This window comes from Nakamurella sp. GG22, assembly GCF_052976845.2.
The window spans coordinates 1-112,657 of the sequence record NZ_JBRIIO020000001.1 but is presented as its reverse complement, the minus strand read 5'-3'; the positions used below and the strand labels follow the sequence as shown (position 1 = coordinate 112,657).

At 69.1% G+C, this 112,657-nt stretch carries 106 protein-coding genes, 2 tRNA genes, 1 other RNA gene and 1 pseudogene (1 of these 110 cut by a window edge); 59 read left to right on the top strand and 51 right to left on the bottom strand.

Annotated features, from left to right (window positions below; genetic code table 11):
• The 3 genes from ACVBEQ_RS00550 to ACVBEQ_RS00540 all read right to left on the bottom strand — a co-directional run.
• On the bottom strand, positions 1–1,423 hold the 5' portion of the coding sequence (locus ACVBEQ_RS00550; protein ID WP_447151463.1) for an LLM class flavin-dependent oxidoreductase. It extends 71 nt beyond the left edge of the window; only the first 1,423 of its 1,494 coding nucleotides appear in the window; it begins with the start codon at positions 1,421–1,423; its stop codon lies beyond the left edge, outside the window.
• 2 nt (positions 1,424–1,425) lie between these two features.
• Complete coding sequence (locus ACVBEQ_RS00545; RefSeq protein WP_447151462.1) at positions 1,426–2,712, bottom strand: hypothetical protein; 1,287 nt, start codon at positions 2,710–2,712, stop codon at positions 1,426–1,428.
• Positions 2,713–2,938: 226 nt separating this feature from the next.
• A complete protein-coding gene (locus ACVBEQ_RS00540; RefSeq protein WP_447151461.1) occupies positions 2,939–3,403 on the bottom strand; it encodes a MarR family winged helix-turn-helix transcriptional regulator in 465 nt (154 codons plus the stop codon).
• Between the two features lie 57 nt (positions 3,404–3,460).
• On the opposite strand from ACVBEQ_RS00540, the gene ACVBEQ_RS00535 reads away from it, so the two are divergent.
• Positions 3,461–4,303, top strand: coding sequence for an alpha/beta fold hydrolase (locus tag ACVBEQ_RS00535; protein ID WP_447151460.1), 843 nt, complete (start codon positions 3,461–3,463; stop codon positions 4,301–4,303).
• Here the strand turns inward: ACVBEQ_RS00535 and ACVBEQ_RS00530 are convergent.
• Positions 4,298–4,768 carry an Lrp/AsnC family transcriptional regulator gene (locus tag ACVBEQ_RS00530; RefSeq protein WP_447151459.1) on the bottom strand — a complete coding sequence of 157 codons (471 nt, stop codon included), beginning with the start codon at positions 4,766–4,768 and terminating at the stop codon, positions 4,298–4,300. The genes ACVBEQ_RS00535 and ACVBEQ_RS00530 overlap by 6 nt on opposite strands.
• A gap of 120 nt (positions 4,769–4,888) precedes the next feature.
• Between ACVBEQ_RS00530 and hppD the strand changes: the two genes are divergently transcribed.
• Positions 4,889–6,097: a 4-hydroxyphenylpyruvate dioxygenase gene (hppD, locus tag ACVBEQ_RS00525; protein ID WP_447151458.1), complete on the top strand. Its 1,209-nt coding sequence runs from the start codon at positions 4,889–4,891 to the stop codon at positions 6,095–6,097.
• A gap of 35 nt (positions 6,098–6,132) precedes the next feature.
• Here the strand turns inward: hppD and fahA are convergent, their stop codons facing one another.
• A complete protein-coding gene (gene fahA, locus ACVBEQ_RS00520; RefSeq protein WP_447151457.1) occupies positions 6,133–7,350 on the bottom strand; it encodes a fumarylacetoacetase in 1,218 nt (405 codons plus the stop codon).
• Between the two features lie 88 nt (positions 7,351–7,438).
• Here fahA and ACVBEQ_RS00515 point away from each other — a divergent pair, with 88 nt between their 5' ends.
• The gene (locus tag ACVBEQ_RS00515) at positions 7,439–8,632 is read left to right on the top strand and encodes a homogentisate 1,2-dioxygenase (protein WP_447151456.1); all 1,194 of its coding nucleotides are present in this window, start codon (positions 7,439–7,441) and stop codon (positions 8,630–8,632) included.
• A 97-nt stretch (positions 8,633–8,729) separates the two neighbouring features.
• Here the strand turns inward: ACVBEQ_RS00515 and ACVBEQ_RS00510 are convergent, their stop codons facing one another.
• The gene (locus tag ACVBEQ_RS00510; RefSeq protein ID WP_447151455.1) at positions 8,730–9,749 is read right to left on the bottom strand and encodes a prephenate dehydrogenase; all 1,020 of its coding nucleotides are present in this window, start codon (positions 9,747–9,749) and stop codon (positions 8,730–8,732) included.
• A gap of 156 nt (positions 9,750–9,905) precedes the next feature.
• Here ACVBEQ_RS00510 and ACVBEQ_RS00505 point away from each other — a divergent pair, with 156 nt between their 5' ends.
• Genes ACVBEQ_RS00505 through ACVBEQ_RS00495 form a run of 3 tightly spaced genes read left to right on the top strand, consistent with a single transcriptional unit; the run spans position 9,906 to position 12,101 of the window.
• On the top strand, positions 9,906–10,400 hold the full coding sequence (locus ACVBEQ_RS00505; RefSeq protein ID WP_447151454.1) for a tRNA adenosine deaminase-associated protein: 495 nt from the start codon (positions 9,906–9,908) through the stop codon (positions 10,398–10,400).
• Between the two features lie 2 nt (positions 10,401–10,402).
• Positions 10,403–10,912 (top strand): tRNA adenosine(34) deaminase TadA, encoded by a 510-nt coding sequence (tadA, locus tag ACVBEQ_RS00500; RefSeq protein WP_447151802.1) that lies wholly within the window; start codon positions 10,403–10,405, stop codon positions 10,910–10,912.
• Positions 10,913–10,928: 16 nt separating this feature from the next.
• Positions 10,929–12,101 carry an LLM class flavin-dependent oxidoreductase gene (locus ACVBEQ_RS00495; protein WP_447151453.1) on the top strand — a complete coding sequence of 391 codons (1,173 nt, stop codon included), beginning with the start codon at positions 10,929–10,931 and terminating at the stop codon, positions 12,099–12,101.
• A gap of 4 nt (positions 12,102–12,105) precedes the next feature.
• Here the strand turns inward: ACVBEQ_RS00495 and ACVBEQ_RS00490 are convergent, their stop codons facing one another.
• Entirely contained in the window at positions 12,106–13,671 is a 1,566-nt protein-coding gene (locus ACVBEQ_RS00490) for an MFS transporter (protein WP_447151452.1), read from the bottom strand.
• A gap of 196 nt (positions 13,672–13,867) precedes the next feature.
• Between ACVBEQ_RS00490 and ACVBEQ_RS00485 the strand changes: the two genes are divergently transcribed.
• The 5 genes from ACVBEQ_RS00485 to ACVBEQ_RS00465 all read left to right on the top strand — a co-directional run bounded on the left by ACVBEQ_RS00485 (position 13,868) and on the right by ACVBEQ_RS00465 (position 17,158).
• Positions 13,868–14,269 (top strand): VOC family protein, encoded by a 402-nt coding sequence (locus ACVBEQ_RS00485; RefSeq protein ID WP_447151451.1) that lies wholly within the window; start codon positions 13,868–13,870, stop codon positions 14,267–14,269.
• Positions 14,270–14,347: 78 nt separating this feature from the next.
• Positions 14,348–14,917 (top strand): TetR/AcrR family transcriptional regulator, encoded by a 570-nt coding sequence (locus ACVBEQ_RS00480; RefSeq protein WP_447151450.1) that lies wholly within the window; start codon positions 14,348–14,350, stop codon positions 14,915–14,917.
• A gap of 17 nt (positions 14,918–14,934) precedes the next feature.
• On the top strand, positions 14,935–15,330 hold the full coding sequence (locus ACVBEQ_RS00475; RefSeq protein ID WP_447151449.1) for a DUF3253 domain-containing protein: 396 nt from the start codon (positions 14,935–14,937) through the stop codon (positions 15,328–15,330).
• A gap of 108 nt (positions 15,331–15,438) precedes the next feature.
• A tRNA-Ser gene (locus tag ACVBEQ_RS00470) sits at positions 15,439–15,528 on the top strand.
• Positions 15,529–15,841: 313 nt separating this feature from the next.
• On the top strand, positions 15,842–17,158 hold the full coding sequence (locus tag ACVBEQ_RS00465; protein ID WP_447151448.1) for a hypothetical protein: 1,317 nt from the start codon (positions 15,842–15,844) through the stop codon (positions 17,156–17,158).
• Between the two features lie 104 nt (positions 17,159–17,262).
• Here ACVBEQ_RS00465 and ACVBEQ_RS00460 read toward each other — a convergent pair whose 3' ends face one another.
• Together ACVBEQ_RS00460 and ACVBEQ_RS00455 are read right to left on the bottom strand one after the other, a co-directional pair.
• A complete protein-coding gene (locus ACVBEQ_RS00460; protein ID WP_447151447.1) occupies positions 17,263–18,060 on the bottom strand; it encodes an HAD-IIA family hydrolase in 798 nt (265 codons plus the stop codon).
• Between the two features lie 44 nt (positions 18,061–18,104).
• Positions 18,105–18,242 carry a hypothetical protein gene (locus ACVBEQ_RS00455; RefSeq protein WP_447151446.1) on the bottom strand — a complete coding sequence of 46 codons (138 nt, stop codon included), beginning with the start codon at positions 18,240–18,242 and terminating at the stop codon, positions 18,105–18,107.
• A 99-nt stretch (positions 18,243–18,341) separates the two neighbouring features.
• Here ACVBEQ_RS00455 and ACVBEQ_RS00450 point away from each other — a divergent pair, with 99 nt between their 5' ends.
• Positions 18,342–18,818: a DUF5655 domain-containing protein gene (locus tag ACVBEQ_RS00450; RefSeq protein WP_447151445.1), complete on the top strand. Its 477-nt coding sequence runs from the start codon at positions 18,342–18,344 to the stop codon at positions 18,816–18,818.
• 191 nt (positions 18,819–19,009) lie between these two features.
• On the opposite strand, the gene ACVBEQ_RS00445 is transcribed toward ACVBEQ_RS00450, so the two are convergent.
• Positions 19,010–19,969: a DNA polymerase domain-containing protein gene (locus ACVBEQ_RS00445; protein WP_447151444.1), complete on the bottom strand. Its 960-nt coding sequence runs from the start codon at positions 19,967–19,969 to the stop codon at positions 19,010–19,012.
• A 265-nt stretch (positions 19,970–20,234) separates the two neighbouring features.
• On the opposite strand from ACVBEQ_RS00445, the gene ACVBEQ_RS00440 reads away from it, so the two are divergent.
• The 5 genes and pseudogenes from ACVBEQ_RS00440 (at position 20,235) to ACVBEQ_RS00420 (ending at position 25,734) form a co-directional block, all read left to right on the top strand.
• Complete coding sequence (locus ACVBEQ_RS00440) at positions 20,235–21,221, top strand: family 43 glycosylhydrolase (protein WP_447151443.1); 987 nt, start codon at positions 20,235–20,237, stop codon at positions 21,219–21,221.
• Between the two features lie 88 nt (positions 21,222–21,309).
• Positions 21,310–22,523: pseudogene (locus ACVBEQ_RS00435) on the top strand (low temperature requirement protein A).
• A gap of 54 nt (positions 22,524–22,577) precedes the next feature.
• Positions 22,578–23,543 carry a pseudouridine synthase gene (locus ACVBEQ_RS00430; RefSeq protein ID WP_447151442.1) on the top strand — a complete coding sequence of 322 codons (966 nt, stop codon included), beginning with the start codon at positions 22,578–22,580 and terminating at the stop codon, positions 23,541–23,543.
• The gene (locus tag ACVBEQ_RS00425; RefSeq protein WP_447151441.1) at positions 23,540–24,634 is read left to right on the top strand and encodes a CaiB/BaiF CoA transferase family protein; all 1,095 of its coding nucleotides are present in this window, start codon (positions 23,540–23,542) and stop codon (positions 24,632–24,634) included. The genes ACVBEQ_RS00430 and ACVBEQ_RS00425 overlap by 4 nt, the downstream gene beginning before the upstream one ends.
• A gap of 449 nt (positions 24,635–25,083) precedes the next feature.
• A complete protein-coding gene (locus ACVBEQ_RS00420; RefSeq protein ID WP_447151440.1) occupies positions 25,084–25,734 on the top strand; it encodes an NAD(P)H-binding protein in 651 nt (216 codons plus the stop codon).
• Positions 25,735–25,776: 42 nt separating this feature from the next.
• Here the strand turns inward: ACVBEQ_RS00420 and ACVBEQ_RS00415 are convergent, their stop codons facing one another.
• From ACVBEQ_RS00415 to ACVBEQ_RS00395, 5 genes are all read right to left on the bottom strand, one after another.
• Positions 25,777–28,530, bottom strand: a complete 2,754-nt coding sequence (locus ACVBEQ_RS00415; protein WP_447151801.1) for an ATP-binding protein — start codon at positions 28,528–28,530, stop codon at positions 25,777–25,779.
• A gap of 189 nt (positions 28,531–28,719) precedes the next feature.
• Positions 28,720–29,676: a DUF5996 family protein gene (locus ACVBEQ_RS00410; RefSeq protein ID WP_447151439.1), complete on the bottom strand. Its 957-nt coding sequence runs from the start codon at positions 29,674–29,676 to the stop codon at positions 28,720–28,722.
• A gap of 24 nt (positions 29,677–29,700) precedes the next feature.
• A complete protein-coding gene (locus ACVBEQ_RS00405) occupies positions 29,701–30,432 on the bottom strand; it encodes a flavodoxin family protein (RefSeq protein WP_447151800.1) in 732 nt (243 codons plus the stop codon).
• A 138-nt stretch (positions 30,433–30,570) separates the two neighbouring features.
• Positions 30,571–31,425, bottom strand: coding sequence for an alpha/beta fold hydrolase (locus tag ACVBEQ_RS00400; RefSeq protein WP_447151438.1), 855 nt, complete (start codon positions 31,423–31,425; stop codon positions 30,571–30,573).
• Positions 31,426–31,707: 282 nt separating this feature from the next.
• Positions 31,708–32,298, bottom strand: a complete 591-nt coding sequence (locus ACVBEQ_RS00395) for a TetR-like C-terminal domain-containing protein (RefSeq protein ID WP_447151437.1) — start codon at positions 32,296–32,298, stop codon at positions 31,708–31,710.
• A 74-nt stretch (positions 32,299–32,372) separates the two neighbouring features.
• Between ACVBEQ_RS00395 and ACVBEQ_RS00390 the strand changes: the two genes are divergently transcribed.
• A complete protein-coding gene (locus ACVBEQ_RS00390) occupies positions 32,373–33,563 on the top strand; it encodes a GDSL-type esterase/lipase family protein (RefSeq protein ID WP_447151436.1) in 1,191 nt (396 codons plus the stop codon).
• Between the two features lie 179 nt (positions 33,564–33,742).
• On the opposite strand, the gene ACVBEQ_RS00385 is transcribed toward ACVBEQ_RS00390, so the two are convergent.
• On the bottom strand, positions 33,743–33,790 hold the full coding sequence (locus ACVBEQ_RS00385) for a hypothetical protein (RefSeq protein ID WP_447151799.1): 48 nt from the start codon (positions 33,788–33,790) through the stop codon (positions 33,743–33,745).
• Between the two features lie 133 nt (positions 33,791–33,923).
• Here ACVBEQ_RS00385 and ACVBEQ_RS00380 point away from each other — a divergent pair, with 133 nt between their 5' ends.
• The gene (locus ACVBEQ_RS00380; protein WP_447151435.1) at positions 33,924–34,247 is read left to right on the top strand and encodes a hypothetical protein; all 324 of its coding nucleotides are present in this window, start codon (positions 33,924–33,926) and stop codon (positions 34,245–34,247) included.
• Positions 34,248–35,078: 831 nt separating this feature from the next.
• On the opposite strand, the gene ACVBEQ_RS00375 is transcribed toward ACVBEQ_RS00380, so the two are convergent.
• Positions 35,079–35,309, bottom strand: a complete 231-nt coding sequence (locus ACVBEQ_RS00375) for a hypothetical protein (RefSeq protein ID WP_447151434.1) — start codon at positions 35,307–35,309, stop codon at positions 35,079–35,081.
• 95 nt (positions 35,310–35,404) lie between these two features.
• Positions 35,405–35,629 (bottom strand): hypothetical protein, encoded by a 225-nt coding sequence (locus tag ACVBEQ_RS00370; RefSeq protein ID WP_447151433.1) that lies wholly within the window; start codon positions 35,627–35,629, stop codon positions 35,405–35,407.
• A gap of 185 nt (positions 35,630–35,814) precedes the next feature.
• Between ACVBEQ_RS00370 and ACVBEQ_RS00365 the strand changes: the two genes are divergently transcribed.
• The 3 genes from ACVBEQ_RS00365 (at position 35,815) to ACVBEQ_RS00355 (ending at position 38,240) form a co-directional block, all read left to right on the top strand.
• Positions 35,815–36,768 (top strand): ABC transporter ATP-binding protein, encoded by a 954-nt coding sequence (locus tag ACVBEQ_RS00365; RefSeq protein WP_447151432.1) that lies wholly within the window; start codon positions 35,815–35,817, stop codon positions 36,766–36,768.
• Positions 36,765–37,619 carry an ABC transporter permease gene (locus ACVBEQ_RS00360; RefSeq protein WP_447151431.1) on the top strand — a complete coding sequence of 285 codons (855 nt, stop codon included), beginning with the start codon at positions 36,765–36,767 and terminating at the stop codon, positions 37,617–37,619. Before ACVBEQ_RS00365 ends, ACVBEQ_RS00360 begins: the two co-directional genes overlap by 4 nt.
• Before the next feature lie 135 nt (positions 37,620–37,754).
• Positions 37,755–38,240, top strand: coding sequence for an SRPBCC family protein (locus ACVBEQ_RS00355; RefSeq protein ID WP_447151430.1), 486 nt, complete (start codon positions 37,755–37,757; stop codon positions 38,238–38,240).
• A 16-nt stretch (positions 38,241–38,256) separates the two neighbouring features.
• Here the strand turns inward: ACVBEQ_RS00355 and ACVBEQ_RS00350 are convergent, their stop codons facing one another.
• Positions 38,257–38,874, bottom strand: coding sequence for a TetR/AcrR family transcriptional regulator (locus ACVBEQ_RS00350; protein ID WP_447151429.1), 618 nt, complete (start codon positions 38,872–38,874; stop codon positions 38,257–38,259).
• Between the two features lie 118 nt (positions 38,875–38,992).
• On the opposite strand from ACVBEQ_RS00350, the gene ACVBEQ_RS00345 reads away from it, so the two are divergent.
• From ACVBEQ_RS00345 to ACVBEQ_RS00335, 3 genes are all read left to right on the top strand, one after another.
• A complete protein-coding gene (locus ACVBEQ_RS00345; protein ID WP_447151428.1) occupies positions 38,993–39,952 on the top strand; it encodes an alpha/beta hydrolase family protein in 960 nt (319 codons plus the stop codon).
• A gap of 25 nt (positions 39,953–39,977) precedes the next feature.
• Positions 39,978–40,118 carry a hypothetical protein gene (locus ACVBEQ_RS00340; protein WP_447151427.1) on the top strand — a complete coding sequence of 47 codons (141 nt, stop codon included), beginning with the start codon at positions 39,978–39,980 and terminating at the stop codon, positions 40,116–40,118.
• Positions 40,119–40,256: 138 nt separating this feature from the next.
• Positions 40,257–40,538 (top strand): DUF3040 domain-containing protein, encoded by a 282-nt coding sequence (locus ACVBEQ_RS00335; protein WP_447151426.1) that lies wholly within the window; start codon positions 40,257–40,259, stop codon positions 40,536–40,538.
• A 106-nt stretch (positions 40,539–40,644) separates the two neighbouring features.
• Here the strand turns inward: ACVBEQ_RS00335 and ACVBEQ_RS00330 are convergent, their stop codons facing one another.
• Genes ACVBEQ_RS00330 through ACVBEQ_RS00320 form a run of 3 tightly spaced genes read right to left on the bottom strand, consistent with a single transcriptional unit; the run spans position 40,645 to position 42,964 of the window.
• Positions 40,645–41,814 carry a zinc-dependent alcohol dehydrogenase gene (locus ACVBEQ_RS00330; RefSeq protein WP_447151425.1) on the bottom strand — a complete coding sequence of 390 codons (1,170 nt, stop codon included), beginning with the start codon at positions 41,812–41,814 and terminating at the stop codon, positions 40,645–40,647.
• Positions 41,811–42,377: a hypothetical protein gene (locus ACVBEQ_RS00325; RefSeq protein WP_447151424.1), complete on the bottom strand. Its 567-nt coding sequence runs from the start codon at positions 42,375–42,377 to the stop codon at positions 41,811–41,813. Before ACVBEQ_RS00325 ends, ACVBEQ_RS00330 begins: the two co-directional genes overlap by 4 nt.
• Positions 42,374–42,964: a type 1 glutamine amidotransferase domain-containing protein gene (locus ACVBEQ_RS00320; protein ID WP_447151423.1), complete on the bottom strand. Its 591-nt coding sequence runs from the start codon at positions 42,962–42,964 to the stop codon at positions 42,374–42,376. The genes ACVBEQ_RS00325 and ACVBEQ_RS00320 overlap by 4 nt, the downstream gene beginning before the upstream one ends.
• A gap of 570 nt (positions 42,965–43,534) precedes the next feature.
• Between ACVBEQ_RS00320 and ACVBEQ_RS00315 the strand changes: the two genes are divergently transcribed.
• From ACVBEQ_RS00315 to ACVBEQ_RS00305, 3 genes are all read left to right on the top strand, one after another.
• Positions 43,535–44,158: an SAP domain-containing protein gene (locus tag ACVBEQ_RS00315; protein ID WP_447151422.1), complete on the top strand. Its 624-nt coding sequence runs from the start codon at positions 43,535–43,537 to the stop codon at positions 44,156–44,158.
• 276 nt (positions 44,159–44,434) lie between these two features.
• Entirely contained in the window at positions 44,435–44,854 is a 420-nt protein-coding gene (locus tag ACVBEQ_RS00310) for a CBS domain-containing protein (protein ID WP_447151421.1), read from the top strand.
• 49 nt (positions 44,855–44,903) lie between these two features.
• Complete coding sequence (locus tag ACVBEQ_RS00305; RefSeq protein WP_447151420.1) at positions 44,904–46,382, top strand: FAD-dependent oxidoreductase; 1,479 nt, start codon at positions 44,904–44,906, stop codon at positions 46,380–46,382.
• Between the two features lie 72 nt (positions 46,383–46,454).
• Here the strand turns inward: ACVBEQ_RS00305 and ACVBEQ_RS00300 are convergent, their stop codons facing one another.
• The 3 genes from ACVBEQ_RS00300 to ACVBEQ_RS00290 form a co-directional block, all read right to left on the bottom strand.
• Positions 46,455–47,456, bottom strand: a complete 1,002-nt coding sequence (locus ACVBEQ_RS00300; protein ID WP_447151419.1) for a glycosyltransferase family 2 protein — start codon at positions 47,454–47,456, stop codon at positions 46,455–46,457.
• Positions 47,457–47,593: 137 nt separating this feature from the next.
• A complete protein-coding gene (locus ACVBEQ_RS00295; RefSeq protein ID WP_447151418.1) occupies positions 47,594–48,904 on the bottom strand; it encodes an MFS transporter in 1,311 nt (436 codons plus the stop codon).
• On the bottom strand, positions 48,901–49,392 hold the full coding sequence (locus ACVBEQ_RS00290; RefSeq protein WP_447151417.1) for a heme-degrading domain-containing protein: 492 nt from the start codon (positions 49,390–49,392) through the stop codon (positions 48,901–48,903). The genes ACVBEQ_RS00295 and ACVBEQ_RS00290 overlap by 4 nt, the downstream gene beginning before the upstream one ends.
• A gap of 232 nt (positions 49,393–49,624) precedes the next feature.
• Between ACVBEQ_RS00290 and ACVBEQ_RS00285 the strand changes: the two genes are divergently transcribed.
• The 3 genes from ACVBEQ_RS00285 (at position 49,625) to tgt (ending at position 53,086) form a co-directional block, all read left to right on the top strand.
• Positions 49,625–50,014, top strand: coding sequence for a tautomerase family protein (locus ACVBEQ_RS00285; RefSeq protein ID WP_447151416.1), 390 nt, complete (start codon positions 49,625–49,627; stop codon positions 50,012–50,014).
• A gap of 205 nt (positions 50,015–50,219) precedes the next feature.
• The gene (locus ACVBEQ_RS00280) at positions 50,220–51,728 is read left to right on the top strand and encodes a hypothetical protein (RefSeq protein WP_447151415.1); all 1,509 of its coding nucleotides are present in this window, start codon (positions 50,220–50,222) and stop codon (positions 51,726–51,728) included.
• A gap of 80 nt (positions 51,729–51,808) precedes the next feature.
• Positions 51,809–53,086, top strand: coding sequence for a tRNA guanosine(34) transglycosylase Tgt (tgt, locus tag ACVBEQ_RS00275; RefSeq protein ID WP_447151798.1), 1,278 nt, complete (start codon positions 51,809–51,811; stop codon positions 53,084–53,086).
• On the opposite strand, the gene ACVBEQ_RS00270 is transcribed toward tgt, so the two are convergent.
• From ACVBEQ_RS00270 to ACVBEQ_RS00260, 3 genes are read right to left on the bottom strand one after another with little or no spacing between them, the layout of a single operon-like run.
• Positions 53,041–53,739, bottom strand: a complete 699-nt coding sequence (locus ACVBEQ_RS00270) for a queuosine precursor transporter (RefSeq protein ID WP_447151414.1) — start codon at positions 53,737–53,739, stop codon at positions 53,041–53,043. The two genes, tgt and ACVBEQ_RS00270, sit on opposite strands and share 46 nt — an antisense overlap.
• Positions 53,740–53,768: 29 nt before the next feature.
• Positions 53,769–54,761 carry a tRNA glutamyl-Q(34) synthetase GluQRS gene (gene gluQRS / locus ACVBEQ_RS00265; protein WP_447151413.1) on the bottom strand — a complete coding sequence of 331 codons (993 nt, stop codon included), beginning with the start codon at positions 54,759–54,761 and terminating at the stop codon, positions 53,769–53,771.
• A gap of 44 nt (positions 54,762–54,805) precedes the next feature.
• Positions 54,806–55,969 carry an alpha/beta hydrolase family protein gene (locus ACVBEQ_RS00260; RefSeq protein ID WP_447151412.1) on the bottom strand — a complete coding sequence of 388 codons (1,164 nt, stop codon included), beginning with the start codon at positions 55,967–55,969 and terminating at the stop codon, positions 54,806–54,808.
• A gap of 176 nt (positions 55,970–56,145) precedes the next feature.
• On the opposite strand from ACVBEQ_RS00260, the gene ACVBEQ_RS00255 reads away from it, so the two are divergent.
• A complete protein-coding gene (locus tag ACVBEQ_RS00255) occupies positions 56,146–57,024 on the top strand; it encodes a nucleotidyltransferase domain-containing protein (RefSeq protein WP_447151411.1) in 879 nt (292 codons plus the stop codon).
• Positions 57,025–57,032: 8 nt separating this feature from the next.
• Here the strand turns inward: ACVBEQ_RS00255 and ACVBEQ_RS00250 are convergent, their stop codons facing one another.
• On the bottom strand, positions 57,033–57,878 hold the full coding sequence (locus tag ACVBEQ_RS00250; protein WP_447151410.1) for a hypothetical protein: 846 nt from the start codon (positions 57,876–57,878) through the stop codon (positions 57,033–57,035).
• Between the two features lie 159 nt (positions 57,879–58,037).
• On the opposite strand from ACVBEQ_RS00250, the gene ACVBEQ_RS00245 reads away from it, so the two are divergent.
• Positions 58,038–59,756 (top strand): SulP family inorganic anion transporter, encoded by a 1,719-nt coding sequence (locus ACVBEQ_RS00245; RefSeq protein WP_447151409.1) that lies wholly within the window; start codon positions 58,038–58,040, stop codon positions 59,754–59,756.
• Between the two features lie 130 nt (positions 59,757–59,886).
• Entirely contained in the window at positions 59,887–60,399 is a 513-nt protein-coding gene (locus ACVBEQ_RS00240) for a DUF427 domain-containing protein (protein WP_447151408.1), read from the top strand.
• A gap of 12 nt (positions 60,400–60,411) precedes the next feature.
• On the opposite strand, the gene ACVBEQ_RS00235 is transcribed toward ACVBEQ_RS00240, so the two are convergent.
• Positions 60,412–61,749, bottom strand: a complete 1,338-nt coding sequence (locus ACVBEQ_RS00235) for an MFS transporter (protein ID WP_447151407.1) — start codon at positions 61,747–61,749, stop codon at positions 60,412–60,414.
• 72 nt (positions 61,750–61,821) lie between these two features.
• Between ACVBEQ_RS00235 and ACVBEQ_RS00230 the strand changes: the two genes are divergently transcribed.
• The 6 genes from ACVBEQ_RS00230 (at position 61,822) to ACVBEQ_RS00205 (ending at position 71,524) form a co-directional block, all read left to right on the top strand.
• Positions 61,822–64,671: an FAD-binding and (Fe-S)-binding domain-containing protein gene (locus tag ACVBEQ_RS00230; protein ID WP_447151797.1), complete on the top strand. Its 2,850-nt coding sequence runs from the start codon at positions 61,822–61,824 to the stop codon at positions 64,669–64,671.
• A 74-nt stretch (positions 64,672–64,745) separates the two neighbouring features.
• Complete coding sequence (pta, locus tag ACVBEQ_RS00225; protein ID WP_447151406.1) at positions 64,746–66,860, top strand: phosphate acetyltransferase; 2,115 nt, start codon at positions 64,746–64,748, stop codon at positions 66,858–66,860.
• On the top strand, positions 66,857–68,056 hold the full coding sequence (locus ACVBEQ_RS00220) for an acetate/propionate family kinase (protein ID WP_447151405.1): 1,200 nt from the start codon (positions 66,857–66,859) through the stop codon (positions 68,054–68,056). Before pta ends, ACVBEQ_RS00220 begins: the two co-directional genes overlap by 4 nt.
• 23 nt (positions 68,057–68,079) lie before the next feature.
• On the top strand, positions 68,080–69,324 hold the full coding sequence (locus tag ACVBEQ_RS00215) for an acyl-CoA dehydrogenase (RefSeq protein ID WP_447151404.1): 1,245 nt from the start codon (positions 68,080–68,082) through the stop codon (positions 69,322–69,324).
• Between the two features lie 17 nt (positions 69,325–69,341).
• The gene (locus ACVBEQ_RS00210) at positions 69,342–70,787 is read left to right on the top strand and encodes a PIG-L family deacetylase (protein ID WP_447151403.1); all 1,446 of its coding nucleotides are present in this window, start codon (positions 69,342–69,344) and stop codon (positions 70,785–70,787) included.
• A complete protein-coding gene (locus ACVBEQ_RS00205; protein ID WP_447151402.1) occupies positions 70,787–71,524 on the top strand; it encodes a glycosyltransferase family 2 protein in 738 nt (245 codons plus the stop codon). The genes ACVBEQ_RS00210 and ACVBEQ_RS00205 overlap by 1 nt, the downstream gene beginning before the upstream one ends.
• A 185-nt stretch (positions 71,525–71,709) precedes the next feature.
• On the opposite strand, the gene ligD is transcribed toward ACVBEQ_RS00205, so the two are convergent.
• The 3 genes from ligD to ACVBEQ_RS00190 are packed head-to-tail and all read right to left on the bottom strand — an operon-like array spanning position 71,710 to position 74,911.
• On the bottom strand, positions 71,710–72,735 hold the full coding sequence (gene ligD, locus ACVBEQ_RS00200) for a non-homologous end-joining DNA ligase (protein ID WP_447151401.1): 1,026 nt from the start codon (positions 72,733–72,735) through the stop codon (positions 71,710–71,712).
• A gap of 30 nt (positions 72,736–72,765) precedes the next feature.
• Entirely contained in the window at positions 72,766–73,437 is a 672-nt protein-coding gene (locus ACVBEQ_RS00195) for an SDR family oxidoreductase (protein WP_447151400.1), read from the bottom strand.
• Positions 73,438–73,441: 4 nt separating this feature from the next.
• Positions 73,442–74,911 carry an alpha/beta hydrolase gene (locus tag ACVBEQ_RS00190; RefSeq protein WP_447151399.1) on the bottom strand — a complete coding sequence of 490 codons (1,470 nt, stop codon included), beginning with the start codon at positions 74,909–74,911 and terminating at the stop codon, positions 73,442–73,444.
• A 56-nt stretch (positions 74,912–74,967) separates the two neighbouring features.
• Between ACVBEQ_RS00190 and ACVBEQ_RS00185 the strand changes: the two genes are divergently transcribed.
• Both ACVBEQ_RS00185 and ACVBEQ_RS00180 read left to right on the top strand, forming a co-directional pair.
• On the top strand, positions 74,968–75,510 hold the full coding sequence (locus ACVBEQ_RS00185) for a helix-turn-helix domain-containing protein (protein WP_447151398.1): 543 nt from the start codon (positions 74,968–74,970) through the stop codon (positions 75,508–75,510).
• A 99-nt stretch (positions 75,511–75,609) separates the two neighbouring features.
• Positions 75,610–76,080: a DUF3592 domain-containing protein gene (locus tag ACVBEQ_RS00180; RefSeq protein WP_447151397.1), complete on the top strand. Its 471-nt coding sequence runs from the start codon at positions 75,610–75,612 to the stop codon at positions 76,078–76,080.
• 30 nt (positions 76,081–76,110) lie between these two features.
• Here ACVBEQ_RS00180 and ACVBEQ_RS00175 read toward each other — a convergent pair whose 3' ends face one another.
• The 5 genes from ACVBEQ_RS00175 to ACVBEQ_RS00155 all read right to left on the bottom strand — a co-directional run bounded on the left by ACVBEQ_RS00175 (position 76,111) and on the right by ACVBEQ_RS00155 (position 81,043).
• On the bottom strand, positions 76,111–77,016 hold the full coding sequence (locus ACVBEQ_RS00175; protein WP_447151396.1) for a PaaX family transcriptional regulator: 906 nt from the start codon (positions 77,014–77,016) through the stop codon (positions 76,111–76,113).
• A complete protein-coding gene (locus ACVBEQ_RS00170) occupies positions 77,016–78,257 on the bottom strand; it encodes a kynureninase (RefSeq protein ID WP_447151395.1) in 1,242 nt (413 codons plus the stop codon). The genes ACVBEQ_RS00175 and ACVBEQ_RS00170 overlap by 1 nt, the downstream gene beginning before the upstream one ends.
• 50 nt (positions 78,258–78,307) lie before the next feature.
• Positions 78,308–79,153: a tryptophan 2,3-dioxygenase gene (gene kynA / locus ACVBEQ_RS00165; RefSeq protein WP_447151394.1), complete on the bottom strand. Its 846-nt coding sequence runs from the start codon at positions 79,151–79,153 to the stop codon at positions 78,308–78,310.
• 80 nt (positions 79,154–79,233) lie between these two features.
• Positions 79,234–79,662: a cupin domain-containing protein gene (locus ACVBEQ_RS00160; RefSeq protein WP_447151393.1), complete on the bottom strand. Its 429-nt coding sequence runs from the start codon at positions 79,660–79,662 to the stop codon at positions 79,234–79,236.
• A gap of 19 nt (positions 79,663–79,681) precedes the next feature.
• The gene (locus ACVBEQ_RS00155; RefSeq protein ID WP_447151392.1) at positions 79,682–81,043 is read right to left on the bottom strand and encodes a TrpB-like pyridoxal phosphate-dependent enzyme; all 1,362 of its coding nucleotides are present in this window, start codon (positions 81,041–81,043) and stop codon (positions 79,682–79,684) included.
• A 457-nt stretch (positions 81,044–81,500) separates the two neighbouring features.
• On the opposite strand from ACVBEQ_RS00155, the gene ACVBEQ_RS00150 reads away from it, so the two are divergent.
• Positions 81,501–83,525, top strand: coding sequence for a transglycosylase family protein (locus tag ACVBEQ_RS00150; protein WP_447151391.1), 2,025 nt, complete (start codon positions 81,501–81,503; stop codon positions 83,523–83,525).
• A 98-nt stretch (positions 83,526–83,623) separates the two neighbouring features.
• The gene (locus ACVBEQ_RS00145) at positions 83,624–84,211 is read left to right on the top strand and encodes a VldE C-terminal domain-containing protein (protein WP_447151390.1); all 588 of its coding nucleotides are present in this window, start codon (positions 83,624–83,626) and stop codon (positions 84,209–84,211) included.
• On the opposite strand, the gene ACVBEQ_RS00140 is transcribed toward ACVBEQ_RS00145, so the two are convergent.
• Both ACVBEQ_RS00140 and lon read right to left on the bottom strand, forming a co-directional pair.
• Positions 84,198–85,130, bottom strand: coding sequence for a DNA-3-methyladenine glycosylase family protein (locus ACVBEQ_RS00140; protein WP_447151389.1), 933 nt, complete (start codon positions 85,128–85,130; stop codon positions 84,198–84,200). The two genes, ACVBEQ_RS00145 and ACVBEQ_RS00140, sit on opposite strands and share 14 nt — an antisense overlap.
• Positions 85,131–85,297: 167 nt before the next feature.
• Positions 85,298–87,691, bottom strand: coding sequence for an endopeptidase La (gene lon / locus ACVBEQ_RS00135; protein ID WP_447151388.1), 2,394 nt, complete (start codon positions 87,689–87,691; stop codon positions 85,298–85,300).
• Positions 87,692–87,954: 263 nt separating this feature from the next.
• Between lon and ACVBEQ_RS00130 the strand changes: the two genes are divergently transcribed.
• The 3 genes from ACVBEQ_RS00130 (at position 87,955) to ACVBEQ_RS00120 (ending at position 91,154) form a co-directional block, all read left to right on the top strand.
• Positions 87,955–89,484: an MFS transporter gene (locus ACVBEQ_RS00130; protein WP_447151387.1), complete on the top strand. Its 1,530-nt coding sequence runs from the start codon at positions 87,955–87,957 to the stop codon at positions 89,482–89,484.
• A gap of 244 nt (positions 89,485–89,728) precedes the next feature.
• A complete protein-coding gene (locus tag ACVBEQ_RS00125) occupies positions 89,729–90,340 on the top strand; it encodes a sulfite oxidase-like oxidoreductase (protein ID WP_447151386.1) in 612 nt (203 codons plus the stop codon).
• Entirely contained in the window at positions 90,333–91,154 is an 822-nt protein-coding gene (locus ACVBEQ_RS00120) for an FAD-binding oxidoreductase (protein WP_447151385.1), read from the top strand. The genes ACVBEQ_RS00125 and ACVBEQ_RS00120 overlap by 8 nt, the downstream gene beginning before the upstream one ends.
• A 16-nt stretch (positions 91,155–91,170) precedes the next feature.
• Here ACVBEQ_RS00120 and ACVBEQ_RS00115 read toward each other — a convergent pair whose 3' ends face one another.
• Together ACVBEQ_RS00115 and ACVBEQ_RS00110 are read right to left on the bottom strand one after the other, a co-directional pair.
• Positions 91,171–92,037 carry a DMT family protein gene (locus ACVBEQ_RS00115; protein WP_447151384.1) on the bottom strand — a complete coding sequence of 289 codons (867 nt, stop codon included), beginning with the start codon at positions 92,035–92,037 and terminating at the stop codon, positions 91,171–91,173.
• A gap of 48 nt (positions 92,038–92,085) precedes the next feature.
• Positions 92,086–92,673: a TetR/AcrR family transcriptional regulator gene (locus ACVBEQ_RS00110; protein ID WP_447151383.1), complete on the bottom strand. Its 588-nt coding sequence runs from the start codon at positions 92,671–92,673 to the stop codon at positions 92,086–92,088.
• 99 nt (positions 92,674–92,772) lie between these two features.
• Between ACVBEQ_RS00110 and ACVBEQ_RS00105 the strand changes: the two genes are divergently transcribed.
• The gene (locus ACVBEQ_RS00105) at positions 92,773–93,186 is read left to right on the top strand and encodes a hypothetical protein (protein ID WP_447151382.1); all 414 of its coding nucleotides are present in this window, start codon (positions 92,773–92,775) and stop codon (positions 93,184–93,186) included.
• Here the strand turns inward: ACVBEQ_RS00105 and ACVBEQ_RS00100 are convergent.
• Both ACVBEQ_RS00100 and ACVBEQ_RS00095 read right to left on the bottom strand, forming a co-directional pair.
• On the bottom strand, positions 93,079–93,717 hold the full coding sequence (locus ACVBEQ_RS00100) for a GNAT family N-acetyltransferase (protein WP_447151381.1): 639 nt from the start codon (positions 93,715–93,717) through the stop codon (positions 93,079–93,081). The two genes, ACVBEQ_RS00105 and ACVBEQ_RS00100, sit on opposite strands and share 108 nt — an antisense overlap.
• Before the next feature lie 19 nt (positions 93,718–93,736).
• Entirely contained in the window at positions 93,737–94,078 is a 342-nt protein-coding gene (locus ACVBEQ_RS00095; RefSeq protein WP_447151380.1) for a DUF2200 domain-containing protein, read from the bottom strand.
• 119 nt (positions 94,079–94,197) lie between these two features.
• On the opposite strand from ACVBEQ_RS00095, the gene ACVBEQ_RS00090 reads away from it, so the two are divergent.
• A complete protein-coding gene (locus ACVBEQ_RS00090; RefSeq protein ID WP_447151379.1) occupies positions 94,198–94,692 on the top strand; it encodes a pyridoxamine 5'-phosphate oxidase family protein in 495 nt (164 codons plus the stop codon).
• 65 nt (positions 94,693–94,757) lie between these two features.
• Here the strand turns inward: ACVBEQ_RS00090 and ACVBEQ_RS00085 are convergent.
• The 3 genes from ACVBEQ_RS00085 to ACVBEQ_RS00075 all read right to left on the bottom strand — a co-directional run bounded on the left by ACVBEQ_RS00085 (position 94,758) and on the right by ACVBEQ_RS00075 (position 95,785).
• Positions 94,758–94,845, bottom strand: a tRNA-Ser gene (locus ACVBEQ_RS00085).
• 113 nt (positions 94,846–94,958) lie between these two features.
• Positions 94,959–95,462: a DedA family protein gene (locus tag ACVBEQ_RS00080; RefSeq protein ID WP_447151378.1), complete on the bottom strand. Its 504-nt coding sequence runs from the start codon at positions 95,460–95,462 to the stop codon at positions 94,959–94,961.
• A gap of 134 nt (positions 95,463–95,596) precedes the next feature.
• Positions 95,597–95,785 carry a hypothetical protein gene (locus ACVBEQ_RS00075; RefSeq protein WP_447151377.1) on the bottom strand — a complete coding sequence of 63 codons (189 nt, stop codon included), beginning with the start codon at positions 95,783–95,785 and terminating at the stop codon, positions 95,597–95,599.
• Between the two features lie 277 nt (positions 95,786–96,062).
• Between ACVBEQ_RS00075 and ffs the strand changes: the two genes are divergently transcribed.
• Together ffs and ACVBEQ_RS00065 are read left to right on the top strand one after the other, a co-directional pair.
• Positions 96,063–96,155, top strand: an RNA gene (gene ffs, locus ACVBEQ_RS00070) — signal recognition particle sRNA small type.
• A 67-nt stretch (positions 96,156–96,222) separates the two neighbouring features.
• Positions 96,223–98,409, top strand: a complete 2,187-nt coding sequence (locus ACVBEQ_RS00065; protein ID WP_447151376.1) for a DNA polymerase III subunit gamma and tau — start codon at positions 96,223–96,225, stop codon at positions 98,407–98,409.
• 29 nt (positions 98,410–98,438) lie between these two features.
• Here the strand turns inward: ACVBEQ_RS00065 and ACVBEQ_RS00060 are convergent, their stop codons facing one another.
• On the bottom strand, positions 98,439–99,035 hold the full coding sequence (locus ACVBEQ_RS00060; RefSeq protein WP_447151375.1) for a TIGR03086 family metal-binding protein: 597 nt from the start codon (positions 99,033–99,035) through the stop codon (positions 98,439–98,441).
• 260 nt (positions 99,036–99,295) lie between these two features.
• Between ACVBEQ_RS00060 and ACVBEQ_RS00055 the strand changes: the two genes are divergently transcribed.
• On the top strand, positions 99,296–101,395 hold the full coding sequence (locus ACVBEQ_RS00055) for a multicopper oxidase family protein (RefSeq protein WP_447151374.1): 2,100 nt from the start codon (positions 99,296–99,298) through the stop codon (positions 101,393–101,395).
• Positions 101,396–101,419: 24 nt separating this feature from the next.
• Here ACVBEQ_RS00055 and ACVBEQ_RS00050 read toward each other — a convergent pair whose 3' ends face one another.
• Complete coding sequence (locus ACVBEQ_RS00050) at positions 101,420–102,049, bottom strand: MBL fold metallo-hydrolase (RefSeq protein ID WP_447151373.1); 630 nt, start codon at positions 102,047–102,049, stop codon at positions 101,420–101,422.
• Positions 102,046–103,398, bottom strand: a complete 1,353-nt coding sequence (glyA, locus tag ACVBEQ_RS00045; RefSeq protein ID WP_447151372.1) for a serine hydroxymethyltransferase — start codon at positions 103,396–103,398, stop codon at positions 102,046–102,048. Before glyA ends, ACVBEQ_RS00050 begins: the two co-directional genes overlap by 4 nt.
• A 483-nt stretch (positions 103,399–103,881) precedes the next feature.
• Here glyA and ACVBEQ_RS00040 point away from each other — a divergent pair, with 483 nt between their 5' ends.
• From ACVBEQ_RS00040 to ACVBEQ_RS00010, 7 genes are all read left to right on the top strand, one after another.
• Positions 103,882–104,370, top strand: a complete 489-nt coding sequence (locus ACVBEQ_RS00040; protein ID WP_447151796.1) for a redoxin family protein — start codon at positions 103,882–103,884, stop codon at positions 104,368–104,370.
• 9 nt (positions 104,371–104,379) lie between these two features.
• Entirely contained in the window at positions 104,380–105,315 is a 936-nt protein-coding gene (locus ACVBEQ_RS00035; RefSeq protein WP_447151371.1) for a cytochrome c biogenesis CcdA family protein, read from the top strand.
• A gap of 428 nt (positions 105,316–105,743) precedes the next feature.
• Positions 105,744–107,447: an ABC transporter substrate-binding protein gene (locus ACVBEQ_RS00030; protein ID WP_447151795.1), complete on the top strand. Its 1,704-nt coding sequence runs from the start codon at positions 105,744–105,746 to the stop codon at positions 107,445–107,447.
• A 170-nt stretch (positions 107,448–107,617) separates the two neighbouring features.
• Positions 107,618–108,628 carry an ABC transporter permease gene (locus ACVBEQ_RS00025; protein ID WP_447151370.1) on the top strand — a complete coding sequence of 337 codons (1,011 nt, stop codon included), beginning with the start codon at positions 107,618–107,620 and terminating at the stop codon, positions 108,626–108,628.
• Positions 108,628–109,563, top strand: coding sequence for an ABC transporter permease (locus ACVBEQ_RS00020; RefSeq protein ID WP_447151369.1), 936 nt, complete (start codon positions 108,628–108,630; stop codon positions 109,561–109,563). The genes ACVBEQ_RS00025 and ACVBEQ_RS00020 overlap by 1 nt, the downstream gene beginning before the upstream one ends.
• A gap of 7 nt (positions 109,564–109,570) precedes the next feature.
• Positions 109,571–110,611 carry an ABC transporter ATP-binding protein gene (locus ACVBEQ_RS00015; protein ID WP_447151368.1) on the top strand — a complete coding sequence of 347 codons (1,041 nt, stop codon included), beginning with the start codon at positions 109,571–109,573 and terminating at the stop codon, positions 110,609–110,611.
• A 176-nt stretch (positions 110,612–110,787) separates the two neighbouring features.
• Positions 110,788–111,813 carry an ABC transporter ATP-binding protein gene (locus ACVBEQ_RS00010; RefSeq protein WP_447151794.1) on the top strand — a complete coding sequence of 342 codons (1,026 nt, stop codon included), beginning with the start codon at positions 110,788–110,790 and terminating at the stop codon, positions 111,811–111,813.
• A gap of 23 nt (positions 111,814–111,836) precedes the next feature.
• Here ACVBEQ_RS00010 and ACVBEQ_RS00005 read toward each other — a convergent pair.
• A partial coding sequence (locus tag ACVBEQ_RS00005; RefSeq protein ID WP_447151367.1) for an N-acetylmuramoyl-L-alanine amidase occupies positions 111,837–112,657 on the bottom strand: 821 nt, incomplete at its 5' end.

Sequence of the window (112,657 nt, the reverse complement as noted above, 5' to 3'; positions counted from 1 at the left end):
CGGCCGGCCCCGCGAGGTTCGGGAAGCTGACGAACACCGTGTGCACACCGAGATCGGCGAGCCCCCGGTAACGCTCGATGTGCCGCTCCACCGTGCCCGCGTGATGCGCGGCGGCATACGCCGTCGCCGACGTCCGGCCGCGGTGCGCCTCGACCAGTCGGCCCACCTCGTCGGGATCGTCGCCGACGATCGGCAGGTCGAGCACGGTGATCCGCAGGTCGTCGCGTGGATCGATGCCGATGGATCGCCCGGACCGCTCGGCGTGGTCCCGGAACGCGGCCAGCTTGCGGTCGAGGACACCGGGGGCCGAGCTGACGTTGCAGCCGTCGCCCAGGCGGGCAGCTATCTCCAGGGTGCGGCGTTCGCCGCCGCCGCCAACGATGATCGGGATCGGGCCCGGTCGCGGGTAACAGGTGGTCTCCGGCAACCCTTCGTAGGGCTTGGTACCGGGGCCCCAGAAGGCGCGCAGCACACCGATCGTCGCCTCCAGCGCGTCCAGCCGGGCGCCTGCGGTGGGGAACGGCAGCCCGTAACCGGCGTGCTCCCGGCCGTACCAGCCGGCGCCGATCCCGCAGAATGCCCGGCCGCCGGAGACGACGTCGAGGCTGGCCAGCATCTTCGCCAGCAGTGGTGCGGCGCGGAACGTCACCGGTGTCACCAGTGCGCCCAGCTCGACCCGCTCGGTGACGCCGGCGAGGTAGCCCAGGGTGACGTACGCCTCCGGGATGGGGTCCCACGCCCGGCCGACCTGCGGGATCTGCAGCAGGTGGTCCATCACCGCGACGGCGGTGAACCCGGAATCCTCCGCCGCCCGGGCAACGTCCCGGAGCCAGCGCCGGGGGTCCTGTCCCCATGGGAATGAGGAAACCTGCAGCGCGAAGCGCAGCGCCGGCTGTCCCCCCTGCGCCGGCATCGGTACCGGTATGGGGACATCCGAGGCGGCCGTCCCGGCGTCCGCGTCTGCGGCGTCGACCTGCACGACGAGGTCGAACCCGTCCGCCTCGAGGTCCGCCGACGCAGCCCGCTGGAACTGGGCCTTGAGGACCGGCGCAGGAACCGGCCGCGCCCGCTCGCGGTTCCGCCGGCGGCAGATGTCGAGTCCGGTGGTGAACCGAATCGCGACGACCGGCAACCCGGCGGTCCGGCCGGCCGACACCGCCGCGACCCGCCGGGCCTGGTCCAGCCCGAGCGTGTCGACCACGGTCGTCAGACCCCGCCGCAGTCGCGCGCTCACCACGGTGTCGAGGACGGCGAAGGCGTCCGCCGAGGCGTCGAGGTCGCCCTCACCACTGCCGACGACGGCACGCAGCGCATCGGAGGACACGACCTCATTGGTCGCGTACTGCTTCCGGGCCCAGGTGCTCTTCCCGGAACCGGACGGGCCGACCAACACGACCAGCGCGGGCGTCGGCAGGGCAGGCATGGTCAGCCGGTGCGCGAGACGGCGTCGTCGTCCGCGGCGGGCCAGCCGGCGAGGGCCCTGCGGGCGTCACGCAGTGGCTCCGGGGCGAACGCGGTGGTGCGCTCCGGCGGCCGGGCAGTCTCGAGCCCGATGCTCCGGGCGGCCAACCAGGTGACGGCCGCCCAGCTCGCGAGCAGCCCGAGGCCGGCGACCCAGATCGATGTCCAGGCCACCGGCACCATGTGCAGCGCGTCGCCCCGCTCGAAGGCAACCCGCATCTCGCCGATGGTCCGGTTCGCCAGGTCGGTGGGCGTCCCGAAGCCGACGGTCTGCACCCACATCGCGCCGTAGCCGACGAGGGTGATCGTGACGGCTCCGATGATGGTGCGGGCGGCGGGCGCCAGGCGTAGGAGGAACACCGCGTCGACCGCGAGACCGACGGGCAGCAACCAGAACGGGACAACACTGGGCGGGAAGATGGTGAATGTCAGCAGCGGCCAGATGAGGCAGCGGTAGAGCACGTACCCACCGACGACCACCGTCGCGGTCCACCGCCAGCCGACCATGATGCGGGCGAGGACCAGCAGCGGCACACAGATCACGATCGTCCACACCGGGTACACCCACGGCGCGATCGGCAGGGCGAACGACTCGACGGCGATGTCGTCGATGGGCCGGCCGATCTGGGCGGCGGCGAAGGCGAGCAGCTCAGGCTCCGCATAGGGCTGGCCGCGGAACCAGGACGCCACCTCGAGGATCCCGTACTCCTGCTGACCGGTGGGGAAGAACATGTTCTCGAACATGAAGGCCCACAACGCGATCAGGCCGAACCGCCACTCGCGGGCCGACCCGCCGTCGCCGGGGAACGAGTGGTGCCAGTTCCGGATGACGCCGGCGATCATGATCGCGGTGCCGCCGTAGAGCAGCAGGTGGCTCGGCGACCACGCCGTCAGATCGAGCCCGTTCACCCGGTGGTTGATGATGTCGATCGGGCCCGCCAGCACGAAGATGCCGGTGCCGATCTGCATGATCCGCAGCGAGCGCCGGTCGGCGCCGTAGCCGGTGAAGGTGTGCGAGAGCACCAGCCCGATGGCGATGCCGGTGCCGACGGTGTTCAGGATGTGCGCGCCGGCCAGGTCGTCGCGGAGCCATTTGAAGTGCCAGGAGACGTCCCAGGACGACCCGAGCAGCTTGAACGCGAAGGCAGCCAGCCACATCCGCTGCATGAAGACGGCCAGGGACCGCGGCGTGGCCCGGCCGGGCTCGCCACGGTTCCAGTAGGTGCGCATGAAGCCGGAGAGGCGGTGCATGTGTCGATCCGATCTGCGGTGTGCCGTCGTTCGACGTCAGGTCTGTCCGATCAGGTCACAGATTACGGGGAGGCCGGCCTCGAATCGGCATCATTCCGGCAAGGCGCGGTCGCACCCGTCCGGAAGCCGGTGCGACACCTGTTGTCAGTGCTGGTAGTCCGTGGGCTGTTGCCGGCCCGTGTATGCCGGCAATGGACGTGCCCGATCTCGGCGGCGGGGAGTTCTGCTACTCACCGTCGACGGGTTCGAGCTGTTCCAGCATCTTCCGCAGTACTCGCAGGGTGGTGTCCACGTCGTCGTCGGTCAGGTCGCCGCTCAATTGCGCTAGAACTGCGTGCTCCCGCTGCACGATCGCTTCGATGGTGCGTTGCCCGTCGGTGGTGAGCTGGATCAGTGACGATCGCTGATGTGCAGGGTTCGGCAACGTCCGCACCCAGGACCGGTCGAGCGCGTCGTTCACCATGCGCTGGACGAACTGTCGACTGAGGGTGAGACCACGGCCGATCTGCGGCACGGTCATGGGGCCTCGGGCGAAGAGCACCTCCAGGACGGCCCGCACGCCGACTGACGCGCCTTCGATGTGCTGGGCGGCTTCGACAGTACGGAAGGCGCGGCGGTACAGCGGACCCACGACGCTGTAGATCTCCGCGATTCGCGGGCCGACATCACCGGTCTCCGATGCATCTTTCACCGGTTCAGTATGACACCTGGGTTGTCATCGTTCCGTAAATATGGCACCTTGGTTGTCATGACCGACCTGCACCATGCGCCGATCCGTGATGGTCACCTGGCCTATCTCGACGTCGGTCAAGGGACACCGTTGGTGCTGCTGCACGGCGGCGCGCTGGATCACCGCATGTGGTCCAGGCAGGTCGGAGCCCTTTCGAACGATCACCGGGTGATTGCTCCCGATCTACGGGGTCACGGGAGGTCGTCAACGCCGACCGGCCCGTTCCGGCACTGCGATGACATCGCTGATCTGATGCACGAACTCGGCACCGGTCCGGCGGTCGTCATCGGCGTGTCGATGGGCGGAAGCACGGCCGTGGACATGGCGATCGAGTATCCCGATACGGTCGCCGCTCTCGTGGTGAGCGGAGCAGGTTCCAGTGAGCCGGACTGGCGCGACCCGTGGATGCTCGCCCTGTTCGCGACCTGGGAACGTGCCGCCCAGGAGAAGGATGCCGAGGCCTGGATCGACACGTTCCTGCTGATCGGCAACGGTCCGCATCGCACCCTCGACGACCTCGACCCCCGTGTCCTCGAGGAATTGCGTGAGCAGGCCGTGCACACCATCACGAGCCACGTGTCCGGCGGTTCGCCCGTGCTGCCGGACCCCGTATCGAACGCCAGGCAGCGGGCCCGCGACATCTCAGTACCACTACTGGCCATCTCCGGCACGCTCGATTCCGATGACCATATTCGCATTGCCCGCGAACTCGCCGAAGCCGTTGCGGACGGTTCGACGGTCGTGATCGCCGGTACCGCGCACTATCCCAACATGGAACAACCGGACGAATTCAACAGCGCCATTCTCGAGTTCCTCGCGCAGTCGGTCCGACCGCGAGGCGAGGTCGCCGACAGGTCATGAATCGGCGACCGCCCTGATCAGTGGCCCGGTCCGGCGGGGGACCGGGGTGTCCAGCGCGATGGCCGTCGCGGTGCGCAGGACGGCGGGGTCGCGCACCACGTCATCGATCACCCGCTGCAGATCGGCGTTGGACCGGGCGACCAGCCGCACCAGCAGGTCGGCGGAACCGGTGATGGTGTGCACCTCGATCACCTCGGGGATCGCGGCCAGATGCGCGGTGACGTCACCGCGTCCTTTGCCCTGCGCGATCTCCAGGGAGAGGAACGCCGTCACCGGGTAGCCGAGGGCCGCGGGCTCGATGGTGGGTGCCAGATCGGCGATGACGCCGGTGCGCTGCATCTTGTCGAGCCGGGCCTGCACCGTGCCGCGGGCAGCGCCGACCCGGCGTGCCGCCTCGACGACCCCGATGCGGGGCTCAGCGGCGAAGACTTCGAGGATCTCGGCGTCGAGCCGGTCGATCGTCATGTGGCCGATACTAGACACGCTGACCAGTCAGGGATCGCTGTCTAAGAGCATTGTGTGCAGGCTGACCAGCGTTTCACTCGACTCTTGCCCATCTCCGGACTGCGGCGGCAGGCTCTGCCCATGACGACCTCCGAGATCACCCTGACCGGCCAGGAGCGCTCCGCAGAACTCGATGCCGACTCATTGAGCCGGCTGGTCGGGCTGGTCGAGTACGACGCCAGCAACGATCCGTTCCCGGTCATTGCGATGGATGCGGTGGTGTTCGTCTGCGGCAACGCCACGCAGACCGCGCACTACTTCCAGTCCGCGTGGGGCATGGACCTCGTCGCCTACTCCGGCCCCGAGGTCGGGGCACGCGACCATAAGGCCTTCGTGCTGACGTCGGGTTCGGCCCGGTTCGTCGTGCAGGGCGGTGTTGCTCCGGGGAGCCCGCTGCTCGACGGGCATCGCAAGCATGGTGACGGGGTGGTGGACCTCGCCATGGAGGTCAAGGACGTCGATCAGTGCATCTCCCACGCCAGGGCACAGGGCGCGACTGTGTTGGTCGAACCACATGACGAGAGCGACGAGTTCGGTACGGTCCGGCTCGCCGCCATCGCGACCTACGGACACACCCGGCACACCCTCGTCGACCGCAGCCGGTACTCCGGGCCGTACCTGCCAGGCTTCGTCGAGCGCCGGTCGTCGTTCGTCAGGCGCCCCGGTGCGCCGCGCCGGCTGTTCCAGGCGCTGGACCACGCCGTCGGCAACGTCGAACTGGGCCGGATGAACGACTGGGTCGAGTTCTACAACCGAGTGATGGGTTTCGTGAACATGGCGGAATTCGTCGGCGACGACATCGCCACCGAGTACTCGGCCCTGATGTCCAAGGTGGTCGCGAACGGCAACCACCGGGTCAAGTTCCCGCTCAACGAACCGGCCGCCGGCAAGCGCAAGTCGCAGATCGACGAGTACCTGGAGTTCTACGGCGAACCCGGCTGTCAGCACCTCGCGCTGGCCACCAACGACATCCTCGGCACGGTGGACGCGCTGCGCGCGGAGGGCGTCGAGTTCCTCAGCACACCGGACGCCTACTACGACGACCCGGCGCTGCGGGAGCGGATCGGCCGGGTCCGGGTGTCGGTGGAGGAACTGAAGAAGCGCGGCGTGCTGGTGGACCGCGACGAGGACGGTTACCTGCTGCAGATCTTCACCAAACCGCTCGGCGACCGGCCCACCATCTTCTTCGAGCTGATCGAGCGGCACGGCTCACTCGGGTTCGGTAAGGGCAACTTCAAGGCGCTGTTCGAGTCGATCGAGCGCGAGCAGGCCGCGCGCGGCAACCTCTGAAGCCCGCGGTGATCCGGATCGTCGGCGTGAAGAGGTCAGCCCCGGGCCGGCTGCACGGTGCCGGTCACCTCGCCCAGCGCGAGCCGGCCGCCGCCCGTCGACGGGGCGGTCGCGGTGATCGTCACCGCGTCCCCGTCCTCGAGGAACGTGCGCCGCACGCCACCGGCCAACGTGACGGGTGTGCGGCCGCCGGCGGTCAGCTCGAGGAACGACCCGGCCTGATCGGGCCCCGGTCCGGAGATGGTGCCGGAGGCGAACAGATCGCCGGTCCTGGTGCTGGCGCCGTTCGCCGTCAGATGCGCCAGCAGTTGCGGGCCGGTGTAGTACATGGACGCGAAAGGTGGCCGGCTGACCGGGAACCCGTTCCACGTCACGACCAGGTCGATGTCCAGTCCCCACGGGTCGGCAGGGTCGTCCGCGAGGTAGTCCAGGAGCGGCACGGTGCGGGCCGGCGGCGCGATCCTGGCGGCGTCGAGCGCGGCGAGCGGGGTGATCCAGTGCGACACCGAGGTGGCGAACGACTTGCCCAGGAACGGTCCGAGCGGGACGTACTCCCAGGCCTGGATGTCCCGCGCACTCCAGTCGTCGACCAGGCACACCCCGAAGACATGCGCGGCGAAGTCGCTGGGCCGCAACGGATACGACAACGTGGAGCCGGTTCCGACGACGAATCCCAGCTCCGCCTCGATGTCCAGCCGGCGGGTCGGACCGAAGGCCGGTGGCTGCTCGTCAACGCGGATCTGGCCGCACGGCCGGACGATCGGTGTACCCGACGGCACGACGGTGCCCGAGCGGCCGTGGTAGCCGATCGGCAGGTGCTTCCAGTTGGCCGGCAACGGGTCGGCACCCGGACGGAACAGCCGGCCGACCGCGGTCGCGTGATACTCGTTGGCGTAGAAATCGACGTAGTCGCCGACCAGGAACGGCCGGTGCATCCGGACATCGGACAGCGCGTGCAGGTGCGGCTCGACAGCCGCCCGACGGCCGGTGTCGGTCAGCGCCGTCATCGCGTACTCCCGGACGTCCGCCCAGACCTCCGCGCCGGCGGCCATCAGCGGGTTGAGCACTCCGGCCTCGAGAAGCCTGCCCCATGGCGCGTTCTCGGAGCCGGCCAGCGAGCTGAGATCGAGCACCGACCGGCCGATCCGGACACCGATACGAACCGGTCCCTGCCGCGCGGAGAACACCCCGTACGGCAGATTGTCCGCGTCGAAACCCGACCCGGCGGCACCGCTCACCCAGCTCTGCGTCACCGCAGGGACCCTACCGACGGTGCCGCACGGCCGCCGTCGGACCAACACCCCAGCGCGCGCTCGACCGGCGCGGAAGCGGAGTGATCCCGTGGCCTACTACCGCAGCGTCGGTGCCATTCCCGCCAAGCGGCACACCCAGTTCCGCGGTGACGACGGTGCGCTGCTGTCCGAGGAGCTGATGGGGGAGGAGGGCTTCTCCTCGGATTCCTCGCTGCTGTACCACCGGAACATCCCGTCGGCGATGGTGGACGCGACCAACTGGGAGCTACCCGACCTGTCGACCACGCCCAACCACCCGCTCAAGCCCCGGCACCTGCGGCTGCATGACCTGTTCCCGGGCGAAACCCCCGGTGTAAGCGTCGATGTCGTCACCGGCCGGCGGCTGGTGCTGGCCAATGCCGACGTCCGGATCTCCTACGTGGTGGCCGCCGAAACCAGCCCGCTGTACCGCAACGCGACCGGCGACGAGTGCGTGTTCATGGAGGCCGGCGCCGCAACGGTGGACACCGTCTTCGGCAGTCTGACCGCGCGGACCGGAGACTACGTGCTGATCCCGAGGGCGACGGTGCACCGCTGGATCCCAGACCCGGACGCGGGCCCACTACGGGCATACGCCATCGAGGGCAACTGCCACATCGGGCCGCCCAAGCGTTACCTCTCGCGTTTCGGCCAACTGCTGGAGCATTCCCCGTACTGCGAAAGGGATCTGCACGGTCCCGCCGCGCCGCTGGTCGACGAGGGCACCGATGTGCCGATCTACACCAAGCACCGCGGGAACGGGCCCGGCGGCATCGTCGGGTCCATCGTCGTCAGCCCGCACCACCCGTTCGACGTCGTCGGCTGGGACGGCTGCCTGTACCCGTACACGTTCAACGTCAACGACTTCGAGCCCATCACCGGGCGGGTGCACCAGCCGCCGCCGGTGCATCAGGTCTTCGAGGGGACGAACTTCGTCATCTGCAACTTCGTGCCGCGGAAGGTCGACTACCACCCGCTTGCGGTGCCGGTGCCGTACTACCACTCCAACGTCGACAGCGACGAGATCATGTTCTACGTCGCCGGCGACTACGAGGCGCGCAAGGGTTCCGGCATCGGCAGCGGCTCGATCAGTGTCCACCCGGGTGGGCACTCGCACGGGCCGCAGCGCGGCGCCGTCGAGGCATCGTTGGGAAAGGACTATTTCGACGAACTGGCCGTCATGGTCGACACCTTCAGGCCGCTGGAACTCGGCGAGGGCGGCCTTGCCGTCGACGACGGCCGGTACGCGTGGTCGTGGTCGTGATCGGGGTGGTCGGTGCGCGGTCCCGGCGACTGACCGGCGCGGCCGGCCGGGTGTCCTCGCGGCCGGGTGTCCTCGCAGTCGGGTGTCGGGCAGCCGGTCAGTCCTCGTCCGGGTACCAGCCCTGCACGACCAGTCCGTCGGCGCCGCGCTCGACAGCGGTGACGTGGCCGCCCGCCGAGCCCACCGCCAGCAGTTGGTCGAGGAGATCCTCACCGTCCATGGTGACGGCGGTGAGCCCGTCGCCGCGGTGCTCGAACTGCTTCCTCGCCCGATGGCCCGCGTCGGCGATCTTCAGCAACGAGCCGGTCGAGGCGAGTGAGCCGCGGGCAACGCCCAGGATGCCGAGCGCATCGTCCATCGCGTCGATCAGCGCCGTCCGGTTGGTCTCGCACATCGCCCTGATCAACGCCGGCCGGGTGCCCGCGACCCTGCTGCCGTCGGCGAACGACGACGCCGCCAGCGACAGGGCCAGCGCGCCGCCGTTCTCGCCGACCTGCGCCAACGCCAGAGCCAGCAGGTGCGGCAGGTGCGAGATCCGGGCGACGGCCTCGTCGTGCGCGACGGGTTCGGCGGGCACCACCCTGCTGCCGACCGACAGAGCCAACCCGGCCACCGCGGACCAATCGTCCAGGTCGCTGTCGTCGGTCAACGTGGTCACCCAGGCGGCGCCCTCGAACAGCGACGCCGATCCCGCGGGCCAGCCCGACTCGGTGGTGCCGGCCATCGGGTGCGACCCGATGTAGCGGGCGCGCGGCGCCAGTTCGGCGACATCGTCGTGCACCGGGCCCTTCACGCCGGCCACATCGGTCAGCCGGACCGTGGGGGCGAGTTCGTCGACGCGGCGGAGCAGGTCCGGCACCGCAGTCACCGGCGCCGCGAGCACCACCAGCGCGTCGGTGTCGGTCGCCCTGGCCAGCGCGGTGGCCAACGAATCGTCCACGTCGTACCCGTCGCCGGCCGCGGCGTCCCGGGTGTCATCACTGGGTGACCACCCGAACACCGGTAACAGTGGAGACGCGGCCCTGGCCAGTGATCCGCCGATCAATCCCAGTCCGACGATGCACAGGGCCGGAGGGAGGACGGCAGTGCCGGGGCGGGTCGTCACGTCTGCAGTCATGACGACATCATGACCGGACGCTCCGGTGGGCCGCTTCATACTCCCCGGACGATTGCCACGCTGAGTGCTCGGTTGAACCGGCTCTGTCACTGTTGGCCCGGGACCATTCGGGTACTGCGTAGCAACCACCCTGGTGAGGCCGTAACGTTGCCACCCGTGAACACCGCCGGTTCAGCCACTCCCGAAGGCTTCGGCGTCGCGGTGACCCGCGACGAGTCGACCTGGCGATGCTCCTTGCTCGCTGCCGAACTGCTCGACGATCTGGACGGCGTCATCACCGCGCTGCGCCGGGTTGCCACCAGTGGTCCGGTGTTCGCATTGCTGGCCGTCGACGACGAGTTCTTCGTGATCGTCCGGCCGATCCCGGGCGGTGCGTCACTGTTGCTCTCGGATGCGACCGCGGGCCTGGACTACGACATCGCCGCTGACGTGCTGGATCTGCTGCAGGTCCAGGTGCCGGAGGAAGAGGACATCGAGGACGACCCGTGGCCGGAGGGCGACCTCGCGTTGCTTGCCGACCTCGGGGTGCCGGAGCAGGAGATGCAGCTCATCGTCGACGAGGTCGACCTCTATCCGGACGAGCAGCTGGCGATGATCGCGCAGCGCTGCGGCTTCGGCGATGCGTTCGCCGCGATCCTGGAGAAGGTCTGACCATCGGTGACACCGGGCGGCCCACCGACCCGGAGCTGATCAGACTCGCCCTTGCGCTGGCCGGCCGGGCCGCCGGCACCGCGGACGTCCCCATCGGAGCAGTCGTACTTTCGCCCGATGGTGTGACGGTCGGGGAGGGCTGGAACACCCGTGAAGCCACCGGGGACCCCACGGCGCACGCCGAGATCGTCGCACTGCGCGCCGCGGCCGCCTCGCTGGGGCAGTGGAATCTGCAGGGCTGCACCCTGGCGGTGACCGTCGAGCCGTGCACCATGTGCGCCGGCGCCATCGTCGCCGCCCGGATCGCCCGGGTTGTCTTCGGCTGCTGGGAACCGAAAACCGGTGCCGCCGGCTCGTTGTGGGACGTTCTGCGGGACCGGCGGCTGACCCATCGCGTCGAGGTCCGCGGCGGGGTCCTGGAAGACGAGTGCGCGTCGTTGCTGCTGGAGTTCTTCGCGGGCCGCCGGGTAGGTGCCGCCGAGCACGGTGTCGGGAACAACGAACCGGCGTGACGCGGTTCAGTCAGGCATGGAACTCGGTGTGTACAGCTTCGGAGACATCCATCCCAACCCGGTGACCCGGGAGGTCGTCTCACCCGCGCAGCGGATGCTCGACCTGCTGGAACGGATCAGGCTGGCCGAGCAGGTGGGGCTCGACTTCTTCGGTATCGGCGAGCATCACCGGCCCGACTACGCCGTGTCGGCGCCGGCGATCGTGCTGGCTGCTGCGGCCGCGCAGACCAGCCGGATCGGCCTCGGAAGTGCCGTCACCGTGCTCAGCACCGAGGACCCGGTCCGGGTCTACCAGCAGTTCGCGACCATGGACCTGATCTCGCAGGGCCGCATTGAACTGCTCGCCGGCCGCGGCTCGTTCATCGAGTCCTACCCGCTGTTCGGTGCCGACCTGGCGGATTACGACGCCCTGTACGACGAGAAGATCCAGTTGCTGCTCGCCATCGATGACGGCAACCCGATCACCTGGTCCGGCCGATTCCGCCCCGCACTGGAGAATGCGGTCATCCTGCCGCGGCCGTTCGACAAACCGGGACTCGGCGAGCACCTGCGGATCGCGGTGGCCACCGGCGGCAACCCCGAGTCGTCCGTGCGGGCGGGTCTGCTGGGGCTGCCGATCAACTACGCCATCATCGGTGGGCAACCGGCGAGGTTCGCCCCGCTGGTCGACCTCTACCGCCGCGCCTTCGCGCAGAGCGAGCGGTCGGGCGGGACAGCCGAGGTCAGCGTTTCGGGGATGGGCTTCATCAGTGACGACGGCAAGGCCAAGAACACCTTCTTCCCGTACTGGCTCGACTCCATGCGCCGGATCGCCCGCGAACGCCGCTTCCCGATGCCGGACCGCGCCTCCTACGAGGCGCAGGCGGCGCCGGGCGGCGCGTACTTCATCGGCGGCCCCGAAGAGGTCGCGGAGCGGATCGTCGCCTTGCACGGCGACCTCGGCCATGACCGGCAGGGCTTCCAGATGGACCTCTCGAGCGTGCCGCAGCGTGATTCGCTGAAGGCCATCGAGCTGCTGGGCACCAGGGTCGCGCCGCTGGTGCGAGAGGCGCTGGGTTCCGACCGACCCGCGCTGGGCGCCGACCGACCGGCCGTCGGGGCCGACCGAACGGCCGTCGGGGCTGACCGACCGGCCCCCGGAACCGACCGACCCGCGCAGCGGGTGCCGGCCAGCCCGGCCGCCGGCTGACCGGTCAGCTCTCGGCGCCCTTGCCGCGCAGGGTTGCCCAGACCAGCCCGGCCGCCGCCACCATCAGCACGACGGCGATGACCGACGTCACGCCCACGCCGCCACCGAAGGCGGCCTGGGCTGACGACAGCAGTTGGTCTGCCTGCGGTTGCGGCAAGGTGGAGGCCACCGCTGTTGCCCCGCCGAGGGTTTCGGTCGCGGTGGTCGCATCGGTGGCACTGACCCCAGCCGGGACCACCACCCGCGCGCTGTACGCGGCGGTCAGGATCCCGCCCAGCACGGCGGTGCCGAGGACCGCGCCCAGCTCGTACGCCGTCTCCGAGATCGCCGACGCCGCACCGGCTTTCGGTGCCGGTGCGCTGGAGATGATGACATCGTTGGAGATCGTCTCCGCGGCGCCGATACCCAGGCCGAGCAGTACGAAGGCCAGCATCAGCGCGATGGCCGATTCACCGGCCGCGCCGAGCAGCACGGCGACGTAGCCGCCGGCACTGATCAGCAGACCGCCCGCGACGACAACCCGCGGCGTCGTCCGGCGTACCAGCGGCACCACCGCAAGGCCCGCGACGATGGTCACGACCAGACCCGGCAACAGGATCAGCCCCGCCTGCATTGGGCTCTCGCCGAGCACCAACTGCAGGTGCTGGGAGATGAAGAACAGGAAGCCGACCAGGGCGAACACGCTCAGCAGGTTCGCCAGCACGGCGCCGGTGAAGGAACTGCGCGCGAAGAGCCGGACGTCCAGCATCGGCTGCGGCCGGGTGAGCTGGCGGTGCACGAAGGCGGCACCGGCGAGCACGCCGACGGTCAGCAGCCCGATCGCGGTGGTCGTCAGGCCGTCATGCGCGATGCTCTTGATTGCGTAGACCACCGGCGCCATGGCGAGCAGTGAGAGCGCGATGCTCGCCGGGTCGACAGGGCCCGGGTTCGGGTCTCTCGACTCCGGCACGAAGATCGGCGTCAGGACCAGCAACACGAGCAGGACGGGCACGGCCATCAGGAACGCCGATCCCCACCAGAAGTGCTCGAGCAGGAAACCGCCGACGATCGGGCCGAGCGCGGCGCCACCGGAGAACCCGGCGGCCCAGATGGCGACCGCCAGCCGCCGCTGTTGCCGGTCGACGAAGATGTTGCGCAGCAACGACAATGTGCTCGGCATCAGCATCGCGCCGAAGAAGCCGAGAGCGGCGCGGGCGGCGATGAGGGCCTCCGCGGACGGCGAGTACGCCGCCGCCACCGACATGACGGCGAAGCCGACCGAGCCGATCAGCAGCATCCGCCGCCGCCCGAAACGGTCGGCGAGGCTGCCCATCGAGACCAGCAGTCCGGCGAGCACCAGCGAGTAGATGTCGATCATCCAGAGCAACTGGGTGCCGGTCGGGCTCAGCGCCTCCGAGATGGCGGGCAGCGCGAAACTCAACACGGTGGCGTCCACGGCCACCAGAAGCACGGGCAGCAGCAGGACGGCGAGCGCGGTCCATTCGCGGACGCCCGCTCGGTGCGGAACGCGACCGGTGTGGTCGCGCCGGCCGATCGCCCGGGTGGCGCGCGGCTCGATGGTGGTGGACATGGTGCTCGCTCCTGGTAGTGGTCGTTTCCTATTACTATACCGACCAGTTGGTGCAGTAACAACGCTGCGGTGGTGAGATGGGTAACCGTCAGGTGGCCGCCGTCTCCGAGAATTGCCTTCCGGAAAAATGCCGCGCGGCCAGGCGGACCAGACCTGATACTGGCGGGCCGGGACCGGGTCGAAGAGGGAGAAGGCGTTGGCGCTTCGGTGGTACAGCACGGTGATCGACTGTCATGACGTCACGGCGCAGGCCAACTGGTGGGCGGCGGCGTTGGGCTGGAAGAAGGCATACGAAGCCGATGACGAGGTCGTCCTGCTGCCGCAGCACGCGACCATCGAGCTGATCAGGGCGACGCCCTGGGAACAGGTGCCGCCCGGTCTGGTCTTCGTGCCGGTAGCGGAGGGCAAGACCGTCAAGAATCGGCTGCACCTGGACCTGGCGCCGCACTCATCCGACGACCGGGACGCCGAGATCGAGCGGCTCGTCGCCTCCGGTGCCACCCGGGTGGACGTCGGTCAGGACCCGTCGGTGTCCTGGACGGTGCTCGCCGATCCCGAGGGCAACGAGTTCTGCGTCCTCTCCTCGCGGGACACCTGACCCGCCCGGTCCTCGGTGCGGAGGGCCCGCTCCGGCCGTCACAGGCCACCGACGCTGACCGCTCGCTACGGTGATCGGGTGCCCCCGCCACCCGCCGCCCGCGAGAAGGTGCTCGATGCCTTCCAGCGACTGCTGATCGAGCACGGCGAGCGGGAGACCACACTCGACGCCGTCGCCCGGGCTGCAGGGGTGTCCAAGGGCGGGCTGATCTATCACTTCAATTCCCGCGAGGCGCTCATCGAGGGTCTGCTGGGCCGCCTCGAGTCCCTGGCCGACGAGGATCTGGCCCTGATGGGCACCGCACCCGACGGGCCGGTCGCGTACTACGTCCGGACCTCGGCGCATGTCGATTCCCCGCTCGACCTGACGATGATCGCGGCGACGAGGCTGCTGCAGCGGTCGCACTCGCGCACCCGCGAGGTGCTGGCCGCGGTGCACGACCGCTGGTACCGGGCCCTGTTGGACGCGGTGGGCGACGCGGCGGTCGCCCGGCTGGTCATGCTCGTTGGGTACGGCATGTACTACAACGCCAGCATCGCGGGCGAGGAGGGCGCGGAGATCCCGCTGCAGCCGGGGGGCGGTGTCGACGACGTGATCGGGTTGGTCGACGAGTTGATCCGGCTCCGCAAGCCGGCCGTCTCCGGCTGACACGTGGCGACCGATCGGTGACCGGACGATCCGACCTGCCGACCAGGACGTGCGTCGTCTGTGGCCGGACGATCACCTGGCGGAAGAAGTGGGCCAGGGACTGGGACGAGGTCAAGTACTGCAGCGATGCCTGCCGGCGACGGGCAAAGGGCGCGACCAGCACTGTCGACGCGAACCTCGATCAGGCATTGACCCGGTTGCTCGCCGAGCGCGGGGCCAGCAAGACCCTGTGCCCGAGCGAGGTCGCCAGGGCGGTCGGCGGAGACCAGTGGCGGGACCTGATGGAACCCGCCCGCGCCGCCGCTCGACGGGCGGTGGCCCGGGGAGACGCCGAGATCACCCAAGGGGGCCGGGTCGTGGACCCGTCCACGGCGAAAGGGCCGATCCGGGTCCGCCCCACCTCGCATGGGTGAGGCAGCCTGACCGGTGTCCGCGGGCCTGATCAACGAGCGGGTCAGGCGGCTGGGACCGGGCAAGTCAGTTGGTCCGGCGGCGTCCGGACCGCCGGTATAGTCGTCGCCGGTAGCGTGTCCGAGCGGCCTAAGGAGCACGCCTCGAAAGCGTGTGAGGGGGCAACTCCTCCGTGGGTTCAAATCCCACCGCTACCGCCATCACCACTGGGACACCGGTTGACCGAGATCAGGTCGACCGGTGTTTCGATCTGCCCCAGCGTCTTTCGCTGCGCGTTGGAGCCAGAGCAAGTGCGTTCACTGAACCGCTTCCTCGCATTTCCGTCCCGCGAACGTCCACTCCGAGCGGGAACGGTGCAGTGAACGGCGGTTTCGGTCGGCGTCACGCGGCGAGAGCTCACCAAGAGGGCGGCCGGGGCTACTAGGTGAAGATCGCCGATCGGCCGCGCCCTACGCTTTTCCCGACCCGACGGTGCTCCATCGCCGTCGTTGCGGAGCGGATCGGAGGACCGTCATGGCCCGGTCGTCCCCGCTGGACGCTCGTCGGGAGTGGTCCGCCGGCGTTGCTGTCGGACGGATCTGGCCGGCCGCCCTGGCCGTATGGGTGCTCGCCTCCGCAGTGACGTGGCTCCGGCTCCCGGTCGCGGCCAGGGACACCTTCTGGGCCGAGGACGGTCGTCAGTTCGTCGGCGACTGGCTGCGCGACGCGGGCCCGGCCACCCTGTTCCAGGGGTACGGCGGGTACCTGCACGTGCTGCCCCGCGGCATCACCTGGTTGGTCGTCGAATTCGTGCCGGTCCACGCGTGGGCCTTCGTGACGACCGCAGCCGCCTGCGCGGTGACCGGTGGGATGGCCGCGTTGGTGTTCGTCTTCAGCCGCGACGTGATCGCCGCTGGGGTTGCCCGCGTCGGGTTGGCGCTCGTTGTCGTGCTCACCCCGCTCGCCGGGATGGAGATCCTCGGCAACGTCGCGAACGTGCACTGGTACCTGCTGTACCTCACGCCGTGGCTACTGCTGGCCACCCCGCGTACTCGGGCCGGGTCGGTCGCCATGGTGGTGCTGGCCCTCGTCGTCACGCTCACCGAACCGCAAACGATCCTCTTCGCGCCGCTCGCCGTCTGGCGGTTTCTGAAGGTTCCCGCAACCCGGCCGGTGATGTACGCCTTCGGCGTTGGGCTGGCCGCGCAGGTGGTCAGTACCCTCCTCACCGGTCGGTCCAGGACCGGTGGCCGGCCGCCGTTGCTGTCAATCGCGGAGGGCTACTGGGCCAACGCCGCATTGTCGAACTTCACCGGGAACGGCCAATGGACCGGGCGGCTGATCGCCCAGTTCGGCTGGTGGGTTTCCCTCGTCGCGGTGCTGGTGTTCACGCTGTTCGGTGCCTATGCGCTCGCGGTCGGCCGGCCCGCGGTTCGGCTCGCCGTGGTGACGCTGGTCCTCGGATCGCTGGCCATCTGGAGTTTCTCCTACATCTTCAACAACGACGCCAATCTTTACTACAGCGGCTTCGGGCCCGAGCGGTTCCTCGACCTCACCCTGACCCGGTACGGGGCGGTGCCGGCGATGATGCTCGCCTCGATGGTCCCGTTGGCGGTGGGGGCGCTGCTGGATCGCCGTCCGTCGTGGTGCCCGTTGGCCGTTGCCGTTGTGCTGGGGTTTGCGGTGGTGATGTCAGTGAACTTCGTACACCGGGACAATCACCGATCCGGGGATCCCTGGAGTTCGGCGGTCAGCGCCGCGCGCGTGGAATGTTCCGCCGGCTCGACCGTGAAGATCTACACCCAGCCGACCAACTGGGTGGTGCGGATGCCGTGTTCTCTGCTCCGGTGATGACCGCCCGTCACGCCGTCCACTGGTAACGGCACCTCGCGATACCGGCCGTCGCACATCCCCTTCACGTGGAAGCGGTTGAGTGAATCCACGTTCGGCTGGCGTCATCGCGCCGCGTCGCCGAGTCGGTCGAGCAGTGCCGGCAGGTCGGCGATGCTGTCGATCACGTGGTCGGGTCGGCCCTTGTCGCCGTTCAGGTCGGATTCGCGGAACTTGCCTGTCCGCACCAGGACGCCGGTGATCCCGCAATCCTGCGCGCCGACGACGTCCGAGCCGATGTCGTCGCCCACCATCACCGCCCGAGCCGCCTCGATGCCCATATCCGACAATGCCGACGCATAGAACGCCTCAGCGGGTTTGCCGACGACGGTGATCTCGATCCCGGCGGCCGCCTCCAGGCCAATGACGAAAGCACCCATGTCCAGTTGCGGTCCGTACTCGGTCTGGAACCGGGTGTTGCGGTGGAGCGCCAGGATGGGCACGCCCTGTCCCGCCAACCCGAACACAGCGTTCAGCTCGGCATAACCGACCGCCGGCCCGGCGCCGCCGAGGAGCACCACCCCGGCATCGTCCGCGTGGTCGACGTCGACCGTCTCGACCTCGCCGAGGTCCTCGGTGAGGTCGCCCTCGTTGACGAGGAAGCATTTCCGACCCGGGTACTGCTCGGCGAGCAGTCGACCGGCGCTGCTCACCGCGGTGATGACATGGCTGCCGTCGATGCTCATGCCGGCGTCGTGGAGCACCTCGGCGATCTGTCGCCGTGACTTCGAGGACGTGTTCGTGACGAGCCGGAAGTCCACCCCGCGGTCCCGGAGGCTGCCAATGGTGTGCGACGCCCCCGGTAGAGCCCGCCAGGAAACGGTCAGCACCCCGTCGATGTCCAGCAGCACGCCGTCGACCATGCGGAAACGCTACTGCCGCTGTCCCCCACCATCTCGATGAGTGCTCAGCGCGGCCCGGACCACAGCTTTCCACCGGACGGTATCGGTGACCACCCGCCGGACACCCTGCTGTCGGCGCCGACGAGCGGGCCGAGAATGGCGAGCGTGATGAAGAATGCGAGCGCAATGAGCAGGACGGTCATCACGAACCTCCTTTCGGAGTGACGCCCATTTTATTCTTATTGCCGGATCCCGGACAGAGTCGATAGGCATCGATCGCGCCGATGGGAAACGGTGGCGTCATGAATTCGCAGCCGATGTGGTCGTGTCCGTCATGCGGTCGCACCTTTGCGAACCGCAACCAGACGCACACCTGCGAAACACTGGGTGACCTCGACCGGCACTTCGTCGGGACAGCGCCGGCCGTCAGGGCGGCGTTCGACGAGGTGCTTTCGGTACTCGCCGATGTCGGCCAGGTGACCGTCCTATCGGAGAAGACCCGGATCGCCCTGCACGTGCGGATGAGCTTCGCCGCGTTCATGCCGAGGCGGTCGTGGCTCGATGGTCACCTGGTCCTGGCGCGACGGGTCGACAGCCCCCGATTCCACCGTATCAAGGTGTACTCGCCACGAAATGTGGTGCACGCGTTCCGGTTGCGTACTCCTGACGACGTCGACGACGAGTTCGCCGGTTGGCTGATCGAGGCCTACCGGGTCGGCGAGCAACGTCATCGTCGCGGCGGGCTCGATCGTCCGTCCACTGCCACATCCGCAGGGTGATCGGTCCTCTCAGCGCAGGAAATCCCTGCCGGGACGTCACTCGACGCGGTGGCCGGAACCGGGGGCGGCGGTGGTTCGGGTGCTGATGGTCGAGGGTGGCGGCGGTGTCGGGGCGTGTGCAGTGCGGGGGAGGTCCGGGTGGTTCGGGGGAGGCGCGGGGGCCGGACGGGCGCGCGCGGCCCGAGTCGGCGTCAGCCCTGCCGGCGCGCTCGGGCCCGGCGTTTGCCCTCGTGCATCGCCACGACGCGGGCGATCGGAATCGCGCGCCCTTCCTCGACCAGGTCCGCCGGGAGTCGCTGGGGTGGTGGCATCAGGCTGGCCCAGGGGTCGCCGTCACCCAGGAGCTCGCCGGCCGTACGGATGGTGAAGTCGGTCGGGCTGACGCCGTCGAGCCCGTCCCACGGCAGCGGGAACGAGACAGGTGCTCCCGGCCGGACGCGCGGGCTGTACGCGGCCACCACGGTCGCACCGCCCGAGCGGGTCGAGTCGACAAAGACCTTTCCCTCCCGGTCCTCCAGCAGATAGGCCGTGGTGGCGAGGCTCGGATCCAGCCGTGCCGAGCGGGCCGCGATCGCCCGGGTCGCGGCTGCTGCCTCCTCCGCGGTGACGGCGTCGTCCAGCGGCACGAAGATGTGCATGCCCTTGGCGCCGCTGGTCTTGACCGCGCCGGCCAGGCCCGCGTCGACAAGAGCCCGCTCGACCAGACGCGCCGTGTCGACGATGATCTGGAACGGTCCGCCCTCGGGTGGGTCGAGGTCCAGCACCAGGTGGGTCGGCTGCGTGGAGCCGGCCGGGATCAGCGTCGGGTGGTACTCGACGGCGCGTTGATTGGCGAACCAGAGCAGCGTCCGGCGGTCGTCACAGAGCGCGTAATGCACCTCCCGATGCGACGCCTCGGCCCACACAGCTGTGGTGCGAACCCATTCCGGGGTGTATTTCGGCACGTTCTTCTGCATGAACGGCGGTGAACCGGGCCGCACCCGCACCACCGACAGCGGCCGTCCGGTGAGCACCGGGACGATCCGATCGGCGACCACCTCCAGGTAGTCGACGAGGTCGCGCTTGGTCAGCTCCTCGCCGTCGATCAGCGGGTTGTCGAGATTCGTCAGCGGGACCCCGGATCGTTCTTCATCCGGCGCGCGGCTACCCACGGAGGGCGTCCGGTGTCGTCATGGCAGTGCCTCCCGCTGCTTCGCCGGCTGTCGACGCGAGTCGTTCACAGCAGTATCGACCGGGCCAGCCGCAGTTCATCATCGCTGCGGTGCGCGCCCGGTAGGGTTTCACATCCCGCGGGCCAGGAAACACCGAATGGTCGTCGTGCCTGCGGCACCCAGCATCCACCCTCGCTGGCCCGTGCTCCGGACCCGGAGAACCAGTACCCCGTACCCCGCAGCCTCAGTAAGGAAGTTGGAGAACGTGACCGACCGCTCTGTCCCTGTCTCGCGCGCCGCGTGCGCCGAGGAGAACGTCGATCAGGGTGATCCCTTCATCTTCCGGGCTCTCGACGGTCCGGATGGCTGGCGGTACTACGTCATCGTCACGGGTCCGGGATTCCCGGTCTACAGCTCGACCGACCCTGGCCGGCCGGGGAGCTGGGAGCGGATCGGCGAGAGCTTCCCGGGGATCGGTGTGCACCCGTGGGCGTGGGCGCCCTGCGTGCGTTTCGTTCCCGGTCTCGAGCGGCCGTGGGTGATGCTCTACTCGTTGGCGGCCGGCTCCGGCGATCCCGGCGGGCACCAGTTCCACCGGGTCCTCCGCGCGGACAGCCTGCGACCGGAGGGCCCGTACGCAGATTCGGGCGAAGTGCTGACGGCCGACCTGCCCTTTGCGATCGACCCCGACGTCACCCTCCGGGCTGATGGCAGCCTGCACTTCAGCTGCGCCGCCGACTACACCGACGCGCCCCCGTTCGGCACCGGCCTGTTCGAGGCGCCGATCTCGCAGGACCTCCGCACGCTGCTGGAGCCGCTGCGGCCGATGGCCCGGCCTACGGCCGATTGGCAGGTGTACCTGCCGGACCGATCCATGCCGTGGTTGACGATCGACGGTGTCGACTGGGACCGGGGAGACACCGCCCGCTGGTACACGATGGAGGGACCCGCGGGTCTGGTGTCGCCGGGCGGCCAGGACTTCGCCCTGTACAGCGGGGGCAATTTCGCCGACCTCTACGCGATCGGCCTGCTGTCCCGGGACGGCGACGGCCGGTGGCGGGATCTCTCCGCCGACTATGCCGATTGTCTGCTGTCCCAGCGACCGGCGGACGATCTGTGGGGACCCGGCCATTGCAGTGTGGTCGACCGCTATGTCGCCTACCATTTCCGCGCGCAACCGGAATTGCCCCGGCAATTCGCCATCGCGGAATTGGTGTGGAACGAGCGCGATCGCCCCGCCATCCGCGAATAGGTTCGCGGCTGAGCGCGACCGCAGCAGGGCCGATCGTCCGCTCACGGCGAAACCGGTAGGACACCTCTGTGTGGCACCATCCGATGGCATGGCACGCAGAGCCCGGACGGTCGCCGTCGGCGAGGAATCCAAGGTCACGTCGATCGAGCTCTTCTTCGACCTGGTTTTCGTCTTCGCGCTGACCCAGGTCACCGCGTTGATGGCCGAGGACCTCACTGCGCGCGGTGCCATCCGCGGCATCCTGGTGGTCTCGGTGCTCTGGTGGTGCTGGGTCGGCTATGCCTGGCTCGGCAATCTGGTGCGGGCCGACGAAGGGGTCATGCGGGTCGCGCTCTTCGTCGCCATGTCGGCGATGTTCGTTGCGGCCCTGACCATCCCGGAATCGTTCGACGATCTCCCCGGCGGTCTGTCCGGACCTGTTGTCTTCGCCGTCTGCTACTTCGTCGTCCGGGCCACGCATTTCGCGATGTTCTGGTCCGCCGCTCGCGGTGACGCAGCACTGCGCCGGCAACTCCTGCGCTTCATTCCGGCGGTACTGGTCGGCACCAGCCTGCTGCTCGTAGCGTCCCAGCTGTCCGGCACCGCGCAGACGCTGATGTGGTTGGCGGCGCTGGTGGGTGACTACCTGGGCACCGTGCTCGGCGGAGCCAACGGGTGGCGGATCAACTCGGCCGGACACTTCGCCGAACGCCACGGGCTGATCATCATTATCGCGCTCGGCGAGTCCATCGTGTCATCGGTGTCGGCGTGACGGAATTGCCGATCTCCTGGCCGATCATCGTCGCCTCGGTCCTGGGCCTCACCATCGCAGGGGCGCTCTGGTGGTCCTACTTCGACGTCGTCGCACTGGTCGCGGAACGGGTCCTGGCCAAGCTGCAGGGGGCCGAGCGCGCCCGCCTGGCCCGCGACTCCTACAGCTTCCTGCACCTGCCGATGGTCATCGGCATCATTTTCCTGTCGCTCGGACTCAAAAAGGTGCTCAACTACGTCGGCGGCGCCGACGGGCACGCGCTGACCGATCCGCTGTACGGCCTGCCGCTGATCGCGCTCTACGGCGGGACGTCGCTCTACCTGCTGGCGCACGTCGCCTTCCGTTGGCGGAATACCCACACCGTCAACCCGCACCGGACGATCGTCGCCGTGCTGCTGCTCGCGCTCATCCCGGTCGGCGCGCTGATGCCGGCGTTGGCCACCCTCGGGCTGCTCGCCGCCGTCCTGGTGGCGCTGATCTGCTACGAATCGATCCGGTACGCGAGCGCCCGGGACGCCGTCCGGCACGAGGACGACATCGTCACCCCGTGACGGCCGGCATGCGCGCCGGTGCACCTCCGCCGCGTCGCCCCTTATCGTGAGCGGGTGCGCAAGCCCCCGTTACCTGTCCGGGACGGGCTGAACCCCAGTCGCGTCCGGCTCCCGGAGAGCGGACACTGGCCGACGACGCTCGACTACCTGCTGCAGCGCTTCTACTCCGACCGGGACAGGGTGCAGGAGAAGGTCGAGGCAGGCGAGGTGGTCGACGTCACCGGGCGACCGATCGACGCCGAGACCCCTTTTGAACCGGACTCGTTCGTCTTCCTGTACCGCGACCCGATCCCCGAGCAGAGGGTGCCGTTCGAGATCGAGATCCTGCACTGGGACAGCGATCTCTTCGTCATCGACAAGCCGCATTTCCTGGCGACGATGCCCCGCGGCTTCTACATCGTCGAATCCGCGCTGGTCCGGCTCCGGCGGGAATACGACCTGCCGGACCTGAGCCCATTGCACCGGCTCGACCGGGTGACGGCCGGAGTGCTGATGTTCTCCCTCCGACCGGAGCAGCGCGGCGCCTACCAGCAGCTGTTCGCGAAGCGGAAGGTCACCAAGTACTACGAGGCGGTCGCCCCGTACCGGCCGGAGGTGGCGCTGCCGGCCACCGTGCGGAGCCGGATCGTCAAGGAACGGGGCACCCCCACCGCTGACGAGGTGCCGGGGGAACCCAACAGCGAGACCCTCATCGAATTGCTCGACCTGCGCGGGGGCAGGGCGCTCTACGGGCTGCACCCGCACACCGGGAAGGTGCACCAGCTCCGGCTGCACATGAATTCACTGGGACTGCCGATCATCGGGGACAACTTCTACCCGAGGTTGCTGGATCTCTCGCCGTACGACTACTCGTCACCGCTGCAACTGGTGGCCAGGTCGGTGAGCTTCGACGACCCGTTCACCGGGGAGCGCAGGGAGTTCCGCAGTCACCGGCCGTTGCAGTCCTGGCCGTTGCAGTCCTCGACGTTGCAGTCCTCGACCGGCGAGCAGGTGCCGATCGGCACGGCCGAACCGGGATGACGTCACCACTGTCCGGCATCCGGGTCCTCGAACTCGCCGGGATCGGTGCGTTGCCGCTGGCCGGGATGATGCTGGCGGACCTGGGGGCCGACGTTGTCGTCATCGCCCGACGGGAACCCGGCGAGCTCGAGATCGTCTCTCCTGCAGACGATCTGGTGCTTCGGAACCAGCGGGTGCTGCCGGCGGACCTGCGGGACCCGGTCGACGTGGCACGCCTGCTGGACGTCGTCGGCCGCGCCGACGTACTGCTGGAAGGTTTCCGGCCCGGCACTGCGGAACGACTGGGGCTGGGTCCCGAGGAGGTATGCGGACGGAATCCGCGGCTGGTCTACGGCCGGATGACCGGCTGGGGTCAGAGCGGGCCGACGGCGGGAACGGCGGGGCACGATCTGAATTACATCTCCGTCACCGGCGCCCTGCACGCGATGGGGCGACGCGCCGACCCGCCGCCGGTGCCCCTGAATCTGGTCGGCGATTACGGCGGCGGAGCGATGTTTCTGGTGACCGGTGTCCTGGCGGCGCTCGTCGAGCGCGGCCGATCCGGCCGCGGCCAGGTGATCGATGCCGCGATGGTGGACGGGGTCAGCGCACTGCTGCAGCCCCTGTTGTCCTGGCGCGCCGCGGGCATCTGGTCCGACCGGCGGGGGAGCAACATCCTCGACGGTAGCGCGCCGTACTACACCACCTACCGGTGCGCCGATGATCGGTTCGTCGCCGTCGCCGCTCTCGAACAGCGTTTCTATGCAGAACTTCTCGCTGGACTCGGGCTGGCCGAGGCCGACCTGCCCGACCGTGATCAAGTCGCCGGGCACGCCGCATTGCGCGAGATCTTCAGCAGCCGGTTCGGCGAGAAGACCCGCCACGAGTGGGCCGCCATTTTCGCCGGTACAGATGCCTGCGTCACCCCGGTGCTGGCGGCCGGGGAGGCGCCGGGCTACGAGCAGATCGCCGATCGGGGAACGCTACGCCGGCGGGACGGTGTGCTGGAAGCTGCACCGGCGCCACGGTTCTCGCGGTCGGAGCCGCCCGAGGCCAGGCCGGCGAGCGTTGTCGGTTTCGACGCCGTCATCGACGATTGGTCGAACGGATAGGGTCCGTCCAGGTCGACTGCCACGACCTCAGCCGGATGGCGGCGACGCTGGCGAACGGCGGCTCAGACACCGACCACCGCGGTAACGGCGAGGTAGGCGGAGGTGACCAGGAGTTGGTTTTGGGGCGCGATTGCGTCGCGAACAGTGGCTCACTTCATCGGTGGTCGACCGGGGCCACGTGGCTCACCGACGTGGGTCATCAGGTCATCTACGGGACTCCTACCGACGCGAACGAGCCGCCACCCACGAGAGCCTGACGGCATGGCGACGATGTGCGGACCCGCGGTCACCGGCGTACCCGACACGGAGGCGTGCTACGGCAGGCCACTGGACCGCGATCGCCTTCTACTGCGGCTTCCTGTTAACCCGGTCGGGGTGCGCGGCCATCTGGCTCGTGCCATGACCGGTTGCCGCGGGGCGTCGTCGGACTCATGGAGGGAGTGCGCACAGTGAAGGTGTTCATCATCGGGATCAGCGGTGCGATCGGCGGACTGCTGGCTACGGCCTTGGCCGGTCGGGGAGACGCCGTCTCGGGATTGGTACGTCGAGAGGACCAGCGAGCAACCCTCGCGTCGAGGGGCATCGAGGCGCACGTCGGTCAGATCGGTGCCATGACCCCGCAGTCGCTTGCTGCAGTGCTTCGCGGAGCCGATGCAGTCGTGTACACCGCAGGATCGAACGGGGGGAGCAGGGAGGTCACCGACGCTGTCGACGGCGAGGGCGTCGTGACGGCGCTCGACGCGACCCGCCTCGCCGGCGTGACACGCTTCGTCCTGGTCTCGGTGCTTCCGGAGGCTTGGCGCGAGCGCGACCTGGACGACGACGAGGAGCACTACTTCGCGGTGAAGAAGCTGACCGACGTCGCGGTCAGCCAGAGCGACCTCGACTGGCTGGTGCTCCGGCCCTCGATGCTCGTCGATCGCCCCGGCAGCGGACGGGTCGCCCTCGGCGCTGCGCAACCCCATGACGAGATACCGCGCGAGGACGTCGCCGCCACCCTGGCCGAGCTCCTGCACGAACCGCGGATCCGTCGGCAGATACTCGAACTCACCGCGGGGGAGACACCGATCGCCTCGGCGGTCCGGGCGACCCTACGGTGACGTCGTGCGGCTCGGCGCGAGGGTGGGACCGGGCATTCACGCTCAGGGCAGCTGCATCTCGCGGAGTTGCCGCCGTGAGGTGATGCCCAGCTTGCGGAACATGTTGCGCAGGTGGGTCTCGATCGTGCGCGGGCTCAAGAACAGCTGCGCGCCTACCTCGCGCGAGGTGGCCCCGGCGGCCACCAGCCGCGCGATGTGCATCTCCTGTGCGGTGAGCGTGTCGGTCGGCTGGGGGCTGCGGGTGCGCGGATGCTCGCCGGTGGCGCGCAGCTCCCGGGCGGCGCGGGCGGCGAAGGCATCCGCGCCCATGCCCGACAGCATGTCGTGCGCGATGCGCAGCTGGTCACGGGCGTCCTGACGGCGGCCTTCTCGACGGAGCCACTCGCCGTAGACGAGGTGGGTGCGGGCGAGGTGTGTGGCGATGCGGCAGTTCCCGAGCCGCTCGATGGCCTCGCGGTACTGGTCCTCGGCGACTGTGCCCGTACTGGTCAGGGCCCGCGAGCGCGCCGCCAGGCCGAGCCCCCACGGAGTGCCGCTGGCGCGGGCCCGCACGTCCAGCTCCTCGAGAGCGGCGGCCGCGCGCTCTGAGTCGCCGGCGCGGACTGCTGCCTCGACGAGTTCGGGAAGGGCCAGGTTGCCGTTGGTCAGCTCGGAGGACGCCGACGCCCGCTCCGCTGCGGCCTGGGCTGCCGGGTAGCCGCCCAGGGCGTTGTGAAGCACTGCCATCGCGTACTGCGCGATCGTGATCTCGGCGCTGTTCTCGGGCAGATGGGACTGCCGGACGGTGGCCGCGTACAGCTCGGCGGTCTCGGCCTCGCTCCCGGACCACGCGGACAGGACCAGCTGGACATAGCGCGTGGAGACCGCGCCGGTTGCCCGGGTGATCGCGGTGCTCTCGGCAGCCAGTCCGGCGGCGTGGCCGAACTCACCGGTGAGCACCAAGGCGACCGCCCTGGCCCTGAGCGCGAGCGGCAGTGCGGCCAGTGCCCCCGCCTCCCGGGCGAGCCGCACGTGGCGGTCGGTCAGCAAGAGGACGGACTCGTCGTCGTACAAGCGCACCGCGACACGGCTGGCCAGCCAGAGCCAGCTGGTGTCGAGCACCGGGCGCCCATCCGGGCCGGGCGCGGCCGGCTCCTGGGCCCGGAACGCCTCCAGTGCCCGGCGCAGGCCGGGCACACCTGACACATCCCCCTGGGTGTATGTCGCGACCAGCCCGGCGAGCAGGAGGTCAACCGGCAACGGCGGGCCGGTGGGTGCCGGTGCGGCGAGCGCTGCGTCCGCGACCTGGCGGACGCTGTAGCTGCGGCCCTGGTCGGAGCCGCCGATCACGAGCGCCGCGTCGAATGCGTGCAGGTAAGTCTCCCGGGACAGCGCCGGATCCGACGGCGCGAGGGCCCCGGCCGCCTCGAGGAGCATCCCGGCCACGTCGTCGCTGCGCGTCAACTGGAAGTCGACCCGGGCGCGGAGCAACTGCGAACGGGCGCGCTGACCGGCGTCCAAGGGGCCTCCCTCCGCTACGGTCAGCAGCTCGAGAGCGGCTCCCGGCGCACCGGCCTCGTGCTTGAGGTGCGCGGCCTCGAGCGCCCGCCGTGAACGGCGGGCGGGGTCGGGGGTCAGCTCGAAGGCGCGCTGCAGGAACGCTCCCGCGGCGGCCGACCCACCCCGGGCGCGCGCCCGGCCGGCCGAGCGCTCCAGCTCCGCGGCAACCTCCTCCTCGGGGCCCGACACGGCCTGCCCTCGGTGCCACGCCCGCCGGTCCGGCTCCGTGTCAGGGTCGGTGGCGGCGGCCAGCGCGCCGTGCGCCCGGCGGCGCTCCGGCGGTGTGGCGGCCCGGTACACCGCCGAGCGGACCAGCGGGTGGCGGAAGCGCACCAGGGTGCCCATCTCGACGAGGCCGGCAGCTTCTGCCGGCGCAGCCGCGTCGCGAGTGATTCCCAGCGCGGATGCTGCACGCCACAACATCTCCGCCTCGCCGGTCGGCTCCGCCGCGGCGACCAGCAGCAGCGATTGCGTGTCAGGTGGCAGGCTGCCCGAGCGGCGCTCGTAGATTTCCTCGATGCGCCGGGGAACGCCCAGCACGTCGGGTAGCTCGAATCCGCCGGCCAGCCGGGTCGGCCCAGCACTTCGAGGTAGCTCGAGCAGCGCCAGGGGATTGCCCCGCGCCTCAGCGAGGAGCCGCTCGCGCACCATGTCGTCCATCGGTACGTGGACCGAGGCAGCGAGAAGCGCCCGGGCATCGGTGTCGCCCAGACCGTCCAGGCGCAGCTCGGGCAGCCCGGTGAACGGCGAGTCGCCCTTGCTGGGGTCGCGCAGCGCAACCACCAGCGCCACCCGCTCTGCCCCGACCCGCCGAGCCACAAAGGCCAGCACCTGCGCGGACGCCTCGTCCAGCCATTGCGCATCATCGACCAGGCACAGCACCGGGCTCTCCTCGGCGGCTTCGGCCAGCAGGTTGAGGGTGGCCAGTCCGACCAGGAACCGGTCCGGCGGGGGACCGCTGCGCAGCCCGAACGCCACGCCCAGCGCGGCCTGCTGCGGTTCGGGTAACGCCCCGGCGCCATCCTCGAGAACCCCGCACAACTGGTGCAGGCCGGAGAAGGCGAACTGCGTCTCCGCCTCCACGCCGACAACGTGCGCCACCCGGGAGCCTGATGCCGTGGTGGTGTCGCGTGCGTGCTCCAGCAGCGCGCTCTTCCCGATGCCCGCCTCGCCCCGCACCACGAGAACACCGCTGCGTCCGGCGCGCGCCCCGGCAAGCAGCTGGTCGACCACCTCGCGCTCGGCACGCCGGTCTATGAGATCCGCCAGCGTCGCTCCTCGTCCGAGTACGGCTGTTCACCTGGCGCCAGGGTAGCTCGTGCCCTTGACGGGAACTGCCAGAGCGGATCTCCCGGGCACGAGGAGCTGATTCCCGCAGCGGCTGCTGCCGGCAGCCGCGTCGAGTGGGTGCCCGCCGCCCCGCTCCGACCCGTCAGGGCGTCCCGGTCACGAGCTCATCCGGCGCCGATGTTGTGGCCACCTGCCCGGGTCGTCCTCCAGGCTGCTCCGGTCCCACCGGCCCAGGTCGGCGGCGGCACGGTAGGTGCTCTGCAGGAACTCCGCGACCGCCCGGTCGGGGTCCTGGGACTCGGCGACCGCCTCGTACGGCAGCAGGAACTGGCGGTTCTCCGCGCTGTAGTACGCCCCGTCGGGACCGGCTGGCTGGTCGGCATACCCTTCGGGTTCGGGATAGGCGTAGGAGTAGAAGGCGCCCTCCTCGCCGCCCCCGGGCCAGAAGCCGGCACTGCTCAGCTCCCGGGAGTAGCCCTCGACCATCACCCAGTTACCACAGTTGGGAGCGCCGCCGGGGTGCTCCGGCGCCTCGCGCCCCGAGAACCGAGTGCAGGCGAGATCCATGGCACCCCAGAAGAAGTGGACGGGGCTGACCTTGCCGACGAAGTGCGAGCGGAACTCACCGAGCACCCGGTCGGCCTGCAGCAGTTGCCGCCAGAACAGCTCAGCTGCAATCGGGTCGTAGGTGGTGTGCCGGTCGTCCTGCGGGAAGGGGATCGCCGGATCGACCTCGTTGGGGCGCGGGTCGATCGTCGCCCCGATGCCCAGCTGGTCGAGCGCCTTCATGGTCTCGCCGTAGAAGTCGGCGACGGGCCGTGACGAGAGTGCGACGCGGCGCTCCTCGCCGCCGCTGCTCCGGAGCCGCAGCTGGTGCTCGACGAAGTCGAACTCGAGGTCGAACGACCCGGCGCGGTAGGGGATCGCTCCGGTGGTCAGGCCGCGCGGGCTGACGTAGAGGGTCACCTGCCACCAGTGGTTGATGAGGGGGGCGTACGCGAGCCGGATCTTGCCCACGACCTGCGTCCACATGTGCAGCGTGTCTCGGGTGTCGGTCCAGTCCTCCACCCGCAACCGCGGCCATACCCGCGATGAGCCGATGAGTTCTGTCATGGGTGCTCCTTTGCCGGCGCGACGCTACCGGTGCTCGGGGTTGACCTGGTCGGGGGCGCAGCCGGCGTCCCACTCGCTCCTGCGGTTCCCGTAAGCCGGTATCCCGCCGGCGGAACGCAGCATCGCTGCCAGGTGCATCAGGTTATAGGTCATGAAAGTGGTGTTGCGGTTGGTGAAGTCGTTCTCCGGACCACCCGACCCGGGATCGAGGTAGGACGGGCCCGGCCCGGCGGCACCGATCCATCCCGCATCGGCCTGCGGCGGGATGGTGTACCCGAGGTGCTGGAGGCTGTAGAGCACGTTCATGGCGCAGTGCTTGACGCCGTCCTCATTGCCGGTGATGACGCATCCGGCAACCCGGCCGTAGTACGTGTACTGCCCGACGTCGTTGAGTGACGACGAGCAGCCGTAGAGCCGTTCGATCACCCGCTTCATGACCGAGCTGTTGTCGCCGAGCCAAATCGGCCCGGCGAGGACGAGAATGTCGGCGGCGAGCACCTTGTCGAAGATCGCGGGCCAGTCGTCGGCGTCGGCACCGTGCTCGGTCATGTCCGGCCACAGTCCGGTCGCGATGTCGTGGTCGACGGCCCGAAGCTCCTCAACCTGCACGCCGTGCGCGCGCATGATGTCGATGCTCACCCGGGTGAGGCCGTTGGTGTTGCTCACCTCCGGTGAGCGTTTGAGCGTCGCGTTGATGAACAGTGCACTCAGCCCATCGAAGCGCGGCGCCGCGGCATCCGTCGTCGCGGGATTCACGCCGGCCGCGTAGCGCTGCCGGTCCGGTTCCTTGGTCACGCTGCTGTCGGTGGGCACGGCCTTCGGAGCCTTCCTGTTGTCGTTCGATGAGAGACCTGGTGAGACCTCCGACGGAGACGCCGGACGGTTCGGTCGACGTCAGGCGGTTGCGGGCAGGTCGATGAAGGAGCGCAGGGCGGTGTTGACCTCGTCAGCGTGGGTCCAGAGCAGCCCGTGCGGGGCGCCGTCGATCTCGATGTAGCGGGCGTCGGGCAGGGCTTGTCGGAACCGACGGGCCGTGGCGTCGATGGGCAGGATGCGGTCGGCCGTGCCGTGCAGGATCAGAGCCGGCTTCCCGCTGTTCCGCACTGCCTCGACGTCGGTGCGGAAGTCCTCGAGCCAGGCGGAGACGACGGCGTGGGCAGCGACGGGAGCGCTGGAAACGGCGACGTTCCAGCTGCCGGAAACGGCGTCCTGGCTGATCCGGCTGCCCAGGTTCTCGTCGAGGTTGTAGAAGTCGGCGAAGAACTGGGTGAACCAGGCGTATCGGTCGCCTCTCGCGGCGGCTTCGATGCCGTCGAACACCTTCTGCGGCAAGCCTTCGGGGTTGTCGTCGCGTTCGGGCAGGAAGGGCTCGAGGGAGGCGAGGAACGCGAGCTTTCCGACCCGTTCGTGGCCGTACTTGGAGACGTAGCGGGCGAGCTCCCCGGAGCCCATGGAGAAGCCGACGAGGACGACGTCGCGGAGGTCCAGTGTCTCCATGAGGGTGTTCAAGTCGGCGGCGAAGGTGTCGTAGTCGTAGCCGGACCCCGCCTTCGTCGACCGGCCGAAGCCCCGGCGGTCGTAGGTGATGACGCGGTGGCCGGCATCGAGCAACTGCCCGGTCTGGCGCTCCCAGCTGTGGCCGTCCAGCGGGTACCCGTGGATCAGGACGACAGGCTGGCCGGTGCCCTGGTCCTCGTAGTAGAGCTCGATCGGGGTGCTGTTCTCGGTGCCGACGGCGACGTGCCCCACGGTCCATCTCCTTCTCTGACGCCCGCTGACAGCCGACTCTCGGATGACCGGGCGGTCGAGCCACCACGCTCGCACCGGGTGCCGCGGCTTCGCGTCGGCAAGAGATACGTAGCTGGTCCCGACGGGATCAGATCCACCCGCTGGCGCCGCTTCTCCATGGCGCCAGCGTCTCGAGGGTGTCCGGTGGCGAGAGGCGCCGCCGCCTGGACCTTGCCACCGCGGCGAGCTCGGCTCCAATGGCGATCCGGCGTAGGGAAGCCGCCGTGACAGATGTGCTGATCATCATCGGTCGACCCCGTGCTCGGTCGGAGTCGGCCACCGACGGAGAGCTACGTCCAACGCGCCTTGTAGGCGACGCCACGACAATTCCGCCTCCGGACTGCTGTGAAGGAAGGCTCCGATCCGCTCGAGATTCAAGAAGCCGTTGACGACAGCTCCCATGAACCGGGCCGCGTGCACGAGTTCCCCATCAGGGAGGCCGTAACCCCGCAAAACCGCCAGGGTCAGCGAGGACACCCGCGCAGCTCCGCTCGACGCGACTGTCGCGGCCGCGGCCGGTCGCTGCAAAGCCGCCCACCGGCCGGGCCGCATGCGGGCGAAATCGCGCTGCGCGTCGGTCAACGCGATCAACGCATCTCGCTCCGCCCGACCGGCGATCGCATCGGCGATGGCTTCGGCGAGCTCGGCCAGAGCCAACTCGTGGATCCCGTCCAGCAACCCCGCGTGGCCCCGGACGTGCGAGTACAGGCTGGCCGGCTGCACTTCAACCAGACGGGCGACCGCCGAGACGGTCACCGCCTCCAAGCCGTCGCGGTCGGCCAGATCCGCCGCACTCAGCACAACGATCGGCCGACTCAAGTTCCGATACGCCATAGGTTCAACCTACAGTACGTAGGTATTAGCTACAGCCTTCAGGGCAACCATCAACAAATCAACGGATCGAGAACATGCCTTCTCCCTGGATCTCTACACCGATCAGCACCCCTATCAGCACCGAAATCCTGCGCGGCGCAGTGGATCTGGAACACACCGCTCGCGGTGTGTTGCCGCACCGACTGCCCGCTTGGGTGCGCGACCAGTACACCGACGGGCAACTCGCCATGGTGGAGGCTCAGCCCGCCGGCGTGCGAGTGGCCTTCAACACCAGCGCCACCGTGGTCGAGCTGGATGCGCTGGCCACCCGGCAGGTGTACACCGGCCTTCCCGCGCGCCCGCTGGGTGTGTACGACCTGCTCATCGACGGTCGGCTGGCCGACCAGGCCCGCGTGGAAGGTGGCGACACGGTGACCGTCGACATGGGCACGGGTGCGACCGAGTACCGGTCCGGGCCACCCGGCACCATCCGCTTCACCGGCCTGCCCGACCGGATGAAGGATGTTGAGATCTGGTTGCCGCACAACGAGAGAACCGAACTCGTCGCGCTGCGCACGGACGCACCCGTCACACCCATGTCGACCCGGGGCCGCAGAACGTGGTTGCACCACGGCAGTTCCATCAGTCAGGGCTCCAATGCCACCAACCCCACCGCCACCTGGCCCGCCAAGGCGGCCTCGCTCGGCGGCGTCGAGTTGATCAACCTTGGCTTCGGCGGCAGCATGCTGCTCGACCCGTTCACCGCCCGCACCGTGCGCGATACCCCGGCCGATCTGATCAGCGTGAAGATCGGCATCAACCTCGTCACCACCGATGTGATGCGGCTGCGCGCTTTCGGTCCGGCCGTGCATGGCTTCCTCGACACCATCCGTGACGGCCACCCCGATACACCGCTGCTCGTCGTCTCACCCCTCTACTGCCCGATCCACGAGGACACCCCGGGACCCGGCTCCTTCGACCTCGCCGCCCTCAGCGCGGGGGAGGTGCAGTTCATCGCTACCGGTGACCCGGCGGAGCGGGCGAGCGGCAAGCTGACCCTGCGCGTCATCCGGGACGAGCTGGCCCGGATCACCGCTCAACGGGCGGTGACCGACCCGAACCTGCACCACCTCGACGGGCTCGACCTGTACGGCGAGGCGGACTTCGCCGAGCTGCCGCTGCCCGACCGGCTCCACCCGGACACCGCCACGCACCGGCGCATCGGCCAACGCTTCGCCGAACGAGTATTCGCCGTTGACGGCCCCTTCGCGGCGCCCGAAGCATGACCAGCCAAGGAGAGGACAGCAGCGGGGAAGTCGGCGACCTGGAGAGGCCGGCGACCTTCAGTCGGTGGCCGCCAGGTGGGTGTGCATGCGGGCGCCGGCGTCGTTGAAGATGCTGGGCACCTGAGCGGGCTTGCTGCCGGCGGCGGTCATGGCATGCGGGGTACGGGTGTCGAACTCGGCTACCTCCGCTTGCCCGACTCCAACCGCGACAGCGTGCTGGCGGACATCCCTGACCGAGAGGCCAGATCGTCCAGCCTCGTGCTCGCCGCACCACGCGCCACCGCGCACCCAGCTGATTCAGCCCCTCTTGCTTGAGCTCTCCCGCTTCAGACTCGGCTGGGTGTTCTCGCGACCTCGCCGATGGCGCTGCACCAGGCGCAGCCGTACGACAGCGGACCGACCGGGTCGTCCTTTCCACCGCCGGACTCGCCGCGCCCGCACGACAGGTTCCTCGCCGAGCTCAACCTCGCACGCGCCGACTTCCCTTTCGGCCCAGGGCCTTTCACCGACGTCGATCAAGCCGGGAAGACCAGCAACGACCGGATATGGGCCATCGGCAACGTTGTCTACCCGGCCGCGAACGTCCCGATGGCAATCGGCGCGGGGGCCGTCGCCAGTGGTGCGGTCAACGCCGCGCTCGTAGAAGAGGACTTCGACCTGGCGCAGGCGGCCGCCGGGCACTAGGTGATTCCCACCGACGCGAACCACCGATTGCCGTAGCCGTCAGGCGGTGGACGGTCACGACTCCGGGAGTTTCACCGACGCGACGACAACCCGGCCGGGGAGAGGCTCATGGCACAGCCAACCGGGGCCTAACAGCCGTTCCGAGCTCTCCACACGGCCTGCCAGTTCGACGACACGAAAGGACCGCCATGCCCGCTTGCCTCGTCACCGACGTCGCCTGTCGCACCCCCACCCATAACTCCACATGCTTGCTGGGCCGTCCGGCCGCGCACGGGCATCTTGCTGAAACAGAGCGGCTTCTCCACATACCTCACGGCGCGGAACTCGGTCCCGCTCACCGGCATCCTGAGAGCGCGCCGCGACGACGTCGACCGAGTATTCCAACTCGCTGTTTCCACCCGCAGAGCTAGCCCCTGCGTCTCGAAGGCGTCCAGTTGCGAGAGGCGCCGCCTGGACCTCGGCAGCGTCCCGGGAATAGAGGGGAGGTCGCACTGGTTCCCGCTCACACATCCACCGCTCAACATCTCGCACTGAGAACTCAGCATCCACTGAGAACCAGCGGTGAATCAGGTCGACAGCAATCCGACGTCGGATCCTCGCCGAGAAGAAGCGGTCGGCACGACCTGCGCAGAGCAACGCTCAATCGGTCCATCACCTAGAGCTCGCGGCCTGGAACCGGCAATTGGTGTTCGTCTGATTTCCCGCGGGTCTCCAGCGAAGGCGATCCAGGCGCGGGCCGGCCCGCCTCTACGACTTCCTGAATCGCGGAACCGGCTCACCACACCAGCATCCACATCAAGAGGCGGAAAGGTCAGACATGAATTCCATCGATCAACTCATCAGCAGCTTCCAGGAGTTCGTCGCCCAAGTGCCGGAGATCCTCCGGCCGTTCATCATCATGCTCGCGGGCGCGATCCCGTTCGCCGAGGGTGAGGGAGCCTCCATCATCGGCATCGTCGGTGGTCTCAATCCCATCGTCGCGGGCGTCGCGGCAGCCACCGGCAACTTCCTGTCCGTGCTGGTCGTCGTTGCAGTCGCCTCACGCGCCAGGACGGCTGTCATCGATCGACGCCGCAGCCCGGTCGGGGTGGGCGGAGCGCGACCGGGCATTGACGGGGGGGTTTCCCAGGCGGCCACGAGCCGGAGTCGAAGAGGCGTCAGCGCTTCAACAGGTGGCTCGTCCGTTTCGGTGTCCCCGGCGCGAGCATCCTCGGCCCTCTCGCCATCCCCACCCAGATCACGGCGGCAATCCTTGTCGGCGGCGGAACTCCACGCCGGTGGGTCCTGCTCTGGCAGGCCATCGCCATCGTCATATGGACGACCGTCGCCACCGCCTCGGTGTGGGCCGCGCTCACCTTCGTCGTCGGGGTGTCGTGATGCATGACCGAGCAGCAGGACGAACTGACCTCGCCTGGGACGGGCGCCTGATCACCACCACCTGATCACCACCACCCCATCACCACCATCTGATCACCACCACGAGCAGGACTCGGGCCGTCGATGTGGAAGCAGTCGAACGGCCGGTCCTCCGATCACAACGATCGACACAACGACGTAGGAGCACATGATGATCGAGGTCAACAACCTCACGAAGCGTTACGGCGACAAGGTTGCCGTCGACGGCGTGAGCTTCACCGTCCCGTCCGGTCAGGTCACGGGATTCCTCGGGCCGAACGGCGCCGGGAAGTCCACGACCATGCGCGTGATTATGGGACTGGATCGGCCCACCGGGGGCTCAGCCACCATCGACGGCCGGACATACGCAGACCAGCGGGCCCCGCTGCGTCACGTCGGCGCCCTTCTCGAGGCCAAGGCTGTGCACCCCGGTCGGAGCGCGCACGCCCACCTCCTGGCCCTTGCACAGACCCACGGTCTGCCACGAGGGCGGGTCGACGAGGCCATCGACCTTGTCGGGCTGGGGAGCGTGGCCGGCCGGCGTGCCGGCGGCTTCTCTCTCGGCATGGGCCAACGGCTCGGCATCGCCGTCGCCCTGCTCGGTGACCCGTCGACCATCATCCTCGACGAGCCGGTCAACGGCCTCGACCCGGACGGCGTGATCTGGATCCGAACCCTGCTGCGCTCCCTGGCCGCCGAAGGACGCACCGTGCTGGTGTCCAGCCACCTCATGAGCGAGATGGCTCTCACCGCCGAGCATCTCATCATCGTCGGACGCGGCCGGCTGCTCGCCGAGACCACCGTCGACGAGCTCATCGCGACCGCCACCGACCGGCCGGTCTCCGTTACTTCCCCCGACGCCGCCGCCCTGACCGACCTGCTGCCCCGCCACGGCGCCACGGTGACCAGCCTCGCGCCCGACCGGCTCAGCGTCCAGGGGGTCGGCGCCGACGTGATCGGCGAAACCGCCGCCCGGCACGGTCTCCGGTTGCACGAGCTGCACACCGCTGTGGCCTCGCTCGAAGAGGTCTACCTGGCGCTGACCAACGACAGCCGCGAGTACCTCACCGGCGACGAAAACCACCCCCGCTCCACCATCGACAAGACCCTGAAGGGTGCAGCATGACCACCGACACCGACACCTTCCCCGCCAACGGACGTCCCCCGATGTCCGGCACGAGCCGACCCTGGACCGCGGAGCAGGTTCGACCCGTCGCCGACCCCGACCGCGGCCCCGGCCCCGGGCGGCTCGTGCTATCGGAATTGACCAAGCTGCGCTCCGTGCGCTCCAGCTGGTGGACCATCTTTCTCGCAGCCTTGATCGGCCTGGGTCTCGCCGTCGCCATCGCCTACACCTTGGGCGCCGTTGACGGCCCCAGTGACGACCTCGGCGCGGACAACGTAGCGACGGTTCTGGCCTCGACCGGCTTTGCCGCCCTCGTCCTCGGCGTGCTCGGTGCGCTCCAGATGTCCGGCGAGTACGCCACCAGGACCATCTCCGTCAGCCTCGCCGCCGTCCCCCGGCGCTGGCCGTTACTGGCGGCGAAGGCGGCCGTCCTCGTTGCCGTCGTCGCGCCCCTGTCGCTGGCCATCTCGGCCGGGGCCGTCCTGATCGGTGACGCGACCATCTCCGGCGGTCTGGCGTTCTCGTGGGTGGCGGTTCTGGGCAACACCGCCTACCTCACGACTGCCGCACTCCTCGGGCTGAGTCTGGCCACCATCGTCCGCAACACCGCGATGTCGATCACAGCCCTGGTCGCGGTGCTCTTCGTCCTGCCACCGTTGCTGCCCCTGCTGCCATGGAGCTGGATCGACACCGTCGCTGACCACTTCCCTGACACGGCCCGACAGTCACTGATCAGCACCCTCCCCGGCACGTCCGCACTCAGCAACGTGGCAGCCATTTCGACGCTCACCGCCTGGACGCTGGCCCCGCTCGTCGCCGGGGCGATCCTGCTCACCCGACGCGACGCCTGAGAGCCATGCCGCCGGCGGAACGGGACCTGGCCGTCCTGCCACCACGACCAGCAGGCGACGACAAACCGGCCGCCGCACAGCTGTTCTGGCACCAGCTGGTGCAGGCGGCGGCCACCCATGACAGAGGAGCAGGGCGTGAGCGCAACCGTCAGCACAACGATCAACATCGACGACGGCCCCCGGGCCGTCTGGGACGTCTTGACCGACTTCCCCGCGTACCCCGAGTGGAACCCGTTCATGAACCGCATCGACGGCACCGCCGAGGTGGGCCGCCGGCTGGTCGTCCACCTGGCCGGCAAAGGCGGTCGTGGTACGACCTTCCGGCCCACCGTCCTGGTGTCCACCCCGGGGGAGGAGCTGCGCTGGATCGGCAAGCTGGGACCAGGTGGCCTCTTCGATGGGGTGCACTCCTTTGTCCTGACCACCAACCCGGACGGGACCACCCGGTTGACGCACAGTGAACGCTTCACGGGGATCCTCGTCGCCCTCTTCAAGGGCGCGACCGCGAACAGCCACGCCGGTTTCGATGCCTTCAACGAGGCGCTCAAACGCCGTGTCGAAAGCACTGCCTCCGGCGCTGATGACGTCGGTCGAGCGACCCGCACCCGCGATGGCGCCTGATCGGGTGCGTGGCGCCTCAGCGAACTCCTTGGGCGAGTACGCCCGAGACCAGTAGCTGCACGAGAACCTCGGGCTCGTAACGGCTGTCGTCCGCGGCACCGATGCACAGGTTCCCGATGCCCTTGAGCACGGAATAAGCATCGACCGACGAAGTCGCATCGTTGGAGTCGAGCGAGGCCTCGAGGAGCGAGCGGCACACCGGCACGAGCCGGTCGACGAAGTACATGTGCAGTGCGTCGGACCCGGCACTGTCCCCTTGAAGTGCGCCGGCCAACCCGTGCTTGGTGACGAGCAAGTCCACGAACAGCGCCACCCATGCCCTCAGGGCAGCCTCGGGCGTCGCGCTCTGCGCGAGCAACCGCGGGCCGGCATCTGCGCACGCCTCAACCTGGTGTCGGTACACCGCAACCACGAGGTCCGGGCGCGTCGGGAAATGGCGGTAGATCGTCCCTACGCCGACGCCCGCCCTCGCCGCGATCTCCCGAACCGGAGCGTCGACCCCGGACGTCACGAACACCGCAGCCGCCGCGTCGAGAAGGTCTTGCTCGCTGGTACGCGGACGGCCCACTCGCCCGCCCCGCGCAACGGGAGAGGCCCGCGCAACGGGTGACTGCTTCTTCGTGGCATCGGCCACGTGCCTCACCTCGCAACCATCCGATGCGTCCTTGCGTTACGGAGCACTGTTCCGTAATGTTACGGAACGGCGTTCCGGTAATGAGTATCGCAGAGCGCCCACCCTCAGGAAGGACCACATGAAATCGTCGATCGTCAACTCCCTGGACGGCATCATCGGTACCGGCACTCCGGTCGTCTCCGTCGCGCCCATCGAGCTGTCCGCGCCCGGACGTCCGGTTCCGTTGGAGGTGCGAGCGTCTGCCCCGGCGACCGGCACGGACCTGCCTGTTGTGGTGTTTTCGCACGGCAACGGGTGGAACCTCGACGGGTACGCGCCGCTCACGGCGTTCTGGGCCTCCCGCAGGTTTGTGGTGATCCAGCCCACCCACCTGGACTCGCGCCGGAACGGTTTCGGGTTCGATCACCCGGTGTTCCCGACGATCTGGACCGAACGGATCGCCGATCTCACCCGCATCCTCGACCAGCTCGACACCGTCGAGGCTGCCGTCCCCGGACTTGCCGGCCGCATCGACCGCGGTCGCGTTGCCGCCACCGGCCACTCCTGGGGCGGGCAGACCGCTCAGTCGATCCTCGGCGCTCGCGTCCTCGACCAGGCGGGTCGGGCAGGCGAGGACTGGTCCGACAGTCGCGTCTCCGCGGGCATCCTCTTCGCCGCGACCGGACTCGGCGGGGAGGACCTGCATCCGTTCGCCCGCGAGAACTTCCCCTTCATGCGCCCCTCGTTCCAGGAGCTGACCACCCCCACACTCGTCGTCGCGGGCGACCACGACCAGTCCAAGATGTCGAGCCGCGGACCTGACTGGTTCACCGACGCCTACACATACAGCCCCGGCGCAACGGACCTCCTGACTTTGTACGGTGCCGAACACGCGCTCGGCGGAATCGTGGGATACGAGGTCGCAGAAACCACCGACGAGAACCCTGAGCGGGTTGCCGTCATCCAGCGGATGAGTGCTGCCTATCTACGGACCGCTCTGCATGTGGATGACAACAGCTGGCCCGCTGCGCGCGCCGCGCTCGGCGAAATCGCGAACGCGATCGGCCACGTGGACACCAAGCACCTCGTGCCGGCTTGAGCACGTTCCGACTTCTATGCATTCGGTGTGTGGCAAGAAGCAAATCCCCGGGCTGACGTCGCTGCGGCCCGCGCCGGACGTGATGCTGGCCGTTCACCGTCGGCTGCGGACCGATGCGTTCCACTACCTCGACTGGGTGACGGGAGCCCTCATCGCGGGCAACTGAGCCGGGCTCGCTTCGCATCTCGACGGTCCGGTTTGAGCATGTCCGGCGCGGGATACCTGGGCTCCTATATCCGCCTTTGCGTCGGCGGCGATCGCCCTGTGCTGGGCATCGTGGTGTGCTGGGAAGAGGGAGAAGGCATTGCCGCTCTCGAAGGACGAAGAACGCAAGCTGACGGCCATCGGCAGGGCACTCCTGCGGGACGATCCTGAGTTCGCGGCCCGGATCGGGGTCGGCACTCCGACCGATCATCGGACCGTGGCGATCGTGGCGGCCTGCTGCAGCGCGATCGTGCTGCTGCTGACCGGCGCGGTGCTGGTCAATGTCCTGCCGGCGGCGGGTGTGATCATCGGGTTCTACGGCGTCCTGACCCTGGTGGTTGCGGTCGTGGTCTACATGCGCGACGGGAGAGCGGTCGCCTGAGCCGTGGTGCGCCTGTCGCCTGAGCCGTGGTGGGGCCGGGTGGGCCCCCTCCACGGCTCAGACTTATTCGGTGCCGGTGCCGGTGCCGGTGCCGGTTTCGGGGGGTTCACGGCTGGAGGACCACCCGAACACAGCCGTCGGTCTTGTTCTTGAACATCTCGTAGCCGGCCGGTCCCTCGTCGAGCGGCATCACGTGCGTGGCCAGATGCTCGGTGTTGAGCTCCCCGGCCGCGATCCGGTCCAGGATCTCCGGGATGTAGCGCTGCCCGTACATCTGCGCACCTGCAACCCGCAGGCTCTTGTTGACGATGGCACCTACCGGGAACTTGTCGACCACCCCGCCGAACACCCCGAGGATGAACACGCTGCCGCCCTTGCGGCAGGCGTAGATGGCCTCCCGCAGAGCTGTCGGGCGGTCACTCTGCAGCCGCAACTGCTGCTTCACCTGGTCGTACAGGTACTGCGGTCCGGTGCCGTGAGCCTCCATGCCGACCGCCTCGATGCAGACGTCAGGGCCTCGTCCGCCGGTCCGTTCGCGCAGTTCGGCTACCACGGATTCGGTGCTGTAGTCGATGGTTTCGGCGCCGATGAACGTCCGGACCTGGCTGAGGCGCTCGGGTAGCCGATCGATGACGATGACCTGCTCGGCACCCCGGAGCATCGCGCCCCTGGCCGCCATCTGCCCGACGGCTCCCGCACCCCAGACGGCAACGGTGTCACCGGGGACGATGCCGGCGAGGTCGGCCCCGGTCCAGCCGGTGGACGCGGCGTCCGAGGCGAAGAGCGCCGAGGTGTCCGAGATGCCGTCCGGAATCCCGAACGCACCCACGTCGGCGTAGGGCACCCGGATGTACTCCGCGTGACTCCCGGCGAAGCCGCCCAGCGCGTGGCTGTAGGCGAAGCACCCTCCGACGGATGCACCCCACATGCCCTCGGTGATCGCCGGGTTCGGATTGCCGTTGTCGCACAACGAGTACTGCTGTCGGCTGCAGTACCAGCACCGCCCGCAGGCGATGAAGGAGGACACCACGACGCGATCACCGATGCGGTGTTTCGCCACCGCACTCCCGGCGTCCACCACCTCGCCCATGAACTCGTGTCCCAGCACATCCCCGGCACGCATCATCGGGATGTAGCCACCCAGCAGATGCAGGTCCGAGCCGCAGGTGGTGCTCAGCCGCACCTTGAGGATGACGTCGTGGTCGTTGAGGATCTTCGGTTCGTCGACGTCCTCGACGGCGGTCTTGTTCACTCCGGTCCAGCACAGCGCCTTCACAGCAGCCCCTCCCCACCGGCCCGGCGGGTGGTCAGATCGATCAGCTTCCCGCCGATCCAGCCGGATCGCCGGCCGTGCGGCGCGGGGTCGACCCGCAGGATCTCACCGGTCTCCAGCAGCTGTTTGCTCTGCCGCAGGGCCGTCCGGACCGCCTGCCGCGGGTCGTCGCCGCTCAGTTGCTCACCGAGAGCGCCGGGTCCCGACGGTTCTCCGTCCCGCAGCCGGGCTGACAGTTCGGTGCCCCTGTCGCCGGGTGCGAGCTTCACCGAGACGTCCACGAGATCGCCCAGGTCGGCGAGCGGGCCGGGCAGGCACCCATCGGGGAGTACCTCCTCCGGCGACCTGAGAATCGTCACCGACCGCCACCGCCCCGGGCGCGCAGAACTGGCGGCCGTGCCGGCGTCCTCGCCGTGGGCTGTCTCGCCAGGGGCTGTCTCGCCAGGGGCTGTCACGGGATGGGCTGTCTCGGCCGATCCCTGCTGGCGACGCCGGACGAGCAGTCCCGTCGCCGCCGATGCGGCAGCCGCCGCCGCGGTGATGGTCACCGTCTGCCGGGTCGTCATGCGCGTGCGCCGTCGGCGGAGACAGACTGCGCCGAGGCCCCCCGGGTCGAAGCGACCGCATCCAGCAGCGCGTCGATGAAGGCCGGCAGATCCTCCGGTGACCGGCTCGTGATGATGTTGCCGTCGACGGCGACCTCCTCGTCCACGACCGTCGCGCCGGCGTTCCGCAGGTCGGTCCGGATGCTGGGGTAGCTGGTCAGGGTCCGGCCGTCGATCACCCCGGCCTCGGCGAGCGTCCACGGTCCGTGGCAGATGGCGGCCACCGGTTTGCCGCTCTCGACGAACGCACGCACGAAGGCGACGGCGTCGGCGTCCGCACGCAGCTTGTCCGGGTTGATGGTTCCGCCGGGCAGCAGTAGGGCGTCGTAGTCCTCCGCGCTGGCGGCGGTGACGCGGCGGTCGACCTCGAAGGTGCCCGCATCGTCCAGGTCGTGGTCCTTCGCGCGGATCTGTCCTTCGTCCAGTGACAGCACCTCGGTGCGGGCGCCGGCGTCGTCCAGCGCGGCTCTTGGCTTCTCGAGTTCGACCCGCTCGACTCCGTCGGCGGCCAGGATGGCAATACGGCGATTCTGCAGATTCACGCTCATCGGAACTCCTTGCTCTCACCTGCTGAGCGTCCGCCGAATGACGTCAGTGGGATTCCCGAAATGGTGCTGGTCTCGGAGACTGACAAAAGTGGGGCGGACACGGAGCAGTTCTGCGTCAACGTTGCCCGGCACCACTGTTGGACCAGAACTCCATCAGAGCACGAGTCCTCCGGGGTTTCAACGATCACCGTTGACGGAATTCAGATGGCCCGCGCAAAGCGGACAAAATGCGTGTCTGGACGAAAACCTAGACACCGCAGCAGCTTTGCAAAAACCCCTGTGACCGCCCTCTCATAAGGGTTGATGTCGGCACGGAGCAACGGGCATAGTTCTTGTCAGGCGTCACCGGGGTCGCAGTAGAGATGCGCAGTAAGCATTTCGGCCCAGCGTGATTCCCGCATCGGTAGGACCACGGTGCAGTTCCAACCAGGAGCGCAGGGCGACGAAGCCCGCGCACAACGAACCTGATGTCCCCGATCACCTGATGGTGCGAGGACCCCCGATATGTGCCGGGATGTGCACAACACCCGGCGACCATTCTTTGTCGTGTCGTTCACCAGGAGGAGAAACATGACCAGCACCGAGACCTACACCACCGCTGCCGACCAGGCGCGTAGCGCCGTCGAGCGCTCCACCGACATCTGGAAGCAGAGCACGAAGTCGCTCACCGAGCAGACCGACGTGCTGTGGCAGCTGCCGCAGGTCGACCTGGGCGATGCCACCCGCAAGTACTTCGAGTACCTGCAGGACGGCCTCGAGGTCAACAAGGACGTCGCTCTGAAGTGGGTCAACGCGCTGACCTCCGTCACCGAGGCCCTGCGCGACCAGCTGCAGACCGTCAGCGACTTCTCGCGTGGCCACAGCCAGGCGATCAGCACCTGGATCTCCGGCGAGACCGAGACCCTCGAGAACGCCGCCAAGCAGCAGGCGGAGCAGGTCGAGCAGGTTCAGCGTGAGCAGGTCGAGCGTGTGCAGCAGGCCGAGCAGGACCGCCAGGAGCAGGCCCGCCAGGCAGAGCGCGACCGCGCGAAGGCCGAGCGTGACCAGGCCCGCCGCGTGCGCCAGGAGGCGCGTGAGCGTTACGAGGGTCTGACCAAGGCCGAGCTGAGCGACAAGCTGGCCGAGCGCGACCTGCCGAAGAGCGGCACCGTCGACGAGTTGGTCGACCGCCTCGTCTCCGCCGACACCAACTGAGCCCAGCGCATTCTCGCTCGGCCATCCACATCAGTGTGACCGGCTGAGCCGCCGGACATCGGTCCGGGAGATGTGAACGAAAGCCGCCGGCCCTTCGGGGTCGGCGGCTTTCGGCATGTCCGACCGGTTGTTTCCGCGCCGTTGTTCGGCGCCGTTGGTCGTCCCCGTTTTTGGCCCCGCTGTCCGGTGCCGCGGTTGGTCGAGGGTCTGGGCGGGTACTTGCCGGTGGCGAGGGGCGGGCTGCTCACTCATCGTCCGAAGCCGGAGGGAGCGGAGATGACCATCACCGCGCGGGACATCATGACGCAAGGCCCGGAGTGCATCGGCGAGAACGACACTCTGCTGCAGGCGGCGCGCAAGATGCGCGATCTCGACGTCGGCGCGCTGCCGATCTGCGGTACTGACGACCGGCTCAAGGGGATTGTCACTGATCGGGACATCGTCATCCGATGTCTTGCAGAGGATCGCGATCCCGGCTCGGTGACCGCGGGCTCGCTGGCCGAGGGCGCGCCGATCACCATCGGAGCCGATGATCCGCTCGAAGAGGTTCTCGCCACCATGGCCGAGTATCAGGTGCGGCGGCTCCCGGTGATCGACGGGCAGCGGCTGGTGGGAATCATCGCCGAGTCGGACATCGCGCAGAACGCCCCCGCAGAGGGTGTCGCCGAGACCATCGACGCCGTCACCGAGAGCTGATGCGCATCATCAGGTCTGCCCACGCCGATTGCCGCTGCCGGACCCCCGCGTGACATCGCTCTGGCTGGACAGGACCCGGCCGTCCTTCCCGCCGCTGGATGCCGACGCCCGGTACGACGTCGTCGTGATCGGTGCGGGACTGACGGGGCTGACGACGGCGCTGCTGCTCGCACGGGCCGGCCGCTCGGTCGCAGTTCTCGAGGCAGGGTCGGTGGGTGCCGGTACGACCGGGAACACCACCGCGAAGATCAGCCTGCTGCAGGGCACCCGGCTGTCCTCGATCCGCTCGACCCACGACGCGTCGACCGCGCGGCAGTACCTCGAGGCCAACCGTGAGGGTCAGGCCTGGTTGCTGCGGTACTGCACGGAACACGACGTGCCGTACCAAGTTCGGCCGTCGTTCACGTACGCCACGACGGACAAGGGCCGGCGCTCGGTGCAGGCCGAACTGGATGCGTGCCGCGAAGCGGGACTGCCGGTCGCAGACACGACCGATGTCGAGCTGCCATATCCGATCACCGCCGCGGTGCTACTGGACGGGCAAGCCCAGTTCGACCCTCTCGACCTGCTGTCCGCGATGGCAGCGGACCTGGTCGGTCGCGGCGGAGTTCTGCACGAGAACAGCAGGGTGCGCTCGGTCCGGCCCGGTCGGCTGACCGAGGTCACCACCGATCGGGCGACAGTGCGTGCGGAGCGGGTCGTGCTGGCCACCGGGATCCCGATCATGGATCGCGGCGGCTTCTTCGCCCGCCTGGAGCCGCTGAGGTCCTACGCCGCGGCGTTCGAGATTCCCGGTCAGGTGCCGCAGGGCATGTACCTGTCGGCCGACTCGCCGACCCGGTCGGTGCGTTCGGTCCCGCACGGCGACGGTGAGCTGCTGCTCATCGGCGGGAACGGTCACGTCGTCGGTCGGAAGCGCGGGACAGCAAGCCTGGTCGAGGATCTCGCCCGCTGGACCCGCACCCACTTCCCGGGCGCGAACCGGACCCATGCCTGGTCGGCGCAGGACTACCACTCGATCCACGAGCTTCCCTACGCCGGTCCGCTGGTTCCCCATGACGACCGGATCATGGTTGCGTCCGGGTACGACAAATGGGGCATGACGAACGCAGTCGCTGCCGCGTTGGCCCTGTCGAGCTCGCTCCTGGGTGGGCACACCAAATGGGCAACGGCGATGCGGAGTTGGAGCGGCCGGGAAGTGAAGGGTGCCGTCTCGGCGTTGCGGGTGAACGCATCGGTCGGTATCGCTCTGGGCACCGGGTGGATCGCGCCGCTGCTGCACGCGCCGGAGAAGCTGAACCCCGGGGAGGGCCGCGGCAGGGTGGAGCGGGGTGGGCTGACTCCGGTTGCCGTCTGCACCGTGGACGGGCAGACGCTCCGGCGCTCCGCCGTGTGCACCCACCTGCACGGCATCGTCAGTTGGAACGACGCCGAGCGGTCCTGGGACTGCCCGCTGCACGGCTCGCGGTTCCGGCCCGACGGCTCGGTGATCGAGGGACCGGCCACCGAGGACCTCCCGCCCGCTTGAGCCGCCGGCCCGAGCCGCCGCCTGTGCCACCCGCCTGAGCCGCCGGCATTTGCCGGCGGGGGCGTGGACGACTCAGCCGCAGGCCGCTGCCCGGCGGGCGATCTCGTGGATCGGGTCGTGCCGGTTCAGCAGCGGCCGGCGCGTCCGGCCGCGGTCCAGCACGGCGATCATCTCGTCCAGCTCGGCAGGCATCGGGCTGCGGCGTCGGGCCACCCAGCCCGCGCCCCGCACCGCCATCAGCACGCCGCGCAGCCAGTCCCGGTTCTTCGGGTTGTCGGCAAGGGTGAAGGCGGTGCGCCGGACGGCGCTGCGAAAACGCCGGTGCAGCCAGGTGTTCCACAGCGTGTTGCGCATGCCGAATGCCCGGAGCCGCGGTGCGTTGGCCACGCTCGGGCGGTGCTGCATGACCGCGTCGGGCAGGTAGCGCATGTGCCAGCCGGCCTGCAGGAACTTGAAGGCCAGCGTCTCCTCCTCACCACCGAGGAAGAACTCGGGGTCATAGCCGCCGACCTCCCGGTAGGCCGACGCCCGGACGATGCACGCGCCGCCCATGAAGCTGACCAGCACCGGGCCCGGGATACCCGCGGTGTCGGGCAGCGGGCTCGCGGCCATCTCGCTCGAGATCGGGTCGAGGTAGCTCTCCTGCCCGGATCGCGGGCGGACCTGGATCCGGGTGTTGACCAGCGCCAGTCGCTCGTGACGGTCGAGCAGGTCGACGGCAGCGAGCAGGCCGTCCCGCTCGTACCAGCCGTCGTCATCGGCGAAAGCGACGTACGGGGTGCGGGCGCGGTGCAGACCGGCGTTGCGGGCGGCGGCCCCGATGTTCTCCTGCATGGACACGACGAGCAGGCCGGGCCGTGCGCGCAGCACCTCGGCAGTGCCATCGGTGGAGGCATTGTCGATGGCGATCACCGGAACGCCGAGCGCGAGCAGGTGGTCGAGCACCGGCGCGATCCGGTGCGCGCAGTTGTAGGTCAGCAGGACCACCGACAGTCGCTCGGCGAGCCGGTCGGGCGTGCCTTCCGCCTGAGGGTGCAGGCGCTCGGGACGGTGCGGGACGAGATCGGTGGACAACAGCGGACTACTCCTTCGGCAACGCGTGGTGCGGCGGGACGACCGGCGCGGGCGCGACACCTGCCCGGGGCCGAGAGAAAGGTTCCCGGGTCGCTCCCGTGAAAAACCCGGAGCGGCGACGTGTGACGAAAGTTGCGTCAGCCGCGCAGTCCCCGGGCGGACAACGCGCCGAGGATGGTGAGCGTCGCCACCGCGGCGAAGGCGGCCAGCAGCGGAGCACTCCAGGCGCCGGTCGCGTCGTGCAGCGCTCCCAGCACCACCGGCCCGAGGCAGGCGATGGTGTAGCCCCCGGTCTGCACGATCGACGACAGCAGGCGGTTCTCCCGCAGGTTCCTGGCCCGCAACACCACAACGGTGAACACACAGACGAAGCCGCCGCCCTGCGCGGCGCCGCTCAGCGCGCTCCACAGCGCCCACAGGTCCGAGTCGAACAGCAGGCCGAGCGGCAGGAACGACCACAGCACGCCGTTCACCAGGAACGCCACCAGCGGCCCGCCGAACCGGTTGATGATCACCGGGGTGCCGAATGCTCCGATCAGGGCCGCGATCTGGAAGATCGACGACGCAGCGCCCGCCTGGCCCCGGGTCATGCCCTGCTCGTCGCCGAGCAGGCTCGGCAGCCAGGCCGTCATCCCGTAGTACGCGAAGGCCTGACCGGCGAAGGCGAGGGTGAGCATCCAGGTCGCCGGTCGGCGCAGCACGATGCCAACGCCGGTCCGCGCCGGCGCCTGCTGCGGTGCGGGCGGTGTCGACCCGGCGGCGGATGTCGAATCCGGCTCCGGTGCTGCCGTCGTGTCTTTCGGCCCGGCCTTCGGCCCGCTTTTGGGCCCCTTCGCCGGTCCGCTCGTCGGCCCATTCGGGACTGCGGCCGCTGCCGTTCGCCGCCGGGCGAGCGGCCACCAGACCAGCCCGGCGACCAGTGGAACGACGGCCCAGATGGCAAGGGCAGCCTGCCATCCCAGTTGAGCGGCAACGGGCCCGGTCACCGTCAGCATGATCATCGAGCCGATGTTGAGCACGGCTGTGTAGGTGCCGGTCATCATCGCCGCCCTGCCGCGGAAATCGCGGCCGATGATGATCGGTGCGACGACGTTGCCGACCGTGATGGCCAGCCCCATGACGACGGTGCCGGCCAACGCGGCAGGAACGCCGCCGGCCGACCTCACCAGGATTCCGATGAAGATGCCGAGCAGGCTGGTCAGGGCGGCGCGCTCGACGCCCAGCCTGGAGATCACCACCGAGGCGCCCGGGGCGGCCACGCCGAAGCACAGCACCGGCAGGGTTGTGAGCAGGCCGACCGCGGTCGCCGTCATCCCCAGGTCGGCGGTCAGGTCCGTGGTGACGGTGGAGACGGCGACCAGCGGGCCGCGCAGGCACAGCGAGAGCAGGACCAGCCCGGTGAGCAGCAGGGAGGACGAGCGGGTCGCGGTCCCGGTCGCCGTGCTCACGAAGTCGTTGGCTCGCCCATGAAGGCTTCCAGCGCCTCCACCACCAGGGCATGGTCGGCGGCCTGCGGCAGGCCGGACACCGTGACCGTTCCGATCACGCCGATGTTCCTGGCGATGATCGGGAACGACCCGCCGTGCGCTGCGTGCAGGAGCGGCTCCACCCCGGCGGACTCGTCCAGCGTCTTGTGGCCCAGCGCGAGCCGGCGACCGACCAGGTACGAGGAATCGCCGAAACGGTTGACCACCCGCACCTTTCGCTCGATCCATTCGTCGTTGTCGGGTGCGGTCGCCGGGAGGGCGGCATGGAACAGCTGGTGGCCGTGCCGACGGATGTCCACGGTCACCGGAAGGCCGCGCTCGCGCGCCATCGCGACCAGCAGGCACCCCAGCGCCCAGGCGTCATCGTTGTCGAAATGATCGAACTGCAGGCGCGCCTGCTGTTCGCGCAGCTGCTCGATCAGGGCTTCGAGGTCGGTGCGATCGCTCACCGCATCTCCTTTCCCGCGTTTATGGCCGTGACGCACGCAAGGCACTCTGCCGCACGCCGGTGATCACTCTGCCGCACGCCGGCGGGTGCGGAGACCGGGTTGCGGCCACCGGAACACAGCCGCGTGCGTGACCAGACCGTTGGCCGCCACGAACACCCGTGTTCTCGGAATGAAACTGCCGACGCTGCTTGTTCTAATGTCATTACATACTAGCGAAGAGGGAGTGACGTCCGTGCCATTGGTGCGTATCGACGTGCAGGAAGGCCGGTCCCCGGCGGAGCTCCGCCGGCTGGCGGACGTGGTGCAGGAGGTGATGCTGGAGGTGTTCGACGCCCCGGAACGCGACCGGTACCAGATCATCACCGTTCACCCGGCCGGCCAGATCATCGCCGAGGACACCAACCTCGGCTTCACCCGCACCGACGACCTGGTGGTCCTGCAGATTTTTCAACAGGGCAGGACGGACGCTCACAAGGTCGCCGCCTACCGCCGCCTCGCCGAGCGGCTGCAGGCGGAGGTCGGGCTCGAGCCGACGGACCTGATCGTCTCGGTGGTCGCGAACGAGCGCGCGGACTGGTCGTTCGGGCTCGGCCGGGCGCAGTTCCTGGAGGGCGACGTGTAGGTCGGGCCGGACAGCGGTGTCGCGCACTCCGCGGCTAGTTCACTGAACCTCTCCCTCCCGACGGGGCCGCCCGGCGCCTGCCGCGCGAGGCAGTGGTGCAGTGGACGCCCGTCGCGCGTGTTCAGGCGGACACCAGCCCCGGACCGTCCGGCCCGGAGCGCCGACCGTGCGAAAATCGGCCGGTGAGCGAGAGGAGTCGAACCCGGTGAGCGCCGATGCCCATGGCACCGCGGGCGCGACGGCCACCCCTCCGGAACCGATCCGCCGAACCGGAACGACCAGCCGCGTGCTGCTGCTCGCCGCGCTGCCTGCAGTCGTCATCGGCGTCCTGCTCCGGTATTGGGTCGGCCACACCTGGCTGCTGTCACTCAACTCGGACGAGGCCCTCGTCGGTCTGCAGGCCCGTGAGGTGCTGGACGGCACCTTCCGGCTGATGGTGGCCGGGAACGACTACGGCTCCACCACGGAGTCCTACCTCGCAGCCCCGCTGATGCTGTTCAGCACCGGGGCGTGGCCGCTGCGACTGCTCGCCGCGGCGTTGTCGGTGGTCGCCGCCTATGCGCTGTTCCGGCTGGCCAGGCTGTTCTTCGCCGCCGCCCCGGCCCTCGCGATCGCGCTGGTGTTCTGGTCGGCGTCCGGGGCGATGGTGATCCTCTGGTCCCGCCCCTACATGGGGTACCCGACCGGCATCGCCGCGCAGATCGCCGGGGTGGCGCTTGCCTGCTACGCCATGCGCTCCCCGCGCCGGCTCGGCCGGACGGCGCTGCTCGCGGGTCTGGCCACCGGCTTCGCCGTGTGGAGCCACCCGATGTTCGGGATCGTCGCGCTGCTCGCGCTGATCCCGCCGACGGTGTTGCACCGCACCCGGTGGCGCGAGTGGTGGCTGCCGGTGGCGGCCGGCGGTCTCATCGGGGTCCTGCCGTGGATCGTCTACATCCTGACGAACGGCGCTCCGGCCCAGGCGCAGGCGACGGTGCAGGCGACGTATCCCGAACGCCTGCAGATCTTCGCGACCGAGCTGTTGCCGCGGGCCTTCGGTCTCCGGCTGCCGGACGGCCGCTGGCTGGGGCCGGTCCCGCTCGTTCAGCTCGCCGCCGCCGTCTTGATCATCGGCGCGTTCGCCGGGCTGGTGCTGCTGGTCGTCAAGAAGGGGTCGTCGGCGCTGCCGCTCCTGGTCGCCGGTGTGCTGGCGTTTCCGTGCCTGGCGGTCTTCCCGCAGCTGGCCTTCTCGGCGGATGCCAGGTACGCGCTGCCGTTCCTCCCGCAGTTGCTGATCGGACTGGGCGCCTGGTTGTTGTTGCTGCCAGCCCGTGTCCGGGAGTCGCCGTGGCTGGTGGCCGTGTTGCCGACGGCCTGGGCGCTGCTGCTGTGTGTCCCGGTGCTGTCCCAGCAGGCGAGCTGGACGCTGACCGACCCCGAACGCGCGCCGTCGGCCGTCGTTCGGGCGCTCGACGACGCAGGTGTGCAGTACGTTCGCGGCGACTACTGGGCGACCTACCTGATCGACTACCTGGCCGACGGCCGGCTGGCGGTGCGGCCCGACTTCCCCGTCCGGCTGCAGGCGGAGGCCGCCGCGGTGGACGCCGCCGACCCGGACCGGGTGGCGCTGGTCTACGTGTCGGGCGTGCCGCCGACGTTGGTCCTTCCGCGGTCGGACTACCAGCTGGTGCAGGTCGACGGGTACGACATCTACCTGCCGCCCGGCCTCCGCTGAGCCCGCGGTCGGGGGCGAGCGGGGAATCTTGGTTGGATGCTCAGGTGCATCCCCCCGAACTGGATCTGGCTGAACCGAATCTGGCCGAACCGAATCTGGCCGAGCCCAGCCCACCGTCCGGCGGCGGATTCGGCTTCACCGTCGGCACCCGGCTGCCCGATGCGCTCGGCAGGACGGGCCGGATCAGCACCCCGCACGGCGTCATCGACACCCCGGCGTTCATTGCCGTCGGCACCAAGGCCACCGTCAAATCGGTGCTCCCGGAGTCGATGCAGCAGCTGGGCGCGCAGGCCGTGCTGGCGAACGCCTATCACCTTTATTTGCAGCCCGGGCCCGACATCGTGGAGCTGGCAGGCGGTCTCGGGGCATTCATGCACTGGCCGGGTCCCACGTTCACCGATTCCGGCGGATTCCAGGTGCTCTCGCTGGGGGCCGGATTCAAGAAGGTGCTGGCGATGAACGTCGACGGCATGCAGGCCGACGATGTCATCGCGCCCGGCAAGAACCGGCTGGCCACCGTCGACGACGACGGCGTGACGTTCAAGTCGCACCTCGACGGCTCGCTGCACCGGTTCTCGCCCGAGGTGTCGATGCGGATCCAGCACCAGCTCGGCGCGGACATCATCTTCGCGTTCGACGAGTGCACGACGCTGATGAACACCCGGCCGTACCAGGAGCGGTCCGTCGTCCGCACCCAGGCGTGGGCCGAGCGGTGCATCAACGAACACCTGCGGCTGACCGAACAGCGGGTGGGCAAGCCGTACCAGGCACTGTTCGGGGTCGTGCAGGGCGCGCAGTACGAGGACCTGCGCCGGCAGGCGACCCGCGACCTGGTGCCGCTGGGCTTCGACGGGTACGGCATCGGCGGGGCGCTGGAAAAGGACAACCTCGGGACCATCGTGCGGTGGGTCTGCGAGGAATTGCCCGACGACAAGCCTCGGCACCTGCTGGGCATCAGTGAACCGGACGACATGTTCACCGCCATCGAGAACGGCGCCGACACGTTCGACTGCGTCTCCCCGTCACGGGTCGCCCGGAACGGCTCGATCTACTCTGAGCACGGCCGGTACAACCTCACGAACGCCCGCTTCCGGACGGACTTCGGACCGCTGGATGACGACTGCGACTGCTACACCTGCACGAACTACACCCGGGCGTATGTCCACCATCTGTTCCGCGCCAAGGAGATGCTGTCCGCGACCCTCTCCACGATCCACAACGAGCGGTTCGTCGTCCGGCTCGTCGACCGGATCAGGGCCAGCATCGCCGACGGGTCCTTCAGCGAGTTCCGGGAGGAGTTCCTCGGCCGCTACTACGCGGGGCGACGTGCCGCGCCGACCGCGGCGCCGGGGACGTAACCGGGTTCGTTCCGTTTCACCAGCGCGATCACCGGATAGGTGACCGGCAGGAAGACGACCTCGACCAGCACCTTGTAGACGTAGCCGGTGATGACGTAGTTGAGGAAGTCGCCGCCGGTGATCACGCCGTAGAACGCGATGGTGCAGAAGACCACGGTGTCGGCCAGCTCGCCGACCAGGGTCGATCCGATCAGCCGCGCCCAGAGCGCCTTCTCCTTGGTCCGCTCCTTGATCTTGACCAGCACGTACGCGTTGAGCAATTGCCCGGCCAGGAAGCCGCAGACGCTGGCCAGCACGATCCGCGGGACGAAGCCGAGCACCGCCTCGAACGCGTCCTGGTTCTCGTACCCCTCGGCCGGCGGCGCGATCTGGACCAGCCAGAACGTCAGGGCCGCAAGAATGCTGAGCCCGAAGCCGAGCAGGATGGCCCGCTTCGCCTTCCGGAATCCGTACACCTCGCTGAGCACGTCGCCGAGGATGTAGGTGAGCGGGAACAGGAACGCCCCGCCGTCGGTGATGATCGGGCCGAACTCGATCAGCTTGGTGGCGCCGATGTTGGAGATCAGCAGCAGGCCGCAGAACAGCGCAACGATGATCTCGTAGTTCCCGGACCGGACCGGTGAGGTCGCAGGGTCGTTGGGCAGGGTTGTCACCCGCTCATCCAACCAGCCATTTCGGGGAGTCAGGACCGTTCGGGGTGCACGATCCACGGCTCGCGCGGCAGCCGCGTTGGGTCGAATTCGGCGAGCAGCAGTTCAGGGGTGACGTCAGCGCCGGGGGAGCCCAGGCCCAGCGAGGCGGCAATCATGGTGAGCACCGCGCGCGGATCTGAACCGTGAGCGCCGAGGTCGGTCAGTGTGACCGCACCGTCCCGCTTCGCCAGTCGCTGTCCCTTCGCGTTGAGTGCCAGTGGCACGTGGGCGTAGGTGAGCGTCGGGAGCCCGAGCAGCGAGCCGAGGTACGCCTGCCGAGGCGCGGAGGCGAGCAGGTCGTCACCCCGGACGATCTGGTCGATGCCCTGTGCGGCGTCGTCCACCGTCACCGCCAGGTTGTAGGCGGCGACCCCGTCGTTGCGGCGCAGCACGACGTCGTCGACGACACCGGTGAAGCTGCCGGCCAGCTCGTCGTGGACCGTCCAGTGGTCGGCCTCGGCACGCAGCCGGAGCGCCCCCGGCCGGCCGGCCCGCCGGCGTTCCGCTATCTGAGCGGTCGTCAGGTTGCGACACGTGCCGGGGTAGGAGCCCTCGGCGGCCGGGCCCTCGGCGGCCGGGCCGGCGGGACCGGACGGACCGGTGGGACCGGCGGGACCGGCCGGGCGGGTGGGGTGCGGAGCAGAGGCGGCCTCCCGGATCTCACGGCGGGTGCAGAAACACTCGTAGGTCAGCCCGCGGTCCGTGAGCCGGTCGATGGCCGCCCGGTAGAGGGACGTCCGGTGGGATTGGTAGGCGACGGGACCATCCCAGTCCACGCCGATGGCTGCGAGGTCGCCGAGCTGACGGGCGTCCGCGCCGGGCTGCACCCGATCGAGGTCCTCCATCCTGACCAGGAAGTCGCGTCCGGTGGAGCGTGCGAAGAGCCAGGCCAGCAGCGCCGTCCGGAGGTTGCCGATGTGCAGGTCACCGGACGGGCTGGGGGCGAACCGGCCCGCGCCCCGGGCGGGCGGGTTGATCGTCATCGCCGACCATTGTGCCCATCTGGCCGTCGGTCAGCCGACTCCGCTCAACCCGCGAGCACCCCGTCCAGCCAGTCGAAGGCGGCGGTCCAGTACACGATGGGTGCCATGCCTTCGCAGTGACCGGCCGCTCCTTCGGCGACGGTGAACCGCCGGAACTGCTTGGGGCACGTCAGGTGGTCGAACAGCTGCTGACCCTGTCCGGTGGAGACATGATCGGTTTCGTTGTCGGTGACGTAGGTGGGACAGCTGATCTTCGCTGCGGTGTCCCGATTGTGGTAGCGGGTCATGTCCTTGAAGTAGCCGCGGACCGTCGGAGTCCCGTTCGTCACCATGCGGGGCGCGAGAAGGGTTGCCATCTCGGGGTTCTCGAGCAGGCCTTGAAAGGTGGGGTCGGCGGCCGGATCGTCGAGCCGCTGGGCCAGCGCGCCGAGCCGGACGACCACGGCCGCGCCCATGTCGTACTGACCGGGATCGACCACCAACGCGGCCAGCCGGTGCTCGGCGGACGCGCCGCGGGGGGCGATCAGCCCACCGAACGAGCGGCCCACCAGCACAAGCCGCCGGGGATCGACCTCCGGCTGGGCAAGCAGCGCGTCGACCATCCCAGGGACCACGTTCTCCCAGTCCGGGCGCATCGGGATCCGCTGGTCGTACAGCATCGCCCCCTGGCCCGGCCCGTCGATGGCCGCGAAGGCGTACCCCCGCTCCAGCGCCGGATAGACCGAGGCGTACAGCTCCTCGGCGGTGCCGTCGTACCCGCCGACGTGCAGCAGGGTCGGAAGCGGACCCGTCGCACCGGAGGGCGTGAACAGGTAACCGGACACTGAGCCGGTCAGTACCTCCGCCCGATGATCGAGCAGCGGCAGGGCACTGCGGAAGGCCGCAACGCTGGCGGCGTAGGCCGACCGGAGTTCTTTGCCGTCAAGGTCTTCGCGGTGGAAGAAGAACGCCTGCCTGAGATATTCGGCCGCGCGCAGGTAGGCGGCGCGGGCGCTGACCCGATGTCCCGACGCCACGGCGCTGTCGGCCTGCTCCACCAGTCGCAGGCCGAACGTCGACCACGCCCGGTACCAGCTGTCCCGATCGCCCGGGGCGATCTGCGCGGCGATCGCCAGGCACTCGCCCACATTGGCCATGCCGGAATCGGCCTTGCCCACGCTGCGCTGCAGTTGCCCGTCGAAGTTCTGATCGTCGAAGTACAGCTTCATGGTCGCGCTCCTCGTGTCGGCCTACTCCGCGGCGTCGTCCGATTTTCTCCCTCCTGCCCGCTTGCCGCTGGACTGTCCCGAATCGAGCGCCGTCCGGCCTTGGCGCGGTGCTGTTGCTGTCGCCGAGGGCCAGCCAGCGGGGCCTCGAATCCGGGCGGCGGGGATGATCGACGGCGATGAACAGGGAAATCGCGGGCTACCTCACCGCGCTGGTCGATCCGATCCGGCAGGTGCTCGGGTCCGACCTGGTGGGCGTGTACCTGGCGGGCTCGTTGGCGTTCGATGCCTATGAACACGGCCGCAGCGACATCGACATTGCCGTCGTCTGCGCGACCGAACTCGATGACGACCGCAAGCACGCGATCGTCGATGCGCTGCGCCATGAGTCGCTGCCGTGTCCCGCCCGTGGACTGGAGCTGGTCGTGTACTCCGCCGCCGCAGCGGCCGCCGGCGGACCGGCACCGGGATTCGAGGTCGAACTGAACACCGGTCCGCGGATGGACTTTCGCGCCACCTACGCGGGCACCGACCGGCAGGAGAGCGACGGCTCCTTCTGGTACGGCATCGACCGCAGCATCCTGGCCGAACGTGGCGTTGCGCTGGTCGGGCCGCCTGCTGCGGAGGTGTTCGGCCCGATCGGTGATGCCGACCTGCTGGATCTGCTGGTGGCGTCGCTGCGCTGGCACCTGGCGGCCAATGACGTCGAGACCGCGGACGGTGATGACGACGGACCCTCGGCCACCTGGACCGACGACGCGGTGCTGAACGCCTCTCGGGCCCTCGTGCGAGTACGAACGGGGCGGTGGCTCGGCAAGCAGGCAGCGGGTCGTTGGTTGCTGGAGAACAATGCGACCGGGGAGGGAGCCGTGCCCAATCAAGGCGCGCTCGATCGGGCCGTGCGTGATCCGGGCGTGCTCGATCAGGCTGTGCCTGATCAGGGTGCGCTCGAGCAGGCGCTGGCCGCGCGCGGCGGCGGTCCGGCACTGGGCGTGCGACTCGCTCGGCGGTTCCAACGGCAGGTACTGACCCAATTGGTGCGCACTCCCGGACGCTGAGCAGACCGTCAACCGCCGGACGGCGCCCCGGACGTCGGGGTGGCTTCCAGCCGGCGCTCCTCCGCCGTCAAGGACGCCTGCTCGTGCAGTTTCTGGGCTGCGATATCCGGCGGATCGGGCTCTGACGGGCTACCGGCGATGAGGTCGCTCACCCACCGCCACTTCGGGTCCCAGCGCCGGTCGAACTTCGCCGCCCGTGCGATGGCCCGCTTCTCGCGCTTCCTCCCGCGGTAGAGGTGTCGCGCCCACCACGAGTTCGGCCGTGCCAATCTGATCGCGCACACCCAGGCGACGACCGGCAGGAAACAACTGATCAGGGCGGCCCGGTACTTGGCCTTGAGCAGGCAGATCACGACGAGCACCGCCTGGATCAGCATCCCGGAGAGCAGGGTCAGCCGGATACTCAGTTCGTCTTCGCCGATGTCGTCCACGCCCAGCGGACTGGTGCCCAGCATGACGAACCCGATACAGGCCGCGGTCAGCCCCGCCAACTCGACGGACACCCGGCCCTCCTCGGTCCAGTACACGTCCTCGAGGTGAAGGATCAGCGCGAACTCGTCCAGGATCAGCGACGTCCCGACGCCGACGATCACCGCGGCGATCTCTATCCACGGTGAACCCGGCCCGCGGATGGCCATCAATGCGCCGAAGATCAGCAGCAGGATTCCCGGCACCGCGTGATGGATGTGGACGCCGCTGGAGGACACGTTGTTCTTGAACGGGCCGACTCCGGCGCGGATCATCCGGGTGATCGCCCGGGTGAGGATGAACGTCACCACGAACGCAGCGAGGCACAGCAGCATCGGGAGCTTGCCCGGCTCCACGATGTCGGAGTACCACCAACCGCCGTCCATGGATCGATGGTAGGCAGCCATCGTCCGTCGTGCGCCGGTTCAGTACCGAAGAGTCCGAGCGGCGAAGCTGATCACTGACGGTGAGGGGCACCGGCGCGCCGCCCCTTCATCCGTCCGAGGTGAGGCGGCCGAGCCCTGGGCGCCGCTAACGTCCCGATCATGGCCGTGGTCCCCGGTGTTGTCGCCCTGCGGTCGTACCGCCTCCGGTGGTTGCGCAAGGACATCGTTGCGGGGCTGATTCTGACGGCGTTGCTGGTGCCGCAGGGAATGGCGTACGCAGAATTGGCGGGCCTGCCGCCGATCACCGGGCTCTACACGTCCATCCTGTGTCTCATCGGTTACGCGGTCTTCGGTCCCTCGCGGGTGCTGGTGTTGGGGCCTGATTCGTCGCTCGGGCCGATGATCGCAGCCTGCGTCATACCGCTGGTCGCAGCGAACGGCGACCCGGGTAAGGCCGTCGCGTATGCGTCGATGCTGGCGCTGATGGTCGGCGGCCTGACCGTGCTGGCCGGGGTTTTCAAGCTCGGGTTCGTTGCGGAACTGCTCTCCAAACCGACCCAGATCGGGTACATGAACGGCCTTGCCCTGACGATCGTCATCGGGCAGCTGCCGAAGCTGTTCGGATTCTCGGTGGACGGGGACGGCCTCATCGAGGAGACCGCCGGATTCTTCAGTGCGCTCGCGGACGGCGAGACCGTCTCCGCCGCACTGCTGATCGGTGTGATCTCGCTGGTGATCATCCTGGCCTTCCAGCGGCTGCTGCCCAGGATTCCAGGGGTCCTGGTGGCGGTGGTGCTGGCGATCCTGGCCGTCAACGTGTTCGACCTGACCGACCGTGGCGTCAAGGTGGTTGGACCGCTGCCGGAGGGCTTCCCGCCGTTCACCATCCCGACGGTTCCGGTCAGCGACCTGGCGCTGCTGTTCGCGGGAGCGTTGGGCATCGCGCTGGTGTCGCTGACCGACACGATCTCGACGGCGTCGGCATTCGCCGCCCGCAGTGGCGACCAGGTCGACGGGGACCGGGAGATGATCGGAATCGGGGCCGCGAACATCGCGGCCGGCTTCTTCCAGGGATTCCCGGTGAGCACCAGCGGATCTCGGACGGCCGTCGCCTGGCAGAACGGCGCGAAGACGCAAGTCACCGGACTGGTCGGCGCGGCGGCGATCCTGCTGCTGCTGTTGATCGCACCCGGACTGCTGCGTAACCTGCCACAACCCACCCTGGCCGCGGTGGTCATCGCGGCGTCGCTGTCGCTGGCCGACATCGCCGGGATGCGCCGGCTGTGGAAGCAGCGCAAGTCCGATTTCGCCCTGGCGACAGCGGCTTTCCTCGGAGTGGCGCTGCTCGGGGTGCTACCGGGCATCGCCCTTGCGGTCGCACTGTCGATCCTGGATGTCTTCCGGCGGGTGTGGCGTCCGTACCAGGCGGTGCTCGGCCGGGTGGACGGCATGCCCGGCTATCACGACAGCAAGGTTCACCCGTCTGTGGCGCGCCTGCCGGGTCTGGTGATCTACCGGTTCGACAGTCCGTTGTTCTTCGCCAACGCCAACACCTTCCGCGATGCGGTGCTGCGACTGGCCGAAGCCGACCCCCGCCCCGCATGGATCCTGGTTGCTGCGGAGCCGATCACGGACATCGACACCACCGCCGCCGACATGCTCGAGGACCTCGACCTCACGCTGAACGCCAACGGCACCAGCCTCGTGTTCGCGGAGATGAAGACGCCGGTCCGGCGGAAGGTCGAACGGTACGAGCTGACCAACACCATCGACCCGAACCACTTCTTCCACACCATCACCGAAGCGGTCCACGCCTACCGCGAGTCCACCGGCGCCGAGTGGACGACCACTCCCGGCTCTACTGATCGGGTCGACTGACGTCTCCGCAGGGCTTTCGGCGCTCTCAGGCGGAGAAGTCCCTGCTGGTGTGACAGTGGACGGTGACGGGCAGTCGGCTTTCCAAGACGGGGCATCCGGTCGGGAGCGGTCGTTCGCGCACAATCGAGGAATGACGACCCGACTGCCCAGATCCGTCCGCCCGATACCACCCGGCCCCGGCCCGGAATCGGTCTGGGACTATCCCCGCCCGCCTGCCCTCGAGCATTCCGACCGCAGGGTCGTGGTGCGGAGCGGCTCGGTCGTCATCGCCGACAGCACGTCCGCCTGGCGGGTGATGGAAACGAGTCATCCGCCCACCTGGTACATCCCCCGCTCCGACATCAGCGAGTTGTACCTTCGCCGGTCGGCCGCCCGCAGTTCGGTGTGTGAATGGAAGGGCGCGGCGACCTACTGGGACGTCGTCATCGAGGGGTCGACCATCCCGGCGGTGGGCTGGAGCTATGAGAACCCGACACCCCGGTTCGTGCCGATCACCGGCCACCTGTCGTTCATGCCCGGGCAGATCGAGTGCCTGATCGACGGGGAACGGGTGCAGCCACAGGCGGGCGGTTTCTACGGGGGCTGGATCACCGGCGACGTGGTCGGGCCGTTCAAGGGAGAACCGGGTTCCTGGGGCTGGTAGGCCGGCCCGATATCAGGCCGCCGATGACGGTGCGACGGCCGGCGGGACATGCAGCGCAGGCGGTTTCACCGGCAGCAACGCGAGCAGGCCGGCGCCGAGGACCAGCAGGATGCCGACGATGCCGGCCCGGTCGGCGCCGAAGACGAAAGTGAAGAAGCCGAACAGCGCGGGAGCCAGGAACGACACCGCGCGACCCGTGGTGGCGTAGAGGCCGAACAGCTGCCCCTCTTTGCCGATCGGAGCGAGCCGCGCCAGGAACGTCCGGGACGAGGATTGGGCCGGCCCAACGAACAGGCACAGGATCAGCCCGAAGATCCAGAACATGGTGGGTCCGGACACGAACAGCAGGATGCCGCCGGCGATCAGCATGCCGCTGAGCGACACGACGATCACCGTCTTCGGACCGAGCTTGTCGTCGAACCGCCCCGCCGTCAGCGCCCCGATCGCGGAGACCACGTTGGCGGCAACCCCGAAGATCAGCACGTCGGCGGAGTTGATGCCGTAGACCGTCACGGCGAGCACCGCGCCGAAGGTGAAGACCGCGGCCAGACCGTCCCGGAACAGGGCGCTCGCCCCGAGGAAGTACACGGTGTGCGGGCTGTTCCGGTAGAGCTCCCGCAGATCACGGAAGAGCACCCGGTAGGACGCGAAGAAACCGACCCGCTTGGCGGACGGCAGTGCCGGCATCTCGGGAACGGCCAGCAGCACCGGGATCGCGAAGATGCCGAACCAGGCTGCCGCGAACAGCGCCACCATCCGGATGTTCAGGCCGTCCTGCGACGTCACGCCGAACCAGCCCACATCGGGCGCGATGAAGCCGACGTAGCAGATCAGCAGCAGCACGATGCCACCGAAATAGCCCATCGACCAGCCGAACGCGGAGACCCTGCCGATGTTCACCGGCGTCGAGACCTGATGCAGCATCGCGTTGTACGACACCGCCGCGAACTCGAAGAAGATCGACCCGAGGCCCATCAGCAGCAGGCCCAGCCACAGGTAGTGGTAGTCGTTCTTCACCCAGAACAGGCCGATCATGGCCAGCACCGTCAGCCCGGTCCAGATGCCCAGCGAGAGCTTGCGCCGGCCGCCGGCGTCGGCCCGCTGACCGGTGACCGGAGCCAGGACGGCGATGAAAAATCCGGCGAGCCCCAGCGACCAGCCGAGCCAGGTGTTGGCGGTGATGTCGCCCGGCAGATCGTCACCCACGGCATCGGTGAGATAGACGGAGTAGACGAAGGTGATGATGACGGCGTTGAACGCCGCCGAGCCCCAGTCCCAGACGCCCCAAGCGAAGATCCGCCCGCGGGTGACCGGCGCCGCGGGCACGGTGGTGCCCGCCGGTGTGCTCACTGATCGATCCGTGTGCCCATGGGGCTCAGGCTAAGCCGGTCGCCCTGTCCCGGCACGCAGGCGCAGGCAATGATGGCCACCGTGACCCTGGATGCTGTGTCGGCAACAGATGGTGCCGTGCCCGGAGCCGACGTCGCCGACCGCCTGCGTCGGGTGGTCCGCGGTGAGGTCTCGGACGGGACCCGCCGGCGCGCCGAGTACTCCAGCGACGCGGGCAACTACCGGGTGCTGCCGCAGGTGGTCGTCGCGCCGGCGGACATCGACGACGTGCTCGCCGCGCTCGCGGTCAGCCGGGACACCGGCGTCCCGCTGACCAGCCGCGGCGGCGGCACGTCCATCGCCGGCAACGCGATCGGCACCGGCATCGTGCTGGACTTCGCTCGCCGGATGAACCGGGTCCTCGAACTCGACCCCGTTGGCCGGACTGCGGTGCTGCAACCCGGGGTGGTGCTGTCCGACCTGCAGCGCACCGCGTCGCCGCACGGGCTGCGGTTCGGGCCCGATCCGTCGTCGCAGAACCGGGCCACCCTCGGCGGCATGATCGGCAACAACGCCTGCGGGCCGCACGCCGTGGCGTACGGCCGGACCGCCGACAACGTCACCGCGCTCACCGTTGTCGACGGCACCGGCCGTCAACTCCGGACGGCCGACGGGCTCGCGCCGTTGCCGGGGTTGGAGGCCCTGGTGGCCGGCCATCTCGACGTGCTGCGGACCGAGTTCGGCCGGTTCCCCCGCCAGGTGTCGGGCTACTCGCTCGAGCATCTGCTGCCCGAACGCGGACGCGACCTGGCCCGCGCACTGGTCGGCTCCGAGGGCACCCTCGCGGTCACCCTCGAGGCGACGGTCCGGCTGGTTCCGATCAGCCCGGCCCGGCTGCTGGTGGTGCTCGGGTACCCGGACATGGCATCGGCCGCGGACGCGGTCCCCGCCGTGCTGGCCCACCACCCGCTCGCCGTAGAGGGTCTCGACGCCCGGTTGGTCGACGTCATCCGTCAGCGAAAGGGCGCCGCCAAGGTGCCCGACCTGCCGCGCGGCGGCGGCTGGCTGATGATCGAGGTGGGCGGCGAGACCGATTCGGCGGCTGCAGATCTCGCCGCATCCGTGGTCCGCGACGGCGCGGCGATCGACGCGGTCGTGCTGCCGTCCGGACCGACCGCGACGGCGATCTGGCGCATCCGCGAGGACGGCGCCGGGCTGGCCGCGCACACCCCGTCCGGAGGCCAGGGCTGGCCGGGCTGGGAGGACGCAGCCGTCCCACCCGAGCGGCTGGGCGCGTACCTGCGGGAGTTCGAAGCCCTGGTCGCCGGTTACGGGCTGACCGGCATCCCGTACGGGCACTTCGGTGACGGCTGCGTGCACATCCGGCTGGATTTCCCGCTGGAGGGAAGCTCGTCGGTGTTCCGGGACTTCGTGCTCGACGCCGCCCGCCTTGTTGTGGCGCACGGTGGTTCCTGCTCCGGCGAGCACGGGGACGGCCGGGCCCGCAGCGAGGTGCTGCCGCTGATGTACAGCGAGCGTGCGCTGCAGCTCTTCTCGGCTGTCAAGGCGATCTTCGACCCCGACGACCTGCTCAACCCCGGTGTGCTGGTCCGGCCACGCGCGATCGACGACGACCTTCGCCGGCCGGCGGCTCGGCCGATCCTCGCGTCCGGTGGGTTCGCGTTCACCGAGGATGGCGGTGATTTCACCAGGGCCGTGCACCGGTGCGTCGGCGTCGGCAAATGCCGCGCGGACACCTCCGCTGCGGGCGGCTTCATGTGCCCTTCCTACCTCGCCACCAAGGACGAGAAGGACGTCACCCGCGGTCGCGCACGCGTCCTGCAGGAGCTCACCATCGGCGCCGCGGTCACCGACTGGTCCGCCGCCGAGGTGCACGAGTCGCTGGACCTGTGTCTGTCCTGCAAGGCCTGCGCCAGCGACTGCCCCGCCGGGGTCGACATGGGCCGGTACAAATCCGAGGTGCTCCACCGGACGTACCGCCGCCGGCGTCGGCCGGCCAGTCACTACAGCGTCGGGTGGCTGCCGAGATGGATCCGGATGATCGACGCCGTTCCGCGGGCGGGTGCCGGGATGGCGAACGCCGCGCTCCGGCTCGGCCCGCTCCGCAGCCTGGTGCTGCACGCCGGTGGCCTCGACACCCGGCGCGCCGCGCCGCGTTTCGCATCGGTGCCGTTCCGCCGGTGGTGGCGGCGCAACGCTCCGCAGCCGGCCGAGGGAGTTCCGGTGTTGCTCTGGGCGGATTCGTTCACCGACGGGATGGATCCCGAGGTCGCCATCGCAGCGGTCCGGGTCCTCACCGACGCCGGCTACCGGGTTGCGGTGCCGCAGCAGCAGGCATGCTGCGGGCTGAGCTGGATCACCACCGGGCAGTTGGACGGGGCTCGTCGCCGGTTGCGCGGTCTGCTGGATGTCCTCGGGCCTGCGGCGGCCGAGGGAGTGCCGATCGTCGGGCTGGAGCCGTCCTGCGTGGCGGCGCTCCGCTCCGACCTGGTCGATCTCCTGCCGGACGACCCGCGGGCGGCCCAGGTGGCCCGCGCCGTCCGGACCCTGGCAGAGCTGCTCACGGCCTCGCCCGCCTGCACCGGATGGGCGCCGCCCGACCTGAGCGGGGTCGATGTCCTTGTGCAGCCGCACTGCCACCACCACTCGGTGATGGGATTCGCGGCCGACCGGCTGCTGCTCACCGGCAGCGGGGCGACGGTCACCGAGCTGGCCGGGTGTTGCGGGCTGGCAGGCAACTTCGGCATGGAGCGCGGCCATTACGAGACGTCCCTGGCGGTGGCCGAGACGTCGTTCCTGCCGGCCCTGCGCGCCCGGTCGGCGTCAACAGTGGTGCTGGCGGACGGCTTCTCCTGCCGCACGCAGGCGGAGCAGTTGGCCGGCGTACGGCCGGTCCACCTGGCCCAGTTGCTCGCCCGGTGAACGTCGTGCGACGAAATACGGACAGACGGCTCGACCGGCCGATCCGCCCGATCCAGCGCCGTTAGCCTTGGCTCATGTCGCGCAGCGTGTACATCGCCTCGCCGGATCCCATGTCCGGGAAGTCGGCGGTTGCCCTCGGGCTCGTCGACCTGTTCAGCCGCCGGGTCGGGCGCGTGGGGGTGTTCAGGCCCATCCTGGCGTCCGCCGACGAGCGTGATCCGATCATCGATCTGCTGATCGGCCACCCCGGGGTGCTGCAGTCCTACGACGATGCCTGCGGCGTCACCTACGAGGAGCGGCATGCGGACCCGGCCGGGTCGCTGTCCCGGATCGTCGACCGTTTCGGCGAGATCATGTCCAAGTACGACGCTGTCGTCGTGGTGGGTAGCGATTACACCGACCTCACCACCGGCAACGAATGGTCGGCCAACGCGCAGATCGCCGCCAATCTCGGTTCACCCGTGGTGCTGGTCGTCCACGGGCGTGGCCGCGGCGCCGAGGACATCGCATCGGCCATCGAGCTCGCCGGCGCGGAACTCGTTGCGCAGCATGCACATCCCATTGCGGCGATTGCCAACCGGGTGGATCCGGAGCATTGCGAGGAGGTCAGCCGGTTGCTCGGCCGGACCGGGCTGGCGGTCGGGGCGATGCCGGAGACGCCGGTGCTGAGCGCGCCCACCGTCGCTGATCTGCAGAAAGCCTGCGGTGCGGAGTTGGTCCGGGGCAGTGCCGAACTGCTGCACCAGGAGTCGCTGGGGTTCGTGGTCGCGGCGATGTCCCTGCCGAACGTGCTGACCCGGCTGAAGGAGCACACCACCGTCATCGCGCCGGGCGACCGTTACGACGTGCTCCCGGGCCTGTTGCTGGCCCACCAATCGGCGACCTTCCCGAGCCTGTCGTCGATCGTGCTCACCGGCGGCTACGTCCCGCCGCAGTCCGTGCAGCAACTGCTCGACGGTGTGCAGTCCGACCTGCCCATCCTCGTGACGTCCGGCGGGACCTTCGAGACGGCGTCCACCCTCGCGGGCGTCCGGGGCCGGTTGAGCCGCGATTCGCAGTCGAAAGTCGACGCCGCACTGCGCGTCTTCACCGAGTCGGTCGACATCGACGCACTGCTCGCCGCGATCAACGTCGCCCAGTCGCATGTCGTGACGCCGCTGATGTTCCAGTACCGGGTGATCGAGCGGGCGCGGGCCGACCGGCGACGGGTCGTGCTGCCCGAGGGCGAAGAGGAGCGGATCCTCCGGGCGAGCGCGACGCTGCTGCGGCTGGGTGTCGCCGACCTGATCCTGCTGGGGGATGAGGACGTCATCCGGTCCAAGTCCGCCGCCATCGGAGTGGACATCACCGGTGCGACGATCGTGTCGCCGAACGACCCGGAACTGGTCTCGCGGTTCGCGCAGGAGTACACCAAGTTGCGCGCCCACAAGGGTATGACCATTCAGATGGCGACCGAAACAGTCACGGACGTCTCCTATTTCGGCACCATGATGGTGCACCTGGGGATGGCCGACGGCATGGTCAGCGGCGCGGTGCACACCACCGCGCACACCATCCGGCCGTCCTTCGAGATCATCAAGACCGCACCCGGCACCAAGATCGTCTCCAGTGTTTTCCTGATGTGCCTGGCCGACCGGGTGCTGGTGTACGGCGACTGCGCGGTCAATCCGGATCCGACGGCGCCGCAACTCGCGGACATCGCCATCTCGTCGGCGGGGACGGCCGAACAATTCGGGGTGGACCCCCGGGTGGCCCTGCTGTCGTACTCGACCGGCACCTCCGGGACCGGCGCCGACGTCGAGAAGGTCAGGCAGGCAACGGATCTGGTTCACGAGCTACGACCGGATCTGCTGGCCGAGGGACCCATCCAGTACGACGCCGCGGTCGACGCGACCGTTGCGGCCACCAAGATGCCCGATTCAGCGGTGGCGGGACGGGCCACGGTGCTGATCTTCCCGGACCTGAACACGGGCAACAACACCTACAAGGCGGTGCAACGCAGCGCCAACGCCGTCGCCATCGGCCCGGTGTTGCAGGGTCTGAACAAGCCGGTCAACGACCTGTCCAGGGGGGCCCTGGTCGCGGACATCGTGAACACCGTCGCCATCACGGCGGTTCAAGCGCAGGGCGCGGTCGCCGATGCGCCGGACACCGCGAGCGCACTGACCGAAACGGTGTCCGCGTCATGACCGCCTTCGTGCTGGTGATCAATTCCGGGTCGTCATCCATGAAGTACCAGCTCATCGACCCAGCCGAGAAGCAGGCCGTGGCAACGGGTCTGGTCGAGCGGATCGGCGGCGAGGGCACTGCCACGCACAAAGCGGGCGGCGAGCAGTACACGTTCGCGGGGTCCATCCCCGACCACGGGCGCGCGCTGACCGTTATGCAGCAGCTGTTCACCGACGCCGGGCAGCCGCTGGAGAAGGTGGACCTGGTGGCGGTCGGCCACCGGGTCGTCCACGGCGGACCCGTCTTCGGTGACCCGGTTGTTGTCGACGACGGCGTGCTGGAGCAGATCCGCGACCTCGCCCGGCTCGCGCCACTCCACAACCCGGCCAACGCCGACGGGATCGCCCAGGCGATGGTGGCATTTCCCGGCATCCCGCAGGTCGCGGTGTTCGACACTGCGTTCTTCCGCGACCTGCCGGCCGCCGCAGCGACCTACGCCATCGACCGCACGGTGGCGGCGGAGCAGCAGATCAGGCGGTACGGCTTCCACGGCACCTCCCACGAGTACGTCTCCCGGGTGGCACCGACCGTGCTCGGCCGCGACACGGCAGAGGTGAAGCAGATCGTGCTGCACCTGGGCAACGGCGCGTCGGCGTCGGCCGTGCGGTTCGGCTCCGCCGTCGAGACATCGATGGGTCTGACGCCGCTGGAGGGGCTGGTGATGGGCACCCGCAGCGGTGACGTCGACCCCGGTGTGGTGTTCCACCTGCTGCGCAACGCCGGGATGTCCGCGGACGAGGTCGACAACCTGCTCAACCGGCGTTCCGGCGTCCTCGGGCTGGCCGGCGTCAGTGACTTCCGTGATCTGCACGCCATGATCGCCGGCGACGACGCCGAGCAGAGCGCGGCGGCATCACTGGCGCTGGAGGTGTACTGCCACCGGGTGCGGAAGTACATCGGGGCGTACCTGGCGGTGCTGGGCGGTGTGGACGTCATCTCCTTCACCGCGGGCGTCGGCGAGAACGATGCCGCCGTGCGCGCGAAGATCGTCGACGGACTGCAACCACTGGGCATCGAGGTCGACTCCCTGCGCAATGTCGTCCGGTCCTCGGAGGCCAGGCTCATCTCGCCCGACGGCGCCGCCGTTGCCGTGCTGGTGGTTCCGACGAACGAGGAGCTGGCCATCGCCCAGTCCACGGTGGCCCTCGTCTCCTGACTCCGGCCCGCCGCTCCCGGGCAGTGGGCGACTTGCGTCACTTCACCCCGTACGCGCCGGCGGCGACGTTTGCCCCGACGGGCCGGTGGTTACTTGCTCGGCAGCGGTTCCCCGTTCGCCTGCAGTCATGCAAGGAGCACCCCATCAGCGCCACTCTCGTCAACCAGCCCGCGTCGATCGACCTCATCGAGCCGCCCGTGGAGCGCGAACTCGAGTTCGCCGCCGCGGCGGTCGAAGGCCGGTCGGATCGCGCGCTCCGGTTGGCGGTCGGGGTCGGGCGTTGGCTGCCCCTTCCCGGCGGAACGCCCGGCGGTTCGCCCGCCGGAACTTCCGGCGGGTCGTCCGGCGCTACCTCGGTCCGCTGGCGGTCGTTGTCCGCGCTGGCAGCCGGCGACCTCACCGCCGCCCGGGTGGTCGAGGCGCACACCGACGCGCTGGCCATCCTGGCCGAAGCCCGCGCACAGGACCTCCCGTGCCCGGTCGAGGATCAGCCACCGGCCGGCATCGGCGCGACAGCGGACAGCACCTGGGGCGTCTTCGCCGCGGAAGGCCCCGGGGTCCGGGTCGAGGCGACGCAGGACGGCGACCGGTGGCTGCTGACCGGAACCAAACCCTGGTGCTCACTGGCCGGCCAGTTGAGCCACGCGCTGATCACCGCGCACACGTCCGACCGCATCCGGCGGCTGTTCGCCATCTCGCTGCGGCAGCCCGCGGTGCGGGCAGAGGACGACGGATGGATCGCCCGTGGACTGTCCGATGTCCCGTCCAACCCGATCCACCTCGACGCCTGTCCTGCCGTGCCGATCGGTCCCGACGGCTGGTATCTGAACCGGCCCGGCTTTGCCCGGGGCGGCATCGGGGTGGCGGCATGCTGGTACGGCGGGACGGTCGCACTGGCTCGCCGGCTGCGTGAGGCGGCGCTGGCGAAGGAGCCGGACCAGATCGCCGCCATGCACCTCGGTGCGGTCGACGCGGCGCTGACCGGTGCGCGCGCGGTACTGGCCGAATCCGCTGTCGCGATCGACGACGGCCGCGCCGTGGGCACCGATGGGGTGCTGCTGGCAGCCCGGGTGCGGGCGGTGGTGGCGTCCGCCGCGGAGGACGTCCTGCAGCACGTCGGCCATGCGCTCGGCCCGGCGCCGCTGGCCCGTGACGAGACGCACGCCCGCCGGGTCGCCGATCTGGAGCTCTACCTGCGGCAGCACCACGCGGAGCGCGACGAGGCCGCCCTCGGCCGGACCGTGCTCGATCTTGCCGAGTGGGTTTAGTGGGTGCTCGGGGCGCGGTGGTCCGGCAGGATCACGGTGCTGAGGACGCGTTCGATCACCGTGATCCCGGTACCGCTGAGGCACTGTGGGCCGACTCGGGGCTGTGGAACGATCTGCCGCCCGTCGACCTCGGCGGTGTCGCTGCGCTGGTCGTCGTCGCCGCCCATCCCGACGACGAAACCCTCGGCGCCGGTGGATTGATCGCCGACGCGGCGGCCCGCGGGATCCCGGTGACGGTCGTCGTCGCCTCCGCGGGCGAGGCGTCCCATCCCGAGTCGCCGAGCCATTCAGCCACCCGGTTGGCCGAGATCCGCCGGTCGGAGGTGCTGGCCGCGGTCGACCGGCTCGCCCCGGCCGCTGTCGTCCGGCAACTCGACATCCCCGACGGGGCAATCGGTTCGGCGGTGGACCGGCTTGTCGTCGAGATCGGGTCCGCGGTGGACCGGCTTGTCGTCGAGGCCGGATCCGCTCGTCGGGCTGCCGACACGCTGCTGGTGGCCCCGTGGAGTGCGGACCGCCATCCCGATCACGCTGCCGCCTCCGAGGCCGCACTCCGGGTTGCCGCCGACCATGGTTGCCGGCTGCTGGAATACCCGGTGTGGGCGTGGCACTGGGCGCGTCCGGGCGACGGCACGCTGCGCAGCGATCTGCTGGCTGGCCACCTTCTGTCTGAAACTGCCTTCAGGGCAAAGGATGTAGCTGTCGGCGAGTATCGCTCACAGCTGTTGCCGCTCTCCCCGGCAGTAGGCGACGAGGCGGTGGTGCAGCAGCCGTTCCTCGCTCACTTCGGCCGGCCCGTCGAGGTGTTCGTGGACGTGTCGGTCGAGCGCTCGGGCGAGTCCGCCTCCTTGCAGGGCAGCAGTCTCGACCGGGCGTACTTCGACGACTTCTACACCGGAGGTGACGACCCCTGGGGGTTCGAGAGTCGTTGGTACGAGAGACGTAAACGTGCGCTGACGGTGGCCAGCTTGCCGCGGGAACGCTTTGCGTCCGCGTTCGAGCCGGGTTGCGCGATCGGCGTGCTCACCGCGGAACTGGCCGAGCGCTGCGATCGGCTGCTGGCGACCGACATCGCGGCTGCGCCGCTGGAGCGGGCCAAGCGTCGATTGTCCGGCATGGAAAACGTTGTGCTGCAACAGCTGGGGGTGCCAGCGGACTGGCCCGCCGGACCGTTCGACCTCGTCGTGATGTCCGAGATCGGGTACTACTGCGATGCGCACGACCTGTCCGTGCTGATCCGCCGCGCTGTCGAATCGTTGACCGACGACGGTGTCCTGGTCGCCTGCCACTGGCGTCATCCGGTGGCCGATTACCCGTTGACCGGCGACGAGGTGCACGACCAGCTGCGTCGGGAGTCCGGCCTACAGATCCTCTCCGAGCACATCGAGGAGGACTTCCGCCTCGACGTCCTCGTCCGGCCGCCCGCACAGTCCGTGGCACGACGAGAGGGCCTGCTGGGGTGATGATCCCGACCGTCGACCTCGCAACCATCGCGGTGGTGATCCCCGCGCGCGACGAAGAGACATTGTTGCCCAGATGTCTGGCGTCGGTCACCGCATCGATCGGCCGGCTGCGGGCGAACACCATCGCTCCCCGCGTCCGCATCATCGTGGTGGTCGACGACAGTTCCGACGGGACGCTGCGCATCGCCCGCCGGCGTCGGGGTGTCGAGGTGCTGGCGTCCGAGGTCGGGATGGTCGGCGCTGCAAGGCGTACGGGAGTCGACCATGTCCTGCGCACCGAGTTGCTCGCGGGCGTCCGGCCCAGCGAAGTGTGGATCGCATCCACCGACGCGGACTCAGCGGTGCCGTCGGACTGGTTGTGCACCCAGCTCGGTCTGGCCCGGTCGGGCGCTGACCTGGTGCTGGGGACAGTCCGACCCGATCCGGCGGAACTCGAGGCCGGATTGCTGTCCGCGTGGCGGCTCCGTCATCAGGTCAGTGACGGGCACCCGCACGTGCACGGCGCCAACCTGGGGCTGCGCGGTGATATCTACCGCGCAGCAGGCGGTTTCCAGCCGATCGCCGTCCACGAGGACGTGCTGCTCGCGGCGGCCGTCCGGCAGCTCGGCGGCCGGGTGGTCAGTACCGGTTCGAGCCCGGTGCTCACCAGCAGCCGGATGTCGGGCCGGGCCCCGGACGGTATGGCGAGGTACCTGGGAACCCTGGCCGATGAGGCGGAGCTCCCCCGGGAGGCGTAAGGGTCGCGCGGGGTTGCGGTGCGCTCGCCCCGGCCGCCCGGTCCCGCACGCCACCGCCCCCGCCCCCGGGTCGGGCCGACGCACCCCACCACCTGGTCGAGTGTCGTTCCAGCAGGGCTTTTCGGCTCTGCAGGGCTGAAAGTCCCTGCTGTGGTGGCAGTCGGCGGCGGGCCGCGCGACGCCGATCAGGCCTTCTCGTCCAGCTTGACTGTCTCAGGATCGGCGGCGTCCGGGTCGCCCGGGTCGGCGTCGCCGGTGCGTTCGTCCCGCTCGGCCCATTCCAGCAGTTGCTCGATGGAGAAAACCGCGTCATCGATGCCGGCGTGCAGGTCGCCCAACTCGGCGAACCGCGCCGGGACGGTGGCCATGGTGAAGTCGGCGGGCAGCGCGTCGTCGATCTCGTCCCAGCGCAGCGGGGTGGAGACGGTGCCCTGCGGCACCCCGCGGACGGAGTACGCGCTCGCGATCGTGTGGTCCCGGGCGTTCTGGTTGTAGTCGACGAAGACCTTGCGCGGGTCGCGGTCCTTCCGCCACCAGGTCGTCGTGACGTCATCCGGCGCTCTGCGTTCCACCTCGCGGGCGAAAGCCCATGCGGCCCTGCGGACGTCGGCGAATCCCCAGCGTGGCTCGATCCGTACGTAGATGTGCATGCCCTTGCCGCCGGACGTCTTGGGCCAGCCGACCGCACCGAGTTCGTCCAGCACCTCCTGTGCGACGTGCGCGACGCGGCGGATCCGCGGGTAGTCGCAGTCGGGCATCGGGTCGAGGTCGATCCGCCACTCGTCGGGCTTCTCGGTGTCCGCCCGTCGCGAGTTCCACGGATGGAACTCCACGGTCGACATCTGCACCGCCCACAGCACACTCGCCAATTCGGTGACGCACAGCTCGTCCGCGGTGCGCTTGAAGCGCGGGAAGAACACGTTCACCGTCTCCACCCACGGCGGCGCGCCGCGGGGCAGTCGCTTCTGGTGCACCTTCTCGCCGCTCAAGCCCTCGGGGAACCGGTGCATCATGCACGGCCGCTCGCGCAGCGCGCGGACGATGCCGTCACCGACGCTGAGGTAGTAGTGCGCGAGATCCAGCTTGGTGGCGCCGGTCGCGGGGAAGTAGACCCGCTCGGGATGGGTGATCCGCACCGTGCGCTCGCCGACGGTCAGTTCGACCGGTTCGCTGGTGTCCCGCTTGCCGGCCACGGCTACCCCGCCACCCATCCGAGTCCACGGTGCAGATCCACTGGGCAACTACTCCGACGAACCCGCACCGACCAGGCCGGCGACCGCCTCGTCGATGGGTGTGTCGCCTCCGACGAGATCGAGCGACAGACCCGCCGTCCGGGGTTCGTCCAGCAGCGCCAGGATGACCGCGGCGACGTCCTCCCGGGAGATCTGCCCACGTTCGGTGTGTTCGGCCAGATGAACCAGCCCGGTCCCGGACGCGGTGGTCAGCCCACCGGGCCGGAGGATCGTCCAGTCCAGGTCCCGACCCCGAATGTCGTCGTCCGCCGCCTTTTTCGCGGTGATGTAGGCGGCAAACACCTCGTCGTGGTCGGGACCGGGGCCGTCATCGGCACCGATCGCCGACACCATGACGTACCGGCGGACGCCGGCCAGTTCCGCCGCGTCGGCCAGCAGGACAGCCCCGCCACGGTCGACGGTGTCCTTCCGGGCGGCGCCGCTGCCCGGCCCGGCACCGGCGGCGAACACCACCGCGTCGGCGCCGCGAAGGATCTCGGCGAGGTCCGCGGCGGACCCGGACTCCAGGTCGAAGACCTCCGGATGAGCGCCGACGGCGACCAGTTCGGCCTCCTGTTCGACCTTCCTGACCAGGCCGACGGGATGCGCCTCCCGCTCGCCCAGCAGCCGTGCGAGCCGAAGCCCGACCTTCCCGTGTCCTCCTGCGATGACCACTCTCATGCGCTCACCGTACCGACAGCTCCGCGGCTTCACCGGGTTCGTCCCCCCGGTCGCCGTCGCGACCTGCCGCGCCGGTCCCGGACGGCGCGGTCGGCTCGTCGGACCGCGCCAGATCGGTGATCCAGCGGGCGATCTCCTCGAGTACCACGGCGTCAACCGGCTCGCGCATCTGCCTGCGGTAGTCGCCCAGGGTGGGCGGGTTCGGGTCGCGGCGCAGGATGTGGCTCAGGTTCGGGACCCGGTCCACCGTCACCGGGCCGGGAACGGTCTCCGCGATGACGTCGAGATCATCCGGATCAACCTGCAGGTCCTTGTCGCCGGTGATGGCCAGCACCGGCACGGTGATCCGGGCGAGCAGCGGCACCGGATCGAAGGCGAGGAATTCCCGGAACCACTTGGCGCTCACCCTGACCCCCTGCATCCGGGCGACGTCGCCATCGGCGGCGGTGATCTTCCGTAGCGCCTTCCGCTGCTGCTTCTCCGGTGTCGTGCGGAGCATCTTCAGCACAGCTCGCGCCACTTTCGGCAGGGCGGGCGCGATGCGCTGCGCCTGCCAGATGACGGTCTGTTCGCCGGTCTTGGCCGGTCCGGCCAGCAGGATGACGCCGGCGAGACCGTCGGCGGCGGCGTGCTGATCCGCGGTCGGCAGCGCGGACCGGCTCGCGGACTGACCCGGGTCGCTGTCGGCGGCCACCGCGGTGGCGATCATCGCGCCCTCGCTGTGACCGATCAGCACGGTCGGAACGCCGGTGCACTCCGGCTGGGCCGCCAGTGCTGACAGCGCGGAACGGGCGTCGGCGATGTTGTCCTCGACGCCAGACCGGAGGTAGTCGCCAGCGGATGCGCCGACGCCACGTTTGTCGTAGCGGAGCGATGCCACACCGGCCCCGGCCAGTGCGGCCGCAAGGTCCCGGCTCACGGTGAGCGGGGCGCGCCGCTCATTCGCGTCGCGGTCGAGCCGGCCCGATCCGGTGACGATCACTGCGGCGGCAGCGACGGGGCGACCGGGCGCCGGAAGTTGCACGGTTCCGCCGAGCGGGACGCCGTCGGAGAGGAAGGTGATCGGGCGCTCGATCGTGCCGGCCGGTCGGCCGCTTGCCCCGGTGCCGCCGCTTGCGCCGGCATCGATGCCGTGGCCGATCCGGTCCGCGAGCCCGGCGCCGTCCGGCACGGACAGCAGGATCTGCTCGTAACCGTGGTTCCTGAGCCGCAGTCGGAGACCCGGACGCCCCCTGCGGGTGACGGCCAACGTCTTCCGGCCCGACTTCCGCCAGATTCCGATCTTGGTGCGACCGGGCAGGGACAGACCGGGAGCGCGCAGTCCCCGTACCAGCCGCATCGGCTCCGCCACCACCTCGACGTCCCGGATCGAGTCCCACGGGACGATGACATCCCGCCGCAGCAGGGCCACCCACCGGTCGCCCCTGGTCAGTGCGATCCGCACCCCGGATGCGTCCATCTCAATCTGTGCCATTCCGCCTCCTCCATTCGCAAATATGAGAATAATAGCATCTATGAGATGGTGGCTGTGTGTCCTCAGCGGATCTGCTCCTGCACCCACTCCGGCTGCGCATCGTGCAGGCGTTTCTGGGCGACCGTCAGCTCACCACCGGAGAGCTGCTCGCCGAGATGGACGGCGTTCCGGCAGCGACGCTGTACCGACAGGTCGCGACCCTGGCGAAGGCCGGGGTGCTGGTGGTCGTCGGGGAGCGCCCGGTGCGAGGCACGGTCGAGCGGACCTACGCCCTGTCGGTGCAGGACGCCCAGGTCAGCGACGAGGACCTCCGGGAGATGTCACCGGAAGACCATCGACGGGCCTTCATGACGTTCCTGGCCGGCCTGCTCGCCGATGTCGACCGTTACGTCGACACCGGTGACGTCGACCTCGAGCGCGACGGCGCCGGCTACCGGAGCGTGGGGCTGTGGCTGACCACCGAGGAACTCGCCGAGATGGTCGCCGATATCGGCGCCGTGGTCCAGGCCCGGGCGGTCAACGGGCCCGCCCCCGACCGTGCACGGCGGATACTGAGCACGGTCCTGCTCCCGGTTCCGCCGGAAAAACCTGACCGGTGAGCGGGATATCTGTCCCCGCGTCCGGTATCGGTGGGGCCGGTCGGCGGGACGCAGTGCGGCGATGGTGCGATCCGCCCGTGCAGTAGGCATCATCGAGAGATGCCGGCATGGTTGGGCCTGATCCTGTTGGTCCTGCCTGTATTCATCGTGGCCGTCTTCGGTACCCGCCAGGTCCGCGAGACCGGCGTCGACCGGATGATCACCACCGTTCCCGACGGCTGGCTGAAGGCACGCGGCGTCGTCGTCGACGAGCGCACCTGGCGCCGCAAGAAGCGCACGCCGGACGGGAAGGTGCTGCCTGTTCGGCAGCCGACGATCACCTTCCAGTCCACCGATGGGCGGGAGATCACCTTCACCTCCCGTATTCACGCCGCCGGCCTACCGCGCATCGGCGCCCTGGTGGGTGTCTACCACGACCCGAAAGACCCGACCCGGGCGTGCATTTCGCCCGAATCGCTGAAGAACATCGCAAGTCCGCTGGCCACCGCGTCGAAGGTGCTGATCGGGACGATCTGGTTCCTGGCGTTGATGACCACGCTGATCTTCGTGCTGGTGCTGTTCGACGTCTGATCCGCCGGGTGCCTCGGATCGGCGCGGCCGCTACCGGGCGATCGGGTCCGCAGTCGGTGTGACGGCGTGCCCACCCCGGTGACCGTCCCGGCGGAGGTCCGAGCCGACCACGTCGGCAACGTGCCGCAGAGCCGGTACGGCGCAGCTCTCCCGCACGGTGCGGAACAGGTCCCAGGCCTCAGCCGCCGGCCAGTCCGCGGGCAACAGCGAAGCGGGCAGGCCGGGGTCGATCCGCGGAAAGAGCCGCCATTGATCGATGATCCGCAGGTACTCGACGAACGCATCGGCGTCGCTGCGTCGGCGTTCGGTCCGGCTGCCGCGGTGCGCCCGGAGGAACTCGTCGTACTGCCCGCGGAGCGCTTCGAGGTCCCACCACCCGGCGATGTCCCTTGCGGTCGGGTCCTGTGCCGCCAGCCGATGTGCGGCGAACCAGGTGACGTATCCGTCGAGTTCGGCTGTCGTCAGCAGGTCGCGCGCCGGTTCGGCGAGCGGGCGCGGGGCGATCCACACTCCGGGGCCGACCGTGCCGAAGCCCAGCCAGGACAGTTCGGTGCGCAGGCGGTGCCGCAGGTGCCGGTCCGACTCGGGCACGGAGAAGATCGCCAGCACCCAGCCGTCCTGCTCCGTTGCGGCGGGCGAGCGGAAGATCCGCCGGTCCCCGGTGGCGAGATCGTGCAGCCCGGCCGGTGTGAGGCGGTAGCCGGCGTCGGGGCCGCGGCGGTCCGCGGCGAGGAAACCTCGGGACTTGAGCCGGACCAGTGCCTGCCGCACGGACGGCTCCGCGACGCCCACCTCGTTCAGGCAACTGATCAGGTCGGCCACCGCGATCCAGCCGCCGATGTCCCGGAGGAACGCTCCGGCGAAGGACACGATGAGCGATCCCGGTGAGCCCGCTCGATCGGGCGGCAGCACGGCCGAGCCGGTCGGCCTGGGCATCAGGCGGTCAGCGTGCGGATCGCGGCCATCGCGTCCCAGACCTCCGCGAACTGCAGCGGCAGCGGTGACAGTCCGATCCGAATCGTGTGCGGTGCCCGGAAATCCACCAGCACGCCGGCGCCGATCAACCGGGCGCAGACGTCTCTGGCGTCGGGCCTGTTGATGCTGACGTGGGCGCCGCGCCGGGCGCTGTCCCGCGGTGATCCGACCGAGAAACCCAGCGGTACCAGCCATTCGTCGGCGAGCGCCACCGTCATCTCGGTCAGCGCGACGGCCTTCGTCCGAATTGCGTCGATACCGGCCTCGGCGATGACCGCCGCTCCTTCGCGGACGGCGAGGATGCCCGGGATCGGCGGGGTGCCCGAGAGCATCGACCTGATGCCCGCCGCGGGCAGGTATCCCTGCTCCATCTCGAAGGAATCGCGGCGGCCCAGCCATCCCCAGATGGGCTGGTCGATGTCGTCGTGGTGACGGGCATTGACGTAACTGAAGGCCGGTGCACCGGGGCCCGCTCCGACGAACTTGTAGGTGCAGCCGACCGCGAAGTCCACATCCCAGGCGTCAAGGGCGATCTCGGCGGATCCGACGGAATGGCACAGGTCCCAGACCACCACCGCCCCTGCCGCGTGGGCGATCTCGGTGATCCGTCCGACGTCCGCGAGATAGCCTGACTGATAGGCGATGTGGCTCAATGTCACGACGGCGGTGCGGTCATCCACCGCCGCGGCCACGTCGTCCGCGGTCACCCCGCTCGACGGTCCCGCCTGCAGCCAGACGAGCTCCAGATCGAGGTCGCGGGCCAGCGATTCGGCGGCGTACCGGTTGGTGGGGAAGTTGTCCCGATCCAGCACGATCCGGCGCCGATCGGGCCGCAGGTTCAGTGCCGCTCGCATCGCCTTATAGAAGTTGACGGTGGTGGAGTCGGCGATCACGGTCTGGCCGGCGGCGGCGCCGAGGGCAGCAGCGGCCAGTTCGTCGCCGACGACCTGCGGCAGTTCCATCCAACCCTCGGACCAGCCGCGGATCAGCCGGCCGGCCCATTGGTCGGCGGCGAACCGGGCCCACGCTTCCGGGATGCTCGCCAGGGGGCGGCCGAGCGAGTTGCCGTCGAGATAGGCCACCACGTCATCGGTCTGCGGTACGAAGCGCTGCCGGAATTCGCGCAACGGGTCGGACCGGTCCAGTGCGACGGCATCCTCGCGGGACAGGTTCGTCCGGGTGAGCGGGTACTGCACGGTCATGTGCTGAGTGCCTTTCGATCGTTGCCGGAGCGCCGCGACGCGGAGGGTGTTCAGCTGTTCCCGATTTCGGTACGGACAGCGAACAGTTCGGGAAAGAATGTCAGGGACAGGGCCCGGGTCAGGAATGCGACCCCTGACGAGCCGCCGGTGCCCTTCTTGTAACCGATGATCCGCTCGACCGTCTTCAGATGCCGGAATCGCCAGGTCTGGAACGTGTCCTCGATGTCGACGAGTTCCTCGCAGGTCTCGTAGACGTCCCACTGATGTTCCGGGTCGTTGTAGACGTCGGCGAACACGTGCACCAGATCGGTGTTCAATTCGTGCGGTCGCGCGTAATCCCGGTGCAGGAGTGCGTCGGGAATCGGATAACCGCGCCGGGCCAGGTAGGACAGGAACACGTCGTACAGGCTCGGGCTGTGCAGGTCGGATTCGAGTTGGCGCTGGACGATCGGGTCGTGTGCGAAAACGGCCACCATCGCGGGGTTCTTGTTACCGAGCAGGAATTCCAGCGTGCGGTACTGCGCCGACTGGAAACCGGAGGACTTGCCCAGGCGATGCCGGAACTGCGAGTACTCGGTGGGCGTCAGAGTGGCGAGCACGGACCATTGATCGGTCATCTGCCGTTGGACGTGCTTGACCCTGGCGAGTCGCTTGAGCGCCGGCCCGAGTTGGTCGTCGGCGATCAGTGCCATGGCCGAGCGGATCTCGTGGATGACCAGCTTCATCCACAGCTCGGTGGTGTGGTGCACCACGATGAACAGCATCTCGTCGTGATGATCCGACAGCGGCTGCTGGGCACCGAGCAGTTCGTCCAGGTGCAGGTAGCTGCCGTAGTTCAATCCGCGCAGGTCGCGTTCGATGCCGTCCTCGAGCGGTCGGATGTTCTGTTCGGTCATGCCCACCTCCCGCGGGTTCGGCAACACTGTAGTGCGATGACGTGACGGTCGTCAAGAGTCCGCAATACGAGCGAGCACGATCAACGGGTCAGTTCAGTGATCCGGTCCGCCGCAGCGGGACACTGTTCCATCAGCGCGTCCCGGCCACCCGGTTCGAACAGCGACCAGTCGAATGCCGGCGTCACGACCGTCGAGACCAGGCTCCATGACCCCGCGGCCGACGATCCCTGCCACCAGTTCGCCGGCACCAGGAGCTGCGGTGTGCCCCCGGCCGCCGGATCGCCCCCGACGCTCACCCGGCGGTGCGCGCCGTCGGGATCGATCAGCAGCATGTCCAGCGGCGAACCGGCGTGGTGGAAATACATCTCGTCGGCGGCGAGCCGGTGCATCGCGGAGAAGTCGCCGTCGGTGAGCAGGAACAGGATGGCGGACATGCCTTCCCCGAGGTAGGTCCGCCGGAAGAGGCCGCCCTCGAGCGGTAGCCGGGCCAGGTCCAGCGCGGCCGCCACCGCCCGACCGTCGGACACCTCAGCCGGCCAGCACCGGAACGGCAGCCAGTGCGGTACTGAGATCCTGGTCCGACAGGCCGGAATCCACCATGCGGCCGCCGAGATAGGCGTCATAGGCGGCAACATCCAGCAGGCCGTGTCCGCACAGCGCGGTCACGATCACCTTCTCCTCGCCGGACTCCTTGCAGGCGAGTGCCTCCGCCATCGTCGCGGCCAGCGCGTGGGTCGGTTCCGGGGCCGGCACGATGCCCTCGGTGCGAGCGAAGGTGATCGCCGCCGCGAAACACTCGGTCTGCTCGATCGCGATGGCTTCCATCAGCCCGAGCTCGTAGATGTGCGAGATCAGCGGTGCCATGCCGTGGTAGCGAAGGCCGCCCGCGTGGATGGGGTCGGGTACGAAATCGTGTCCCAGGGTGTGCATCTTCATCAGCGGGGTGAAGCCGGCGGTGTCGCCGAAGTCGTAGCGGTATTCGCCGCGGGTGAGCGACGGGCAGGATGCCGGTTCCACGGCGCGGATCACCGGGCTCTGCCGGCCGGCCATCTTCTCGCGCAGGAACGGGAATGCCAGACCCCCGAAGTTGGAGCCGCCGCCGGTACAGCCGACCACGAGGTCCGCGCCCGTCTCGCCGGCCATCGCCAACTGCAGCAGGGCTTCCTCGCCGATGACCGTCTGGTGCAGCAGCACATGATTGAGCACCGAGCCCAGTGCGTAATTGGTGTCGGCAGCCTGAGCCGCCACCTCAACGGCCTCGGAAATGGCAATGCCCAGTGAACCGGTGTGGTCGGCGGCGAACGACCGTCCGGCCGAGGTGAGCTGAGAGGGCGACCGATGGACCGTTCCGCCGAACGTCTCGATCAAGGTCCGGCGGTGCGGCTTCGCGTCGTAGGAGGCGCCGACCTGCCACACCTCGCACTCCATGCCGAACAGTGCGCAGGCGAAGGCGAGTGCGGTGCCCCACTGGCCCGCTCCCGTCTCTGTCGTGAGCTTCCGAATTCCGGCCTTGAAGTTGTAGTACGCCTGCGGGACGGCGGTATTCGGCTTGTGGGATCCGGCGGGGGAGACGCCCTCGTACTTGTAATAGATCCGGGCGGGCGTGCCGAGCGCCTGCTCCAGGCGGTGCGCCCGGTAGAGCGGCGACGGCCGCCACAGCCGGTAGATGTCCTGCACCTCTTCCGGGATGGGGATGTACCGCTCGGTCGAGACCTCTTGCAGGATCAGGTCCATCGGGAACAGCGGCGCGAGATCGGCCGGGCCGACGGGCTCGTGCGTGCCCGGGTGCAGGGGAGGCGGTGGAGCAGCGGGAAGGTCGGGCACGATGTTGTACCAGTTCGTCGGCAGCTGTGATTCATCGAGCAGGTACTTGTGCTGCCGGACGCCCATGGGAACCGCCTCGCATGAAGGGCCGCCGCCGGCCCGAGGTGCTGAGGCTAACCCAGCCACGCCCGACGCGCGGGTGCAATCCGATCACCGGGAACCCAAAGGCGTCCCCTGCGGCGATTTCTCCCGATCAGGATCGCGAATGATACGAACGGAGGCGTGTCGCGGAAGGGCCATCCACGTTGCGTGACCAGCGACTCGCACAATGCGCCGTCCTTCACCCGTGCGCCAACCCAATGAGATCGGGCCATCACCGAAACGGCAACCATCAAGGGGGTGCTCAGGGTCCTCCGGGTGAATCCCGGCAAGGTCTGGGAGAGAGGGCTTATGGTCCTGACTGTCACAGTGCTGTATCGGCCGGGTCACGTTCGATACCTGGCCACCCCGCCGAATGGGCCGCCGCGCGGCGAATTTCGGCACGTGAACAAACCCACGACAAACGTCGGGAATGGATACCACAGTGCGCTTTTTCGATGCCGATGCAGTGCGTGCCGAGAGGTCGACCGGGACGGTCACCCGATCAGCGCTGACTGCGCTGGCCCTTGCGGTCGGCCTTGTCCTGGCACTGTCATTCATCCCGGGTGGCAACGTTGCCGCCGCCGACCCGTCGGCGAGTGATTGGCAGCGCCTGAGGGTCTGTGAGTCGGGCGACAACTACACGATCAACACCGGCAACGGCTACTACGGCGCCTACCAGTTCGACCTCGGAACCTGGAGAAGTGTGGGTGGCACGGGATATCCGCACCAGGCCAGTAAGGCGACGCAGGACGCGCTCGCGCTGGAATTGTGGCGGCAGCGCGGTTGGTCACCGTGGGCGTGCGCGGCGATCGTCGGTCTGACGGGCGGGACCGCAGCGCTGAAGGGGACCTTCGACAGTGCCGTGCCGTCGACGGTCGCGGCCCGGGTGGTCGGCTGGGCTTATGACACCGCGGCACCCAGCGTGTCCATCGGCATTCGCATCTCGGTGAACGGGGCCAGCAGCAAGTACACCGCCAATCGCAGTCGGTCAGATATCAACCGGATCTTCGGTATCAGCGGCGCGCACGGTTTCGTGGTCAGCGTGCCGCTCGCTCAGGGCCGGTCGAACGAGATCTGTGTCTGGGCAATCGGTACCAAGGGCAACGAACGCAGCATGGGCTGCCGCTCGGTCCGTCCCGTCCCGGCCGCGCCGCGCGGCTCCATCGACTCGATGGTGTCGACAGAAGGGGTCGTGTCGGTCAAGGGCTGGTCCTACGACCCGAACGTGCCGGGCACCTCGAACCGGGTGCACATCTACGTCAACAGCACGGGGTACAGCCGGCTGGCCAACAAGAGCCGATCCGACGTCAACCGCATCTTCGGGATCACCGGAAGCCACGGGCTTTCCGAGACCGTTCCGCTCCGACTCGGGTCGAACCAGGTGTGCGCGTACGGCATCGACCTGACCGGGGATGGCAACCCCAAGCTGCGGTGCGCGACGGTGATGACCCGCTATCCACCGATCGGCTCGTTCGACAAGTTGACCGCGTCCGGGCTGACCGGCTCCGTCGGTGGTTGGGTGCTCGATCCCAACTCCTCGAGCACGTCGATCCGGGTGCACGTCTACGTCAACGGCCGGGGTTACTCCCTCACGGCGGATCGCCTGCGCGCCGACGTCAATCGCGTGCACGCGGTGTCCGGGAGTCACGGTTTCCTGAAGCAGGTTCCGCTCCTGGCAGGGGCGAACAAGGTCTGCGTCTACGCGATCGGGGTGACGGCGGGCAACAACACCCTGGTGTCCTGCCGCACCGTGAATGCGGTCGCGCCGACCCTGCAGCGACTGGCCGCCGCTGCACCACCGGAAGATCCTTCGACGGTGGTCCCGTCGGCAACGTCCGCCGCCTCTGCATCGACATCTGCGTCGGCCGATCCTGCAACCACTGCAGCACCGCCGTCCAGCGCAGCAGCGACCACCGCAGCAGCGACTTCGGCTGCACCGACATCTTCTGCGCCGGAGTCCGGCACCACCACGGAGCCGGCACCGACCACCGCAGCACCGACCACGTCCACCAGCACCACCGGGTCGGCGTCCGTCGAGAGTGTGCCGACCACAACGGTTCCCGGATCCTTCGGCGCGTCGACCGGGACCAGCGGCAGCGTTTCGATGACCACCGGTGCGCCGCCGTCGACCGTGCAGACCACGCCGGTCGCGCCGCCGGTGGCGAAGGGGGCGCTGGAGGCACTCCAGATGAACGGCAGGATCGGGACCCTGACCGGGTGGATTGCCGATGCGGCTGCAACACCCCGCGGCTCGTGGGTGCGGATCACCGTGAACGGCGTGACGCACGACGTGCTGGCTGCGACGGCACGGCCCGATCTGCCGGACGCCGGGGGCAGTGTCCCGCTGGGGTTCACCGACGCGATCACCTTCGCGCCCGGCTCGAACGAAGTGTGCCTGTACGAAATCGACAAAGCCGGTGGGCTTTCCACCGCCCCGATCGCTTGCAGAACGGAGGTCGTCAGGTGATTCGCCAGGGGGGCAGTAGCGGGATCCGGGGTCTGAGTCCGGCACGTCGTCGGGTCGGGCGTCGCAGCCCGGCAGGGCGCAGAGCTGGTGCGGGAGCATTGGTCGTCGTCATTGCCGCGGCGTTGCTGTCCGTCGTTGTCGGGCCGGCCTCGGCGGGCACCAGCGGGCCGGGCTCCGGTGCGGCGATCCCGTCCGGGTTGACCGGTCTGGGCGGCAGCGCGGTCGGCTACGTGCCGTCCGGTTTGACGACCAACCGGAGCTGGACGCCGCAGACGAAGTCGATCCCCGACTTCAGTTTCCAGGGCGGCGGCGCCGCGCTGATCACGGCGCGCACGGATGTCGGTCTGCGGGCGGCGTTGTCGACCGGTCTGCTGCCGCTGGCCCGGGTGCGCTGCTGGGATGAACACGCCTGGAACCCGACCTCCGACCATCCGCTGGGCAAGGCCTGCGACCTCATGCAGAACTACACGACCAGCACCGGCCGGGCGGTCGGCTGGCAGTTGGCCAACTGGCTGGTGGCGAACCAGGCGAAGCTCGGCATCAACTACGTGATCTGGCAGAACCAGATCTGGAACGCGGGGCGACCCGCTGCCTGGGGTCCGTACTACTCGACCGTGTACGGCTGTCCCGACCCGACCAACATCACCGGCTGCCACATGGATCACATCCACGTCAGCTTCTACTGACCTGCGCGCCGGCCCGCCGGCGCGCCGCCGGTGGGTCGGCGAGCCGTGACGATGCGGCCCTCACCAGGACCGCCGCCCACGTCCGGTACGGCCGCCAAGCCTCGGCGATCTCGAGGAACTGATCGCGGGTGCACGGCTCCGGGAACCGGTACAGCTGGGTGACCAAGTCCCGGAGCAGCGGTTCGTCGGCCGGTGCGACGTCGGTGAACCCGACCGCCCGGATGGTGATCAGCGAGGCGTAGAACGGGCCGATGCCCTTGATTCGCTGCATGTCGTCGTTGGTCGCCTCCGGGCCGATGTGCCGCAGCCGTGCGGTGTCGAGCGTCCCGCTCATCGCCTTGCGAGCGATCCCGTGCAACCGCTCGAGCTTCTCGCCGGTGAGGCCGGGGAATTCCGCCACCTGAAGCAGTTTCGCGGGCGTCGGAACCGCGGCGAGGCGTTGTCCGGCCAGCATGACCACGGCGCCGTGTTGCTCGGAGAGCCGCCGCCGGACTTCGGCCATCTGCGCGGCAGGCCGGCGGGCACTGATCACGGACCAGACCGCCGCCTCGTACGGCGAGTAGAACAGCGGCGGCAGAAGCCCTGGCGCCAATTCCTGGAGCTGCCCGATCACCGGATCCCGGCGGCCGACGTCGGCGAAACCCGCAGCGTCGTGGTCGAGTGACAGCACCCTGGCGACCTGGTCGCGGACCGCCGGGACGTCCACCCGGCCGCCGTCCGCCGCGGCGGAATGAGCCACGCCGTGCACACCGGCGCTGTCCTGACGCAGTTCCACGCCGACCTGCGTCCGGTACCCGTCCAGGCAGAAAGCCATCCGCATGACGCCGTCGAAACGGTCGGCCGCCCGCCCGCCGAATCCGAACTCGGCGGACTCCCGCAGGCTGTACGCACCGCTCGGGACGATCGTGAAAGTGTTCATGTCGGCATCATGGCCCCGACCACCGACAGTGCCATTTGGGGGCCATTACGGGACGAACCGGGCACTGGTTCAACGACTCCCTAAACCTAGCGACACAGAAATGCCCGGAACCGGTTGAACCGATTCCGGGCATCTCCGCTGTCGCATGCGATGCGGTGCGCCAGCCGTCAGGCTGCGCTCACCACGGGCGCCGCGTCGACCGCCATTGCCGCCGGCTCCAGCGCCTGCGCCAGGATCTGTGCGACATCGCTGACCGGGTGCACCGTCAGGGCCTCGAGGACCTCCGCCGGCACGTCGTCCAGGTCCGGCTCGTTGCGGGCCGGGATGAAGACCGTCGTCACGCCTGCACGCTGGGCGGCCAGCAGCTTCTGCTTGACTCCGCCGATCGGCAGCACCCGGCCGTTCAGCGTGACCTCACCGGTCATCGCGACGTCCGAGCGGACGGGCCGACCGGTCGCCAGTGACACCAGTGCGGTCACCATCGTCACGCCCGCCGACGGCCCGTCCTTGGGGACGGCACCGGCCGGAACGTGCAGGTGGATGCGGCGATCCAGTGCGGTGCGGTCGATCTCGAGCTCCTCGGCGTGGGACCGGATGTAGGACAGCGCGATCTGCGCCGACTCCTTCATCACGTCACCGAGCTGTCCGGTCAACGTCAGACTGCCCTGACCGGACTCGGCCGTCGGCACACCGTTGGCCTCGATGAACAACACGTCGCCGCCCATCCCGGTCACCGCGAGACCCGTGGCCACACCCGGGACCGCGGTGCGCTCTGCCGTCTCGGAGGTGAACCGCGGACGGCCGATCAGCTCTCGCAGGTCCGGCTCGTCGACCACGATCGGCGCCTGCGCGCCGGTCGAGAGCTTCGTGGCGACCTTGCGGAACACCTTGGCCAGCAACCGCTCCAGCTGCCGCACACCCGCCTCGCGGGTGTAATCGGCGGCCATCTTGCGCAGCGCGGCGTCGGTCAGTTCGACCTCGTCCGGGTTCAGCGCGGCGCGCTCGACCTGCCGGGGGAGCAGGTGGGTGCGGGCGATCGCGACCTTGTCCTCCTCGGTGTACCCGTCCATCGTGATCAGTTCCATCCGGTCGAGCAGCGCGGACGGGATGGTGTCCAGGACGTTGGCCGTCGCCAGGAACAGCACGTCGGACAGGTCGAGGTCGATGTCGAGATAGTGATCCCGGAAGGTGTGGTTCTGCGCCGGGTCCAGGACCTCGAGCAGGGCAGCCGCCGGGTCGCCCCGGTAGTCGGCGCCGACCTTGTCGATCTCGTCGAGCAGCATGACGGGGTTCATCGAACCGGCCTCGGTGACAGCACGGACGATCCGTCCGGGCAGTGCGCCGACGTAGGTCCTGCGGTGACCGCGGATCTCCGCCTCGTCCCGGACGCCGCCGAGCGCGACACGGACGAACTTCCGTCCCAATGCGCGTGCCACCGACTCGCCGAGCGAGGTCTTGCCGACACCGGGCGGCCCGACCAGCACCATCACGGCACCGGAACCGCGGCCGCCGACCACCTGCAGGCCGCGCTGCGCGCGCCGGCTGCGGACAGCCAGGTATTCGACGATGCGGTCCTTCACGTCATCCAGACCGTGATGGTCGGCGTCCAGCACCTCGCGCGCGGCGGTGACATCGGTGTTGTCGTCGGTCTTCTCCTGCCACGGGATCTCGAGCACCGTGTCGAGCCAGGTGCGGATCCAGCCGGATTCCGGGCTCTGGTCGCTGGCCCGCTCGAGCCGGCCGACCTCGCGCAGCGCGGCCTCGCGGACCTTCTCGGGCAGATCGGCCTGCTCGACGCGGGTGCGGAAGTCTGCCGGAAAATCACCAGTACCGTCGGCCGTCACTTCCCCGAGCTCCTTGCGGATGGCGGCCAGTTGCTGGCGCAGCAGGAACTCGCGCTGGCTCTTCTCCATGCCTTCGCGGACGTCCTTGCCGATCTTCTCGCTGACGTCCATCTCCGCCAGGTGATCACGTGTCCACTTGATCAGCAGCTCCAGACGCTTGGTGACGTCGGGGGTCTCGAGGACCTCGCGCTTCTGCTCGTTGGTCAGGTACGGCGCCCAGCCGGCCGAATCGGCCAGCACCGACGGGTCCGTCATCTTCTCGACGGTGTCGATGACCTGCCAGGCGTCGCGCTTCTGCAGGTTGGCAATGACCAGTGATTTGTACTCTGCGGCAAGCTCTTTCTCCCGGTCGGTGACGGGCGCGTCGTCGACCAGTTCGGCTTGCACCCAGAGCGCGGCACCTGGGCCGCTGACCCCGGTGCCGATGCGTGCGCGCCGACCGGCACGCAGCACCGCGGCGGGTGCGCCGCCGGCCAGTCGGCCGACCTGCTCGATGGTGGCGACGACGCCGTAGGCGGAATAACGATCCTGCAGCCGGGGGGCGAGCAGCAGCTCACCGATGCCATCGGCGGCATCGGCAGCGTCGCCCGGGTGCGCGGACTTGGCTGCGTCGACGGCGGCCTGTGCGGGCTCGTCGAGCTCGATCGGAACGACCATCCCGGGCAGGACGACAACGTCGGTGAGCGAGAGCACCGGCAACCGGCGGATATCTGACATGTGGTTCACCCTTCAAGTTGAGCGTGTCTGACTCAATGCGCACGGGCGGGTGTTTGTTCCGTGAACGCTCATGGCTTCGCTGACGGCGAACGGGAGCGACCGATGCGACAGGGAATCGGTCGACGACGACCGGGGTGGCTCGATACCGGTGGCCCGCGACCATGGTCAACTCGGCTTCGCGCCCGCAGAATCAATCCCGAGCGGGAGTAACTTTCGAGTTCGCGCTGTTGCCCCGACCAGTCGACAAGGATGGCGGTGCGCGGGTGTCACGTGCAGGCAGCGACAAGGTGAGGTCGGGTGACGACGAGCCGCTCGTCTACGGGACGGCCCGGGCCAAGTGGGTGCTCACCGCGACGGTGCTCGGCAGCGGGCTCGCCCAGCTCGACGGGACCGTGGTCAACGTCGCCCTGCCGCGGATCGGCGAAGATCTGGGCGGTGGCCTGACGAGCCTGCAGTGGACCCTTAACGCCTACACGCTGACGCTGTCCGGACTGTTGCTGCTCGGCGGGTCGCTGGGCGACAGGATGGGCCGCCGGCGGGTTTTCGTCATCGGCGTGCTGTGGTTCACCGCGGCGTCGGTCGGCTGCGCGCTCGCTCCCGGCACCGAGGTGCTCATCGCCATGCGGGCCCTGCAGGGCGCCGGCGCGGCGCTGCTGATGCCGGGATCGCTGGCGATCCTGCAGGCCTCTTTCCGCAAGGAGGACCGATCGACCGCGGTCGGCGCCTGGTCCGGACTCGGTGGGGTGGCGACGGCCTTCGGGCCCATCCTCGGCGGCGTCCTGGTCGGGGTCGCACCCTGGGGGTGGCGGTTGGTCTTCCTGATCAACCTGCCGATCGCCGCGGTGGTGATCATCGTCAGCAACCGGTACATCCCCGAATCAAGGGATGAGATGGCGACCGGCAAGCTCGACGTCTCCGGTGCCATCCTCGCGTCGTTCGGCCTCGGCGCGCTCGTGTACGGACTGACCGAAGGACCGGGCAGCGAGTGGGCTCCGATCGACATCATGATCACCGCGGCCGGTGTGGTCGTGCTGATCGCATTCGTGGTGCTCGAGGGGCGGAAAGCGGACCCCCTGCTGCCGCTCGGGCTGTTCCGCTCCAAACAGTTCACGTCCGCCAACATCGTCACCTTCACGGTCTATGCGGCGCTGGCCGGCACGCTGTTCCTGCTGCCCGTGCAGTTGCAGTTGGTGGCCGGCTTCAGCCCGGTGCAGGCGGGCGCCGCAACCCTGCCGATCACCGTGATGATGCTGCTGCTGTCCGCGCGGATGGGCCGGCTCTCCGCAAGGATCGGTCCGCGCCTGCCGATGACCATCGGGCCGATCATCGCCGGGCTCGCGATGGTGTGGCTCACCAGGGTCGGACCCGGATCGACCTACGTCGGCGACGTCATCGGACCGATGCTGCTGTTCGGCTTCGGCCTGTCTTTCACCGTGGCGCCGCTGACCTCGACGGTGCTGGCCGCCGCGCCGGACCATCAGGCCGGGATCGCCTCGGCCATCAACAACGACGTCGCCCGGGTCGCCGGGCTGCTCGCGGTGGCCGTGCTGCCCGCGCTCGCCGGGATCACCCCGGAGGCATACACGGATCCCGCGCTGCTGTCGGCGGGCTTCCAACGTGCCGCGCTGATCACCGGGATCCTTTGCGCCGCAGGCGGTCTGCTCGCGTTCCTGACGATCAGGACCCCACCGCCGCCGGCACCGGAACCCGGTGGCGCGGTCCCGTCGGCGGTCGACCCGTCGTTCGAGTGTGCGGCCTGCCCGGTGCTCGCCCCGCACGTCCAGCCCCGCTGAGCGCCGCCCGTGCCTGCTGAGCCCCGCACCCATCCCTGCTGAACCCCGCACCCATCCCCGCCGAGCCCCGCACCCATCCCTGCTGAACCCGCGACCCCCACCGACTGTTGATCATGACGAAACTCGCGCACTCTTGCCTCGACACGCCGTCAACAGCGAGACTTTCGCCATGATCAACGCGCGGTGGACGCGGGCGTGCCCGGCGTGCGGTCAACCGAGCGCCCAACCGTAGAGAGGCGGAGCGATGGCGACGAGCACGCGGGGTTTCTTCGGACGCGCGCACAAGGAGCGTGACCCGCGGCTGCCACCCGGTCAGTACGACGTCGGTGCCGACTGGCCGGTGCTCACCGCGGAGGTCACCCCGCGGATTGCCCCGGAGCGGTGGAGCATCACCGTGGACGGCCTGGTGTCGACCCCGACAACGTGGACCTGGGCGGAGGCGCACGCGCTGCCCGCATCCCGATACGAGGGCGACATCCATTGCGTCACAACATGGTCCAAGCTCGCGACCAACTTCGACGGGGTGAGCGTCGACACGCTGCTGGAGGCGGCCGGACCGCTGCCGACGGCGTCGTTCATCCTCTCAACCTCCTCCACCGGATACACCACGAACCTCCCGCTCGACGACGTCACCGGCGGCAAGGCCTGGGTGGTGTGGAGCCACGAGGGCAAGCCGCTGCCGACCGAGCACGGCGGCCCGGTGCGGATGCTCGTCCCGCACCTGTACTTCTGGAAGAGCGCCAAGTGGATCTCCCGGATCACCCTGCTCGACCACGACCAGCAGGGTTTCTGGGAGCGGAACGGTTACCACGACCGCGGAGATCCATGGCAGGAGCAGAGGTATCAGGGTGACTGACACCACGGGCGCGCCGCCCAGCAGCGGGATGACGACCTGGGCGGCGGCCCCGATGGACCTGGCCGGGGCGACGCCCGGCGGCGCCCTCGCCCAGCTGGCGCGGCCGCGGCCCGAGTCCAAGCCGGCGCCGACCGGCGGGTGGCGGACCGCCCGGGTGGCCGAGGTCAGCCACCCCACGCCGCGGTCGGTGGTGCTGCGCCTGGACGTCCCGGACCGGATCGACCACATACCCGGGCAGCACTACGTCGTGCGGCTGCGGGCGGATGACGGCTATGTGGCGCAGCGTTCCTACTCGGTCGCGTCACCGCCCTCCGATCCGCTGGTCGAGCTGTGGGTCGAGCGCCTCGAGGACGGCGAGGTGTCCGGCTTCCTCGCCGACGTCGTCCAGCCCGGCGACGAACTGGAGGTGCGCGGCCCGATCGGCGGCTGGTTCGTCTGGGACGGATCGATGCCGGCCGTCGGGGTCGCCGGCGGCAGCGGCGCCGTCCCACTGGTCGCGATGCTGCGGCACGCCGCCGTGATCGGACGGCCCGAGATGCTGAAGCTGGCGGTGTCCGCCCGGACCCTGGCTGACCTCCCGTTCCCCGACGAGCTGGTCGCGGCCGGCGCGTTCATCGCGCTGTCCCGCACCGATCAACCGAGCCGGCCGGCGGGCAGGTTGTCGGCGGACGAGCTGCGGCCGCTGGTCGTTCCCGATGCCATTACGTTCGTCTGCGGGTCGGCGGTGTTCGCCGAGTTCGCCAGCACCCTGCTGGTCGAGCTCGGCTGCCCGTCGGCCGATGTCCGGGTGGAGCGGTTCGGCCCCAGCGGTTGATCGGCCCGCCTGACGATCATGCCGACGCCGGTGAGGCGGCGACCGCCGGCGAGGCATCGTCCGGTGGCAACGGACCGGCGTAGCGGGCGAGCGCGACCGCGCCACCGACGGCCACCACGAAGCCGGCGGTCGCCACCCCGGCGTACCCGGAGCGCACCTGATCACCGAGCACCAGGATGCCGACCACCGACGGCACAACGGTGTTGGTGGTGAAGGTGACCGCGGCGACCATGGTGACCTTGCCGCGTTGCAGGGCCAACGCGAACAGCACTGTTCCGAGTATGCCGTCGATGACGATGGCCCACAGGTCGGGCTGAGACACCAAGGTCCACAAGGAGTCCGGGACGTTGAGGCCCCTCGATGCCACCGCGACGCAGGTGAAGGCGAGGCCGGCGGCGAACGCCAGCAGGACCGCTGACCAGGGTGGCCGCAGACGTACGGCGACCACCCCGATCGCCGCGAGCGGTACCGACATGCCCAGCAACACCCAGTGCCAGCCGGGGGCGAGCGGCGGGGCATCACTGGCCTGCGACGAGATGCCCAGCAGGAACAGGCCGGCCACCGAGGCGCCGAGCGCGATCCACCCGGGTCGGCCCAACGGCCGGCCGGTGGCGGCCACGATCAGCGCCGTCACCCCGACACTGCAGGCGACGATGGCCTGCACGAGGAACAGCGGCAGGACCTGCAGTGCAAGCACCATGAAGACGAACCCGAGCAGGTCGATCGCCAGCCCCGCGAAGTACACCGGTTCACGCAGCAGAGGTCCCAACGCCCGCGGGCCCGCTCCGTGTGCCGCCGCACGCCGGATGCCGAATGCCTCGACGGCCGAGCCGACTCCAGAACCGACGGAGGCCAGGACGGCGAACAGCAGGCCGAGGAGCATGGCGGCAGTTTCGCATCCCGGTTCGGCGGTTCGGCCACGCCGGGACGGTCAGCGCGCCGCGAACCCCAGCCAGATATCGCGGAGCGCGCGGTCAAAAGCCGACGCACGATCAACGGGGTCGCTGTCGACCAGTCCCGCCAGTTCCAACTCCACCAGGCCGTGCACCAGCGCCCACAACGTGTTGGCCATCCGTTCGGCGTCGTCGGTAGCACACCGGCCGGTGTCGATGCAGCGTTGAGCCGCTTCCTGCAGCACGGAAAACGTTGTCGGGAGTTCTTTCTCGGCGGCGCGTAGCCGTTCCGTGCCCGCACCGAACATGACCCGGTAGAAGTGCGGATCGGCCAACGCGCTGGCCCGGTACGCCCTGCCGAGGTCGAGGAGACGGGCGACCGGGTCGTCCTGATCACCGACCGCTGCCAGGTGGGACGCGAAGCGGGCGACGGCCTCAGCGGCGACGGCGGCCAGCAGCTGATCCCTGCTACCGAACAGTGCGTAGACCGCCGACGTCGAGGTTCCCGCCGCCGAGGCGACGGTCCGGACGCTCACCGCATCGGCGCCGTGCTCGGCAACCAGCCGCGAGGTCTGCGTCAGCAGCACATCCCGCAACGCGGCGTCGTGCACCTTCGGCGGCGGCATCGCTGCAGTCTAAGGGATTGACAAGGGTTCTGTAACGCTGTTCTATAACGATGTTACCGATGACCGACCGATTCTTCGACCTCTGTGGGAGGCGTTGTGGTGATTGAACTGTCGGAAGCCGCTCGGTCGACGGCCGGCGTCGTGCTGCTGACGATCTGCGGCATCGAGTACGGCGGCGTGTTCCTCGTCCGAACCCTGCGCCGAGACATGGGGCTGACGGACTTCCAGCGCTCCTTCTTCCGGGCCGGCCACGCGCACGCCGGGGTGCTGGTGATCCTCGGGCTTGTCTGCCTGATACTGACCGGCGCGACCGACCTCTCCGGGTTCTTGGCCTGGCTCGCCGGTACCGGTGCACTGATCGCGGCGATCGCGATGTCGGCGGGGTTCTTCTTCTCGGCGATGGGCTCAGGTCGGACGGCGCCGAACCGGTGGATCGGCCTTGTCTTCGGCGGTGCCGTGGTGCTCGCCGGCGGCGTGGTGACCCTGGGGATCGGTCTGCTGGTTGCGGAATGAGGCGGCCGGCCGGGCGATCCGGTAGAGCGCGAACGGCGCGTCATCCCGAATACCGGGTGCGCCCTCGACAAGTCCCGGCGCGGTGATGATCCTGACGAACGTCATGTCGAGCCGTTCCATGACGGCGCGGGATGCGACGTTGTGGATCTCGGTGTTGGCGACGATCTCCTGAAATCCGCGCACGCCGAAACCGAAGTCGAGTCCGGCCGCTCCGATCTCGGTCGCAACTCCCTGGCCGCGCATCGCGTCGCGCAGGGCCCAGCCGAGCTCCGGTCGGCGTTGTCCGTCGACCACGGCGAGGCTGAGTCCGCCGCGTCCGACCAGCGCCCCGTCGGATCGGCGGTGGGCAATCCATTTACCCACGCCGTCCCGAGACCACCGCCGTCGCATTTCCTTCGCGAAGTCGCCCGCCTTCGAAGCGGACCAGCTACCGGCGTTCCAGTATGCGACGTTCGGGTCGGAATGCAGCCGGATCAGGTCGGCCGTGTGCTCCGGACCGATCGGTGTCGGGATCAGCCGATCGGTGGTCACGACGCTCACCCGTGGACCGCTACGCCCTCAGGACCTTCTGCATCGCCTTGCCCTTGGCCAGCTCGTCGACCAGTTTGTCCAGGTAGCGGATCTTCTGCATCAACGGGTCTTCGACGTCCTCGACGCGCACCCCGCAGATCACGCCCTTGATCAAGGACACGTTGGGGTTCAGATCCGCGTCGGCGAAGAACTCTTCGAACGTCGTGCCGTCGGCCAGGTGTTTCTGCAACGCGGCCTCGTCGAAACCGGTGAGCCACTCGATGACCTCGTCCAGTTCCGCCTTCGTGCGACCCTTCCGCTCCACCTTGGTGACGTAGTGCGGATAGACCGACGCGACACTGACGGTGAAGATCCTGCTCATCGGCTGCAGCGTAGTAGCCCGCTGGACCCGTCAGCCGACGGACGGCGATGAGTTCGGCGGTCCGCGTAGGTCGACCCCGTGACCACGCTGCAGAGGGCCGGACTTAAAGGGAGCACGACGTGGACCTTCCCGCCGACCTCGACGCCGCGGCCCGCGAGATGATCGATGCGAACGCCTACCTGGCGCTCGGCACGACCGAGCCGGACGGGACGCCGCGCGTGTCACCTGTGTACTTCGGGCACGGTGGCTACCGCCGCTTCTATTGGATCTCGTCGCTGGCGACGCACCACTCGGCCAACGTGGCCGTTCGGCCCGACGTTGCGATGGTCATCTTCGACTCGACCGCGGCGGTCGGGGAGGGACGGGCGGTCTACCTTGCAGGCACGGCCGGAGTCGTGCCCGCAGATGAACTCGCGGCGGCGTGCGACGAGGCTTTTGCGCAGTCTAAGGCCGGTGCCCGCCGGTTCGCCCCCGCGGAGCTCTCGGGTGAGGACGAGAAGTTCCGGCTCTACCGTGCCGTGGCGCGGTCGGCCGACATTCACGTCCCCGGTCGCGACGGGCGTCACGGAACAGGGGTCGACCACCGTAGGCCGGTGCAGCCCTGGGATCAATGACGATCTCAGAGCGGCCGTGGGTGCGACGGGTAGCTGCCGTAAGCGACCCTTGTTGCCGGCCAAGCTGGCGGAGGATGGGGGATTCGAACCCCCGAGGGCGTTAACCCAACACGCTTTCCAAGCGTGCGCCATAGGCCACTAGGCGAATCCTCCTGGTGCCGGTGCTGCGCCCACCACCGCGTATCACGCACGACGGCGGTGGCAACACCGCGCAGAAGTCTAACGGGCCGGTCGTGGTGCTCCGAACCACCGCGGTGCCAACCGTGTCACGGCGACAGTTCACCTACCGGTACGGAGGTCTCCCCTGCACCCCGGCGCCGTCGCAGCACGATCCACAGCGCCATAACGCCCAACAGCAGGAAAACCACGGCGGCCAGCGCCCACGGCGATCGTGCGGCGAGTGCGATGGACGCCTCCACGGCGGCGATGCCGACCGTGGCGAAAATCAATGCCCAGGCAAGGCAGCCGATCAGCATGGCGATCGTGTAGCGCAGGAAGGGCATCCGGATCAGCCCGGCGCCGGCGTTCACGACCGTCTGCACGCCGACCGTGAGAAACGACAGGGTGACGAGTGGCGGTCCCCAGCGCTGCAGGGCCACAGTCGCTCTGGTCGTGCGTGGGCCGGTGACCTTGGCGGCGAGCCGGGTGTGCAGGACGCCGGCGCGAACTCCCCGCCCCAGCCAGTAGGTGCCCTGGGCGCGGAGCAACACGATGCAGAACAGGACGGCAACGGTCACCCCGAAGGGCTTGCCCTCGTACCAGCTCGGCATGGTGTCAGAGGTTCCGAGGGGCGGGCGGAGCGATTGCGCTGCTCACGCCGCACCCCCTGGGAGTTTCGATGTCGGCCGGTGCCTGATGAGCGACCGGATGTCCGTTCGCCAGGGTAAGGCCAAAGGGCGAGACGTCAGGCGGCGAGCGAATCCAGGATCGCGCGGACCTCGCGGGTCTCCTCTTCGCTGTACCGAGCGACGATTGTCTCGATCTCCAGACGGTCGGACTCGCTGGTGTAGGCGGCCAGTTCCTCCACCAGGTGGCGGTGCTCAGCGCGCTCGGCGCGGTGGGCGGCCAGGGTGTCAAGAAGGTGAAGATGCATGATGTCGTTTCTCCTCGTTTCAAGTGTCCGGGACCTCGCGTACTTCGATGGCCGGCCGTCCCGAAGCGACCTGTTCAATCCATCTGTATCGATTATGCTCCCTGATCAGAGCCTATTTCGACGATCTTGGATGTGTGCTTCGACGCAGTGTCGAAGGCCACTCCAGCGCAACCTCAGACGCGTGGTCCCAGGGTCGACGCGGGCCGCTTCGTGCGGTGCCGTTCGCGCTCGGGCCGGCTTGTTATCGAACCCCCGGCGATCCACCGCTACACTGGCCGCCGGACCCCCGCGGCGTCCATCTCATCAACCCCCCCAGGGCCGGAAGGCAGCAAGGGTCCGTGAGCTCTGACGGGTGCGGGGGTCCCCTTCTGTCCCGGGGAAAGGACGGTTGTGAACGGGCGGGGCCCGGTGTCGGTGCGCTGCCGTAGCCTCGGTCCGTGGCGCTCGCCCTCTACCGCAAATACCGACCCGCGACCTTCTCGGAGGTGGTGGGGCAGGAGCACGTCACCGAGCCACTGCGAACGGCGCTCGCCGCCGGCCGGATCAACCATGCGTACCTGTTCTCCGGCCCCCGCGGCTGCGGGAAGACGTCATCGGCACGGATCCTCGCCCGTTCGCTGAACTGCGTCCAAGGCCCCACCCCCGACCCCTGCGGGGTCTGCCCGTCCTGCATCGCGCTGGCGCCCGAAGGCCCCGGCTCGCTGGATGTGGTGGAGCTGGACGCGGCCAGCCACGGCGGCGTCGACGACACCCGTGACCTGCGCGACAAGGCGTTCTACATGCCGTCCGAGTCGCGCTACCGGGTGTTCATCATCGACGAGGCCCACATGGTCACGACGCAGGGCTTCAACGCGCTGCTCAAGATCGTCGAGGAGCCGCCGGAGCATCTGGTCTTCATCTTCGCCACCACCGAACCGGACAAGGTGCTGACGACGATCCGGTCGCGGACCCACCACTATCCGTTCCGGCTGATCCCGCCCACCACCCTGCGGGCGCTACTGGAACGGTTGTGCGCCGAGGAAGGCGCGATCGTCGAGCCGGCGGTCCTGCCCCTGGTGATCCGGGCCGGCGGCGGTTCGGCCCGTGATTCGCTGTCCGTGCTCGACCAATTGCTGGCCGGAGCCGGCCCCGAGGGCGTGACGTACCGCAGTGCGGTCGCTTTGCTGGGCGTGACGGACGCCGCGCTGATCGACGAGGTCGTCGACGCGCTTGCCGCCGGCGACGGTGCCTCGGTGTTCGGAGCCGTCGACCGGGTGGTGGAGGCGGGGCACGACCCCCGCCGGTTCGCGGCAGACCTGCTCGAGCGGCTGCGCGACCTGGTCATCCTCAACGCTGTGCCCGGCGCGGTCGGCAAGGGCCTGATCGATTCCCCGGAGGACGAGCTCGCGGCCATGGTCGGCCAGGCGGACCGGCTGGGGATCGCGACGCTGACCCGGATGGCTGAGGTGCTGCACACCGGCTTGGTGGACATGCGCGGAACCACCTCGCCGCGGTTGGTGCTCGAGCTGCTGTGCGCCCGGATGCTGCTGCCGGGCTCCGCCTCGGGCGATCCCTCGCTGCTGCAACGGCTCGAACGGATGGAACGCCGGATGGACATTGCCGGCGATCTGGGCGGCGCGAAGGTGCTCGGTGGTGTGGCGTCGGAGGCCTCCGTCCCTGCCGCGGACGTTGCGGCGTCACAGGCGTCGATCCGGCCCGTCGCTCCGGCGAGATCGGTGGGTGAATCGCGACCACCGGGCGGTCCCGCATCGCGACCACCGGTCGGCGCCAGCAACGGACCTCCGGCGACCAACGGCGCTCCGCAGGTCGACAGCGTGCCGACCACCGGGCCGAACGTCAACGATCGACCGGAGGCGCCGGCGGCTCGCCCGTCAGCGGGGCGGAAGCCGGCGACTGGGCCGGACCTGGGGCTGCCGAAACCCCCCACGCTGAGTTCGGCCCGGCGCGAGCCGGCCCGAGCCTCGAACGGCGACGAGCGGACCGCACCCGACCAGCGGAACCGGGCAACTGGGGAAGCCCCGAAGGCGCCCGATGGCGCACCTCCAACCCATGCTGCTGCAACCGAAGCCGCTCCCGCACCTGCCGCGCCGGACACGCCGGTGGTCACCGACACCCCCATCGCCGCCTCCAACATCGGCGTGACGGACGTCAGGCGGGTATGGCCCGAGGTGCTGGTGGCCGTCAAGCGGCAACGGCGCACCACCCAGGCGATCCTGGAGGCCGCGACCGTCATCGGGGTGGAGAACGGTCAGCTGCAGATCGCCATGCCGTCGGCGGTGATGGCGCGACGAGTGCTGGAGCCCAACAACTCCGACATCCTGCGCGCTGCACTGAAGGAGATCCTGGGCGTCAACTGGACCATCAGGTGTGAGGCCGCGGGAGCGACCGCGGAACCTGCGTCCGGTCCGCCGCGTGGATCGACCGGTGGACCACCGAGCGCGGGGATGGCCTCAACCGGTGCCGGGGACCCCCTGCCGCCCCCGCCGCCCGAGGACGACATCCCCGACGACTACGGCGAACCCGTTGACCCGAAGGCCGTCGCCGACGTTCGCGACCCGGAGCAAACGGCGATTGCGCTGCTGTCCGAGCAGCTCGGCGCACGGCCGCTGGAACAGCAGGGGTAGCGCAGCCGGAGGCCTGTTTTCCGAGGACGTCAGCGTGCGCGATCGAACGGGACCTCGCGACCCAGCAGGGCGGCCAGCCGGTCGATGGCCGGGGCGTCGTCCGCCGAGGATTGCCGATCGGCGAAACGCCGGCGGCCGGGCGGCACCCGGCTCAGGTTCTGCGCGGAGAAAGCGATTTCCTGCTCTGCAAGATCGTCCGGGAATTCGACACGGGTGCCCGTTGCTGCAGCGAGATCCCATCCGTGCACCAGCATCTCGACGATCCGGAGGTGCAAGGCCACCGCGCCGGGAATCGTGCCGAACGGAACGGTGATCATCCGGCTCATCGCGTCAGGCGTGGAAAATGCCTGCAGCAGAAGCTGTCCCGCGATGTCGAAGGCGGCTGGTAGGTCGGCGTCCGGGTTCTCGAGGTACTTCGCCGTGTCGGCCACCGTCCGCGGGGCGTCCGGCAGGAGCGCGTCGGCGAACAGATGCTTGCCCAGGATGAGGTGCACCACCAGATCTCGGACGGTCCACTCGGAGCACGGCGTCCGGGCGGTCCACCCGGTGGAGGCCACGCCGGCGACCAGGCCGGCGCAGACCTGGGTGGCGCGAGCCAACTGATCGACGGTTGCAGGTTCGGTCACGACGCGAACACTGCCGTGGATCGTTCGACCCGTCCAGCGCCGGTGCCGGTGCCGGTGCCAAGCATAGGAGTCGCACCGAGCACAGTCCCCGATCTCGATTCGATCCCTCCGAAGGTCGTGCTCGGCTCCTCGCTTGCTAACAGGATGTGCAAGCAGACGAGGACAAGTTCGGCAAATGGGTGTATCTATGACCCTCATCACTACCGAGAGTCATCTCGATCTCGTATCCGCGGTAAGTGACTGCATTGGGGGAGATGGACATGACAGAGGAACACATCGCCCGTCCGGCCGGCGTCGGACGGCGCACGGTCTTCAAAGCCGCCGGCGCCGGCTTCGGGTTGTACTTCCTGAGCTCCCTCGGCGGCCGACCGGTGGCCGTTCAGGCTGCAGCGCCCGAGGGCTCGACGCTGCTGCAGCCCGATCAGATCCCCAAGTTCGCGACACCGGTGCTCATCCCCCCGGCGATGCCGAAGGCCGGCGTCGTCCGTACCGGAGACGGCGCGATCGCCGACTACTACGAGATCTCGGTGCGGCAGTTCCAGCAGCAGATCCTGCCTGCTTCGTTGCCGCCCACCACCGTGTGGGGATACGGGCCTCACGCCGGGACCGGCCAGAGTGCCGACGCACTGCACCACGCCCCGAGCCTGACGATCGAGGCGCAGTGGGGCCGGCCGGTCCGGGTGCGATGGATCAACGAGCTCATGACCCGCCGCGGACGATCACTTCCGCACCTGCTGCCGGTCGATCCGACGCTGCACTGGGCGAATCCGGCGGGCGGCATCGCGCATCGCGACAGCAGACCGACGTTCGACGCCACCCCCGGCCCCTATCGCGGACCGGTTCCGACGGTCACCCACGTGCACGGGTCGGTCGGTGTGGGCGACGAGAGCGACGGATATCCGGAGGCCTGGTACCTGCCGGCAGCCGCCGACATTCCCGCCGGCTTTGCCCGGCAGGGCACGTGGTACGACTTCTTCAAAGGCAAGGCGCGCAGGGGTTTCGGTGCGTCCTGGCGTCCGGGCTCGGCGACGTTCCAGTATCCGAACAGCCAGCGGGCGTCCACCCTCTGGTACCACGACCACACCCTCGGGATGACGCGGCTCAATGTCTATGCCGGACCCGCCGGCTTCTTCCTGATCCGTGGTGGGCCCGAGGGCGACGACGCGGTTCGCGACGTTCGCACCGGCCGTCGGGCGGTACTCCCGGGACCGGCACCGGGACAGGGCAATGGCAGGCCCAGGAAGTCCTATGCCGAGATCCCGCTGGCCATCCAGGACCGGTCCTTCAACAAGGACGGTTCCCTGTTCTATCCGGATTCCCGTGAATTCTTCGACGGAACGGTCGGCCCGTACATTCCGGCGGGAGATCTGCCACCGATCTGGAATCCGGAGTTCTTCGGAAACACGCTGATGGTCAACGGCGCCACCTGGCCGCATCTGACGGTGCAGCGCAAGCGTTATCGCTTCCGCCTGCTGAACGGCTGCGACGCACGCTTTCTCGTTCTCGACTTCACGCGGATTCCGGGCGTCAAGGTGTGGCAGATCGGTTCCGAGGGCGGGTTCCTGCCCGTGCCGGTCGACGTCACCAGAAAGAGATCGGGCCGACTACTGATGGCGCCGGCGGAAAGGGCCGACGTCATCGTCGACTTCTCCCGGGTACCGATCGGCCGCCACATTCTTGGCAACGTCGGTCCTGATGAGCCGTTCGGCGGCGGCGAACCGGATGACGACTTCGACCGCGCCGACCCGGACAGCACCGGGCAGGTCTTGGAATTCCGGGTCGTCCGAGCCACCGGCCACGACCCGAGCACCCCGCCCGAGTTCCTGTCGCTGCCGCGCATCAGGCCGCTGACCGGCGGAGTGACCCGCCGGTTGGCACTGGTCGAAGAGATGTCGATGGACGCCGAGGACGCTCCGATTGCGGCCCTGCTCGGCACCGTCGGCGACGACGGCAGGTACACGGCGAGAATGTGGAGCGAGCCGCTGACCGAGAATCCCGCGCCCGGGGCCACCGAGCTGTGGGAGATCTACAACACCACGGCGGACGCGCATCCGATGCACGTGCATGACGTCTTCTTCCAGCTGGTGAACCGGCAGCCAATTGTCGTCGACGAAGTGCAGCAGCGGGTGGACATCGACGTCACGAGTGCTCCGCGTGGGCCGGAGCCGGCCGAAACCGGTTGGAAGGACACCGTCATCGCCTATCCCGGCGAGGTGACCAGGATCCGGATGCGTTTCGGCAAGGCCGGCCAGTTCGTCTGGCACTGCCACATCGTCGAACACGAGGACAACGAGATGATGCGGCCGATGCGTATCGGCCCGGCGCAGCCGGGACAGCCGACGGGCCATCACATGTCATAGGCGGCGCGGCCTGCCCGGCACCGGTCAGTGCCCCCGGACCACCCAGTCGTCCAGGTTCGGGGCCTCGGTGCCGATGGTGGTGTCGTCACCGTGACCGGTGTGCACCACGGTGGTCCCCGGCAGCGTCAGCAGCTTGCGGCTGACGGAGTCGATGATCGTCGGGAAGTCCGAGAAGGAACGGCCGGTCGCCCCTGGGCCGCCCGCGAAGAGCGTGTCGCCCGTGAAGACCGTGCCGAGCTTCGGGACGGAGAAGCAGACCGCCCCGGGGCTGTGGCCGGGGGTGTGCAGCACCTGGATGTCGACGCCGGCCACCGTCAGCACCTGCCCGCCGTGCAGTTCCGCACCCGGTTGCGACGCACTGTGGGTCATTCCCCACAGTGCGGCGTCGGCGGGATGCAGCCAGATGGTGGCTCCGGTCCGCTTGGCGAGGTCCGGGGCGGCGTTGATGTGGTCGTTGTGGCCGTGCGTGAGCAGAATGGCCTCCACCCGCCGATTGCCGACCTTCTCCATGATCGCGTCGGCGTCATGCGCGGCGTCGATGATCACCACTTCGTCATCGTCGCCGAGCAGCCAGACGTTGTTCTGAACATCCCAGCTTCCGCCGTCGAGGGTGAAAGTGCCGTCGGTGACGACCTTTCCGATGCGCGCCGTCACACCGTCACCCCGAGACCCGGATAGAGCGGGTGCGCCGTGGCCAACGCGGTGACCCGTGCCTGCAACGCGCTTCTCGCGGCGGGGTCGAGTTCGCCGACGGGTGCGGTGAGGGCGGCGGCGAGGATGTCGGCGACCTCCACGAAGTCGGTGTCGGTGAAGCCACGGGTGGCCAGCGCAGGGGTGCCGATGCGGAGCCCGGAGGTGACCATCGGTGGGCGTGGGTCGAAAGGCACGGCGTTGCGGTTCACGGTGATGCCGATGTCGTGCAGCCGGTCTTCCGCCGCGCGCCCGTCGAGGTCGGATTCGCGTAGGTCCACCAGGACCAGGTGCACGTCGGTGCCCCCGGTGAGGACCTGCACGCCGGCGTCGGAGACGTCGGACTGGATCAGCCGTTCGGCGAGCAGCCGGGCGCCGCGGATCGTCCGCTCGGCGCGTTCGGTGAAGGAGGGGTCGGCGGCCATCTTGAACGCCACGGCCTTGGCCGCGATCACGTGCTCGAGTGGCCCGCCCTGCTGGCCGGGGAACACCGCGGAGTTGATCTTCTTCGCGATGGCCGGGTCGTTGGACAGGATGACGCCGCCGCGGGGGCCGCCGAGAGTTTTGTGCGTGGTGGTGGTCGTGACGTGGGCGTGCGGCACCGGTGAGGGGTGCAGCCCGGCGGCGACCAGCCCGGCGAAGTGGGCCATGTCGACCAGCAGGTAGGCGCCGACCTCGTCGGCGATCTCCCGGAACCGCTGGAAGTCCAGCTGCCGCGGGTAGGCCGACCAGCCGGCGATGATCAGCTTCGGGGAGTACTCGCGGGCCAATCGGCCCACCTCGTCCATGTCGATCCGGTAGTCCTCCTTGGACACCTCATACGCCGCGACGTTGTACAGCAGCCCGGAGAAGTTGATCCGCATGCCGTGGGTCAGGTGCCCGCCGTGCGCCAGGGACAGGCCCAGGATCGTGTCGCCGGGCTTGATGAGCGCCTGCATGGCGGCGGCGTTGGCCTGCGCGCCCGAGTGTGGCTGGACGTTGGCGAAGCCGGCGCCGAACAGCGATTTGATCCGCTCGATCGCGAGAGTCTCGATGACGTCGACGTTCTCGCACCCACCGTAATAACGCCGGCCCGGGTAGCCCTCCGCGTACTTGTTGGTCAGCACGCTTCCCTGCGCCTGCATCACCGACACCGGGGCAAAGTTCTCCGACGCGATCATCTCCAGCGTCTCCTGCTGGCGACGCACCTCGAGCGCGATGTAGTGCGCGACCTCTGGGTCGGCGATCTCCAGAGGGGCATTCAAGCCGGGCCATGGCGCGGCCGCGGCGGTGGCCTGGTCGGCAATGGCAGCGGCGACTTCGGTCGTCGTCATGGCAGGTCTCCCTCGATCAGCGTCTGGGCTGCGCCCTTTCGGCAGGCTGGATCCCCTGCCGTTCGCAGGCTCCACCGTAGTCGGCGACGTGGGTGGGAAAGAATCCGCTGATCGGCGGCTGCGGAGACGGCGGTGACTCGTCGCTGCGGGGACGTCACAGTTCCGTAAGGGTCGGGCGGCCCTGCGCACGGACAAAGCGGGCATGATCGGGGAACGCTGTCCCGGCCGGTCAGGCAGCCGACCGCCCCAGTAAGAGGAGTGTTCGTGACGCGTCGCATGGTCATCCCCGTGTTGGTGACCGTGGCAGCCGTGGTTCTGGGCGGCTGCGCCTCGTCGGCATCCACCGGTGCACCGCCGGCTCCGGGTAGTTCATCGGCCGTCGCCGCCCCTGCAAGTTCGTCGGCCGCAACAGCCGCGGCACCTGCGAGTTCATCGGCCGCAGCCGCACCGGCACCTGCGAGTTCATCGGCCGCGCCGGCACCGGTGAGTTCGTCGACCACTGACGCGATCTCCTCGTCCGCGGCCGCACCGGTTGGATCCACCACAGCCGTGCAGCCGGCCCCAGCCGTGCCCGAACAGCTTCAGTTCACGGCCTCCACTCTCGACGGCGCGCCGTTCGACGGTGCCGACCTGGCAGGCAGGCCCGCGGTGTTCTGGTTCTGGGCGCCGTGGTGCCCCAACTGCCGTGCCGAGGCCCCGCAGGTGGCGGCGGCCGCCGCCGCGAACCCGGATGTCACCTTCATCGGGGTCGCCGCCCAAGATGAGCTCCCCGCCATGCAGGCCTTCGTCACCGACTACGGCGTCGGCGGATTCGAGCACCTGGCGGACCTGGACGCGTCGATCTGGCAGCGCTTCGGTGTCACCTACCAGCCCGCCTATGCCTTTGTCGGTGCCGACGGGTCTGTCGACGTCGTCAAGAGCAGAGTGTCCTCGGAAGAACTCGACAGCCGGCTCGCCCAGCTGTCGGGCTGAGCCAGGGCCATGGACCTGGACACCCTGGGCTTCGCGGTGGCCGCCGGCCTGGTCGCCGCGGTGAACCCGTGCGGGTTCGCGATGCTGCCGGGTTACCTGTCCCTGGTCGTCGCAGGTGAAAGCACAGCGGGTGAGAGCACAGCGGGTGAGAGCACAGCGGGTGAGAGCACAGCGGGTCAGAGCCGGTCCCGGAGCCGGGCGGTCGGCCGGGCACTCGCCGCCACCGCGGCCATGGCCACCGGATTCGTGCTCGTCTTCGGGGCGTTCGGCCTGGTCATCGCCCCGCTGACCACCTCCATCGAGCGATACCTGCCCGCCGTCACGGTCGTGATCGGCCTCGTGCTGGTCGCGCTCGGCGGGTATCTGCTCAGCGGCCGGGAGCTGACGCTGCTGCTGCCACGCCCCGGGCGGGGCGCTCCGACCCGTCGGATCGGTTCGATGGTCGGCTACGGCATCGCCTACGCACTGGCATCGCTGTCCTGCACGATCGGGGCGTTCCTGGCCGTCACCAGCGCGACGTTCCGGAGCGGATCGGCGATCGGCGGCGTCGTCGCCTACGTGGCCTACGGGCTCGGGATGGCGATCGTGGTCGGCCTGCTCGCGGTGGCGACGGCGTTGGCCAGTTCGTCTGTCGTGACCGGCACCCGGCGGTTGCTGCCCTACGTCAACCGGGTCAGCGGCGCTCTGCTCGTCCTCAGTGGCGTGTACGTGACCTACTACGGCGTCTACGAATTGCGCCTCTTCGCCGGCAACGGCGATGCGAGCGACCCGGTGATCGACGCAGCCGGCCGGCTGCAAGGTCTTCTCGCGGGCTGGGTCGACACCATTGGCGCGTGGCCGCTGCTCGTGGCGCTGTTACTGCTGGTCATCGTTGTCGCGGGGCTGGCACAGATCAGCTCCGCAAGGACCGCACGGCGGCGGTCGGCGAAACGTGACGCATTGTGACGGTGCGTGCCAATGGTCTGCGCAAAGGTAACGATGCGGTGACGGTGAAGGTTTCGGGGTGAACTGACGTTTACGGTGCCTTCAGCACGACGCAGCTGCGGCCCGTGACAGGGTGACAGGCGGCGCGTCGGGCGGTTCGGTTCGGCTTCCGAGAGGCCGTGCCCCGCCACGTCGGTGCAGACTCCTGCAGTGCCGAGCCGTCGGGCCCGTTGGAGATGTGTCGCGGGGCCGGGCGGCCGGTCAGCACGAGTTCGACCGAGCACAGCTGTAGGCACCACCGTTGGACCCGAAACGCCGTTGGAGATCACACCCCGGTAATACCGCCGGGGTAGACACACCGCGGTACCGCAACGACAGCCTGGAGGTAGTAAAGCGTGAAACGCCATCTGTGGGTGGGGGCCGGCCTGGCCGGCGCCCTTGTCCTGTCCATGTCAGCGTGCGCGAGTTCGGACCGCGGGAGCGAGTCCAGCCCCGCGAGCGCTGCGAGCGGCGCAGAGGCCTCCGGCTCCGCGTCCGGCTCCGCGCCGGGTGATGCCAGTGCCGCCCCCGGACCTGCCGATCCGAACGGTCAGATCATCTTCGGTGCCGCCGGAGCCCCCGACCTGTTCGATCCGCTGTACGCGCAGGACGGCGAGACCTTCCGCGTGGTCCGGCAGATGAACGAGGGTCTGGTCGGGTTCAAGCCCGGCACCGCCGACGTCGAGCCGGCGCTGGCCGAGTCCTGGGAGCAGTCCGAGGACGGCCTGACCTGGACCTTCAAGCTGCAGGAGGGCGTGAAGTTCCACGACGGGACACCGTTCAACGCGGAGGCCGTCTGCTTCAACATGGACCGGATGTACAACCAGAAGGACGCCGGTGCGAGCCAGGCGATCTACTGGTCGGACACCATGGGCGGCTTCAACGGGCAGAAGGACGAAGCCGGCAAGGCTGTCCCGAGCGTCTACGCCTCCTGCGCTGCCGACGGCGACAACACTGCCGTCATCAAGCTGACCCGTTACACCTCCAAGTTCCCGAACATCCTCGGGCTGCCGTCGTTCTCGATGCAGTCGCCGACTGCGCTGGAGAAGTACAACGCCGACGACGTCAAGGCCGAGGGTGGTGACTCCTTCAGCTTCCCGGAGTACGCGACCTCCCACCCGACCGGAACGGGACCGTTCAAGTTCGGTTCCTACGACAAGGCCAACAACACCGTCACCATCGTCCGCAATGACGACTACTGGGGCGAGAAGGCCAAGTCCAAGACGGTGATCTTCAAGATCATCCCGGACGAAACCGCGAGGAAGCAGGAACTACAGGCCGGCACGATCGACGGATACGACCTGCCCAACCCGGCCGACTGGGAGGCTCTCGGAGCCGACGGCTTCAACGTCGCGGTCCGGCCGGCGTTCAACATCCTCTACCTGGGCATCAACCAGAAGAACAACCCGGCGTTGCAGGACCTCAAGGTCCGTCAGGCCATCGCCTACGCGCTGAACCGGCAGCAGCTCGTCGATTCGCAGCTCCCCGAGGGTGCCGAGGTCGCGCTGAACTTCTACCCGGATACCGTTGACGGCTGGACCGATCAGGTCGAGCAGTACGCCTACGACCCGGAGAAGGCCAAGGCTCTGCTCGCCGAGGCCGGAGAGACGAACCCGGAGGTCAACTTCTGGTGGCCGACCGAGGTCACCCGGCCGTACATGCCGGACCCCAAGAGCATCTTCACCCAGTTCAAGACCGACCTCGAAGCCGTCGGCTTCAAGGTGACCGAGGCATCCAAGCCGTGGAACGGCGGGTACCTCGACGGCGTCGACGCCGGACAGCCGGACCTGTTCCTGCTGGGCTGGACCGGTGACTACAACACGCCGGACAACTTCGTCGGGACGTTCTTCACCGACGTGAAGAACCGCTTCAACACCGGCCAGTCCGAGTGGGGCGCAACGCTGTCCAAGGAACTGTCCGAGGCGGACACCATCCCGGACGAGGCCGAGCGCAAGGCGGCGTACGAGCAGATCAACAAGAAGCTCGCGGCGGAATACCTTCCGGCCGTGCCGATCTCGCACTCCCCGCCGGCCATCGTGGTCGCCGGGAACGTGCAGGGTCTGGTCCCGAGCCCGTTGACGGACGAGAAGTTCGTGGACGTCTACAAGAGCTGATCGCGACAGACGGGCGGCGGGCACGGATGATCACCACGATCATCCGGCCCGCCGCCCGGTCCATGCGTGAGGTCGGTCATGATTCTGCGGTTCATGCTGAAACCGTTCGTTGCTGTTCCGAGGTGCGAAGGTGAGGAGGCCGGTGCTGTGCTGAGATCCCGGGGTCTCGAATGCTGAGGTACACGGTCCGCCGACTGCTGCAGCTGGTGCTGGTGCTGTTCGTGCTGTCGCTGCTGCTCTTCATGTGGCTTCGGAGCCTGCCCGGCGGACCGGTCGGCGCGATCCTCGGCGACCGGGCGACGCCCGAACGCCGCGCGGAGCTGGAAAAGCTCTTCGGCATGGACCAACCGATCTTCGTGCAGTACTTCAAGTTCCTCGGCCGCGTCCTGCAGGGCAATTTCGGGCAGTCGAACCAGGTCGCCCCCGGGACTCCGGCGTTGGACGTCTTCACCCAGAGGTTCGGTGCGACCCTCGAACTCGCCATCGGTGCCATGATCTTCGCTTTGGTGCTCGGCATCCCGCTCGGCTATCTCGCCGCAAAGCGCCGGGGCGGGGTCACGGACAACAGCTTTATCGTCTTCTCGCTGATCGGCATCGCGGTGCCGGTCTTCTTCCTGGCGTTCCTGCTCAAGTACCTGTTCGCCGTCAAGTGGGGGCTGCTGCCACCCTCCGGCAGGCAGAGCCCGGGCATCGACGCCACCAGGGTGACGGGTTTCTTCATCCTCGACGGGATCATCACTCGCGAGTTCGACGCCTCCTGGGATGCCGTCAAACACCTGATTCTGCCCTGGATAGCGCTGGGCACCATTCCGTTCGCGGTGATTTTTCGGATCACCCGCTCGTCGGTGCTCGAAATCCAGGGTGAGGACTTCGTCCGGACGGCCGAGGCCAAGGGACTGACCAACCGGACCATTCGCGACCGGCACATCCTGCGGAACGCGATGCTGCCGGTGATCACGGTGACCGGATTGCAGACCGGGTTCCTGCTGGCGGGCGCCGTGCTCACCGAGAGGGTCTTCGCGTACCCCGGCATCGGGCAGGCGCTGTCGATCTCCTTTACCCAGAAGGACTGGCCGGTGGTGCAGGTGATCATCCTCGCCACCGCGGCCGCCTTCGTCATCATCAATACGCTCGTCGACCTCGCGTACGCGCTGGCCGATCCGCGGATCAGGACACGCTGATGGCCACCACGTACTCCCGTGCGCGCAAGCAACGCATCGACTCGCTCGTCAACGCGGACGACGAGGGCACCTCGCTGCTGAAGGACGCCTGGATCCGGCTCAAGGCCACGCCGCTGTTCTGGGTCGGCGCGGTGATCATCGTTCTGTTCCTGCTGCTTGCCATCATCGGTCCGTGGATAGCGCCGAACGATCCCGGTGCGCAGGTGCTGATCGGGCAGACGTCGCGGGCCAGGAACACCATCGCGCCGGCGCAGCCGGGTTTCCCGCTCGGCGGCGACAGCCAGGGCCGGGACTTCTTCTCGCGCCTGATCGTGGGTGCCCGTCAGACACTGCTGGTGGGCGTCATCGCCACTGCGATCGGCCTGGTCGGCGGCCTCGTCATCGGCCTGCTGGCCGGCGCGTTCGGGGGTTGGGTCGACAGCGTCCTCATGCGCATCGTCGACGTCATGCTGTCGATCCCCAGCCTGCTGCTGGCGATCTCGATCGGCGCGCTGTTCGCCAACCCGAACCTGACCAGCGTCATCATCGCGGTCGGCATCCCGCAGATTCCCGTGTTCGCGCGACTACTCCGCGGGCAGATGCTGGCACAGCGGGAGTCCGACCATGTGCTCGCGGCACGCGCGCTGGGAGTGAAAAGCGGCCCGATCGTCTTTCGCCACATGCTGCCCAATTCGATCTCCCCGGTCATCGTGCAAGCCACCCTGACCGTCGCCATCGTCATTCTCGATGCCGCAGCGTTGTCATTCCTCGGCCTGGGCTCGCAGGATGTCTCGCAACCGGAATGGGGCCAGATGCTGGGCGAGGCGCAGGATCGCATCGATTCCTACCCCGGCCTGGCCTTCTGGCCGGCCGGCGCGATCATCATCGTGGCGCTCGGGTTCACCCTGCTGGGCGAGTCTTTGCGCGAGGTCATCGACCCGAAGAACAGGCGGTGATCTGGAAATGACGGCACTACTGGAGGTCGAGGACCTGTCGGTCCGGTTCAACCGCAAGGGGGTCGCTCCGTTCACCGCGGTGGACAACGTCAGCTTCACGGTGGCGCCCGGGCAGACCGTCGGCCTCGTCGGTGAATCCGGGTGCGGAAAGTCCGTCACGTCGCTGGCGATCATGCGACTGCTGCCCAAGCGCGGCTCCACCATCACCGGCTCGGTCCGCTTCGAGGGCACCGACCTGCTGACGCTGCCGTTGGACGACATGCGTGACCGGCGCGGACGCGACCTCGCGATGATCTTCCAGGACCCGCTCTCATCGCTGAACCCGGTGGTGCCCATCGGCATTCAGGTCACCGAGGTGCTGGAGCGGCATCGCGGGATGAAGCGGTCCGCCGCCATGTCCGAGGCCCGTGAGCTGCTCGATTCGGTCGGGATACCCGACCCGTCCCGCCGGCTCAAGGAGTACCCGCACCAGCTCTCCGGCGGGATGCGGCAACGCGCGTTGATCGCGATGGCGTTGGCTTGCCGACCCAGATTGCTGATCGCCGACGAGCCCACCACGGCCCTGGACGTCACCATCCAGGCGCAGATCCTCTCGGTATTGCAGTCCCTGGTCGTCGACCACGGGACCGCGCTGATCATGATCACCCACGATCTCGGCGTCGTCGCCGGCCTGGTCGACGAGGTGAACGTGCTCTACGGCGGGCGGGTTGTCGAGCGGGCCGACCGGCATGAGCTCTTCGCCACACCCCGGCACCCGTACACGCACGGCCTGCTGGAGTCGATCCCGCGACTGGACGCCCCGCCCGGTGAGCGCCTGACGCCGATTCTCGGCTCGGTGTCCGACAACATCCCGTGGACCTCCGGCTGCGCCTTCGCGCCGCGCTGCGGGAACGAGATCGAGGTGTGCCGGCAGGTGACGCCGTTGCTCGAGCCCCTGGCGGAGCAGCACGATCACCTGCTGCGCTGCCACAATCCGGTCATGCCGGTCGGTGTCGGCGCCGGTCCGGCTGGGCAGTCGACAGTCGCCCAGGCAGGAGATGTCACATGACCGGCCCCGCCTGGGAGAGCGACGCCAGCCGGCTCGACCCGGACGCGCTGACCGCGGCCGCCGCGGCCGAGGCGCAATTGGAGAAGTCGGCGAAAGCCGTTGCGCGCGAGCACGAGTCCGAGCCGATCCCGGACGTGCCGGCCGCGCAGCTCAGCAGCGTCACCGCTGGCGCGGACGTGCTGCTCGAGGTGAACGACATCAAGGTGCACTTCCCGATCAAACGGGGCGTGCTCATCGACAAGACCATCGGCTATGTCTACGCCGTCGACGGGGTCAGCCTGGCCGTCCGGCGCGGTGAGACCTACGGCCTGGTTGGTGAGTCCGGTTGCGGCAAGACCACTCTCGGCCGCGGGATCCTGCGGCTGATCGAGCCGACGGCGGGCTCGGTGATCTTCGACGGCGAGAACATCGCGGAGCTGAAGGCCGAGCCGATGCGGCAGGCTCGCCGCCGCATGCAGATGGTGTTCCAGGACCCACTGTCCTCGCTCGATCCACGGCAGTCAGTGCAATCCATTCTCGAGGAGGGGATGAAGGCGCACGGCCTGGACAAGTCCGGTGCCGAGACCAACGCGCGGTTGCGCGAACTGCTCGCCGCCGTCGGCCTGCCGAACACGGCGCTGCGCAAGTACCCGCACGAGTTCTCCGGGGGCCAGCGGCAGCGCATCGGCATCGCCAGGGCGCTGACGGTCAACCCGGAGCTGATCGTCGCCGACGAGCCGGTGTCCGCACTGGACGTCTCGGTGCAGGCCCAGGTGATCAACCTGCTGGAGGATCTGCAGAAGGATCTCGGGCTGACATACATCGTCATCGCGCACGATCTGGCTGTGGTGAAGCACATCTCGGACCGCGTCGGCGTGATGTATCTCGGGGCGCTGGTCGAGGAGGCCGCCTCCGCCGACCTCTATCGCGAACCGCTGCACCCGTACACCAGGGCGCTGATGTCGGCGGTTCCGGTCCCGGACCCCCTCGTCGAGGACGCCCGCGAGCGCATCCTGCTGACCGGCGACCTGCCGTCACCGGCCAACCCGCCGAGCGGTTGCCGATTCCACACCCGCTGCCCGTGGCGGCAGCCGACGCTGTGCGACACCGACCGGCCGGAGTTGATCGAGCGGCAACCCGGGCACCGGGTGGCCTGTCACTACGCCGCCGAGATCGCCTCCGGTGAGCTCAAGCCGCATGACGTCACCGCCGACGTCATCTGAGTTGTCCGCTCGCGAGGGCCTTCTCAGCCGGCGCTGAGATACGACAGGACACCGTTGGCCAGGCCCTGCGCGACCTGCTGCTGACCGGCGTCCGAGGTCATCAGTGCGGCGTCGGCGGAGTTGCGCATGTTGCCGGCCTCGATCATCACGGTGGGCCGCTCCGACAGGTTCAACCCGGCCAGGTCGTTGCGCGGCCAGAGCCCCTCGGAGCCCAGGTGATCGGACGGCGAGAGTCCCGCGCTGCGCAGCCCGTCCCGCACATCGACCGCGAGACTTTGTGACCTCGCCGCCATCTCCGCACCGGCGGGATCCTGTTCGGCCGTCATCACGTAGAAGCCGTTGGCGGACGGCTCGTCCCCGTCGCCGTGGATCGACACCACGACGTCGGCCCCGGCGTCATTGCCGATGGCCGCACGCTTGTCGACGCACGGGCCGACGCCGTCGTCACTGTCCCTGGTCATCACGACCGTGATGCCCTCGGCCTCGAGCATCGGCCGGAGATAGTTGGCCACGCCCCAAGTGAAGTCGTGCTCCGGGTACCCGGCGTCGGTGGATGTCCCGGTGGTGTTGCACGGCTTGGTCTGACCGAAACCGGCCGGCACGAGCGCGTTGATGATGTCGGGATTCGCGGCGTTGGCACCGTTGTGGCCGGGATCGATCACCACGATCTTGTCGCCGGTGATCGGGCCCTGGGCGGGGGCGGGATCGCGGGTGAGCGGGGTCGGCGGCGGTGCGGGCGACTCGGGTTCGGACGTGGTCTCCGGTTCGGTGGTCGCAGGTGCGGGCGGTGGCTCGGGGGTGTCCACCGGCTCGGTGGTGGTCGGCGTCCGCTCCGGGGTGGGGC

Excerpts from the sequence above, each read along its gene's own strand:
- ACVBEQ_RS00390 (WP_447151436.1), top strand. The coding sequence starts at position 32,373 with ATGCCTTCTCCCTGGATCTCTACACCGATCAGCACCCCTATCAGCACC.
- ACVBEQ_RS00195 (WP_447151400.1), bottom strand. The coding sequence starts at position 73,437 with ATGAGAGTGGTCATCGCAGGAGGACACGGGAAGGTCGGGCTTCGGCTC.
- hppD (WP_447151458.1), top strand. The coding sequence starts at position 4,889 with ATGACGACCTCCGAGATCACCCTGACCGGCCAGGAGCGCTCCGCAGAA.
- ACVBEQ_RS00490 (WP_447151452.1), bottom strand. The coding sequence starts at position 13,671 with ATGTCCACCACCATCGAGCCGCGCGCCACCCGGGCGATCGGCCGGCGC.
- ACVBEQ_RS00190 (WP_447151399.1), bottom strand. The coding sequence starts at position 74,911 with ATGGCACAGATTGAGATGGACGCATCCGGGGTGCGGATCGCACTGACC.
- ACVBEQ_RS00255 (WP_447151411.1), top strand. The coding sequence starts at position 56,146 with ATGAACAGGGAAATCGCGGGCTACCTCACCGCGCTGGTCGATCCGATC.
- ACVBEQ_RS00095 (WP_447151380.1), bottom strand. The coding sequence starts at position 94,078 with ATGAGCAGGATCTTCACCGTCAGTGTCGCGTCGGTCTATCCGCACTAC.
- ACVBEQ_RS00320 (WP_447151423.1), bottom strand. The coding sequence starts at position 42,964 with ATGAGCGTGAATCTGCAGAATCGCCGTATTGCCATCCTGGCCGCCGAC.
- ACVBEQ_RS00410 (WP_447151439.1), bottom strand. The coding sequence starts at position 29,676 with ATGACAGAACTCATCGGCTCATCGCGGGTATGGCCGCGGTTGCGGGTG.
- ACVBEQ_RS00080 (WP_447151378.1), bottom strand. The coding sequence starts at position 95,462 with ATGCCGAGCTGGTACGAGGGCAAGCCCTTCGGGGTGACCGTTGCCGTC.
- ACVBEQ_RS00510 (WP_447151455.1), bottom strand. The coding sequence starts at position 9,749 with ATGACTGCAGACGTGACGACCCGCCCCGGCACTGCCGTCCTCCCTCCG.
- ACVBEQ_RS00370 (WP_447151433.1), bottom strand. The coding sequence starts at position 35,629 with ATGCATCACGACACCCCGACGACGAAGGTGAGCGCGGCCCACACCGAG.
- ACVBEQ_RS00015 (WP_447151368.1), top strand. The coding sequence starts at position 109,571 with ATGACGGCACTACTGGAGGTCGAGGACCTGTCGGTCCGGTTCAACCGC.
- ACVBEQ_RS00220 (WP_447151405.1), top strand. The coding sequence starts at position 66,857 with ATGACCGCCTTCGTGCTGGTGATCAATTCCGGGTCGTCATCCATGAAG.
- ACVBEQ_RS00450 (WP_447151445.1), top strand. The coding sequence starts at position 18,342 with ATGAATTCGCAGCCGATGTGGTCGTGTCCGTCATGCGGTCGCACCTTT.
- glyA (WP_447151372.1), bottom strand. The coding sequence starts at position 103,398 with ATGACGACGACCGAAGTCGCCGCTGCCATTGCCGACCAGGCCACCGCC.
- ACVBEQ_RS00205 (WP_447151402.1), top strand. The coding sequence starts at position 70,787 with ATGATCCCGACCGTCGACCTCGCAACCATCGCGGTGGTGATCCCCGCG.
- ACVBEQ_RS00325 (WP_447151424.1), bottom strand. The coding sequence starts at position 42,377 with ATGACGACCCGGCAGACGGTGACCATCACCGCGGCGGCGGCTGCCGCA.
- ACVBEQ_RS00365 (WP_447151432.1), top strand. The coding sequence starts at position 35,815 with ATGATCGAGGTCAACAACCTCACGAAGCGTTACGGCGACAAGGTTGCC.
- ACVBEQ_RS00310 (WP_447151421.1), top strand. The coding sequence starts at position 44,435 with ATGACCATCACCGCGCGGGACATCATGACGCAAGGCCCGGAGTGCATC.
- ACVBEQ_RS00455 (WP_447151446.1), bottom strand. The coding sequence starts at position 18,242 with ATGACCGTCCTGCTCATTGCGCTCGCATTCTTCATCACGCTCGCCATT.
- ACVBEQ_RS00020 (WP_447151369.1), top strand. The coding sequence starts at position 108,628 with ATGGCCACCACGTACTCCCGTGCGCGCAAGCAACGCATCGACTCGCTC.
- gluQRS (WP_447151413.1), bottom strand. The coding sequence starts at position 54,761 with ATGACGATCAACCCGCCCGCCCGGGGCGCGGGCCGGTTCGCCCCCAGC.
- ACVBEQ_RS00465 (WP_447151448.1), top strand. The coding sequence starts at position 15,842 with ATGGCCCGGTCGTCCCCGCTGGACGCTCGTCGGGAGTGGTCCGCCGGC.
- ACVBEQ_RS00175 (WP_447151396.1), bottom strand. The coding sequence starts at position 77,016 with ATGCCCAGGCCGACCGGCTCGGCCGTGCTGCCGCCCGATCGAGCGGGC.
- ACVBEQ_RS00360 (WP_447151431.1), top strand. The coding sequence starts at position 36,765 with ATGACCACCGACACCGACACCTTCCCCGCCAACGGACGTCCCCCGATG.
- ACVBEQ_RS00115 (WP_447151384.1), bottom strand. The coding sequence starts at position 92,037 with ATGCTCCTCGGCCTGCTGTTCGCCGTCCTGGCCTCCGTCGGTTCTGGA.
- ACVBEQ_RS00545 (WP_447151462.1), bottom strand. The coding sequence starts at position 2,712 with ATGCACCGCCTCTCCGGCTTCATGCGCACCTACTGGAACCGTGGCGAG.
- lon (WP_447151388.1), bottom strand. The coding sequence starts at position 87,691 with ATGTCAGATATCCGCCGGTTGCCGGTGCTCTCGCTCACCGACGTTGTC.
- ACVBEQ_RS00535 (WP_447151460.1), top strand. The coding sequence starts at position 3,461 with ATGACCGACCTGCACCATGCGCCGATCCGTGATGGTCACCTGGCCTAT.
- ACVBEQ_RS00495 (WP_447151453.1), top strand. The coding sequence starts at position 10,929 with ATGGAACTCGGTGTGTACAGCTTCGGAGACATCCATCCCAACCCGGTG.
- ACVBEQ_RS00025 (WP_447151370.1), top strand. The coding sequence starts at position 107,618 with ATGCTGAGGTACACGGTCCGCCGACTGCTGCAGCTGGTGCTGGTGCTG.
- kynA (WP_447151394.1), bottom strand. The coding sequence starts at position 79,153 with ATGACCGAACAGAACATCCGACCGCTCGAGGACGGCATCGAACGCGAC.
- ACVBEQ_RS00395 (WP_447151437.1), bottom strand. The coding sequence starts at position 32,298 with ATGGCGTATCGGAACTTGAGTCGGCCGATCGTTGTGCTGAGTGCGGCG.
- ACVBEQ_RS00315 (WP_447151422.1), top strand. The coding sequence starts at position 43,535 with ATGACCAGCACCGAGACCTACACCACCGCTGCCGACCAGGCGCGTAGC.
- ACVBEQ_RS00240 (WP_447151408.1), top strand. The coding sequence starts at position 59,887 with ATGACGACCCGACTGCCCAGATCCGTCCGCCCGATACCACCCGGCCCC.
- ACVBEQ_RS00260 (WP_447151412.1), bottom strand. The coding sequence starts at position 55,969 with ATGAAGCTGTACTTCGACGATCAGAACTTCGACGGGCAACTGCAGCGC.
- ACVBEQ_RS00075 (WP_447151377.1), bottom strand. The coding sequence starts at position 95,785 with ATGCATCTTCACCTTCTTGACACCCTGGCCGCCCACCGCGCCGAGCGC.
- ligD (WP_447151401.1), bottom strand. The coding sequence starts at position 72,735 with ATGGGTGGCGGGGTAGCCGTGGCCGGCAAGCGGGACACCAGCGAACCG.
- ACVBEQ_RS00155 (WP_447151392.1), bottom strand. The coding sequence starts at position 81,043 with ATGGGCGTCCGGCAGCACAAGTACCTGCTCGATGAATCACAGCTGCCG.
- ACVBEQ_RS00140 (WP_447151389.1), bottom strand. The coding sequence starts at position 85,130 with ATGAACACTTTCACGATCGTCCCGAGCGGTGCGTACAGCCTGCGGGAG.
- ACVBEQ_RS00125 (WP_447151386.1), top strand. The coding sequence starts at position 89,729 with ATGGCGACGAGCACGCGGGGTTTCTTCGGACGCGCGCACAAGGAGCGT.
- ACVBEQ_RS00170 (WP_447151395.1), bottom strand. The coding sequence starts at position 78,257 with ATGACCGTGCAGTACCCGCTCACCCGGACGAACCTGTCCCGCGAGGAT.
- ACVBEQ_RS00230 (WP_447151797.1), top strand. The coding sequence starts at position 61,822 with ATGGCCACCGTGACCCTGGATGCTGTGTCGGCAACAGATGGTGCCGTG.
- ACVBEQ_RS00460 (WP_447151447.1), bottom strand. The coding sequence starts at position 18,060 with ATGGTCGACGGCGTGCTGCTGGACATCGACGGGGTGCTGACCGTTTCC.
- ACVBEQ_RS00380 (WP_447151435.1), top strand. The coding sequence starts at position 33,924 with ATGGCGCTGCACCAGGCGCAGCCGTACGACAGCGGACCGACCGGGTCG.
- pta (WP_447151406.1), top strand. The coding sequence starts at position 64,746 with ATGTCGCGCAGCGTGTACATCGCCTCGCCGGATCCCATGTCCGGGAAG.
- ACVBEQ_RS00530 (WP_447151459.1), bottom strand. The coding sequence starts at position 4,768 with ATGACGATCGACCGGCTCGACGCCGAGATCCTCGAAGTCTTCGCCGCT.
- ACVBEQ_RS00055 (WP_447151374.1), top strand. The coding sequence starts at position 99,296 with ATGACAGAGGAACACATCGCCCGTCCGGCCGGCGTCGGACGGCGCACG.
- ACVBEQ_RS00245 (WP_447151409.1), top strand. The coding sequence starts at position 58,038 with ATGGCCGTGGTCCCCGGTGTTGTCGCCCTGCGGTCGTACCGCCTCCGG.
- ACVBEQ_RS00345 (WP_447151428.1), top strand. The coding sequence starts at position 38,993 with ATGAAATCGTCGATCGTCAACTCCCTGGACGGCATCATCGGTACCGGC.
- ACVBEQ_RS00035 (WP_447151371.1), top strand. The coding sequence starts at position 104,380 with ATGGACCTGGACACCCTGGGCTTCGCGGTGGCCGCCGGCCTGGTCGCC.
- ACVBEQ_RS00180 (WP_447151397.1), top strand. The coding sequence starts at position 75,610 with ATGCCGGCATGGTTGGGCCTGATCCTGTTGGTCCTGCCTGTATTCATC.
- ACVBEQ_RS00375 (WP_447151434.1), bottom strand. The coding sequence starts at position 35,309 with ATGACAGCCGTCCTGGCGCGTGAGGCGACTGCAACGACGACCAGCACG.
- ACVBEQ_RS00110 (WP_447151383.1), bottom strand. The coding sequence starts at position 92,673 with ATGCCGCCGCCGAAGGTGCACGACGCCGCGTTGCGGGATGTGCTGCTG.
- ACVBEQ_RS00250 (WP_447151410.1), bottom strand. The coding sequence starts at position 57,878 with ATGGACGGCGGTTGGTGGTACTCCGACATCGTGGAGCCGGGCAAGCTC.
- ACVBEQ_RS00030 (WP_447151795.1), top strand. The coding sequence starts at position 105,744 with ATGTCAGCGTGCGCGAGTTCGGACCGCGGGAGCGAGTCCAGCCCCGCG.
- ACVBEQ_RS00425 (WP_447151441.1), top strand. The coding sequence starts at position 23,540 with ATGACGTCACCACTGTCCGGCATCCGGGTCCTCGAACTCGCCGGGATC.